The sequence below is a fragment of the Flavobacterium sp. LM4 genome (genome assembly GCF_002017935.1).
Taxonomy (GTDB): domain Bacteria; phylum Bacteroidota; class Bacteroidia; order Flavobacteriales; family Flavobacteriaceae; genus Flavobacterium; species Flavobacterium chungangense.
Map to the genome: position 1 here is coordinate 807,402 of NZ_MUFW01000001.1, position 115,343 is coordinate 922,744.

Annotated in this window: 102 protein-coding genes and 2 tRNA genes (1 of these 104 only partly in view); 36 read left to right on the forward strand and 68 right to left on the reverse strand. The window is 33.7% G+C overall.

All coding sequences use genetic code 11. The features are described from left to right. The first annotated feature begins 83 nt into the window (after window positions 1–83). Window positions 84–2,378 (forward strand): beta-glucosidase BglX, encoded by a 2,295-nt coding sequence (gene bglX, locus BXU10_RS03730; RefSeq protein ID WP_078226154.1) that lies wholly within the window; start codon window positions 84–86, stop codon window positions 2,376–2,378. A gap of 95 nt (window positions 2,379–2,473) precedes the next feature. Here the strand turns inward: bglX and BXU10_RS03735 are convergent, their stop codons facing one another. Further along, on the reverse strand, window positions 2,474–2,809 hold the full coding sequence (locus BXU10_RS03735; protein ID WP_078226155.1) for a DUF5615 family PIN-like protein: 336 nt from the start codon (window positions 2,807–2,809) through the stop codon (window positions 2,474–2,476). After that, entirely contained in the window at window positions 2,809–3,039 is a 231-nt protein-coding gene (locus tag BXU10_RS03740) for a DUF433 domain-containing protein (RefSeq protein ID WP_078226156.1), read from the reverse strand. Before BXU10_RS03740 ends, BXU10_RS03735 begins: the two co-directional genes overlap by 1 nt. A 111-nt stretch (window positions 3,040–3,150) precedes the next feature. On the opposite strand from BXU10_RS03740, the gene mgrA reads away from it, so the two are divergent. Then, entirely contained in the window at window positions 3,151–4,107 is a 957-nt protein-coding gene (gene mgrA / locus BXU10_RS03745) for an L-glyceraldehyde 3-phosphate reductase (RefSeq protein ID WP_078226157.1), read from the forward strand. A gap of 90 nt (window positions 4,108–4,197) precedes the next feature. Here the strand turns inward: mgrA and BXU10_RS03750 are convergent, their stop codons facing one another. From BXU10_RS03750 to BXU10_RS03785, 8 genes are all read right to left on the reverse strand, one after another. Continuing rightward, window positions 4,198–6,183 carry a glycoside hydrolase family 97 protein gene (locus BXU10_RS03750; protein ID WP_078226158.1) on the reverse strand — a complete coding sequence of 662 codons (1,986 nt, stop codon included), beginning with the start codon at window positions 6,181–6,183 and terminating at the stop codon, window positions 4,198–4,200. 114 nt (window positions 6,184–6,297) lie between these two features. Further along, window positions 6,298–7,587: a cellulase family glycosylhydrolase gene (locus BXU10_RS03755; RefSeq protein ID WP_078226159.1), complete on the reverse strand. Its 1,290-nt coding sequence runs from the start codon at window positions 7,585–7,587 to the stop codon at window positions 6,298–6,300. Between the two features lie 108 nt (window positions 7,588–7,695). After that, window positions 7,696–8,955: a glycoside hydrolase family 26 protein gene (locus BXU10_RS03760; RefSeq protein ID WP_078226160.1), complete on the reverse strand. Its 1,260-nt coding sequence runs from the start codon at window positions 8,953–8,955 to the stop codon at window positions 7,696–7,698. A gap of 5 nt (window positions 8,956–8,960) precedes the next feature. Continuing rightward, window positions 8,961–9,983, reverse strand: a complete 1,023-nt coding sequence (locus BXU10_RS03765) for a carbohydrate binding domain-containing protein (RefSeq protein WP_078226161.1) — start codon at window positions 9,981–9,983, stop codon at window positions 8,961–8,963. Between the two features lie 48 nt (window positions 9,984–10,031). Next, the gene (locus BXU10_RS03770; RefSeq protein ID WP_078226162.1) at window positions 10,032–11,222 is read right to left on the reverse strand and encodes an AGE family epimerase/isomerase; all 1,191 of its coding nucleotides are present in this window, start codon (window positions 11,220–11,222) and stop codon (window positions 10,032–10,034) included. Window positions 11,223–11,228: 6 nt separating this feature from the next. Continuing rightward, a complete protein-coding gene (locus BXU10_RS03775) occupies window positions 11,229–12,419 on the reverse strand; it encodes a glycosidase (protein WP_078226163.1) in 1,191 nt (396 codons plus the stop codon). Window positions 12,420–12,444: 25 nt separating this feature from the next. After that, window positions 12,445–13,836: an MFS transporter gene (locus BXU10_RS03780; protein ID WP_078226164.1), complete on the reverse strand. Its 1,392-nt coding sequence runs from the start codon at window positions 13,834–13,836 to the stop codon at window positions 12,445–12,447. 39 nt (window positions 13,837–13,875) lie between these two features. Continuing rightward, window positions 13,876–15,012 carry a glycoside hydrolase family 26 protein gene (locus tag BXU10_RS03785; protein ID WP_078226165.1) on the reverse strand — a complete coding sequence of 379 codons (1,137 nt, stop codon included), beginning with the start codon at window positions 15,010–15,012 and terminating at the stop codon, window positions 13,876–13,878. A gap of 302 nt (window positions 15,013–15,314) precedes the next feature. On the opposite strand from BXU10_RS03785, the gene BXU10_RS03790 reads away from it, so the two are divergent. The 7 genes from BXU10_RS03790 to BXU10_RS03820 all read left to right on the forward strand — a co-directional run bounded on the left by BXU10_RS03790 (window position 15,315) and on the right by BXU10_RS03820 (window position 26,101). After that, window positions 15,315–16,193, forward strand: coding sequence for an AraC family transcriptional regulator (locus tag BXU10_RS03790; RefSeq protein WP_031456060.1), 879 nt, complete (start codon window positions 15,315–15,317; stop codon window positions 16,191–16,193). A 317-nt stretch (window positions 16,194–16,510) separates the two neighbouring features. Continuing rightward, a complete protein-coding gene (locus BXU10_RS03795) occupies window positions 16,511–19,678 on the forward strand; it encodes a TonB-dependent receptor (RefSeq protein WP_078226166.1) in 3,168 nt (1,055 codons plus the stop codon). Window positions 19,679–19,688: 10 nt separating this feature from the next. Beyond that, entirely contained in the window at window positions 19,689–21,254 is a 1,566-nt protein-coding gene (locus BXU10_RS03800) for a RagB/SusD family nutrient uptake outer membrane protein (RefSeq protein WP_078226167.1), read from the forward strand. A 19-nt stretch (window positions 21,255–21,273) separates the two neighbouring features. Further along, window positions 21,274–22,338 (forward strand): IPT/TIG domain-containing protein, encoded by a 1,065-nt coding sequence (locus tag BXU10_RS03805; protein ID WP_078226168.1) that lies wholly within the window; start codon window positions 21,274–21,276, stop codon window positions 22,336–22,338. 86 nt (window positions 22,339–22,424) lie between these two features. After that, window positions 22,425–23,702, forward strand: coding sequence for a fasciclin domain-containing protein (locus BXU10_RS03810; protein WP_078226169.1), 1,278 nt, complete (start codon window positions 22,425–22,427; stop codon window positions 23,700–23,702). 93 nt (window positions 23,703–23,795) lie between these two features. Then, the gene (locus BXU10_RS03815; protein ID WP_078226170.1) at window positions 23,796–25,028 is read left to right on the forward strand and encodes a glycoside hydrolase family 27 protein; all 1,233 of its coding nucleotides are present in this window, start codon (window positions 23,796–23,798) and stop codon (window positions 25,026–25,028) included. Between the two features lie 107 nt (window positions 25,029–25,135). Then, window positions 25,136–26,101, forward strand: a complete 966-nt coding sequence (locus BXU10_RS03820) for a glycoside hydrolase family 5 protein (RefSeq protein ID WP_078226171.1) — start codon at window positions 25,136–25,138, stop codon at window positions 26,099–26,101. Between the two features lie 290 nt (window positions 26,102–26,391). Here BXU10_RS03820 and BXU10_RS24930 read toward each other — a convergent pair whose 3' ends face one another. Then, the gene (locus BXU10_RS24930) at window positions 26,392–26,532 is read right to left on the reverse strand and encodes a hypothetical protein (protein WP_189328052.1); all 141 of its coding nucleotides are present in this window, start codon (window positions 26,530–26,532) and stop codon (window positions 26,392–26,394) included. Window positions 26,533–26,670: 138 nt separating this feature from the next. Here BXU10_RS24930 and BXU10_RS03825 point away from each other — a divergent pair, with 138 nt between their 5' ends. After that, entirely contained in the window at window positions 26,671–27,729 is a 1,059-nt protein-coding gene (locus tag BXU10_RS03825) for an outer membrane beta-barrel protein (RefSeq protein WP_078226172.1), read from the forward strand. 554 nt (window positions 27,730–28,283) lie between these two features. On the opposite strand, the gene BXU10_RS03830 is transcribed toward BXU10_RS03825, so the two are convergent. The 5 genes from BXU10_RS03830 to BXU10_RS03850 all read right to left on the reverse strand — a co-directional run bounded on the left by BXU10_RS03830 (window position 28,284) and on the right by BXU10_RS03850 (window position 33,908). Beyond that, window positions 28,284–29,189 (reverse strand): N-acetylmuramoyl-L-alanine amidase, encoded by a 906-nt coding sequence (locus tag BXU10_RS03830; protein ID WP_078226173.1) that lies wholly within the window; start codon window positions 29,187–29,189, stop codon window positions 28,284–28,286. Between the two features lie 30 nt (window positions 29,190–29,219). Beyond that, window positions 29,220–29,750 (reverse strand): hypothetical protein, encoded by a 531-nt coding sequence (locus BXU10_RS03835; protein WP_078226174.1) that lies wholly within the window; start codon window positions 29,748–29,750, stop codon window positions 29,220–29,222. A gap of 44 nt (window positions 29,751–29,794) precedes the next feature. Then, a complete protein-coding gene (gene rimO / locus BXU10_RS03840) occupies window positions 29,795–31,108 on the reverse strand; it encodes a 30S ribosomal protein S12 methylthiotransferase RimO (RefSeq protein WP_078226175.1) in 1,314 nt (437 codons plus the stop codon). A 218-nt stretch (window positions 31,109–31,326) separates the two neighbouring features. Beyond that, window positions 31,327–32,835, reverse strand: a complete 1,509-nt coding sequence (locus BXU10_RS03845; RefSeq protein ID WP_078226176.1) for an OmpP1/FadL family transporter — start codon at window positions 32,833–32,835, stop codon at window positions 31,327–31,329. 47 nt (window positions 32,836–32,882) lie between these two features. Beyond that, window positions 32,883–33,908, reverse strand: a complete 1,026-nt coding sequence (locus tag BXU10_RS03850; protein ID WP_078226177.1) for a hypothetical protein — start codon at window positions 33,906–33,908, stop codon at window positions 32,883–32,885. Between the two features lie 100 nt (window positions 33,909–34,008). On the opposite strand from BXU10_RS03850, the gene proS reads away from it, so the two are divergent. The 5 genes from proS to BXU10_RS03875 all read left to right on the forward strand — a co-directional run bounded on the left by proS (window position 34,009) and on the right by BXU10_RS03875 (window position 38,689). Next, on the forward strand, window positions 34,009–35,487 hold the full coding sequence (gene proS / locus BXU10_RS03855; protein WP_078226178.1) for a proline--tRNA ligase: 1,479 nt from the start codon (window positions 34,009–34,011) through the stop codon (window positions 35,485–35,487). An 80-nt stretch (window positions 35,488–35,567) separates the two neighbouring features. Further along, window positions 35,568–35,639, forward strand: a tRNA-Glu gene (locus BXU10_RS03860). Between the two features lie 38 nt (window positions 35,640–35,677). Next, window positions 35,678–35,749 (forward strand) — tRNA-Glu (locus BXU10_RS03865). Between the two features lie 156 nt (window positions 35,750–35,905). Next, window positions 35,906–36,157 carry a 30S ribosomal protein S20 gene (rpsT, locus tag BXU10_RS03870; protein WP_007803459.1) on the forward strand — a complete coding sequence of 84 codons (252 nt, stop codon included), beginning with the start codon at window positions 35,906–35,908 and terminating at the stop codon, window positions 36,155–36,157. A 165-nt stretch (window positions 36,158–36,322) separates the two neighbouring features. Next, window positions 36,323–38,689: a GAF domain-containing protein gene (locus BXU10_RS03875; protein WP_078226179.1), complete on the forward strand. Its 2,367-nt coding sequence runs from the start codon at window positions 36,323–36,325 to the stop codon at window positions 38,687–38,689. 152 nt (window positions 38,690–38,841) lie between these two features. Here the strand turns inward: BXU10_RS03875 and BXU10_RS03880 are convergent, their stop codons facing one another. Further along, the gene (locus BXU10_RS03880) at window positions 38,842–40,020 is read right to left on the reverse strand and encodes a Pycsar system effector family protein (RefSeq protein WP_078226180.1); all 1,179 of its coding nucleotides are present in this window, start codon (window positions 40,018–40,020) and stop codon (window positions 38,842–38,844) included. 26 nt (window positions 40,021–40,046) lie between these two features. On the opposite strand from BXU10_RS03880, the gene BXU10_RS03885 reads away from it, so the two are divergent. After that, window positions 40,047–43,781 (forward strand): metallophosphoesterase, encoded by a 3,735-nt coding sequence (locus BXU10_RS03885; protein WP_078226181.1) that lies wholly within the window; start codon window positions 40,047–40,049, stop codon window positions 43,779–43,781. A gap of 21 nt (window positions 43,782–43,802) precedes the next feature. Here BXU10_RS03885 and BXU10_RS03890 read toward each other — a convergent pair whose 3' ends face one another. From BXU10_RS03890 to BXU10_RS03900, 3 genes are read right to left on the reverse strand one after another with little or no spacing between them, the layout of a single operon-like run. Beyond that, window positions 43,803–44,831: an alpha/beta hydrolase fold domain-containing protein gene (locus tag BXU10_RS03890; protein WP_078226182.1), complete on the reverse strand. Its 1,029-nt coding sequence runs from the start codon at window positions 44,829–44,831 to the stop codon at window positions 43,803–43,805. Window positions 44,832–44,881: 50 nt separating this feature from the next. Continuing rightward, window positions 44,882–45,742: a hypothetical protein gene (locus BXU10_RS03895; protein WP_078226183.1), complete on the reverse strand. Its 861-nt coding sequence runs from the start codon at window positions 45,740–45,742 to the stop codon at window positions 44,882–44,884. Window positions 45,743–45,755: 13 nt separating this feature from the next. Beyond that, window positions 45,756–46,808 carry a hypothetical protein gene (locus BXU10_RS03900; protein WP_031456376.1) on the reverse strand — a complete coding sequence of 351 codons (1,053 nt, stop codon included), beginning with the start codon at window positions 46,806–46,808 and terminating at the stop codon, window positions 45,756–45,758. A 96-nt stretch (window positions 46,809–46,904) separates the two neighbouring features. Here BXU10_RS03900 and BXU10_RS03905 point away from each other — a divergent pair, with 96 nt between their 5' ends. Together BXU10_RS03905 and BXU10_RS03910 are read left to right on the forward strand one after the other, a co-directional pair. Then, complete coding sequence (locus BXU10_RS03905) at window positions 46,905–47,816, forward strand: ABC transporter ATP-binding protein (RefSeq protein ID WP_078226184.1); 912 nt, start codon at window positions 46,905–46,907, stop codon at window positions 47,814–47,816. A gap of 2 nt (window positions 47,817–47,818) precedes the next feature. Then, window positions 47,819–48,655 (forward strand): ABC transporter permease, encoded by an 837-nt coding sequence (locus BXU10_RS03910; protein WP_078226185.1) that lies wholly within the window; start codon window positions 47,819–47,821, stop codon window positions 48,653–48,655. A gap of 263 nt (window positions 48,656–48,918) precedes the next feature. On the opposite strand, the gene typA is transcribed toward BXU10_RS03910, so the two are convergent. Continuing rightward, complete coding sequence (gene typA, locus BXU10_RS03915) at window positions 48,919–50,715, reverse strand: translational GTPase TypA (protein ID WP_078226186.1); 1,797 nt, start codon at window positions 50,713–50,715, stop codon at window positions 48,919–48,921. 373 nt (window positions 50,716–51,088) lie between these two features. Between typA and BXU10_RS03920 the strand changes: the two genes are divergently transcribed. Continuing rightward, window positions 51,089–52,582 carry a PAS domain-containing sensor histidine kinase gene (locus tag BXU10_RS03920; RefSeq protein ID WP_223255450.1) on the forward strand — a complete coding sequence of 498 codons (1,494 nt, stop codon included), beginning with the start codon at window positions 51,089–51,091 and terminating at the stop codon, window positions 52,580–52,582. A 3-nt stretch (window positions 52,583–52,585) separates the two neighbouring features. Then, window positions 52,586–52,813 carry a response regulator gene (locus BXU10_RS25150; protein WP_223255384.1) on the forward strand — a complete coding sequence of 76 codons (228 nt, stop codon included), beginning with the start codon at window positions 52,586–52,588 and terminating at the stop codon, window positions 52,811–52,813. Between the two features lie 248 nt (window positions 52,814–53,061). Here the strand turns inward: BXU10_RS25150 and BXU10_RS03930 are convergent, their stop codons facing one another. The 12 genes from BXU10_RS03930 to BXU10_RS03980 form a co-directional block, all read right to left on the reverse strand. Further along, the gene (locus tag BXU10_RS03930; RefSeq protein ID WP_078226187.1) at window positions 53,062–54,120 is read right to left on the reverse strand and encodes a nucleoid-associated protein; all 1,059 of its coding nucleotides are present in this window, start codon (window positions 54,118–54,120) and stop codon (window positions 53,062–53,064) included. A 44-nt stretch (window positions 54,121–54,164) separates the two neighbouring features. Continuing rightward, window positions 54,165–54,524, reverse strand: coding sequence for a four helix bundle protein (locus BXU10_RS03935; RefSeq protein ID WP_078226188.1), 360 nt, complete (start codon window positions 54,522–54,524; stop codon window positions 54,165–54,167). Window positions 54,525–54,621: 97 nt separating this feature from the next. Further along, on the reverse strand, window positions 54,622–55,161 hold the full coding sequence (locus BXU10_RS03940) for a hypothetical protein (protein WP_078226189.1): 540 nt from the start codon (window positions 55,159–55,161) through the stop codon (window positions 54,622–54,624). A 97-nt stretch (window positions 55,162–55,258) separates the two neighbouring features. Then, entirely contained in the window at window positions 55,259–55,630 is a 372-nt protein-coding gene (locus tag BXU10_RS25155; protein WP_369803401.1) for a S41 family peptidase, read from the reverse strand. After that, window positions 55,611–56,930, reverse strand: a complete 1,320-nt coding sequence (locus BXU10_RS03945) for a peptidase S41 (RefSeq protein WP_223255385.1) — start codon at window positions 56,928–56,930, stop codon at window positions 55,611–55,613. Before BXU10_RS03945 ends, BXU10_RS25155 begins: the two co-directional genes overlap by 20 nt. Window positions 56,931–57,033: 103 nt before the next feature. Continuing rightward, window positions 57,034–57,630, reverse strand: coding sequence for an HPP family protein (locus BXU10_RS03950; protein ID WP_078226190.1), 597 nt, complete (start codon window positions 57,628–57,630; stop codon window positions 57,034–57,036). Window positions 57,631–57,635: 5 nt separating this feature from the next. Next, entirely contained in the window at window positions 57,636–58,913 is a 1,278-nt protein-coding gene (locus tag BXU10_RS03955; RefSeq protein WP_078226191.1) for a chloride channel protein, read from the reverse strand. A gap of 186 nt (window positions 58,914–59,099) precedes the next feature. Next, on the reverse strand, window positions 59,100–59,489 hold the full coding sequence (locus BXU10_RS03960; protein WP_078226192.1) for a VOC family protein: 390 nt from the start codon (window positions 59,487–59,489) through the stop codon (window positions 59,100–59,102). After that, on the reverse strand, window positions 59,489–60,064 hold the full coding sequence (locus BXU10_RS03965; protein ID WP_078226193.1) for a sugar O-acetyltransferase: 576 nt from the start codon (window positions 60,062–60,064) through the stop codon (window positions 59,489–59,491). Before BXU10_RS03965 ends, BXU10_RS03960 begins: the two co-directional genes overlap by 1 nt. Window positions 60,065–60,066: 2 nt before the next feature. Then, window positions 60,067–60,525, reverse strand: coding sequence for a YciI family protein (locus BXU10_RS03970; RefSeq protein WP_078226194.1), 459 nt, complete (start codon window positions 60,523–60,525; stop codon window positions 60,067–60,069). Between the two features lie 53 nt (window positions 60,526–60,578). Continuing rightward, window positions 60,579–61,064, reverse strand: a complete 486-nt coding sequence (locus tag BXU10_RS03975; RefSeq protein WP_078226195.1) for a hypothetical protein — start codon at window positions 61,062–61,064, stop codon at window positions 60,579–60,581. Window positions 61,065–61,073: 9 nt separating this feature from the next. Further along, entirely contained in the window at window positions 61,074–61,532 is a 459-nt protein-coding gene (locus tag BXU10_RS03980; protein ID WP_078226196.1) for a DinB family protein, read from the reverse strand. Between the two features lie 138 nt (window positions 61,533–61,670). Between BXU10_RS03980 and BXU10_RS03985 the strand changes: the two genes are divergently transcribed. The 7 genes from BXU10_RS03985 (at window position 61,671) to BXU10_RS04015 (ending at window position 67,846) form a co-directional block, all read left to right on the forward strand. Further along, window positions 61,671–63,836: a TonB-dependent receptor gene (locus BXU10_RS03985; protein WP_078226197.1), complete on the forward strand. Its 2,166-nt coding sequence runs from the start codon at window positions 61,671–61,673 to the stop codon at window positions 63,834–63,836. A gap of 210 nt (window positions 63,837–64,046) precedes the next feature. Further along, complete coding sequence (locus BXU10_RS03990; RefSeq protein ID WP_078226198.1) at window positions 64,047–64,670, forward strand: hypothetical protein; 624 nt, start codon at window positions 64,047–64,049, stop codon at window positions 64,668–64,670. A gap of 22 nt (window positions 64,671–64,692) precedes the next feature. After that, the gene (locus tag BXU10_RS03995) at window positions 64,693–66,051 is read left to right on the forward strand and encodes a histidine kinase (protein ID WP_078226199.1); all 1,359 of its coding nucleotides are present in this window, start codon (window positions 64,693–64,695) and stop codon (window positions 66,049–66,051) included. Between the two features lies 1 nt (window position 66,052). Next, entirely contained in the window at window positions 66,053–66,355 is a 303-nt protein-coding gene (locus tag BXU10_RS04000) for a 2TM domain-containing protein (protein WP_078226200.1), read from the forward strand. Continuing rightward, window positions 66,346–66,663 (forward strand): 2TM domain-containing protein, encoded by a 318-nt coding sequence (locus BXU10_RS04005; RefSeq protein ID WP_078226201.1) that lies wholly within the window; start codon window positions 66,346–66,348, stop codon window positions 66,661–66,663. Before BXU10_RS04000 ends, BXU10_RS04005 begins: the two co-directional genes overlap by 10 nt. An 18-nt stretch (window positions 66,664–66,681) precedes the next feature. Further along, on the forward strand, window positions 66,682–67,050 hold the full coding sequence (locus tag BXU10_RS04010; RefSeq protein ID WP_078226202.1) for a 2TM domain-containing protein: 369 nt from the start codon (window positions 66,682–66,684) through the stop codon (window positions 67,048–67,050). A gap of 28 nt (window positions 67,051–67,078) precedes the next feature. Next, window positions 67,079–67,846 (forward strand): LytTR family DNA-binding domain-containing protein, encoded by a 768-nt coding sequence (locus tag BXU10_RS04015; RefSeq protein ID WP_078226203.1) that lies wholly within the window; start codon window positions 67,079–67,081, stop codon window positions 67,844–67,846. 77 nt (window positions 67,847–67,923) lie between these two features. On the opposite strand, the gene BXU10_RS04020 is transcribed toward BXU10_RS04015, so the two are convergent. After that, window positions 67,924–68,949 carry a COX15/CtaA family protein gene (locus tag BXU10_RS04020; protein WP_078226204.1) on the reverse strand — a complete coding sequence of 342 codons (1,026 nt, stop codon included), beginning with the start codon at window positions 68,947–68,949 and terminating at the stop codon, window positions 67,924–67,926. A gap of 367 nt (window positions 68,950–69,316) precedes the next feature. Beyond that, window positions 69,317–70,750 (reverse strand): CCA tRNA nucleotidyltransferase, encoded by a 1,434-nt coding sequence (locus BXU10_RS04030; protein WP_078226206.1) that lies wholly within the window; start codon window positions 70,748–70,750, stop codon window positions 69,317–69,319. A 254-nt stretch (window positions 70,751–71,004) separates the two neighbouring features. Between BXU10_RS04030 and yaaA the strand changes: the two genes are divergently transcribed. Then, entirely contained in the window at window positions 71,005–71,763 is a 759-nt protein-coding gene (yaaA, locus tag BXU10_RS04035) for a peroxide stress protein YaaA (protein WP_078226207.1), read from the forward strand. 155 nt (window positions 71,764–71,918) lie between these two features. On the opposite strand, the gene BXU10_RS04040 is transcribed toward yaaA, so the two are convergent. The 25 genes from BXU10_RS04040 to BXU10_RS04160 form a co-directional block, all read right to left on the reverse strand. Beyond that, window positions 71,919–73,508: a DHA2 family efflux MFS transporter permease subunit gene (locus tag BXU10_RS04040; protein ID WP_078226208.1), complete on the reverse strand. Its 1,590-nt coding sequence runs from the start codon at window positions 73,506–73,508 to the stop codon at window positions 71,919–71,921. A 5-nt stretch (window positions 73,509–73,513) separates the two neighbouring features. Next, window positions 73,514–74,593: an HlyD family secretion protein gene (locus BXU10_RS04045; protein WP_078226209.1), complete on the reverse strand. Its 1,080-nt coding sequence runs from the start codon at window positions 74,591–74,593 to the stop codon at window positions 73,514–73,516. Between the two features lie 12 nt (window positions 74,594–74,605). Beyond that, window positions 74,606–75,928 (reverse strand): TolC family protein, encoded by a 1,323-nt coding sequence (locus BXU10_RS04050; RefSeq protein ID WP_078226210.1) that lies wholly within the window; start codon window positions 75,926–75,928, stop codon window positions 74,606–74,608. Next, entirely contained in the window at window positions 75,918–76,547 is a 630-nt protein-coding gene (locus tag BXU10_RS04055) for a TetR/AcrR family transcriptional regulator (protein WP_078226211.1), read from the reverse strand. The genes BXU10_RS04050 and BXU10_RS04055 overlap by 11 nt, the downstream gene beginning before the upstream one ends. A gap of 142 nt (window positions 76,548–76,689) precedes the next feature. Beyond that, on the reverse strand, window positions 76,690–77,007 hold the full coding sequence (locus BXU10_RS04060; RefSeq protein ID WP_078226212.1) for a type II toxin-antitoxin system RelE/ParE family toxin: 318 nt from the start codon (window positions 77,005–77,007) through the stop codon (window positions 76,690–76,692). Continuing rightward, the gene (locus BXU10_RS04065; protein WP_078226213.1) at window positions 76,998–77,240 is read right to left on the reverse strand and encodes a hypothetical protein; all 243 of its coding nucleotides are present in this window, start codon (window positions 77,238–77,240) and stop codon (window positions 76,998–77,000) included. Before BXU10_RS04065 ends, BXU10_RS04060 begins: the two co-directional genes overlap by 10 nt. A gap of 48 nt (window positions 77,241–77,288) precedes the next feature. Then, entirely contained in the window at window positions 77,289–78,050 is a 762-nt protein-coding gene (gene trpA / locus BXU10_RS04070; protein ID WP_078226214.1) for a tryptophan synthase subunit alpha, read from the reverse strand. A 64-nt stretch (window positions 78,051–78,114) separates the two neighbouring features. Then, window positions 78,115–78,432 (reverse strand): gamma-glutamylcyclotransferase family protein, encoded by a 318-nt coding sequence (locus tag BXU10_RS04075; RefSeq protein WP_078226215.1) that lies wholly within the window; start codon window positions 78,430–78,432, stop codon window positions 78,115–78,117. Between the two features lie 149 nt (window positions 78,433–78,581). Beyond that, entirely contained in the window at window positions 78,582–79,763 is a 1,182-nt protein-coding gene (gene trpB / locus BXU10_RS04080) for a tryptophan synthase subunit beta (protein ID WP_078226216.1), read from the reverse strand. A gap of 12 nt (window positions 79,764–79,775) precedes the next feature. Further along, entirely contained in the window at window positions 79,776–80,408 is a 633-nt protein-coding gene (locus BXU10_RS04085; RefSeq protein WP_078226217.1) for a phosphoribosylanthranilate isomerase, read from the reverse strand. A 105-nt stretch (window positions 80,409–80,513) separates the two neighbouring features. Then, complete coding sequence (gene trpC / locus BXU10_RS04090) at window positions 80,514–81,293, reverse strand: indole-3-glycerol phosphate synthase TrpC (RefSeq protein ID WP_078226218.1); 780 nt, start codon at window positions 81,291–81,293, stop codon at window positions 80,514–80,516. 56 nt (window positions 81,294–81,349) lie between these two features. After that, a complete protein-coding gene (locus tag BXU10_RS04095; protein WP_078226219.1) occupies window positions 81,350–81,718 on the reverse strand; it encodes a four helix bundle protein in 369 nt (122 codons plus the stop codon). 13 nt (window positions 81,719–81,731) lie between these two features. Beyond that, a complete protein-coding gene (gene trpD, locus BXU10_RS04100) occupies window positions 81,732–82,724 on the reverse strand; it encodes an anthranilate phosphoribosyltransferase (protein ID WP_078226220.1) in 993 nt (330 codons plus the stop codon). Window positions 82,725–82,865: 141 nt separating this feature from the next. Beyond that, on the reverse strand, window positions 82,866–83,273 hold the full coding sequence (locus BXU10_RS04105; RefSeq protein ID WP_078226221.1) for a GNAT family N-acetyltransferase: 408 nt from the start codon (window positions 83,271–83,273) through the stop codon (window positions 82,866–82,868). Between the two features lie 113 nt (window positions 83,274–83,386). Next, window positions 83,387–83,953, reverse strand: a complete 567-nt coding sequence (locus BXU10_RS04110; RefSeq protein ID WP_078227905.1) for an aminodeoxychorismate/anthranilate synthase component II — start codon at window positions 83,951–83,953, stop codon at window positions 83,387–83,389. Between the two features lie 83 nt (window positions 83,954–84,036). Beyond that, a complete protein-coding gene (locus tag BXU10_RS04115) occupies window positions 84,037–85,437 on the reverse strand; it encodes an anthranilate synthase component I family protein (protein ID WP_078226222.1) in 1,401 nt (466 codons plus the stop codon). 300 nt (window positions 85,438–85,737) lie between these two features. After that, a complete protein-coding gene (locus BXU10_RS04120) occupies window positions 85,738–87,024 on the reverse strand; it encodes a hypothetical protein (protein ID WP_078226223.1) in 1,287 nt (428 codons plus the stop codon). Between the two features lie 199 nt (window positions 87,025–87,223). After that, window positions 87,224–87,790, reverse strand: a complete 567-nt coding sequence (locus BXU10_RS04125; protein WP_078226224.1) for a YceI family protein — start codon at window positions 87,788–87,790, stop codon at window positions 87,224–87,226. Window positions 87,791–87,823: 33 nt separating this feature from the next. Continuing rightward, complete coding sequence (locus BXU10_RS04130) at window positions 87,824–88,456, reverse strand: NAD(P)H-dependent oxidoreductase (protein WP_078226225.1); 633 nt, start codon at window positions 88,454–88,456, stop codon at window positions 87,824–87,826. A gap of 4 nt (window positions 88,457–88,460) precedes the next feature. Then, on the reverse strand, window positions 88,461–88,922 hold the full coding sequence (locus BXU10_RS04135) for a MarR family winged helix-turn-helix transcriptional regulator (RefSeq protein WP_078227906.1): 462 nt from the start codon (window positions 88,920–88,922) through the stop codon (window positions 88,461–88,463). Window positions 88,923–89,158: 236 nt separating this feature from the next. Further along, complete coding sequence (locus tag BXU10_RS04140) at window positions 89,159–90,736, reverse strand: glycerol-3-phosphate dehydrogenase/oxidase (RefSeq protein ID WP_078226226.1); 1,578 nt, start codon at window positions 90,734–90,736, stop codon at window positions 89,159–89,161. Window positions 90,737–90,999: 263 nt separating this feature from the next. Further along, window positions 91,000–91,773, reverse strand: coding sequence for an alpha/beta hydrolase (locus tag BXU10_RS04145; RefSeq protein WP_078227907.1), 774 nt, complete (start codon window positions 91,771–91,773; stop codon window positions 91,000–91,002). A gap of 100 nt (window positions 91,774–91,873) precedes the next feature. Continuing rightward, window positions 91,874–92,353 carry a DUF6691 family protein gene (locus tag BXU10_RS04150; RefSeq protein ID WP_078226227.1) on the reverse strand — a complete coding sequence of 160 codons (480 nt, stop codon included), beginning with the start codon at window positions 92,351–92,353 and terminating at the stop codon, window positions 91,874–91,876. 10 nt (window positions 92,354–92,363) lie between these two features. Continuing rightward, complete coding sequence (locus BXU10_RS04155) at window positions 92,364–92,927, reverse strand: YeeE/YedE family protein (RefSeq protein ID WP_078227908.1); 564 nt, start codon at window positions 92,925–92,927, stop codon at window positions 92,364–92,366. Between the two features lie 187 nt (window positions 92,928–93,114). Continuing rightward, window positions 93,115–94,533, reverse strand: a complete 1,419-nt coding sequence (locus BXU10_RS04160; RefSeq protein WP_078226228.1) for a rhodanese-like domain-containing protein — start codon at window positions 94,531–94,533, stop codon at window positions 93,115–93,117. 445 nt (window positions 94,534–94,978) lie between these two features. Here BXU10_RS04160 and BXU10_RS04165 point away from each other — a divergent pair, with 445 nt between their 5' ends. Both BXU10_RS04165 and cydB read left to right on the forward strand, forming a co-directional pair. Next, on the forward strand, window positions 94,979–96,325 hold the full coding sequence (locus BXU10_RS04165) for a cytochrome ubiquinol oxidase subunit I (RefSeq protein WP_078226229.1): 1,347 nt from the start codon (window positions 94,979–94,981) through the stop codon (window positions 96,323–96,325). 2 nt (window positions 96,326–96,327) lie between these two features. Beyond that, window positions 96,328–97,404: a cytochrome d ubiquinol oxidase subunit II gene (cydB, locus tag BXU10_RS04170; RefSeq protein ID WP_078226230.1), complete on the forward strand. Its 1,077-nt coding sequence runs from the start codon at window positions 96,328–96,330 to the stop codon at window positions 97,402–97,404. 258 nt (window positions 97,405–97,662) lie between these two features. Here the strand turns inward: cydB and BXU10_RS04175 are convergent, their stop codons facing one another. The 5 genes from BXU10_RS04175 to BXU10_RS04195 form a co-directional block, all read right to left on the reverse strand. Next, window positions 97,663–100,416 carry a leucine-rich repeat protein gene (locus BXU10_RS04175; protein ID WP_078226231.1) on the reverse strand — a complete coding sequence of 918 codons (2,754 nt, stop codon included), beginning with the start codon at window positions 100,414–100,416 and terminating at the stop codon, window positions 97,663–97,665. 4 nt (window positions 100,417–100,420) lie between these two features. Then, complete coding sequence (locus BXU10_RS04180) at window positions 100,421–103,252, reverse strand: LamG-like jellyroll fold domain-containing protein (RefSeq protein WP_078226233.1); 2,832 nt, start codon at window positions 103,250–103,252, stop codon at window positions 100,421–100,423. Window positions 103,253–103,272: 20 nt separating this feature from the next. Beyond that, window positions 103,273–104,622, reverse strand: coding sequence for a LamG-like jellyroll fold domain-containing protein (locus BXU10_RS04185; protein WP_078226234.1), 1,350 nt, complete (start codon window positions 104,620–104,622; stop codon window positions 103,273–103,275). 87 nt (window positions 104,623–104,709) lie between these two features. Continuing rightward, window positions 104,710–105,360, reverse strand: coding sequence for a LytTR family DNA-binding domain-containing protein (locus BXU10_RS04190; RefSeq protein ID WP_078226235.1), 651 nt, complete (start codon window positions 105,358–105,360; stop codon window positions 104,710–104,712). 5 nt (window positions 105,361–105,365) lie between these two features. Then, on the reverse strand, window positions 105,366–106,244 hold the full coding sequence (locus BXU10_RS04195; protein ID WP_078226236.1) for a sensor histidine kinase: 879 nt from the start codon (window positions 106,242–106,244) through the stop codon (window positions 105,366–105,368). Window positions 106,245–107,494: 1,250 nt separating this feature from the next. Between BXU10_RS04195 and BXU10_RS04205 the strand changes: the two genes are divergently transcribed. Next, window positions 107,495–107,899: a hypothetical protein gene (locus BXU10_RS04205; protein ID WP_078226238.1), complete on the forward strand. Its 405-nt coding sequence runs from the start codon at window positions 107,495–107,497 to the stop codon at window positions 107,897–107,899. 232 nt (window positions 107,900–108,131) lie between these two features. Then, window positions 108,132–108,521 (forward strand): helix-turn-helix transcriptional regulator, encoded by a 390-nt coding sequence (locus tag BXU10_RS04210; protein WP_078226240.1) that lies wholly within the window; start codon window positions 108,132–108,134, stop codon window positions 108,519–108,521. A 149-nt stretch (window positions 108,522–108,670) separates the two neighbouring features. Here BXU10_RS04210 and BXU10_RS04215 read toward each other — a convergent pair whose 3' ends face one another. From BXU10_RS04215 to BXU10_RS04225, 3 genes are all read right to left on the reverse strand, one after another. Then, a complete protein-coding gene (locus BXU10_RS04215) occupies window positions 108,671–109,222 on the reverse strand; it encodes a hypothetical protein (protein ID WP_078226241.1) in 552 nt (183 codons plus the stop codon). A gap of 197 nt (window positions 109,223–109,419) precedes the next feature. Next, entirely contained in the window at window positions 109,420–110,205 is a 786-nt protein-coding gene (locus BXU10_RS04220; RefSeq protein ID WP_078226242.1) for a sulfite exporter TauE/SafE family protein, read from the reverse strand. A 188-nt stretch (window positions 110,206–110,393) separates the two neighbouring features. Then, entirely contained in the window at window positions 110,394–111,035 is a 642-nt protein-coding gene (locus BXU10_RS04225; RefSeq protein WP_031456317.1) for a Crp/Fnr family transcriptional regulator, read from the reverse strand. Between the two features lie 373 nt (window positions 111,036–111,408). Here BXU10_RS04225 and BXU10_RS04230 point away from each other — a divergent pair, with 373 nt between their 5' ends. The 4 genes from BXU10_RS04230 to BXU10_RS04245 all read left to right on the forward strand — a co-directional run. Next, window positions 111,409–111,720, forward strand: a complete 312-nt coding sequence (locus BXU10_RS04230; RefSeq protein ID WP_078226243.1) for a rhodanese-like domain-containing protein — start codon at window positions 111,409–111,411, stop codon at window positions 111,718–111,720. 73 nt (window positions 111,721–111,793) lie between these two features. Next, window positions 111,794–113,374, forward strand: coding sequence for an NADP-dependent glyceraldehyde-3-phosphate dehydrogenase (locus BXU10_RS04235; RefSeq protein ID WP_078226244.1), 1,581 nt, complete (start codon window positions 111,794–111,796; stop codon window positions 113,372–113,374). A gap of 299 nt (window positions 113,375–113,673) precedes the next feature. After that, window positions 113,674–115,140, forward strand: coding sequence for a glycosyltransferase family 2 protein (locus BXU10_RS04240; protein ID WP_078226245.1), 1,467 nt, complete (start codon window positions 113,674–113,676; stop codon window positions 115,138–115,140). A 66-nt stretch (window positions 115,141–115,206) separates the two neighbouring features. Beyond that, window positions 115,207–115,343 carry the 5' end (the start) of a GNAT family N-acetyltransferase gene (locus BXU10_RS04245; protein ID WP_078226246.1) on the forward strand. Its footprint extends 268 nt past the window's final position, so the window shows 137 of its 405 coding nt (coding positions 1–137); its start codon is at window positions 115,207–115,209; its stop codon lies off the right edge, out of view.

Genomic DNA, 115,343 nt, shown 5'->3' on the forward strand with positions numbered 1-115,343 from the left:
AAACGGAACAAAAGATATAGCCGAAAGCCCGACACTTGCCTTTTTTCGGCAAGGGACACGCTAAAAATATAAAACTAACTATCATGATAAATAAAAGAATATTAATTATTGGGGTTTTAACCCTGTTTACTGCCGGAAATATGAATGCACAGAAGAAACCGTATCTGGATAAAAATAAAACGATTGAACAACGAATTGAACTGCTTTTGCCATTGATGACTTTGGAAGAAAAAGTGGGACAAATGAATCAATATAATGGTTTTTGGGATGTGACTGGTCCTGCTCCAAAAGGTGGAAATGCCGAATTGAAATACGAACATCTGAGAAAAGGATGGGTAGGTAGTATGCTCACAGTTCGCGGTGTGAAGGAGGTTCGTGCGGTGCAGAAAATTGCGGTGGAAGAAACCCGATTGGGAATTCCGCTGATTATTGGTTTTGACGTCATTCACGGTTATAAAACGTTAAGTCCGATTCCATTGGCAGAAGCGGCCAGCTGGGATTTGGATGCAATTAAAAAATCGGCAGCAATTGCGGCAGATGAGGCTTCGGCATCCGGAATTAACTGGACTTTTGGTCCTAATGTAGATATTACAAACGATGCGCGCTGGGGACGTGTGATGGAAGGCGCAGGAGAAGATCCGTATCTGGGAAGCAAAATTGCAGTTGCAAGAGTAACCGGTTTTCAGGGAGATTCAAAAGAGGATTTAGGGAAAATAAATACCATTGCAGCGTGTGCAAAACATTTTGCGGCGTATGGATATGTAGAATCCGGTCGTGATTATAATTTGGTTGATATTAGCAATTCGAAATTATTCAATACTGTTTTGCCACCTTTCGAAGCGGCTACCAATGCAGGCGTGAGAACGTTTATGAATTCGTTTAATTTGGTAAACGGAATTCCGGCGACGGGAAATGTTTTTCTTCAAAGAGATATTCTGAAAGGCAAATGGAAATTTGACGGTTTCGTGGTTTCAGACTGGGCTTCTGTTCGTGAAATGATTCCGCATGGTTATGCCAAAGATGGTGCAGATGCGACTTTAAAAGCGGTTACAGCAGGTTCTGATATGGATATGGAATCACATTTGTATGTTAACGAATTAGCGAAATTAGTTAAGGAAGGAAAAGTTAAAGAGGCTTTAGTAGATGATGCAGTTCGTAGAATCTTGCGAGTAAAATTTGAATTGGGATTGTTTGATGATCCCTACAAATACTGTGATGAAAAACGTGAAAAAGCGACTATAGGAAATAAAGCGAATAATGATGGTGTTTTGGACATGGCGAAAAAGTCGATTGTCTTATTGAAGAATGATAAAAACCTGCTTCCGCTAAAAAAATCCGGACAAAAGATTGCTTTGATAGGAGCATTAGCAAATGATAAAAACAGTCCGTTGGGAAGCTGGCGAATCGCCGCAGAAGACAATACGGCAGTTTCGGTTTTAGAAGGGATGCAGCAATACAAAGACAATCAGCTGGTTTTTGAAAAAGGTGCCGATTTGATTGTTGGAAAAGCGACTTTCCTGGATGAGGTGGTTTTTAATACAACAGACAAAAGCGGATTTGAAGCGGCAAAATCGGCAGCCAAAAACGCAGATGTGGTAGTAATGGTTTTAGGCGAACATGGTTTTCAGAGTGGTGAAGGACGAAGCAGAACAAACCTTGATCTACCTGGACTACAGCAGGAATTATTAGAAGAAATTTACAAGTTAAATCCAAATATTGTTTTGGTTTTAAATAATGGGCGTCCGTTGACTATTCCGTGGGCAGCAGAACATATTCCGACTATTGTTGAAGCCTGGCATTTGGGAACACAAACCGGAAATGCAGTGGCGCAGGTTTTATACGGAGATTACAATCCGAGCGGAAAACTGCCAATTTCTTTCCCGAGAAACGTAGGTCAGGTTCCAATTTATTACAACAATTACAGTACAGGAAGACCTGTAAACGCAGATGGGAATGTGTTTTGGTCGCACTTTTCAGATGTAGAAAAAACACCTCAGTTTCCTTTTGGCTTTGGATTGAGTTATACTAAATTCGATTATAAAAATCTGAAAATAAACAAAACCGCTTTCGCAAAAGGCGAACCGGTTCAGGTAAGTGTTGAGATTACCAATTCAGGTAATTATGACGGAAAAGAAGTAGTCCAGCTGTACATTCATGACGATTTTGCAAGTATTGCCAGACCGGTTGAGGAATTGAAAGGTTTTGAATTGGTAAGTTTGAAGAAAGGAGAAACTAAAACAGTAAACTTTACTTTGACAGATGCAGAACTTGGTTTTTATGATAATAACGGAAATTACTTGGTTGAACCTGGGACTTTTAAACTTAAGGTTGGAGGAAGTTCTGATTCAGGTTTAGAGAGTGGATTTGAGTTGAAGTAAAAAGACTCTTATAAATATTTATTCACGCAGATTTTGCAGATTTTTTATCTCGATAATCTGTTAAATCTGCGTGAGTTTTACATGAAAACATAAGATTAGTAGATTTCTAAAATCATTAAATCATTATTTGAAACGAATGATTCAATAATTTCTTTTTTTGAAATCAAAAGTTCTGCAATTTGTTTGGTGTTTTGATTGAAAGTCTTTAAAATTATAACTTTTGGAGGAACTCCTTTTAAGAGTAATAGTTTTTCAAAATCATCGTCGTGAGTAAGTATGGTGTAATTGTTTTTTCTGGCGAATTCCCAAATTTCAATATCTTTTGCAGGTTGATTTACTTTAATGTCTTTAGAATGAAAAGAATTAGGGAAATCATTTTCAATAAGTTTTATAATTCTCCATGAAATATTTGCATCCAAGAGTAATTTCATTACGCGGCAATTATTTTTGTAATGTTTTCTCTGTTAGCTGCAAAAGCTAAAGCTGCAAAAATATGCTCCTTTTTTAATTCGGGGAAATCTTCAATAATGTCGTCAAAAGACATTCCATTTGCCAGCCATGAAAGAATATCCGAGACACAAATTCTTGTTCCGGTAATAATAGGTTTACCAAATCGGATATCAGGATTTATCGAAATTAAATTTTGCCAGTTATTTTCCATGAATTTATTATTTTAACAAATTTACAAAAATTAAGGACTATTTAGGTTTAAAATAATAGGTTTGTTTTTATCTTTAAAACCTATTTAACTTTCAACTATTAAACTAAAACAATGAAATATAACAGGTGTGGAAAAAGCGGGTTATTGTTACCTGAAATTTCTTTAGGATTATGGCATAATTTCGGATCGGTAGATAATTTTGAGAATGCAGAAAGTATAGCTGTGGAAGCTTTTGATAAAGGAATCACTCATTTTGATCTGGCAAACAATTACGGACCAGTTCCAGGGTCTGCGGAGACTAATTTCGGAAAAATATTGTGGCATAATTTTCAGGGAAACCTGCGTGATGAAATCATTATTTCGACCAAAGCAGGTTATACAATGTGGGATGGGCCTTATGGAGATTGGGGCTCGCGTAAATATTTGCTATCGAGTTTAGATCAGAGTTTAAAAAGAATGAAAGTTGATTATGTAGATATTTTTTATTCACATCGTCCGGATCCTGAAACGCCAATTGAAGAAACCATGATGGCACTTGATTATGCCGTTAGAAGCGGAAAAGCATTGTATGTAGGCATCAGTAATTACTCGGCAGAACAAACCAGAGTTGCGGTTGACGTTTTGAAACAATTAGGAACGCCATGTTTGATTCATCAGGCGAAATATTCCATGTTGCAGCGCTGGGTCGAAGACGGGTTATTAGATGTTCTGGAAGAAAAAGGAGTAGGGTGCATTGCCTTTTCTCCTTTGGCACAAGGACTTTTAACCGATAAATATTTAAACGGAATTCCGGAAAACTCGCGTGCTCACAATCCAAATGGACATTTAAAAGAGAATGAGGTTACAGTTGAAAGAATCCAGAAATTAGTGCAACTGAATGAAATTGCCCAAAACAGAAACCAATCTTTAGCACAAATGGCATTGGCCTGGCTGCAAAAAGACAAACGAATTACATCGGTTTTGATTGGTGCCAGTTCGGTAAAGCAGCTGAATAATAATATTGAGTGTCTGCAGAATCTGGATTTTACGCAAGATGAATTAAATGCGATTGAGAAGATTTTAGCGTAAAATGTATTTTGTAAAATGTAAAATGTAGAGACGCACAGTAGTGCGTCTTTTCTTTGTGTAGATAAAAAATGGGACAATTTGTCCCATTTTTTATTTTATAATCATTGCAATTCCACCACCGCTTGCCAATCTGTATTTTAATTTCGCAGTAGAATCAACGGTAATAACTTCTCTCTTGTAATCATTTGCAGCTTTATCAGCATTCAATCCGTCAGAGAAAATTTCAGCTTCGAATTTTTTGCCTTTTTCAAGGAAAGAAAAATCAATTGTAATGTCTCTGGAATCCCAGTTTGTGATTGCACCTAAATACCAGGTATTTTCTTTTTTACGGGCAATTGAAACGAATTTTCCAACTTCGCCATCTAAAGCCACAGTTTCATCAAAAACGGTTGGGATTCTGGCTATAAAATCAGTACTTTCCTGTTCTTTGATATAGGCAGTCGGACTGTCGGCCATCATTTGCAGAGGAGCTTCAAAAATGGTGTAAAGTGCCAGTTGATGACTTCTTGTTCCCTGACTCATTGGAGTGGAATGGCTTGGTCTGAATTCGCTTTTGGTTGCGTTACGCATTGCACCGGGAGTGTAATCCATCGGGCCGGCCATCATTCGGATAAACGGAATCGAACAGTCGTAAGTGGGAACATCATCATTTGGTGTCCATTTATTATTTTCCAATCCTTTTACACCTTCAAAATTTAGAATATTCGGAAAAGTACGCTGAATTCCGGTTGGTTTGTACATACCGTGAAAATCCAAAAGTAATTTGTTATCAGCGGCTTTTTGAGCAATATCATACACCGAATTTACCATTTTAGCATCATCGCGGTCTAAGAAATCTACTTTAAAACCTTTGATTCCTAAATCAGCATAATTTTTGAAAATTCCGGCTGTATTTTTAGTCAAAGCCATCCAGGAACTCCATAAAATAATGCCTACGTTTCTTTCTTTTCCGTAAGCGATTAAAGCTTCCAAATCAACATTCGGGTTGTGTTTCATGATGTCGTCTTCCAGACTCCAGCCTTCATCCAAAACCACATATTCGACTTTGTTTTTAGAAGCAAAATCAATATAATATTTATACGTCTGCGTGTTGATTCCGGCTTTAAAATCGATGTTGTAAATGTTCCAGTCATTCCACCAGTCCCAGGCTACTTTTCCCGGCTTTATCCACGAAATATCTTTTATTTTTGAAGGCTCGGATAATTTCTGAACCATATCGTTATTGGCTAAATTGGCATCGTTTTCAGAGATCACAATTGCTCTCCACGGAAAATTTCGTGTTCCTTTGGTTTTAACCAGATAATCAGCTCTCTCCGTAATTAGTCTGTTGATGTTGTTAAATCCGCCGTTGGTTTCCTGTAACGGATATTTAGAAAAACGGGCTTCAAAACCTAATTTGGGCTTATTATTCGTTACAAACAATCCCGGATAATCTTCTAAATTTGCTTCCAGAAAAACAGCTTTTTTACGGTTTTTAAAATCAATTAAAAACGGTAAAAATGCCAAAGTGTCTTTTGCAAATTCACTGACCTTTTTGTTTTCATATTGTGCTTCAAAAGATGAGATATAAGGATCTTTCGGATTTCTTAAATCACGAACGTATGGCATAAAAGTATTATAATCCTCATCAAAGTTCAAAGTAACTTCTTCCCATTTTACGGTAATGTCTTTTTTCTTTTTGGTGATGAATCTGTAAGCTACGCCATCATCAAAAGCCCTGTATTCGATACTGAAATCATTTTTGAAGTTTAATACCAAAAGATTGTATTGATTTTTAACAGTACTCTTTTTGTAAAATGGAGATTCAAAAGTCTGGTTTACTTTTTCTCTTTTTGAATTCAAAAGCAAAGCATTTTTGCCTAAAATTTCATTTTGATCTAATGTCATAGAAATAGAAGATGGAGCCAGAATTATATCTTTATCATGCGAAACTGACCAGGTTATCTTCTCACTGATTACGATACTGACCTTTATTTTTCTGTTTGGAGATTCCAATACAAAATCCTGTACCTGTTGTTGTGAAAAACTGGCATTAAAAAAAAGCAGTATAAAAATATAGAAGATTCTTTTTTTCATGATTTGATTATTTGTATAATAGCAAACCATATAAGTACATAGTTGAATTTATTTGAGGCTGTCCTCTCAAATGAATTTACATGACTTATATGGTTAAGTAAACGTTGCAATATTTTATTTTTTCTTCAGTTCCAGATTGTATTTTTTTACAATTTCCAAAGTCGATTTATCACTATTAAAAACTGAATTTAATCCCTGAGGCTCCTGCGGAGGATCAGTTGTTAATGGCTCTCCCGGATTCCATTTTCCGGTTTCATTAACTGCTTTTCCTTCTCCCCCAAATCCCCAGAAATTAGCTGCCTGTAACGGGTCTTTATTGGCAACACTTTCAGCAACTCTGCCAAAGATATAACTATAAAACTTATTTCGGTAAATGGAAGGTGCCCCTGCATTTAAATTTTCGTTTTCTCTTGGTAATCCAAACTCCTCAATAATAATAGGTCTTTGTAGATTATGGGCAACTTTAACGTGAGCATCAATATACTTTCCGGCATTTTCAATAGTGGCAGGAATTGTAGCTTCGGCATTATCGGCTTTAAACCAGTTCCAGTTTTTAGGCCAGATGTGCATGGTCAGGTAATCTATATTCGGATTTTTATGTGTTCTTTCAAAAATTCCTATGTCATCGTTCGAACTGTTCAAACCTTCAGATCCTGTAGAAATTAAATGGTTTTTATCTAAACTATCCATTAAATTGACAATATTATTGAGCCAAATGGTGAATTTCCCCTCATTTTCAACCGTAAAAAGCCTTGGCTCATTACCAACCTGCCAGGCCATAATCGTATTGTCTTCTGTGTATTTCTTTTTAGAATAAGAGTTAGTTCTGCCCATAATAAACTTCACATGATCTTCTAACGCTTTCATACAAGGGTCACAATTGTGAAACTGTTCAGTATATGACATAAACTGTGGCCAGGTATTTGGTGCAATAGCCGGAATAGGAATAGCACCTTTACCATTCCATTCAAGATATTGTGACATTCCGCCAGACCATTCCCAATTGTTGGTCAGGTATAAAACCGCGTACATTTTACGTTTTCTCATCTCATTCATCAGGAAGTCCAATCCGTCAAGCAAGTCCTCATCATATTTTCCCTGCTCGTATTGCAACGCCGGACGTACCGTAAAATCATATTTTCCGCCATCTGCTCCCACTAAAATTCGCAAGTTGTCGATTCCGTTTTTTTGCATGAAATCAAGCTCGCGAAGCAGTCTTTCCCGGTCACCTACTTTTTTAGAAGCAAGTAAACTTCCGTACCAGTAATTTGTACCAATATAGGTGTAAGGTTTGTCACCTTTATAAAATTGCGTTCCTTTTACTGTAATTCTTTCCTGAGCCTGACAAGAAAAAGTGGAGAGAAGCAAAGCCAATCCAAGGGTTTTTAAAAGTCTGTTTTTCATAGTATATTTTTAGAAGCTAATCCTGCTATTCGCTGTATCTTTTGTGCCGAACCCCGGCACAAAAGGATGCCGCTGCTATCAGGGCTAGGAATTTACGTTTTTTAGTAACTATTTGGGCATTTCATACATCTTCGGTAATGAATTCAATAATGCCGATTTTGATTTTAGGCTAAACGTTTTAAAGTCAGCATCATTCGAAACCGAACCATTCGGAACATAATAACCATTTTCATCATTATTCCAGAACATCACATAACTTACTTCAATACTGTTTGATGTTAAAGCACTATATAAGTAATTAGAAAACCAATCGTTTATTGGTGTTTTTGAACTTGTAACCCGATATCCTGTTTCTGTTAAAGCTGCGATTTTTACTTTGGTTTTAGCTAAATCTGATATAATTTTTAATTTAGAATTCGCTGTATTGGCACCCGTTGTACCCTGATTGTCAAAATCCCCGTAATTATCCATTCCTAAGACGTCAACATACTTATCGCCCGGATATCTGCTTAAATAATCGGTTGATGTTAGATAGGTTCTGTCTGGAGAAAAAGCATATAAAATATTGTGAACGCCTTTAGTGTTTTTTAAATAATCAACAGTAAATTTATACACTGTTTTATATTCTTCCGGAGTACAGAAATCGGCTCCCCACCAAAACCAGCTCCCGTCAAATTCATGGAAAGGCCTGAAAATTATCGGAATCAATTCGCCTTTTGTGCCTTTTAGTTTTGAAGAGAAAGCAGCTACCTGATCTAATTTTTCTTTAAACCATTCATGTCTTGTGCCTCCCGGTAAAATGCTTCTAAAAAAAATGCTTTTATCGGCTTCAAACATTGAATTAGCATAAAAAGTATATTCTTCTTTATCTGTTTCTGAATAATTCTTATTTTTTGGTCCTCGCAAATGCCAGGATACTGTGTTGATTATTCCTTTTGCATAAGCATTTTTTATTTGGGTAATATTTTTAACCTCTTGCTGATAGAACCAATTGCTGCTTGTGCCATCGTTTCTAATGTCGGTAACAAAGGATAAATCTGATCCTATAATGGCTGGGTCGTTCCCTGTTGTCTTTTTAATGTCAGATTCTCCGCTACTATTTTTGTAAAAAGAAATAAAAGCATCCTGTTGTCCAATAGCGAATTTGCTTTTAGCTAATTTCTTTAGGTTGTAAAACAATGCAACAGTTTCTTTTGTGGCATTGGCGTCAACCATATACGTAGTTGTATTTGAGTTTGTAAGCGGGTCTGTAGCTACTACAACTGGAGGGTCTACTATTACAGGATTATTTGTTGCATCGTCAGACGAACAATCTGCAAAAAATAAAATGGAAGCGCTTAAAAAAGATATTTTGATGTAGTTTTTCATTGATTTTAATTAGAAAGTTTGACCTCAATATTATCGGCTAATAAAGTTCCCGTGCAAACACTAATTGCAACCATAATCCGGTATTGTTTTGCACCTTCGGGAATTTGAAATGTTTTTTTGAAAAGAGTCCAGTCCGTAGTTCCGGTCACCGTTCCTATAACCTGATCTTCTGAAGCTTTGACGTTTTCGTCTTTTTTAAATTCAATAATAAACATGCCGTTATTCCATGGGTCTTTTCCTTGTTGGATATCTCTTGCTTTTAACCATCCTGAAATTTCTATGGTTTTATTTCCTTTATTAATATCAGATACCTGATCAATTGCTTTCCATTCGGCGATTTTTGATGAAATTTCTACTGCTGCATTTCCATCTTTTTTGTCTGTTGTAGAAATTATTCCGTTTCCGTTCCATGAATTTAGATTTTCTTCAAAATTTCCGTTTGAAAATGGTTTTGGAGTAGAAATTGTTTTTTGTCCTTCCGAAACTGTCGTTATGGGATTAAGTTTGAAATACTCTTCTTCAGAAAGGGCAGTTGCATTTACATCGTCAAAAAATACAGAGCCGTTGATTTGTGCCAATGCCAGCATGATTCTGATTTTTTGTGCTTTTTCAGGAACCAAAACTGTTTTTTTATAATTGGTCCAGACTATTGTTCCTTTTACTTGCGCTATGTTTTCAGAAACTATTTTTTTTCCGCCGCTGTTTGTAAATTCAGCAATCATTAAACCGGCGTTATAAGCTTCCTTGCCGCCTTCAATCTGATCGGCTTTTACCCAAACGCTGAATTCTACAGCATACGTATTTTTTGGGACGTTTACAATTTGATCTATTGCTTTCCATTCAGCACCCGTAAACTGATTGATAACAGCACTGTTTTTACCTGTTTTTTTGTCATACGGAGATATGGTTGCAGCATCGCCAGTCCAATTTAATGTTTCAGATTCAAATCCGCCATTTTTAATCAAATTGGTTTGTGCATCACTTATTGCACAAAAAAATAATAAACTAAAGAAAAAGAGTTGTTTCATAATCGTTGTTTTTAATGCAATAAATTAGTTTTATGGAAGTGAAATAATTTAAGTTTTTATTCTTTGGATGAGTTCCAAACAAGCACGACTGTTGTGATAAGGGCATTTCCAAAAACCGGCTTTGTCTTTTTTAATCAAAGTATAATCGCCGTAAATTCCCCAAAACCATTCTCCGTTTTGTTTGTCTAAAATGTGTGTTTTTATAAACTCCCAGTTTTTTAAAACAATTTCTAAATATTTTTCGTTATCAGTTAATTGATACACGTTATAAAAACCAATTAAAGCTTCTGCCTGTACCCACCAGTGTTTTTCGGTAGTTAACTGCTTCTTTTCAGGGTCAAATTCATACCATAAACCACCATCTGTATCTATGCCTTCCTGAGTCACTTCTACTATTTGAATGGCATGTTTAGTGAAATTATCGATTAATGTTTTATCTCCTGAAATTTCGGCACATTGCAATAAAAGCCAGGCTGCTTCAATATCATGACCATATGAAATAACATCCGGTTTTTCAATCCAGTTTTCATCAAAAAACAAATGCAAATGGCCTGTTTCTGGATTGATGAAACGTTTTTCGATAGTTTGTAATAATTCGATAATATCACTTTGTAACTTTGCATCTTTCCAAACCTTGAATAAATTTGCATATGCCTCAACAATATGCAAATGTGTGTTCATGGTTTTCTTTTCGTTAGCATCTTTACTGCTTAGTCGTAGATCTTCAATAGGTTGCCAATCGCGTGTAAAAGCTTCTAAATAACCTTGGTTTACAGAATCGTAACTGTGTTTTTGTATTCTTAAATATAAATTAATGGCAATTGCCAGTGCCTTTTCATCTTTTGAAATAACATAATATTCGGACAAACCATAAATGGCAAAAGCCAAAGCATAAATCTGATTTTTGGTGTCTTTTGGGGTTGTATCTGCATTAATACTCCAAAATAAACCTCCAAACTCAGGGTCATAAAAATATTCAGAAAGATATTGAAAAGCTCTTTTGGCAATTTCTTTATGAGACTCATTTTTTGTAACCTGGTAGCTTGCAGAAAACGACCATAATATTCGGGCATTTAGTACAGAACCTTTTTCAGCATTTAAAATTACTGCATCATTAGAGTCAATCTGACCAATAAAACCATCATTTTGAATATCGATTGTGTTTTTTGACCAATAGTCTAAAATAGCATCAAGTTCAGCTGATAATTCGGTTTTAAGTTGCTTTAGTTTTGATGACACGGTAAATTATATTGCGTTGTTTTTTTCGATTTGGCTGATAATTGTTTCTACAGAACCGGCAGAAATAAAAGTGTCAGCAGGAGTATTGGTCACATAGTCAACTAATTTTGCTACAGATGAAACTGCGACATGCATTCTGGTGTCTGATGAGGCGTAATATACATAGACAGTACCATCTTCGTCTTCAATCCATCCATTTGAGAACAATACATTCGAAACATCCCCAACTCTTTCTATTTCTTCAGGTCCCATAAAATGTCCGGCAGGAACATGAGTTACTTTCGAAATATCATTCAAATCTGTCATAAACATATAAAGTGTATATCGTAAACCAGCAGCTGTGTTACGAACTCCGTGTGCCAAATGCAACCAGCCTTTTTCTGTTTTGATGGGAGCGGGACCAAGACCATTTTTTAACTCATAAATGGTGTGATAATGCTTTCCAAAAATGATTTTTTCTTCTTTTACAACCGGATTTTCCATATTGTCAACATATCCTAAACCAATTCCGCCACCTGCTCCAACATCAATAAAACCATCTTGTGGGCGTGTGTATAAAGCATATTTTCCGTTTACAAATTCGGGATGTAAAACAACATTTCTTTGCTGGCCGGTATTCGAAATTAAATCAGGAAGCCTTTCCCATTTCACTAAATCTTTTGAACGTACGATCCCTGCGTTGGCTACAGCAGAACTTGTGTCACCTTTTGGGGCTTTTGGATCTTTTCTTTCTGTACAAAAAATTCCGTAAACCCAACCGTCTTCATGATTGATTAAACGCATATCATAAACATTTGTGTCCGGCTCCGAGGTTTGTGGAATTACGCACGGTTTTTCCCAAAACCTGAAATTATCAATTCCATTTGGACTTTCCGCAATAGCAAAAAATGATTTTCTGTCAATTCCCTCTACACGAACTGCTAATAAATATTTGCCATTCCATTTCATCGCACCTGCATTAAACGCAGCATTCATTCCGATACGTTCCTGTAAAAATGGATTTGTTTCTTCATTTAAATCGAAACGCCAGTTTAAAGGTACGTGTGCGGCAGTGACTACCGGATTTTTATAGCGCTGATAAATTCCGTTTCCAATCGTATTTTGAGGCTCATTTTTTTGCTGTACAAGCGTAATATGTTCTTTTTCTAATGCTACTTTTCTATCGTGAAATGTAGCTGAAGTTGTTATTGTTGTCATATCAATCAATTTCTAAATCTGTATTTTAATTTTTTAGGTCTCTTTTTTCGTTTAAATCCTGTTCTATGATTTGTAATTTTTCTTCAGATAATGGGTAGAATGCAATAAAAGCTACAGATATTGCTGCAGCCATGGCAGGAAGTATGCTTAACATCAATTGAATTCCGTTTTGAGTAGTGGCCGTTTGTTCAACATTGGCCTGAAAACCGTAGTAACCCAAAAGCCATCCAGCTCCGGCACCACCAATTGTCCATCCAAATTTTTGTGACATCGATGAAGCAGAGAAGACTAAACCTGTGGCTCTGCGTCCTTGTTTCCATTCTGAATAGTCAGCACTGTCGGCATACATTGACCAGATTAAAGGGAAGATACAGCCTGCACAAATGCTTATTAAAACCTGAAAACTCATAATTAGGACAACATCTTCTTTTCCGAAGAAATAGAATATAAGACTCAAAATTGCGGCTAATGCCATGGCACCAAAGAAGGTTTTCTTTTTACCAAACTTATTAGCCAATGGTGTTGCTGCTATAACTCCAATGATATTGGCCGCTTGTCCTAAAACCAAATAGATTGAAGTTGGAGTCATATGAAAAACTGTTCCAAAAAGCGAAAAATCGAAGTTTACACTACTACTTACATAGTATTTAAAGTAATATACAGCTGCTCCGTCACGGATAGAATTGAAAACTAAAGCACCAATCCCGGCTCCAAGCAGAATCCACCAGGGTTTGTTTTTTAATAAGTCTTTTAAATCTTCTTTTAGATTTGTCTGTTCATCATCAATTGGTTTAACTCTTTCTTTTGTCCAAAGGAAACATGCCCAGAAAAAAGCAGTTGTTATAATTCCGAATACAGCAATTGTAGCAAGCCAGCCTGTTTTTGAGTTAAGGCTTCCTCCAAAATAATTTACTAAAGGTTCAATTAACCAAAGTGCTAAAAGACTTCCTCCAAAAGCAAAAACCATTCTGTAAGAAGATAAGGTTGTTCTTTCTTTTCTGTCAGAAGACATTACGCCTAAAAGTGAAGCATAGGGTACATTGATTAAGGAGTAAATCATCATCATTAAGGAATAAGTTACATAAGCATAAATTATTTTTCCTTTTTCATCAAAATCAGGGGTGTAAAAAGTTAAAACCCCTATGACAGCAAATGGCACTGCAACCCAAAGTAAGTAAGGTCTGAACTTACCCCATTTGGTTTTTGTTCTATCAGCAATTATTCCAACGATAGGGTCAAAACAGGAATCCCATATTCTGGTAATTAAAAACATGGTTCCTACTACTGCTGGTGCCAGTCCGAAAACGTCGGTATAGAAAAATAGGAGGTACATACTGAAGATTTTCCAGAACATAGAAGAAGCTGCGTCTCCAAGTCCATATCCTATTTTTTCTTTTAAACTGATTTTGTCGTGCATTTAATTTCTTTTTTTAAGGTTGTAATTTGGTATAGTTAGTTATTTTAATGCTTTTTTGATGTCTTTTTCGAATAAGGTTTTGTCAAGATTATAAAAATCTACAAAATTTTTCTCGCTTATCTGACCGGAATAAGGAACATAATAATGCATTTTTTGTTCTTTTTCCTGCCAGCCATGATTTCTCCAAAGTAAGATATAAGATATTTTATAATCTTCAATTGCTTTTGTAAAAGTCCCTGTCCACCATTTACTATCGGGAACAGCTTCGTATCCGGCCTCAGCAACAGCAATTAATTTATGCTTTTCCTGACCAATTCCATTTATGATTTTAAGTTGATTCTGAACTTCGGCTATAAATTTTTCACCGCTTTTATCTTCGTTATTCTGATAGGAATCAAAGCTTAAAATATCGACATAATTGTCGCCTGGATAGTTTTCTAAAAAAGCTTCTTTAGAACTGAAACTGCTGGTGTTGTAAACGTAAATTAAATTATGTACCCCTTTTTTTTGCAGGTATTCGAAGGTAAATTTCCATGCAGCTTTAAATTCTTCTGGCGTACAATTTCCTTTTCCCCACCAGAACCAGCCTCCGGTTAACTCATGGTAAGGTCTGAAAAGGATTGGTATGTTTTTTCCGTTCTTATCTTTTAAGGATAGAAAGAAATTGGCAGCTTTATCAAGCCATGATATGAATTTTTCATGATTTTTTTCACCCACTAAAATGGTTTTTAAAGAATTTGAAGTATTGTCCCAGGCATTTTTTCCAGTTTCAGGATTGTCAAAATGCCAGCTTATTGTTGAAATTCCGCCTCGTTCATTTGCCTCTTTAATATATTGTTTCATTTTGTCAAAAGGAACTCCGTCAATATTATGGGCATCATCTTTTTCCAGACCTGCTATATCCCATCCATATACTGCCGGGTAATCCCCAACGATATCTTTTATATCGCTGCGGAATGGTTCGTATTTCCAGTTTACACCATAAGCCAGGTCATCCTGATGTCCGAAAAGATATCCTTTTTGAGACAATTGCTGTAGTTTTTTATAAAGAGCAACTGTTTCATTTGTTGCTTTTTTATCCGAAATTGACAAATTTGTATCAGTAGCTTTTGCTTTTATAGAGCATGAAGCTCCAATAAAAGCAGTTATAACAAGGAGTAAGGATATTTTTTGCATAATTTATTAAAATATGTTTCATCATAAAGCTAAAAAAAATAAAAAGGATTGTAAAAAATTGAAATAATTTCTCATTAAATTCAATGCTGTCTTTTTTAACTCTTATATTATCAAAACTATAAAAAGAGGACGGATTAAAAACGATTACTGTTTATTATCTATAGTCTTTTTGAAAAGATGATAATTATTTTTTCAAAGATAAATGGATGTTTCTCGTATAATTAATATTATTTTATCAATTATATATCATATTATTGCAAATGGATTTGTTGTTTTATGATCTTTAATAACTTTATAATAATATGAGTACAGCTAAAAATTTTTACAGAGAGATTGCTCCTTTGTCCAGTGGTGATAGTTTTTTAGTCTTCGACAGAGTTAAGGATAGTTTTGATTTTCCGGTACATTATCATCCGGAATTTGAAATTAATTTTATTTTGAACGGAAAAGGAGTTAAGCGTGTGGTTGGGGATAATATTGAAGAAATTGATAATGTTGAGTTGGTTTTGATTGGGCCTAATTTGTATCACGGTTGGGAATTGAATAAATGTACCAGTAAAAAAATACATGAAATCACTATACAGTTTCATAATGATTTATTTCATGAATCTTTGCTTTCAAGGCGTATTATGAATCCTATACGGGATATGTTTAATCGTTCTATTCATGGTATTTTGTTTTCTAAAAAAGTAGCAGAAGAATTAACTCCAAGATTGATAAAGCTCTCTAAATTAGATGGTATGGATTATTTTTTGGAAATCACTTCGTTATTGTATGATTTGGCTAATTCCAGAAATCAAAGATTGCTCTCGACTTATACGGTAGATTATGATACTTTTGAGGATTATGATAAAATGAAGTTAGTCTACGAATATGTACAAAAACATTTTGCGGATAAAATTACTTTAGAAGATGCGGCCAATATTGCAAGTATGTCTATAATTTCTTTTAACCGATTTATAAAAAAACGTACAGGTAAAACCTTTGTAAATTATATTAATGATATCCGAATTGGATATGCTGCTCGTTGGCTGGTTGAAAAAGATATGAGTGTTTCAGAAATAGCTTTTAAGTCCGGGTTTAATAATATAGCAAATTTTAATCGTAGTTTTAAAGCTACCAAAAATTGTACGCCTAGTCAGTATAGGGAGGATTTTTCTGGATTAAAGCGTATTTTATAGTAATACTTTTTTTTCATAAACAAATATTATTTTTAACGAAATCGTTTTAATTTTTGACAAATCGTTAATTAATGTTTATTTGTTGTAGGGTTTTCAAGCAGATAAATTACGAATAATTAAAAAAAATGATGTTTTTATTTCACTATGTGTTTTTTTAAATTATTAAAGTAAAAATATTATCATCAAATGATATAATACTATTAACTTCATGTAAACTTCTGTTATAGATTTGTTAAAATAAATTAGTTAAAAAAACGAACTCCTTTTTTAGCTTTTTATCAAGTAAGTATTAAACTTAAACTAACCAAACATTTATTATGAAAAAACTAATGACTAATTTTATTCATTGGAATGCTAACCACAGAGCGATTCCATTGATTTTATTTTTGTTACTGACAAGTAATTTTATTACTGCTCAGGTTAAGGTAACAGGAATAATTACTGATGATAAGGGGCTTTCTATTCCTGGGGCAAATATTGCTGTTGTAGGGTCAAAAAAAGCGGTCTCAACAGATTTTGATGGTAAGTATTCTATTGAAGTACCGGCAAATGCTTCTATTTCAGTATCTTTTATTGGATATGTTGCTCAAACTATTAATGTGAAAAATGGCGGGACAATAAATGTTGTCTTGAAACTTAGTGCCGAAGATTTACGTGAAGTTATGGTAAATGTTGGGTATAGAAGCCAGAAAAGAAAAGATGTTACCGGGGCAATTTCTTCAGTTACAGCAAAGGATTTTGCAGATTCGCCTCAAGTCTCTATGGATCAAATGCTTCAGGGACGTGCAGCCGGGGTTCAGGTAACGAATAATTCGGGACAACCTGGTGCAAGTGCTTCAGTGAAAATTCGTGGAATAAGCTCTTTGTCAGGAACAAATGAGCCACTTTATATTATTGATGGAATTCCTGTTTCTGGAGATGCTACTAATCAGGCTACAGGAGGGAATATAGTAAGTGGTTATTTAGGGGCTAATACAGGAAACGTCTCAACCAGTCCGTTATCCTTAATAAATCCTAATGATATAGAGACTTATGATATTTTGAAAGATGCTTCAGCAACAGCTATTTATGGTTCAAGAGCATCTAATGGAGTTATAATCGTTACAACAAAAAGAGGTAAAAAAGGTACAGGAAAATTAGCCTATGATTCCTTTTATTCTACTCAAAAAGTTACGCGTTTATTAGATACAATGTCATTAAGCCAATATGCTGTACAACAAAATGCATTGGCAGAATATTACGGAGTTGCGCCAAGGGATGAATTTGCAGTTCCTTCAGTTTTGGGTTCAGGAACGAATTGGCAGGATGAAATTTATAAGACTGCAATTATGGTGAATCATCAATTGTCGTTTTCAGGTTCAAAAGATGGCACTAGTTATTATATATCAGGAGGGTATGCTAATCAGGAAGGAATAGTTGTTGGATCTGCTTTTAAAAGATATACCTTTAAAACTAATGTAGATTCAAAAGTCAAAAATTGGCTTAGTGTTGGAGTTTCAATCGGGGCTGGGGTTACTAATGAAGATATTACTATTAATGGTTCTAGTAATGGTATTATCAGTACTTCAATTTTATCGACTCCGGATGTTGCAGTTAAAAATTTAGATGGCAGTTATGCTGGGCCGCCAGAAGATGCTTCCTTAGGAGTATGGATTAATCCTGTAGCGGCTGCTTTAATGAATACTAATAAATTGATTAAAAAGAATTTTTCCGGAAATTTTTACAGCATTTTTAAGTTAGCAAAAGGATTAGAATATCGTTTTGATTTAGGAGGTTCAACTGATATTTCGAATTTTGAAGGTTTTCAGCCTACATACGTTTGGGGATCTGCAGTTAGAGATATTAATCAGCTTCAGGAAAGAAGCAATACGTGGTATGGTATTAATATAAAAAATGTTTTGACGTATAGATTTTCATTAGGAAAGCATGGGTTTAATTTCCTTGCAGGTCAGGAAGCTAATGACAGTCATTGGTTTGGGAATTCTCAGTCGGTTTCCGGACTATTAAGTAATGATGTGCATTCTATTAATTTAGGAGACCAGGATACTTTGGTTGCCAGTGAATATAAAGGAAGTTCTGGTTTGTATTCATTCTTTGGTACTTTTAATTATGATTTTAATGATAGGTATAGCTTACAGGCTACTATGAGGGCTGACGGAAGTTCTAATTTTGGACCGGGAAAAAGATGGGGGTATTTTCCATCAATTTCCGGGGCATGGAAATTATCTAACGAGCCGTTCATGGAAGGAACAAAAGATTATATCGATAATATTAAATTTAGAATTGGTTATGGAGAAACCGGTAATCAAAATATTGGAGGAGGAGCTTATTTGAGTAATATTCGTTCAATTAAATCAGCGATGGGGAATTTTTTTACTGCTGATAATATTGCTAATCCGGATTTAACATGGGAGACAGGTGAACAGACAAATCTTGGATTAGATTTTACAATGTTTAATTCTAAATTGTCAGCCACTTTTGATGTTTACAGAAAACAATCAGCGGGATTCTTATTTACGCTCCCACTACCTTATTATGTTACAGGCTTAGAGTCTTATCAAGGAGGATTAGGAGCGCCAAGAGTAAATTTGGGAAGCTTGAGAAACGAAGGTTTGGAGATGTCTTTGGGGTATGATAATAAATTTGGGAAAGATTTTACATGGACTTCTAAAGTTATTTTTTCATTAAACAGAAATGAATTATTGAGTTTACAAGACAATTTTGATTTAACAAAAGATGTAATGCTTAATGATTACACTAATAAAGCAGTTACCAAAACTGTAGTGGGTCAGCCAATTGGTCAGTTTTATGGTTATGAAACAGTTGGAATTATTAGGACGAATGAGCAACTAGCAAATGCACCTATACCATTTACAGGAACTAAAGCTGTGAAAAGTCAATTAGGAGATGTGGAGTATGTTGATCAAAATAAAGATGGTTTGATTGATGAAAAGGATTTGACTTTTATAGGGAATCCACAACCTAAATTCACTTATGGATTTAATAATACGTTTAAATATAAAAATATAGATCTTGGCTTAATGCTGCAGGGGTCATATGGAAATAAAGTAATGAACCTGACTCGACGTGCTGGTACAAAAAATCAAAGTTTATATCAGAATCAATTAGCAGAAGCGGTAGATTTCTGGACACCGGAAAATACAGATGCAAAATATCCAAGACCTGACGGTGCTGACGGACATCCAAACATTGCAATTTCTGACAGATATGTAGAGGATGGGTCTTATTTAAGAATTCAGCAAGTTACATTAGGTTACGGTCTGCCTTCTGATATTCTTTCTAAAGCAGGTTTAAGTAAATTAAGATTTTACCTGGGGATACAAAATTTATACACTTTTACAAAATATACAGGATATGATCCGGAGGTTGGATCGTATAATCAAGATGCATTATTGTCTGGTATAGACTCAGGTCGTTACCCAACCAATCGCAGTTTTACTTTTGGAATGAACATAGAATTTTAATACTACAATTATGAAAAAATATATAATCAATATAAAGACTCTAGTATTGTTTTTGACACTAGGTTTAGGTTTTACTTCATGTAGCGATGAATTTTTAGATCGTCCTTCTGAAGATGGCTATGTAAGTGATCAGTTCTATAGTACTGATGAGCAAGTTGAAAGAACTACTTATGGAATGTATGGGAAAATGTGGGCGCCATTTTATACAAAATGTTTCTATGCATTGTCTGAATTGTCATCAGGTAATTGTTTGGCATATGCAGATGGTCCGGAGTTAATTCAATTTAAATTAACTTCTGACAGTTTTATATTGTCAGATCCATGGAGATCTTGTTTTGGGGTTGTTGCGCAATCAAATAATTTAATTAATACTCTTGAAACTAATGCAGGACCAAATGTAAGTCAGGCAGTGATTAAAAACACAGTTGCTGAGGCACATTTCTTCAGAGCCATTTCTTATTTTTATTTAGTGCGTTTATTTGGACCTGTGCCAATTATTGAAGATAATTTGGCATTGGCAAAAAATCCTATGGTTAATACAAATAGAATTGAGGATGTTTATAAATTTATTGAGAACGATTTGAAATATGCAGCAGCAAATTTAAAATCAAAAGTTAGATCAAGAACTGCGGGTGATGAAAATATTTTTGTTACTCAGGGTTCTGCAGAATCGTTTCTGGCTAAAGTATATTTATATCAAAAAAAATACTCTGATGCTAAACAAATGGCTGAGAAGGTAATTGCTTCAGGAGAATTTGATTTATTGCCAAACTTTGCTGATTTGTTTTTAACTAGTAAAAATAACAATCATGAGTCTATTTATTCCTGGCAATGGTCTGGTGCCATAGGCGAATATCAGGGAGGAAATTTTTCAAACGTACAGTATGGATTGGATATACTTAACGATGGAGCTTCCTATGGAGCAACTTATGTTCCGTCAAATGATATTCAGGATGCTTTTGAAGTTGGAGATTTAAGAAGAAAAGAATCTTATTTAATTTATGGAGATGAATATCCTAATATTAAAGCTGATGGTGTAGTTGGTTTTAAAGTAGATAAAGTTAAATATCCAAGTCTTTTGGATAATACAGGAGCCGCAGTTAAAAAGTATGTGGTAGGACAGGTAACCGGAGAAACCGGACCAGTAGATAATTGGGGAGGTATGAATAACTGTAATTATATTATGCGTTATGCAGATCTTTTATTAATTCATGCTGAAGCTGTTATGGCAGGAGCCAATGAGACTACAGATGCTGCTGCAAAAGAGTCTTACAATAAGGTTAGAAGAAGAGCAGGTCTTGCAGAATTAGGACTTAATGTACCACTGACAAAGAGCGCTTTGTTTCAGGAAAGACGTGTTGAATTTGCTTTCGAGGGTGAGTTTTGGTATGATTTAGGAAGATTACCACGTGCTGAAGCTATTGAAATTGTATCTAAGCAAGATAGAGGTTTTGATTCGCAAGGGGTAAAGCACTATACTCCTGTTGAAACAGATTTTATTTTTCCTAAGCCGGAAATTGATGTTAGAAAAAATCCAAAATTAAAAGAGGCTCCGGTTCCTTATGTTTTTAAATAAACTTTAAAGAAAAACAATTATGAAAAATATAAAAAAAATAATGTTGTTGAAGTTTTCTTTTCTTGCTTCAATTTTCCTGCTCGCTTCTTGTTCTAATGACGATGGTGGCAGTGGCAGTGTTCCTGTAATTACAGGGATTAGTAAATCAGTAGTTGATGATCCTTTAATAGACGGAGACAGGGAAGTAGATGTTCCAACGGATGTTATTAATGCAGGGAATACCTATATAATTAGAGGTTCGGGCTTTTCAACTCTAAAATCGATATCGTTTAATGGCTTGGAGACTGTATTTAATTCAACTTTGGTAACGGATAATGCTATTGTGATAAGTGTTGATAAGGATACTCCTTATTATAATGAGATGGACGAATTAAAAATGGTTACCAAAGGAGGAACTTTAATATATTCGGTAAAGGTAAGACCACCTTCTCCTAGTATTACTGGTTTCCCGATTAACCCTAATCCAGGAGATATAATAACTATTAAAGGAGACTTTTTTTTACGTCCTGTTGTAAATTTTGGAACAACTCAGGTAGAGCCAATTGAATCTACATTAACTGAAATAAAAGTGCAGGTTCCGAATGAAAATATTCAATACAAGAACCTTTCTATAACCAATGTGTCGGGCACTACGGTAGCTGGACAGTCTTTTGGAAGTGCTATTTATGATGATGCTTATACCTCTCTTATGAGTTATAATGGGTTATGGGATGGTACAAACGCTTATGATATAGCTTATGATAAAGACTTTAGTCAAGGTTCAAAATCCATTAAGTGGGTTGCTGGTCAATGGGATGGTTTATATGTTGGAATAAATAATTCTCCATTTGATTTCTCTAAATATAAAGCAATCAGAGTAAGTCTAAAGGGACAGAATTCTGGAAAAATAGCAGTAATTGTTAATGGGAATTATAGTAAAATACCAAATTATGAGTTTTCGTCATCTTCTTGGACTTACATAGAGATCCCTTTTAGTGCAGTTGGTGATCCTACTCAATTAACTGAAATAGTTTTTCAGGAATTTGGAGGAAAAGCAGGAGGTAATACAATTTATATTGATGACTTAGGTCTCGTATTAAAATAATATATAGGATTTGTTTAAAAAGAATCTTTTAATAATGAATGATTCTTTTTATTTCTTTCACTAATAAAATATAAAAAGAAAACTTTATGAAAATAATATATAAATTAAAACAGATAGCTATTTGTGTTTTTTTGACAGCAATAGCCACTTCTTGTGATGATTCTATCGAAGATGTTGGAGGAGCAAAACAAAATCAAAATACCGCTTTTGGACTGATAGAGGCTAATACCAATTTAACTCTTTTTGCAAAAGCTATTGAATTGACCGATTTGAAATCGACCTTAAATACTACAGATGATTATACCTATTTTGTACCAAATGATGTAGCTATTAATGCGTATTTGGTTGCTAATGGATTTGTAAACAGTTTAGGGTATCCAGACATTAATTTAGTGCCAATTCCAGACTTGAAGCAGCTTGTTTTGAGTCATGTAGTAAAAGGTGCAAAACAAAGGGTAGGTAAATTAGCAGGTATAGAAGCAGATTATTTAGAGTCTGGAGAATTAACTACTATGGCCAATGTTGCTGATTCGGATTTGTATTTGTTAAAGGTTAATGTAAGTATAGCTGATAATGTATATGTATTGAAAGTAAATGGTTCTGATAAATCAGCGCCAGGGCTAGATTATTATGGAACCAACGGATTTGTTAATGTATTAGATAATGTAATATCGTTAACCCCTCCGGCTCCAGTTATTTCAGCACTTTCTCAGGCTTTTGCTTCTCCGGGTGATGTGATTACAATTACAGGTTCAAATTTTGTAAAAGTAAAAACAGTTAAATTTGGAGATAAGTCTGTTGTATTTACTGTAGATTCAAATACAGGAATGAAAGTAACGGTTCCTGCAGATTTTGGATCTTATGCACTGGTTACGATAGAAACAGAATATGGTACTTCTAATATTGGAACTCTTGGAGTTAAATATTTACTGTATGGAGATGAATTGTCAGGTTATGCATGGGGATGGGGAGGAGATATTGATTTACTTAATACACAGAATGTAAGTAGAGGAACTTCTTCAATCAAAAAAATTGCAGGTCCGTGGTCTGGGCTCTTTATAGGCTTTAATGATGTTTTAAATGTTGCAGATTATAATTTCCTTAAAATGTCTGTTTATGCAACTGAAAGTACTAAGATATTTATTACTCTAAATAGCGATAGAGCAGACAGTACAAAGGGGACAACAGTTACTTTAATACCAGGTCAATGGAATAATCTTTCAATCCCTTTTTCAGATTTAAAGCCTGCTTTAATTGGTACCAGTTTTAATAGCTTGTTTATCCAGGAATTTTCCGGGGTTCCTAAAGATGGCGTTGATCCACAAACAAGTATTATCTATTTAGATGATATAGGATTTTTATAAAATATGTTTTGTTTAATTTGAGTTAGTCTAAAATGTTCCCTGGTTGAAAAATTAGGGAACATTTTTTATAAAGTATTTTAAATTTTAAAAAAAATGAAAAAAATAATTTTAACATTGGCTCTGCATATTTCCATATTAGGCTTCAGTCAGGGAAACACTCACACACAATTCGGAGGAAAATTTGAAGGTCTTGCAATGACACCTCCAATGGGGTGGAACTCATGGAATACTTTTGCAACCAATATCGATGAAAAATTAGTAAAAGAAACCGCAGATATTATGGTGTCTTCAGGTCTTGCCGCAGCAGGTTACAATTATATAGTATTAGACGATGGCTGGATGGACAAAGAACGAGATGCGAATGGGGATTTGGTTCCAGATCCAGATAAATTTCCAAATGGAATGAAAGCTGTGATAGATTATGTACACAGCAAAGGTTTGAAATTTGGTTTGTACAATTGTGCCGGAACAAAAACCTGTGCAGGATATCCGGGAACTCGTGGTTATGAATACCAAGATGCCCGATTTTATGCCCAACTTGGAATCGATTTTTTGAAATACGATTGGTGTAACACAAAAGGAATTACCGCTCCGGAAGCGTATACAACAATGAGTAATGCCTTAAAAACTGCCGGAAGACCTATTGTGTTTAGTCTTTGTGAGTGGGGTGATAACCAGCCTTGGGAGTGGGGAAAACCCGTTGGGAACCTTTGGAGGATCTCAGGAGATATTTATCCATGTTTTGACTGCGAATTTAAACACCCTGAAAATTGGTCGTCCTGGGGGTTCATGAAAATTGCAGACATGCGTAAAGACATTCGCAAATATTCAGGGCCTGATCACTGGAATGATTTTGATATGATGGAAGTAGGGAATGAAATGAATGATACCGAAGACAAGGCGCATTTTAGTTTATGGTGTATGCTGGCATCGCCATTGTTTAGCGGAAATGATTATAGAAAAATGTCAAAAGAAACATTGGCAATTTTAACCAATAAAGAATTAATTGCTGTAAATCAGGACAAATTAGGTGTTCAGGGCTTTAAATATCTTGCAGAGGATGGATTGGAAGTTTGGGCAAAACCTTTATCTGACGGGAATTGGGCAGTAACGTTCTTAAATAGGAGTGAGGTTTCAAAGAAAATCAATTTCGATTGGAAAAAACATATAATTAAAGATGTTGATTTTGGTTATGAAGCCAATTTTAATGAGATGGTTTTCAAACTAAAAGATCTTTGGAAAAATAAAGATTCAGGAAATACAAAAAAGAGTTTTACAGCCGATATTGCTTCTCACGATGTTATCACGCTCAGATTAATTCCATAAAACTCTTTATAATATAAAATCGCCATAAATAAGCCGTTTGTGTAAGCAAACACCAATAAATAAAATGCGATACCATATTTGATCAATAACAAAAAAAACTCACATATATGAAATCAGAAATTAAACTTTTTGTCATTACCTTATTATTAATGTTTTGCTTTGCTAATGCACAATTTGTAAAAAAACATGGTCAGTTAAGTGTTCAGGGTACTCAATTGGTAGATAAAAACAATAACCCGATAGTCTTGCGTGGAATGAGTTTTGGCTGGCATAGCATGTGGCCAAGATTTTACAATGAAAAAGCAGTTAAGTGGCTGAAAAAAGATTTTAATTGTAATGTAGTTCGTGCCGCTATGGGAATCGAATTAGGGGAGATGGCTTATAAAAAGAACTCTCAATTTTCAAAAGATAAAATAGAGTCTGTTATTAATGGTGCAATAAAATCTGATATTTATGTGATTATAGACTGGCACAGTCATAATATAAATTTAGAAGAAGCAAAGGCTTTTTTTGCAGAGATATCTAAAAAATATGCGGAATACCCAAATGTCATTTATGAGATTTTTAATGAGCCGGATGATGAAACATGGCCACAAATTAAGTCGTATGCCGAAGAAGTAATTAAGGTGATAAGAAATAATGATTCTAAAAATATTATTTTGGTGGGATCCCCTCATTGGGATCAGGATGTCAATCTTCCGGCAGCTGATCCTATTATAGGGTACAATAATATAATGTACACGATGCATTTTTATGCCGCAACGCATGGTAAAGAACTCAGGGATAGAACTGATGAAGCGATTAAAAACGGTTTGCCAATTTTTATATCAGAATCTGCAGGAATGGAAGCGAGTGGTGACGGATCTTTGAATATGAAAGCATGGCAGGAATATATTGACTGGATGGAAGAACGAAAATTAAGCTGGATTACCTGGTCAGTTTCGGATAAAGATGAAACTTGTTCGATTCTGCAAAAATCCGCTAAATCAGAAGGTAATTGGAAAGAAAAGGACTTGAAAGAATCTGGAATTAAAGTCCGTGAATTTTTAAGGAAATATAATTATAAGGAATAAGTTTGTTATTTATCATGAGGAAAGCCTGTTCGTATGAGCAGGCTTTTTTTTGTTTTTTTAAGTTAATAGAATATTTTTTATGATATTTTTTTGTAAGAATTTGGCTTGATTGTTTTTGATTTGTTTTAAACTTTTTAAACTTATTTTCGATAGCTTGAATCTTTTGCTTTTTTTTAAATTTTTATCAACCCCTATTTTTTAAGGGGTGATATGTGTTTTAGTGCTTAAAAAAGTGAGAAAATTGTCTTTTTTTATATTTTTAATTTTACAAAACCCTTCTTTTTTGCTAATTACGGCTTAAAATATGTTGTTGTATTTTTAAAAACCAATCCGTATAAATGTGAAATAACGATTATTTTTAATTTAATTTTTGTAATCCATAATTCTGCTTCAAAAACATTAAAAAAATAGATTTCGATTCTTCTACTCATACAAAAGTTAATAAATTCGCTGAAGAAAATGATGATGATTAGATGGATTTAAAGTTCAAAGTGGAATCGTATAATATAATAATAGATAAAAATTTAACTAACCAAAATCAAATTAATTAACTAAAACCAATTTAACACATGAAAAAAGTATTATTTATTTTATCATTAGCCTTAACAACAAGTTTTGCATTTGCACAAGATGACACTCCAGAAACTACTCCTTTAGAAATTTCAGGTTCCGGGGATGTATATTACAAATATGATTTTGCTAAAGTTCCTAATATTCCAACAAGCTTCGCAACAGATCAGAATTCTGTTTCTTTAGGAATGTTAGATATTGCATTGAAGAAAAAAATTAAAAATATTTCTTTTGTAGGTGAGGTGTCTTTTGGGCCAAGAGGACAAAGACAATCAATTCCAAATGAGCCAGGTGTGGTATTTGATCAAAATGGTGATATTATTCCTAATGTAGGTACTTCTGGAGAATCATTCCACATTCAAAATTTATATGCTACGTATGCAGTTTCTGATAAGCTTAGTCTGACTGCGGGTTACATGGGAACATTTATCGGGTATGAGGTAATCTCTCCTGTAGGTAACTTTCACTACTCAACTTCTTATTTGTTTACCAACGGACCATTCCAAAATGCAGGTGTTAAAGCAAATTATGCAATAACTGAGAAATTTGGAGCAATGGTAGGTTTGTTTAATGACTCTTGGAATAGCTATAAAGCTGATTCGCAAAAAGGATTAAATGCTGTAGGAGGACAATTGTCTTATGTAACTGATAAAGCAAGTGCTTATTTGAATTTTATGGATGGTTCAGTAAGTGGTACTATTGTTGACTTGACTGCAACATTTCAATTAACTGATAAATTTAAATTAGGTTTAAACGCTGCTGATTTTTCAAATGAAGGAGATGTTGGTTATACAGGAGCGGCTTTATATCCATCTTATGCAATCAGTGATGCTTTTGCTTTGGGATTGCGTGGAGAATACTTCAAATATAAAGAAGGTTCTGGAGATACAAGTGTTACGGCTTTTACTTTATCAGGAAATTATAAAATAAACGGCTTAACGATTATTCCAGAGTTTAGACTTGATTCTAATTCAGATGAAGTTCTGTTCGTAGATTCTGATTTAGCTCCTGCTAAATCTGCTTCTCAGGTGCTTTTAGCTTTAGTTTACGGATTCTAAGATTAATAAAACATACTCTTTAGAAAAGAGATAAAGATTGATATTTTTTTTTTTTTTTGGAAGCTGTCAAAATTGTGAAATTTTGGCAGCTTTTTTATTGGTATCAAATCGGTGGCTTAAAATCTGCAGTATTGTAATATTTAGTAGTACGAAAAAACACATTCTTAAACTTCTCTAGTCTGGTTTCAAAATAGTGAAACTGAAGGTCTCGTCAAAACAAACCTCTAATTTCAGTACAGAGTTTTTAGTTCACACGTCTCTCAAATATGTTTAACTGCAAACAGAGTAGTTAAGATGTGATAATTTGGGTCTGATAAAAAGTTGTTGATTTGCTTGATAGTTTTCAGTTTAAGTATAGCGGTTTTAACTTAATACGAATTTTAATCTTATCGTTTTGCGTAATATTTGTTAGTAGCTATTGATGTAAACAAAGAACTGTTTTTTTTGGGTTGATTATTTGAGGATGGCGAGAGGAGAGATGTTTGTTGGTTTCTTATAAAAAAATGCGTTTCTAATTCAATTTAGAAACGCATTTTTAAATATGAAATTTAAAGTTATTGAACCTGTTTTTTATAAATCGAATAAATAGTATCTATTGTTTTACGGTCTAAAACAGAGCTGGTGTCAGTTTGAATATAATGTAATTTAAAAGCCATTATTGCTGCTGATAGATTTTTGGTATTATAACCAATAATTCGCAATGCAGGTTCAATTTTAAAATCAAAAGGAGCTTCTTCTAAAATTTCATCAGGCCATATTCCAAATCCTTTTTCAGCTAATGTCTTCCATGGAAATAAAGCGCTTGGATCTTGTTTTCTGCCTGGAGCAATATCAGCATGCCCTAGTATGTTTTGTGTTGGAATGTTGTAATCTTTTTTCAATTTTGTCAAAAGAGCAATTAAACTTCCAATTTGAGCTTCAGTAAAGGGTTTGAAGCCATTATTGTCAAGCTCGATACCGATAGAGCTTGAATTTAAATCTGTATTTTTGCCCCATGTTGAAGCACCTGCATGCCATGCTCTTAAATAATCATTTAACATCTGAACAACTTTTCCGTTTTCAGAAATTATATAGTGGGAGCTGACCTGTGTTTTGGTTTTTGTAAAAGTACTAATGGTTTGCTGTAGAGAATCTTGAGCTGTATGATGAATAATAATGAAACTGGGTTTTCTCAGATTGAAATTGACAGTTCCTATCCATTCTGTGTTGATACCATTTAATAAGGGTGTAGATCCTGTTTTTGATAACGTATCTTTTATAATACCTAATTGCGTTGCGTAAGTAGTATCAATGATAACCGTGGTAACTGGTATTGGTGCAACTTCTTTGCTTGTAATTTGATTTTCTAAAGCTTTAAGCTGCTGATCATAAACTTTTTCTGTTTTTCTGTATGGGTTTTTTGTTCCGCAAGAAGTAATTATAATTGCTGAAATGAGATAATAAAAATGTTTTTTTAACATGTTTTACAATTTAAGATTAAGTAGAAATAGTTATTCTGCAGGTTTTATTTCTTCAGTATCTTCCTTAACTTCTTTTTTTTCTTTCTTCTTTTTTGACTTAGTCTTTTTTATTTCTTTAAAATTAGCCATAAAAGTGGTGTATTTTTCTATCTGTGCAGGATTTAAAAAAGCAGTTATTTTTTTAGTCGTAACTTCTCTTAATGCATTTATTTGCTCAATTTTCTGATCCTGACTACTGCTTTCGTTTTTTAAGAGAACACCTTGTTCTCTCATGCTGTCTGCTAAAACATTGGTAATGGCAATAACTTGCAATTCATCAAGATTTACCTCGGGTTTCATTTGTTCAACAATTTTAGCAGCTGTTTCTTCAACCGGTACTTCTTTAGGTTTGCTTGGGCTGCTTTGTGGACCTTGCATCATGCTTCTGTCCATCCCCATTCCGCTGCCTCTGCCGTATCCGTTTCCATAACCGTTATTGTATCCATTTCCATACTGTGCCAATACAGATGTAAAACTTAATAAAGCAAAAGCTAAAATAAAAAAAGAGTGTATAGATTTCATAAAAGTATCTCTAAGTTGATAATGAATAATCAATTACCGTAAATTTAAGCAGGTTCCCCGTATAAATCAAATTCTGTTGCTTCTATTATCTTGATATTAACAAATTCCCCTGTTTTTACATAATGTTTAGAGGCATCTATTAAAACTTCATTGTCAACATCCGGACTGTCAAATTCGGTTCTTCCAACAAAATGAGCACCTTCTTTTCTGTCAATAATACATTTGTAAATCTGTCCTACTTTTTCCTGATTCAAATCCCATGAAATTTGCGATTGTAATTCCATGATTTCATTGGCTCTGGCTTGTTTTATATCAGCAGGAACATCGTCTTCCAATAAATAAGCATGAGTGTTTTCTTCATGAGAATAAGCAAAACAGCCCATTCTGTCAAATTTCATTTCCTGAACAAAATCCTTCAAAATTTCAAAATCTTCCTGGGTTTCGCCTGGGTAACCAACAATCAAAGTAGTTCGGATGGCCATTCCGGGAACCGCAGCACGAAAATCTTTCAATAACTGAGTCGTTTTGGCCTGAGTTGTACCACGACGCATCGATTTTAAAATATTATCCGAAATATGCTGTAACGGAATATCAATATAATTACAGATTTTAGGTTCGCGTTTCATTAATTCCAAAACATCCATAGGGAAGCCGGTAGGATAGGCATAATGTAAACGAATCCATTCAATTCCTTCGACCGCTGCCAATGCTTCTAAAAGTTCAGCAAGATTTCTTTTTTTATAAAGATCAAGGCCGTAATAAGTTAAATCCTGAGCGATCAAAATTAGTTCTTTTACGCCGTTTTTGGCTAAACCTTGAGCTTCCTTAACTAATTTTTCAATTGGCTGAGAAACATGTGAGCCCCGCATTAACGGAATCGCACAGAAACTGCACGGTCTGTCACAGCCTTCGGCAATTTTTAAGTAAGCGTAATTTTTGGGAGTAGTCGTTAAACGCTCTCCTAATAATTCATGTTTATAATCTGCTCCCAATGCTTTTAAAAGCTGAGGCAGTTCTGTAGTTCCAAAATATTGGTCTACGTTCGGAATTTCTTTTTCTAAATCCGGTCTGTAGCGTTCGGATAAACATCCTGTTACAAAAACCTTGTCGACCAACCCTTTGTCTTTTTTATCAGCATATTCCAAAATCATGTTTACCGATTCTGCTTTCGCATTGTCAATAAAACCGCAAGTGTTGATTACGATAATGTTTCCTTCCTCAGCGGCTGGTGCCTCATGTTGTACTTCTTTACCATTGGCACGAAGCTGTCCCATTAACACTTCACTATCATATACATTTTTCGAACACCCAAGAGTGATTACGTTAATTTTGTTCTTTTTTAAAGACTTGGTTCTCATACTTTTATAAATTGGAGTGCAAAATTACACTTTTTTATTCAAACACAGACTGTTTAGGTTTGTTTTAAGGTGTTTTTTCAGGAGCCATTTCCCGCTATCCGTTACAATCTTTTATGCCGAACACCGGCAAAAAAGGATTTTCACTTCTATCGGGGCTAAAAAAAATCCGTCCGGTAAAGACCAGACGGAAATCTTCAATCCTCTATTTTGATTTTTAATTACAATTCAAATAATAGGGTAAGTGAAACATTGTTAAGTTTAGAATTAATTTTTGCAGGGTCATTTAATCCGGTTGCAAAAAATCCCTGATTTGATTCTCTTTCAGTAAAAGAATAAGCAAGGTCCAATTTAGTAGAGCCAAAGTTATAGCCCAAACCACCAGAATAGCTGTTTAAATCTCCAATTGTTTTGCTGTCTTTATAAGGACTTCCTTCAAAACGGTATCCTCCGCGTAAGCTTAATCTCTTGATTTTAAATTCACCTCCAATACGCAATTCACCATTTGTGGTAAATTGGTTGTCTATCTCTCTGTTTAATTCTCTGAATCCCGAATCGTTAGTGGGTTTGAATTTAGTGTTTCCATAATCCTTAATAGAATAATCAATACTAATTAATCCTGATTTTCCAAAGATATATGCACCACTGAAAGTAAATTTTCCGGGAGTTTGCAAAGTATATGAATCGTAAACATTTATAATGTTAGGATTTACTTCGTAGTCAATGGCTTCATTTGCATTATTTTCTGTTGTCGAATATAAACTTTGTGAAAGTTCGTCGTATAGTTCATACCAGGTGTTTGATTCGTAAGCTAAACCAAGTCTTAATGATTTTGTGACTTTAGCAATTGCTCCTAATTGAAAAGAAAACCCGTTTCCATAAGTATATAAATCATTATTAAAGCGCACGTTAGATATGGTTTGAGTAGCTTCAAGGGCGCTAGTGTTTCTTTCGAAAAAGCTGCTGGATCTTCTGTAGTCAGTAACATGAACATTTAAATTGGCTCCCAGATAAATTCTGTCCTGATATGATGTTGCGATGTTAAAGCTTAGTTTGCTATTGTATCCTCGTGCGTAAATTTCGTTTTCTTGTATATAATTTCCTCCGTCAGGAACGTTGGTGTTGTATTGTGTATTGTTAGCATCGTTTGGATTATCTGGGAGTATCACTTTTCCATAAAATCCAAAATATGCTTGTTGCTTATCGTAAAACAAATCGCTGTAGTCAAGACCAGTAATATCTCCTAAAGATATTCCATTAGCATAATTTAAAAAATAGCTGTCAATAGAGTTTTTGTTTTTATTGGTTCCGGCTGAGAAAATATTATTGTTGAAATTATTGGTGTTTTCATACGTGGCTCCAATTGCAATTTTTTTCCACTTACTATTTGGATTACGGTCATTAAAAACAAAAATAGCTCCGGCTTGGTTTAAAATAAAAGAATTTTCCTTGTCGCTGGTCTGTTCACCAAAATAATCAGAGTTGTTTTTGATGTTTTGATTACTAAAAGTAACCCCAACCTGATTGTTGTTAAATATAGCAGATCCCGCTGGGTTTACAGACAAAGAAGAAAAATCTCCGCCCACTGCTCCAAAGGCTCCTCCCATTGCTCTAAATCTGGCAGTTCCGGTTAAGTTGTCCTGGGCATAACGTATGGCATCCGAAACTTCCTGAGAGTATGACATGCTAAAAGTTAGTCCTGATATAAGTAGCAAGAATGTTTTTTTCATTGATTTAGTTTTAATATATAATTCTGGATAAGTTTAGAAGGAAAGTGTTATCTTCTTCCGCCGCCACCGTATGACCTTCCACCTCCGCCACCGCTACCGCCAGACGATCTCATGCTTCCGCCGCCGCTACTGTTATTATTGTATGAACGGGAAGATGAACTTGGTGTTGAGTAACTTCGGGATGAATTATTGTTGTTACTGTTGTTGTAAGTTCTGTTTGTGGTAGTAGTACCGCTTGATCTTCTGTTTGAGTAATCGTTACTGTAACTTTGTGTTGCTGTGTTTCTTCGATTCGTAAAAGTTGGACTTGAATTTGAATTATATGTTCTTCCGTTTACTGAAGAATTTCTTCTGTAATCAGAATAGGTGTTTTGTCTATTTGTAGAATAGCTTCTGTTTGTGTTGTAATTTCTGCTTGAAGTATAGTTTCTATTGGATGAATAACTTCTGTTTGTGTTGTAATTTCTGTTGGAAGCATAATTTCTTCCGCCATAGTAAGCAGCAGATCCTCTTCTTCCATAATTGTAGGAATAGTTATTGTATCCATAACCGCCTCCCCAATATCCATAACCAGGTCCCCAATATCCGGAATATCCCCATCCAGGTCCCCAATATCCAGGGTATCCCCATCCGTATCCAGAGTATCCCCAGTAACCTCCGCCGTATCCCCATCCATAGTAAGGATATCCAAATCCATAACCAAAACCCATAGACCACATTGGGTCAGAATAAAAGTTAACGGATACTTCAGAATTGCTGCTTCCCCATGAAGGATAAGCTGTCGCTGAAGTGGTTTGTGTGCTGTCGCTTTCTGCATAATTTCCGTAACTATCTACATCCGTAAAAATTTCAGTAGACTGGTTGTCATCTTGCAGTGATTTGAAATAATCTTTGTATTGGTTATTGGCAGCTGTAGTGTTTGGTTGAGAATAGGTGCGTGTGTTGCCATATACTCCATCGTTATCATTATACGAAGTGTTTTGGTAAGATCCACACGATGTTAATAGAAAACTCAATAATCCAATTAGATAGAAATGAGTTGCGTTTTGTCGGAGAGAAATATAAGTTTTCATATCTGTGGTGTTTTTTATTGTTGCACATTACAAAAATAGTTAGTTTTGCGGAACTATTTAGTTAAAAAAATAAAACAAAATTTGTGCCAAACTATTCAATATGAGTAAGAACCTCACTACAAGATCAGAAGATTATTCGAAATGGTATAACGAACTGGTTGTTAAAGCAGATTTAGCCGAAAATTCAGGAGTTAGAGGATGTATGGTAATTAAACCATACGGATATGCTATTTGGGAAAAAATGCAGGCAGAGTTAGACAGAATGTTTAAAGAAACCGGACATCAGAATGCATACTTTCCTTTATTCGTGCCAAAAAGCATGTTTGAAGCCGAAGAAAAAAATGCAGAAGGATTTGCAAAAGAATGTGCTATTGTAACGCATTACAGATTAAAAAATGATCCGGATAAACCTGGAAAACTTATGGTTGATCCGAATGCTAAATTAGAAGAAGAACTTATTGTTCGTCCAACAAGTGAGGCAATCATCTGGTCTACATATAAAGGATGGGTGCAATCGTATAGAGATTTACCTTTATTAATTAACCAATGGGCAAATGTGGTACGTTGGGAAATGCGTACGCGTTTATTTTTAAGAACTGCTGAATTTTTATGGCAGGAAGGACATACTGCACATGCTACAAAGGCAGAAGCAGTAGAAGAATCTGAAAAGATGATGAATGTTTATGCAGATTTTGTAGAAAACTTTATGGCTATTCCTGTTGTAAAAGGTATAAAAACCGAAACAGAACGTTTTGCAGGAGCGGATGAAACGTATTGTATTGAAGCTTTAATGCAGGATGGAAAAGCCTTGCAGGCAGGAACATCTCACTTTTTAGGGCAAAATTTTGCAAAAGCATTTGATGTAAAGTTCGCTAATGCAGAAGGGAAGCAAGAACACGTTTGGGGTACCTCATGGGGAGTTTCGACTCGTTTAATGGGAGCTTTGGTTATGACACATTCTGATGACCAGGGATTGGTTTTACCTCCAAACTTAGCACCGATACAAGTTGTAATAGTGCCAATTTATAAAACAGATGAACAATTAGCCGAAATTACAGCTGCTGTTAATGATTTGACGGCTAAACTAAGAAAATTAAGGATTTCAGTTAAATATGATGACAGAACAACACAAAAACCAGGGTTCAAGTTTGCTGAGTCGGAATTAAAGGGGGTTCCGGTGCGAATTGCTGTTGGTCCGAAAGATTTAGAAAACGGAACTTTTGAAGTTGCAAGACGAGATACATTGACAAAAGAAACAGTTTCCGGAGAAGGAATTGTAAATTATGTAAATAATCTGCTGGAACAGATTCAGAAAGATTTGTTTAATAAAGCATTAGACTATCGTAATACACATATTACGGAAGTAAATAGTTTTGAGGAATTTAAAGAAATATTAGATGGTAAAGGTGGTTTTGTTTCGGCTCATTGGGACGGTACAGCAGCTACCGAAGAAAAAATAAAAGACCTGACAAAAGCAACAATTCGTTGTATACCTTTAAGTCATGTAGAAGAGCCGGGAAGCTGTGTGTTTACTGGTAATCCATCTACAAAAAGAGTGTTGTTTGCGAAGGCTTATTAATTTTTTTTAATTTTTTTTGCATCAGGTATTGTACATCTTAAAAATAGTTGTATTTTTGCATCCGCATTAGAGAAACACACGGTCCGTTCGTCTATCGGTTAGGACGCCAGGTTTTCATCCTGGTAAGGGGGGTTCGATTCCCCCACGGACTACTTTTTTTCTGCAAATTAAGTTTACGCTTGATGTTATTGGTCCGTTCGTCTATCGGTTAGGACGCCAGGTTTTCATCCTGGTAAGGGGGGTTCGATTCCCCCACGGACTACTAAAATTAGTTGTGAATAAGTTTTATAAAATAAAAGCTGGTGTCTCTGTTTTTATTTTATTAGTTAAAACCAAAGTGATTGTTTTTGCAATTGTGGGAGGTTTTTCTTTTTTAACTAGTATCTATAATAAATTATTACATCTAAAATTAAAAAAAATGGCAAATCATAAGTCAGCATTAAAAAGAATCAGAAGTAACGAAAAAAGAAGAGTTCTTAACAGATACCAACATAAAACTACTCGTAATGCTATTAAAGCATTAAGATTAGCTACTGAAAAATCTGATGCTGCTTCTAAATTATCAACTGTAATTTCTATGATTGATAAATTAGCTAAAAAGAATATCATTCATGATAACAAAGCTTCTAATTTGAAATCTAAATTAACAAAACATGTTGCTAAGTTGTAATTAATTACAATTTCCTACAATATAAAAAGTCCTCTTCTTGAGGACTTTTTTTGTTTTATAAAAACTCAAAGCAGTTTCTTGAAACTTATAAACAAGAAATAAATAGGCTAAATAGATAATTAGATTAACTTAATTATTAATTTTGTATTCTAAACTACATTTCAGATGAATACTCATTTGTTTAAAGAAAGTCCTTTCAGAACTATAATATCTTTTCATAAATTAATTGAATCTTTCGAAGAAATAGCCTTGTCAGATGTTGATTACAGGTCGAATTATGCAAAAGCAATCCTGAAAGAAACAGAACCTTTGCCTGAATTTAGAACCGGTATAGAAGACTATAAGTTTATTCAAAAAAATGAAAGTCTCATAAAAAATCTATTGGCTGATTTGTTTCCGACAGCTTTAACGCATAACGAAATAAAAGCAGTTACAATTCCATTTCAAAATTTAACATTCAATTATACAGAACGATTCAGGAAAATTTTGAGTAATGCGGGTTCTGAATTTGATATGGAAATCCGTGATTTTGATGAGCACCAATTTTATATTAATAACTGCTGTCTGATTTTAAGTAGTTACTATCACCAAAATATAGATTTTAACAAGCCTTTTTTCTACGATATACCTGATGATAAAGGTGTAGAAAGACATTATCGTATTTTATACAATGCAGATTTTTTAGAAATCATTCCAACCGAGAATTCAATACAATTATTGCAGGATGATATCGATTTGCTAATTGATAATTATAATGATATTGCGTTATGGAAATCTAAATTTCCTTTAGGTAGTTGGATCTTAAAAGGTTTTGGAATTGTTTCCTTATTTGATGCTACTACTGAAAATGCTGTTTCGAATTTAAAGAGTAATCTCTTAAAGCCAGAGGATACCGTTACTCCAACCGAAATTATTGAATCAATTTTCATATCATTATTTAAAATTCCAGGTTTAAGATTCGGTTTTATAGTCTACAGTCCTGAAGAGGAAAAATTCAACAGGCCTCCTAAATTTGATACCAAAATGCATAGTTTTTTGCTTTCGGATGATCATGAAGTACATTGTAAAAATGCTTTATTTGGATGCTCTTTTGAAAATCTTTTAGACAAAAAGGAGTTATTTGTAATTTCAAATGTTGAGAAATTTTCTCATGAAGCAGTAAATGAAAAACTAGGAAAACATTTACTTAATCAAAATATAAACAGTTGTATTTTTGCGCCAATTATTAAAGATGATCATTTATTGGGAGTACTTGAAATTGTTTCTCAAAATCCAAGGGAACTCAATAGTATAAATGCAACCAAGCTAGAGTTGATTTTACCGTATTTAACTGATACTATTGATCGCTACAATACTGATATGCAACATCAGGTTGAAGCTATTATCCAGCGAGAATATACTACTATACATCCGAGCGTTTATTGGAAATTTAAAAAAGAATCTCAGAATTATTTCCAAAATATCAATCATTCAAAAGATTATATTTTCAAAGAAATTGTTTTTAAAGATGTGTTTCCGTTATATGGTCAAATTGATATAAAAGGTTCGTCTGAACATAGAAATGATACGGTAAAGAAAGATTTAAAAAATCAGCTTACCACTCTTTTGGAAATTTTCGAAAATCAGAAACCAAACGCTAATTTAGTTCTTTTGGAGCAGCGTAAATTTGAACTTGAATCATTGCGTCAAGAATTAGATTTCCCATTAAAAGCAGATACTGAACAGCATATACAGCGTTATATTGAAGAAGAAATTCATCCTATTCTTAAAAACACAAAGGGTACAGCCAGGAACGAAAAGTTAGAGCAACTGTATTTTGAGAGTCTGGACGAAAAATCTGGCTTGTTTTATCATGAAAGAAAGAAATTTGATAATGCAATGTCTATTATTAATAAAAAATTAGCCTCAGTTTTAGATAAAAAGCAAATTGAAGCCCAACAAATTTATCCGCATTATTACGAACGTTTTAAAACAGATGGTGTTGAGCATAATTTATATATAGGAGCTTCTATAACGCCTTCTAAATCTTTTGATATGATGTATTTGCATAACCTTCGTTTGTGGCAATTGCAGACTTTGTGCGAAATGGAATTAGAACATCATGAACTCAAAGCTTCATTGCCGTACGAATTGGATGTGACCTCGCTGATTTTGGTGTTTAGTGCTCCTCTTTCAATTCGTTTTAGAATGGATGAAAAACGTTTTGATGTTGACGGAACTTATAATGCACGTTATGAAGTTGTGAAAAAAAGAATCGATAAATCGAACATAAAAGGTTCAACCGACAGAATTACAGAAAAAGAAAAAATTACAATTGTCTATTCGCAAAATAGTGAAGAAGCAGAATACTTAAAATATATTAAATATTTACAGCACAAAAAAATATTGGAACCCGCTATCGAACAATTTGAAGTTGAAGATTTGCAGGGGGTTTCAGGATTAAGGGCGATACGTGTAAAAGTCATAAATAATACCGGAAATTCAATTTCTCAAAAAATCACTTATCAGGACTTATTAGATGAACTTAAATAAATTTATCGTAAAAGTAATATGATTTTTGAGGATTGAAGCAAATAGTTTTTGTTAAGACCGAGCAGGCGTTCATATGATTTATATAATAAAAGAGATCTATCTGAAAATAGAGCTTTAATTGCTTTTATACAGATAGATCTATAGCGCTATTTTTAAATTGATTTGAATGCGATAACAAAAGCAATTACTGTAACAATAATTCCAATCATGAAAATGTTGTAAGCAATTCGGAGCAAATTATATTTTCGTTGTAAAACCAAACCTAGATAATATAAATCTTTTATCATTGTAGAGTATAAATAATCACGGTCTTTCATCATTTCGTTCATTGCCCAATCATATTCGTGTAAAGGCATTTTATAAAAATTTCCAAAAAACATTAAATTTACCTTTTTTGCCTGGACATCCTCTCGTGTAAAAAAGCCTGAGGTTACTTTAGGTCTTGTTGATAAAATGGCAAAAATAATAGTAATTACACTAGAGATCAGCATTATGAATGTAGGGATTACCAAATGAGCATTTTTTGGACTATCTAATTTTGGAATAATAGAAGAAAGTGCAATTGAAATGATAATAGCATTTACAGATAATAAAATATTTGCTTTGCTGTCTGCAATACCACTTAAACGAGTGTGATTCCCTAAAGTAACCCGAAATAAAGTGTCTATGCCGCGATCCGGTTTTTCCGCTTTATCTTTCTTTTTGTTTTCATCTTCGATTACAACAGTTTCTTTTGCTTGCTGCTTGTTGATTTTTTTCTGAATACGAACGAGATTCTTTTCTTTTAAAGGCTGCCATTTTTTTTGGGCATAATCCGTGTAAAAATGGTGTTTAGTCATTAAAAACTTGAAATTTTCTGTAGCCCATTCCAAAGTAGAAAAATCGACAATACCTGTATTTTTTAATTCCAGGCGTAATAATTCACACGTATTTGTATATTCCGGACTAATAATGTGTATGAAGTCCGCATCTTTAATTATTTTTTCTAAATGATTTTTTGGGACATATTCTTTGGCTGTTGCCGAAATCAGTTCGCCTACTTTTTTTATAAAATCCTCTGATTGATTTCTTTCTTTTAGAAATTCGGAAGCGATCTTTACACTTTCGTTTTCGTGATTTTCATAACCCTTTGTATAGCCGGTGTCATGAAACCATGCAGCAATCAAAAGTAGTTCCCTTTCATCGGTATTTACTTTTTCTTTTTCACACAGTTCCTTTGTTGCATTTACCACACTTTGTGTATGGCTAAAATTGTGGTAAGTATATAAATTAGAAAGTTTATCTTTGAGTAAATTACTGATGAAATCTTCGGATTGTTCTATTAGATTCATAGAGAATATTTTTATACCACTAAATTATGAAATTGTTTTTGGATAATCATTTTATTGCTAAGATTAAAAACTGTCTTTTGGCAATAGTCGCTATACCTTTTTTTTATTGTTGTGCAACGCAAAATGCCCAATACGGAAAAAATGTAAGTGCTAACGAAACACAAAACGTAACGGATACTATAAAAATTGTCCATACTTTTTATTTAGTTGGAGATGCTGGCAATGCTGATGAAGAGCAGGCACAGCAAACACTGGAACTGTTGCATCAAAAACTTAAAAAGTCTAACAAAAAAGCAACTTTATTGTTTCTAGGAGACAACATCTATCCAAAAGGCTTTCCTAAAGACAACAATACTGCTGATATTACTGTGGCAGAAAAAAAACTAACGAATCAATTAAAATTAAGTAAAGGATTTAAGGGGAAAACAATTGTGATTCCGGGAAATCACGATTGGTACAACGGAATCAAAGGACTGGAACGCCAAGCTGATTTTGTAACCAAATATTTAAATGATAAAAAAGCGTTTCTGCCTAGGAAATCCTGTCCGATTGAAGATGTGAAAATTGACAGCACTATAACATTAGTAACTGTTGATAGTGAATGGTTTTTAGAAGACTGGGATAATCACCCCACAATTAACGATAATTGCGACATTAAAACCAGAGAAGATTTTTTTGATGAACTGGAAAATGTTTTAAATAAAAATCAGGAAAAAACAGTGGTGCTTGCCATTCATCATCCTTTGATGAGCAACGGAACGCATGGGGGTCAGTTTTCATTAGAAAAGCAGTTGTTCCCTTTAGAGAAAAAGATTCCACTGCCGGTAATTGGGTCGATTATAAATTTACTCAGAAAAACATCTGGTGCCAGCCCGCAGGATCTTCAAAATAAACAATATACTATTTATTCAAAACGAATAAAAACACTGCTGCAAAAGCAAAAAAATGTCATAGTTGTTTCCGGTCATGATCATAATCTGCAGTATATCAGTAAAGAAAATATTAAGCAGATTATTAGCGGCGCCGGTTCAAAATCTGAAGCTGCAAGGGCTATCAATTCAACTGATTTTTCATATGGTGGAAATGGTTATGCAACCTTGACCTTATATAAAAGTGGTGATGCTAAAGTGGCATTTTTTGGAAATGAAAATAATAAGGAAAAAATGCTTTTTGAACAAGAAATCATAAAAGCCAAGGAGTTTAACTGGGCGTCTAATGTTTCAAATAACTTTCCGCCAACTATCAAAACTTCAATATATTCTTCTGAAATGACCGATAAAAGTTTATTTCATAAATTCTTGTTTGGTAAGCATTACAGAAAATATTACAGTATGCCAGTAGAAGCAAAAATAGCTACAATTGATACTTTAATGGGAGGTCTGAAACCTATTCGTGAAGGGGGAGGTCATCAGTCTGTTTCTTTAAGAATGTCAGACTCAAAAGGGAGGGAATATGTGATGCGCGGCATGAAAAAAAGTGCAATAGCTTTTTTACAATCTGTAGCCTTTAAAGATCAGTATGTTGTGAATGATTTCCAAAATACATATGCAGAGAATTTTTTACTTGATTTTTATACCACCTCTCATCCGTATTCTCCTTTTGTAACTGCCACTATGTCTGATCAGATAGGGCTTTTACATACCAATCCATTTTTATATTATATTCCAAAGCAGGAAGGCTTAAAAGAGTTTAATTCTAACTTTGGAGATCAGTTGTACATGGTAGAAGAACGTCCTGCAGATAATCATCTGGATGCTAAAAATTTTGGAAATCCATCAAATATTATCAGTACAGAAGATATGATGAAAAATCTTCACAAAGATGAAAAATACACTGTCGATGAAAAAGAATACATCAAAGCGCGGTTGTTTGATATACTGATTGGTGATTGGGACAGACACAGCGATCAATGGCGCTGGGGCGAATATAAAAAGGGAGATAAAGTTGTTTACAAACCAATTCCGCGTGATCGTGATCAGGCTTTTGCAAAATACGATGGGGCTTTGCTTTCTCTTTTAATGAATATTCCGGCGCTTAGGCATATGCGTACTTTCAAGGGAGATAAAATCAATGTAAAATGGCTTGGAAGAGAACCTTATCCAATGGATTTGGCTTTTCTGAGAACGACTGAAGAAAAAGACTGGATTGAACAGGCTAAATTTATTCAGGAAAATTTATCAGATGCTGATATTGATAATGCTTTTAAAAACATGCCTAAAGAAGTTCAGGATGGAACAGTTGAAGATATCAAGAATAAATTAAAAAGGAGAAAAAAGGATCTTCAGAAATATGCTTCTGAATATTCTGATGTATTAAGCCGTACGGTTATGATAGCAGGAACCGACAAAAAAGATAAATTTGTAATCAATCATAATATTAAAAAGTCTATAGAGATACAGGTTTACAGAGTGAAAAAAGAAGGGGATGAGTTGGTTTATACTAAAACGGCAACTGATGCCAAAACTAAAAATCTGTGGATTTACGGTCTTGATGATAATGATGTTTTTCAGGTAATTGGAAACCAAAAGTCAAAAATTAAGATTCGTTTGATTGGTGGTCAAAACAACGATACTTATAATGTCGAAAATGGTAAAAAAGTTATTGTGTATGATTTCAAATCAAAAGAGAACACTTATAACTTAGATTCTAAAACCAGAACCCAGCTTACAGATGATTATAATGTCAATTTGTATAATTATGAAAAGCCAAAGTATAATGTAATTGCCGGACTTCCAAATATTGGGTTTAATCCTGATGATGGAGTGAAAGTAGGTGTCAATTTAAATTATACTGTTAATAATTTCAAGCAAAATCCATATACTCAAAAACATATTTTTAATGGTTTTTATTATTTCGCAACCGGAGGCTTGGAATTTGATTATACGGCACATTTTCCCGGTTTGTTAGGGAAATGGGTAATTGATGTAGATGCTCAATATACAACGCCAAATTTTGCGATGAATTTTTTTGGATACGGAAATGAAACTGAAAACGATGATGATGACTTTGGAATGGATTATAATCGGGTTCGCATTAGAAAATTTAATGTTTCCAGCGCAATAAGGCATGTGGGACGCTTTGGAAGCGAATTTAGCCTGCAGCCGATTTTTCAAAGAATGACGGTTGAAGAAACTGATGGCAGATTTATTGATGTTGCAGGAATAATAAATCCGAAAGTATTTGACAATCAGAATTACGGAGGTTTAAAAGTAAAATATGTTTTTAAAAATGCTGATTTTGCGGCTAAGCCAACCTTAGGAATGTATTTTATGATTTCGGGTATGTGGACGACAAACTTAAACGATACTGAGCAAAATTTTCCAACACTTGAAAGTATTTTAGGTTTCACACATAAAATTGATCATAACGGAAAATTTGTTTTGGCAACATCTTTAAAGGGTAAAGCCATTTTAAATAATAATTTTAACTTTTACCACGGAGCTTCTTTAGGAGGGGATTCTGATTTAAGAGGTTATAGAAATGAACGTTTTCTAGGACATTCATACTTTTCTCAAAGTACAGATTTGAGGCTGAATATTGGTAAAATTCATCATACAGTTGCACCTTTAACCTATGGGATTTTAGGTGGTTTTGATTACGGAAGAGTTTGGTTTGATGGAGAAAACTCTAAAAAATGGCATCAGGATTATGGGGGAGGACTATGGTTAAATGCTATTAATGTTTTAACTGCCAGAATCTCCTATTTTCAATCACCAGATGAGCCTGGAAGAATAGTTTTTGGAGCTGCTTATAGTTTTTAAAGAAAGAAAAAATTTGGAGTTTTAGTGTTTTTGTAAAGTCCATTTTACAAAAACACTCATAACTTCAGTCCAGTGTTCTTTTTCATAATTTGCACTTCCGTCTTCATTTACTTCAAAAAAATTATGCTCTAAGTTTAAATATCTTTTGTAAGTCAAATTATTTTTAGAATTCTGAATATAAAACAAAGGAACTAAATCACATAAGTCGGAAGCGATATCGTTTGTAGCATAAGCCAGATAAGTTGGAATGGTAATTTTTAGCCAATCATTAATCTGAGGTTTTGAAAAAGATTTCCAAGCTAATAAAGTAGGATCTTTTTTTATGGAATCATTATTGTAAGCATCTCGAAACATTTGGTATTTATCGTTAATTTTTTCATCGGCTTCTTTCCAGGTAATTTTTTTTGCCTCTGCCTCTTTTCTATAATTTCTTATCAATTGGTCAATTCTTCCAAAAGGATTGGCTCCAAATAAGCCTAAATGAGTTACATTTTTATTTGAAATCGAAATTGCTGTCGCTACTTTTGACCCTTGAGAATGACCAGCTACAATTAGTTTTGAATTATCAACCCATTTTTGTTTTCGTAAGTACTTTAATACTGTATTAGCACGAGTTTGATACATTTCCAAATAGTCAGATTTCATATACTCTTTATCGAATTCTTCAGGTGTTTTAGGATTTGGGATATAGCAATACGATTCGCTTAGATTTTTTTCTTCAACAATTACAGGAGTCTTAGGCATTGAAATTACCACTAAATGATAATTTCTTTTTATTTCTTCGATATCAAAATTAGTGATTCCCCCTCCAATCATCCACATTGGCTCTTTCTCAGGTTTTACAAATAGAGGGATAGGTAAAGAACCCTGGCAAAATAAGAAAATCGGTTTTTTAAAATTTAAAACAGTATCAACTACAATAAAATCAATACTGTCACTATTGTTTTTGATGTTAAAATGAGTTGCCTGATTATTTATTATAATTTTATTTTGAGAAAAGGAAGATAAGGACAAAAAAAGTGAGAGAATGACTAACGTGATTTTTTTCATAAGCAGATTTTCCAAAATATTAATTGGCGCTATTAAAAATAAATAATAAGTTACTTCAGTCTTAATTCGTAAACATTACCTCCAATTTTATTTGTCTTTTCATCAGCAATTAATAAAGTATTATTGTCTTTAAAAACAACAGCTTCTTTTTGTGAAAAGTGGTTTAAGGCAATTTCTGTTTGAGAGCCTTTGTTAAAAGAATCACCGTTAAAATCTTTAAATAAAACAATTTTATCGTGACTTAATAACGCTATTTTTGTTCCGTCAGGACTAATAGTTGCGCTGGTTAAAACACAATGATTGTAATTGTTACAAGTGTTAAATTCGCCTATTTTAACAGCTTTTTGAGTTCCGGGAGCATTTTTTATTTTATAAATAAAAGCAGTTCCATCAAAACCTTTGCTTCGGTTTTTGGTAAAGAGATAAAAGTAATTTTGGTATTCAAAAAAACCTTCAACATCGTAGAATAGTTCTTTTTTCTTAGGCGGAAATTCTGTCTGTTCAGGATATGAAAAAGAAACTTTATACTCAGAAACTGCATTTTCTTTACTTAACTCTGCTTTTGCTACTTTGTAAATACACAAATCCTGACGTTCATTATCATTATTACCAAAATCACCGATGTAAATATTTTCCTCTTTGTCTTTTGTAATATCTTCCCAATCTACATTTTGGGCGTTTGTAATAGAGATAGTTTTCTCTAATTTTCCTTGTGAATTGATAGCGTAAACTTCATTTTTATTCCCACTGTCTTCCAAGGTGTAAATCATATTGGTTTCGGGAAAATAAGTAATGCCGGATACTTCCTTTAACTTTTTTGGAAGTGAATAAAGCGTTTTTAAATCAGTATTGGATTGTTGTTGACAAGCTAATAAAACTATAGAAATTCCAAACAAAAAAAACTTTTTCATAGATTATTTATTTTTAAACCAAATTGGTGTTTTTAAAATTACGGGTTATGAATTCAAAAGCTGCATGCATAATATGCCCCATTGATTTAGCATTTTTAAAATTCATATCATTAGTATAACGGTACAATTCCATTTTTAGCTGATTTAAATGCTCTTCTGTAGATATGGTGTCGTGGCACATTATGTTAAGTAGTTTTTTAATTCTGTTTTCGGCAGAGTGAATACGTTTTGCCAAAATAGCCCGTTCTTCGTCTTTGTATTGAAAAATTGAACGTTCTTCAAGTTTTTCCTTAATCAGTTTTATCATTGGATAATTTTCCTTAAAAAACTGAGGGCGATATACCTTGAAATTTCCTTCATAACATTGCTGGTCAAAATCTATGGGACGAATTTTGTAGACTACCTGATCAAAATCATGAATAGGCACAATTACATAGTTGTAAGCACGCATGTCGCCTAAAAGCCTGATCATACACCGCTCGTTGAATTTTACAAACTCTTTTGCGATTTGTGATTTTTCGGTTTCGCTACAAGTGTCTAATAAGGTATCCATAAAAACATCACCCGGAATGCCTATAATATGTTCTTCAATTAAGGTATCCCTATAAACCAGAAAGTTGATTTTATCAGGTGATAAAATGTCTTCTAATTCTAACCCGTAAATTCGGGATGCATCTGCTTTTTTAATGTAAAAATGAACATAATTGTCATTAAGAATATTTCGGACTTTTATTCGGAAAGGTTTCGAATTTCCAAAAGTACAATAATCAATTGCATCAACGTTTAAAAATTGAATAATCTCGCTGTTTCCGTCTGAATGTAAAAGAGAATAAATCTTCTTCAAATTGAGGTCGATTTCATTTCTTTCAAATTCATTATAATAAACCCTTATCCACAAGGTATCAATATCATTTTTGTCATAAACATTAACAGAGCCTGAAAAGCGTAATAAGTCATCATAAAACACAGATACTTTCGAGATACGTTCGTATCGTTCTAAATAGCTTAAAAGTGATTGTGTTAAAGGGTAAGAAGGTTTTTTTAACAGCATTAAAGGCTCGCTCATTTTCAATATCTTTAATGCAAATTTACATTAATTTATATTTAGGAGTAACAAAAATCCAGTTGAAACGTCTTACTAAAAACTAAAACCGAAATAAATTTGGAAACCATACTTAGAATTGAGAATCTTCACAAAAGATATGGGCGAATTCAAGCCTTGAAAAATATATCTTTTGAAATACAAAAAGGACGCGTTTATGGTATTTTAGGGCCAAACGGAAGCGGAAAATCGACAACTTTGGGAATTGTTCTGAATGTTGTAAACCGAACATCAGGTAATTACAGTTGGTTTGGAGGTAAAATGCAAACTCATGAAGCGTTGAAAAAAGTAGGTGCAATAATTGAACGCCCTAATTTTTATCCTTATATGACAGCAGAAGAAAACCTAAAGCTTGTTTGTAAAATAAAAAGTATTGATTATTCTAAAATCTATGAAAAGCTTGACTTAGTTGGTTTGACTGAAAGAAAGAATAGTAAGTTTAGTACTTTTTCATTAGGGATGAAGCAGCGTCTGGCTATTGCTTCGGCACTTTTAAATGATCCGGAAATTTTAATTTTAGATGAGCCCACAAATGGTTTAGATCCACAGGGAATTCATCAGATTCGGGATATTATTAAAAAAATTGCTTCACAGGGAACCACTATTTTACTGGCTTCGCATTTATTGGATGAAGTTGAAAAAGTTTGTTCGCATGTGGTTGTTTTGCGAAAAGGGGAGATGCTATATTCAGGATCTGTTGACGGAATGTCTGCAAATGAAGGTTTCTTTGAAATTCAGTCTGAGAATAATGAAGCGTTGAAGATTATTTTGAATGAGCATCCTGCAATTGACAGAATAACTGAAGAAGAAGGCAAATTTTTGGTTTACTTAAAATCAGAACTATCTGCTTCCGAGTTAAATAGATTTCTATTTTCAAGAAATATTGCATTGAGCCATTTGGTGAAACGCAAAAATAGTTTAGAAGCCCAATTTTTAGAATTAACAAAAAACGCCAGCGTTCAAAACAACTAACCATGAACAGACTTATCTCTATAGAATTACAAAAAATCTGGAAAAATAAAGCCAGTAAAGTGCTGACATTAATTTATTTTATTCTGCTTTCATTTATAGCATTAATTGCTTCAATAAAATTCGATATAGGCTTTTTAAAATTTCACTTTGCCGAAATGGGAATTTTTAACTTTCCATTTATTTGGCATTTTAACACCTATATAGCTGCCTGGCTGAAATTTTTTCTCGCAATTGTAATTGTTTCTATGATGGCAAATGAATATAGTTACGGTACTTTAAAACAAAATCTAATTGACGGTTTAAGTAAAAAAGAATTTGTTTTGTCAAAATTCTTAACCGTTGTAGTTTTTGCTTTCTGTTCAACAATTTTTGTTTTTATAATGACCTTGATTTTAGGATTATGTTTTTCATCCTATACTGAGTTTGGAATTGTCTTCACAGATTTAGATTATCTGTTGGCGTTTTTTGTAAAACTTACCGGTTTCTTTTCTTTCTGTTTGTTTCTTGGGATTTTAGTAAAGCGTTCTGCCTTTGCATTAGGATTTCTTTTGGTTTGGAGTATTTTAGAAGGAATTATAAAAGGTATTTTAGTGTTTCAAATATTTCCCGAAAGCACTAAAGGTTATACTATTACGCAGTTTCTGCCTTTAGAGGCCATGTCAAATTTGATTTTGCTTCCGTTCACTAGATTATCAATGATAAAAAATATTCAGAATCAAATAGGTTATGAGAATAATATTGATTACAGTGTTAATTATTTTTCAATTTTAATTGTTTTAATCTGGACATTCTTATTTGTTTATTTTTCATATAAAATATTAAAAAACAGAGATTTGTAATTGTTTTGTCACGAGGTTTCAATTTCAGTTTCGCATAGAAAAATAATTATATTTCAAAAAAAAATTGTAGAAAAATTTAGTTATTATGTATTTCTTACAGTGACACAACCTGCTAAACTTCAGGGTTGTGAAGCTAAAGTAATTTTTATTGAAAAGATAACTTATTGAAATTTATTAATTCCAATAAGGAATGCCCTTAAAAAAAGAATCCCAAATTCCATTAAGTTAGGAATTTGGGATTTTTAATATTGAAATTTAAAAGATTAGAATTTAAATCTTTTTCTATCAGTTTCTGTCAAATAGATTTTTCTTAAACGAATAGATTTTGGAGTAACCTCTACATATTCATCTTTTTGAATGTACTCTAAGGCTTCTTCTAATGAGAAAATGATTGGAGGGATAATTCTGGCTTTTTCATCATTTCCGGAAGAACGAACGTTAGATTGTTTTTTCTCTTTCGTTACGTTTACACACATATCATCACCACGAGAGTTTTCACCAATTACCTGACCTTCATAGATTTCAGCATTTGGTTCAACAAAAAACTTACCACGATCCTGTAATTTATCAATAGAATAAGGAATAGCTTTTCCTTTTTCCATAGAAATCAAAGAGCCTTTGTTACGTCCTGCGATTTCACCTTTGTAAGGCTCATATCCAATGAAACGGTGTGCCATAATAGCTTCACCAGCAGTAGCAGTAAGCAATTGATTACGCAATCCAATAATTCCACGAGATGGAATATTAAATTTTACAATCATACGGTCACCTTTAGTTTCCATACTTAGCATTTCACCTTTACGCATAGTAACGAACTCAACTGCTCTTCCAGAAAGTGATTCTGGTAAATCGATTGTCAATTCCTCAATTGGCTCACATTTTTTACCATCAATTTCTTTGATGATAACTTGTGGCTGACCAATTTGAAGCTCATAACCTTCTCTTCTCATTGTTTCAATAAGAACAGATAAGTGAAGTACACCACGACCAAAAACCATGAATTTATCTGCAGAATCGGTTTCACCTAACTTCATCGCTAAGTTTTTCTCTAATTCTTTTGTTAAACGCTCTCTAATATGACGAGAAGTTACAAACTTACCCTCTTTACCAAAAAAAGGAGAGTCATTAATTGTGAATAACATACTCATCGTAGGCTCATCGATAGCAATAGATGCTAATCCTTCAGGATTTTCATGATCAGAGATAGTATCTCCAATTTCAAAACCTTCAACACCTACAACAGCACAAATATCTCCAGCAATTACTTCTGTAACTTTTTTACGGCCAAGACCTTCAAAAGTATGTAATTCTTTAATTCTTGATTTTGTTACAGTACCGTCTCTTTTTACCAAAGATATTGGCATACCTTCTTTTAAAATGCCTCTTTCAAGACGTCCGATAGCGATACGACCTGTAAATGCAGAGAAATCTAAAGAAGTAATCAACATTTGTGGATTTCCTTCTGAAACTTTAGGAGCTGGTACATTGTCAACAACCATATCCAATAATGCTTCAACATTATCAGTTACGTTTTCCCAATGATCAGACATCCAGTTGTTCTTAGCAGAGCCATAAACTGTCGGGAAATCCAACTGCCATTCTTCAGCACCTAATTCAAACATTAAGTCAAAAACTTTTTCGTGAACTTCTTCAGGCGTACAGTTTTCTTTATCAACTTTATTGATAACTACACAAGGCTTAAGACCTAAATCAATCGCTTTTTGTAAAACGAAACGAGTTTGTGGCATCGGACCTTCAAAAGCATCCACTAGCAAACATACACCATCGGCCATGTTCAATACACGTTCTACTTCACCTCCAAAATCGGCGTGACCAGGAGTGTCAATAATATTGATTTTCGTTCCTTTATATTGAACAGATACGTTTTTTGAAGTAATTGTAATACCTCTTTCACGCTCCAAATCGTTATTATCAAGAATTAAATCACCTGTGTTTTCGTTTTCACGAAATAATTGACAGTGATACATAATTTTATCAACCAAAGTGGTTTTACCGTGATCGACGTGGGCAATAATTGCAATGTTTCTAATAGATTCCATCTGTGATTTTTAATGGGTGCAAAGGTACACTTTATTTTGATATAAAAAACGTTTTGCAGATAGTTTACGTAATGCCAACGAATTAGTTTAATGAATACTTAAAAATTCTATAGCTTTAAAAGCATTTCAATTTGGTTAATTTTCCTATATTTGAGTGATGAAAAGTAAATCCAAACAAATTATACTGATCTACATTATCTTTTCGTTATTTATGGCAATCCTATGTCATAAATTTCTAGTTTGCTATGCTTTAAAAACAGAATTCTTTTATTTTAGTTTTGTAAAGGATGTAGCTTTTATATTTTTTACAGGTCTGATTTTTAATTATATTTTATCGAAAAATGAAAGTAGAAATATTGCTATTTTGAAAAAAATGCAGTCTGCTAATGAAGAAATCAAGAAATCTAATGAGAAATATGACATCGTTGCAAAAGCCACCAGTGATACCATATGGGACTGGAGGATTCCGGAAGATTATATTACCTGGAATAAAGGAATCGAAAATGTTTTTGGATATAAACAGGAAGAAGTAGGAATGACTTCGAAATGGTGGTTTGATAAAATTCATCCTGAAGATACTATAAAAATGTCTGTCAGATTATATTCGTTTATTGAACTTAAAACTGAAAAATGGCAAGATCAATACCGTTTTAGATGTGCCGATGGTACTTACAAATACGTTTTGGACAGAGGTTTTCTTTTAAAAGACGATAATGGTAAAGGTATCAGGATGATTGGAGCTATTCAGGATATTACAAAACAAAAAGAAGAAGAACAAAGGCTTAAACTGTTAGAAACAGTAATTACGCAATCTAAAGATTCTATTTTGATTACCGAAGCAAATTCTACAGATGGTAAAATTCCTAGAATTGTGTATGTAAACCCTGCTTTCACTAAAATGTCAGGATATGAATCTGATGAAATTTTAGGGCAGTCTCCAAATGTTTTTAAAGGTCCTAATTCTGATTCTGAGGCCTTAAAAAAAGTACTAAAAGCGATCAAAGAAGAACGGGAATGTTTAATAGAAACGATAAGTTACAGTAAAAACAAAAGAGAATATTGGGTTCGTTTTTCGATGATTCCAATTTTTACTGTTGAAGGAGTCTTGTCTCATTGGATATCTATTCAACAGGATATTACTGAAGAAAGAAAATTAGAAACTGAAAAAGAGCAATTAATCCGCGAATTGACTCAAAATAATAAGGATTTAAAACAGTTTTCTTATATCACGTCACATAATCTAAGAGCTCCGTTATCTAATTTGATGGGGTTGTTAAACTTAATAGAGGATATTCCTGTTGAGAATCCTGAGTTAGAGGAAATATTGGGCGGTTTTTATAAGTCGACACACCTCCTTAACGAAACGATTAATGATTTAGTAAAAGTGATCATTATAAAAGATAATCCTTCGATGCAAAAAGAGATGGTTTCTTTGAGTGAAGTTTTTGAAAATGTGTTTGGTCAGTTATCCTTTCAAATAGAAGCACATAAGCCAATAATAAAACTTAAATTAGATAAAGTTCCTTTACTTAACACCAATAAGGCATATATTGAAAGTATATTGCTAAATTTGCTTACTAATTCCATAAAATATAAATCTGAGAATAGAAAATTAAAAATTTCTATAACAGCTGAAGAGATTGATCAAAGAGTTTTTTTGACTTTTACAGATAATGGAATCGGAATTGATTTAGAAAGAAATGGTGATAAAGTTTTTGGACTGTATCAAAGGTTTCATAATTATCCCGATAGTAAAGGCCTTGGTTTGTATCTTGTAAAATCTCAAGTTGAAACTATGGGAGGAACAATTAGTGTTGAAAGCGAGGTAAACAAAGGAACCTCATTTATCATATCATTTAAAAAATAAGTTATGTTGGAACAAATTTTATGTATTGATGACGATCCTATTACATTGATGCTGTCTAAAAAGGTGATTTCAAAGGCAGGTTTTTCTGACTTGATCAGTACGGCTCAAAATGGCGAAGAAGCGTTGTCATTTTTTAATACATTAAAGTACAGTAAAGATCAACCAGTAAAAATACCGCAATTAATTTTTCTCGATTTAAATATGCCGATCATGGGGGATGGGAGTTCTTAGATCATTTTACCACTTCTGATTACGATGAATTTAATTCGGTAAATGTTATAGTTTTGTCCTCTACAATTAATCCAGAAGATTTAGCAAAAGCAAAAAAATATCCTATCATTATTGATTTTCTCTCCAAGCCTATAACATTACAAATGCTTGAATATCTGAAAAATAAAATTGAACTATAAAAAAAACGGCAATTGCATTATAATTGCCGTTTTTTATTTTAAGTAAGTAAATAGAAAATGAATAGCTTCTTAGCTTTTTTCTTCTTTATTGAAATATACTAAGTAGTAATACATTTGTTTTTCTTCATCCCAGCCTTTTTCAACAAATTTTTCAGCGCTTTCAGGGTTGATAAAATCCATTTTAATCTGAATGTGAGTATCCAGATTAATTACATTTTTAATCGATTTTCTGGCGTCAGAAACAGCTGAATTGGCAATAGGGAACGAGGTTACATCTTCGATGCTGTATTTTTCTCCTTTATCAACTTTATAGTTTTTAAATTCAGGAATTAGATCAGGATTGTCCAGTACTTCATTCAGGAAATTCTGCTCTTCAAATTGATCATTTTTAGCAAAATAATTCACAGAGCGGTTCATGAACATCACTTCTTCTTTTTTATCTTCTGCTGGTAAAACCACGTCTTTTGCAAAGTTTTGACAGAATTTTAAATATTTTTTGGTAATGAAATTTTCATCTTCAAAAGCATCAACAGATAAAAAATGCTCTAACCAGTAACGTGCATCATAACGGTTACTGTCGACAGTGAGGATTTTGTATCCTTCTTCTTTTTTATAGTTAAAGATCAAACATCCTTTATCTAATTTACTTAGGTTGATTCCCTGTTGTAAAATCATTTCAAGATTACTGTCTTTTTCTTCAAACTGTAAAAAGTCGGCTTGCAGCTCGCTTTTAAAAATCCCAATAGCATCAACCACATTATTATCAATACTTAAATTGGTTAAATACGTCACATAAACCTCTCCATTTTTAATGTGCGGATGATTGGACTGTTCGAATAAATGTGTGGTAATTTTTTTTGAAATCTCCTGTAAATTGCCTGGATTATTAAAAATTTCCGTAGCATATTTAAACATGTCGTTGTAATCCAGATCGACTTCGTGTGCAAACTGATAATAGTTTTCTTCTTTTTCCCTAAAAGGCTTAAAAAAGTACTCTTTTATCAAAGGCACAATTTCATCATTTAAATTAAAAGGCTGTTCCGATAAAAAAATCGCTTCGTTACGGCTTTTGTTTCCTACGCGGTGTATCGCAAGGGTCTCGATGTGGGTGTTGAATAAGTTGATCATGTTTAAAGGTGCTGAGGTTCTAAGTTGCTAAGATTCTGAGTTTTTTAGTTTCTGTCTTTCAATTTTTTGATAAATGAAACTAACATTCTTTCGACTTCTCGGCTGTCCTCGTATAAGTTATTAAATTCGTGTTCATTCAGATAAGTTATATTTTTTGCAATTTCTAATTGAGTTTGCATTTCAAATAAAGAACCTACTGAAATATTTAAAAAGCGTAAAAAATCTTTATCACTTTCTCTTCCAGATCCTTCAGCAATATTACTTGGAATAGAAATGGAACATCGTCTGATTTGTGAAGTTAACCCGAAGATTTCTTCTTTTGGAAAATTATTTGTTGAAGAATAAATTTTGGTAGTTAAGGACATTGATTTTTGCCAGATAAGCAGACTTCTAAAATTACTCATTTTTATATTTTTAATTCATTAAATATAAAACAAGAAAAAACTTTCAAAAAAAAACACCTTATTAACTCAGCATCTCAGAACCTTAGTAACTTTTTCTCTAATTCCAATTCTCCTCAAATCCAAAATCTTCAAAGCTGTCGTCGCCTTCAAACATGTCAAGATCGTCTTCGTCTAAATCATCTTCAAATTCTCCGTAAATATCGTCATGCATATCGGCTTCGAAGTTTTTTTCTCCGGCTTCATCCGGCATTTCTCCGTGTGAAAATAATGTTTCAGGATAAATAGCCCCAACAGATTCTTCTTCTATCGCAGCCAATTCAACTAAGAAAGTCCACATACTGATGAAATCGTAAACATAGATAATTTTAGTGTTTTCTTTGTCTAAGATACTAGATAATGGATAATCATTCATAGTTCTTATTTCGCCTGGAATATCTCCCGTATCAAAAAGTGGAATTTCATCTTCCTGATTCCATGTGTCATCACAAGTATAAAATGAAGCCACTTCTGATCCGTCAAAGCCAAAAGCGTTGAAGATTGCATTGTGTAAATCCTCAAGGGTATCATCTTCAAGAATTGCGATGTCTCTAAAAATATCTTCTTCGGCGTCCAGAATTACTCTAAATTTATAAACCATAATCTTTGTATTTTTTGAAAAGCCAAAGGTAAAATATAAAAAATGAAATACGAATTATGAATTACGATTTGTTGAAAAGATTTTTGATTTTTATAATTTACTTTCCAGTCTCAATAAATTGCAAAGCACAATCTAAAATTTCGTCTTTTCCTTCCTGAATTCCTTTGATTGTAGGTTTTACTTCAATATCTGGAACAATTCCAATACGTTGGGTTTCCTTTATATTTGGATAAAAAACACCATAACAGGTAAATGATGTTTGAAATCCTTTCATAACATGAAAACGAGCATTTGCACCATCAGCTCCTGCAGTTTGACTACCAATTATGGTTGCATTAGGAGCTACTTTTAAACACATTGCTGTATATTCAGAATGACTAATCGATTTTTCATTTACTAAAAGAATTACTTTTCCTTTGTAATAATCCAGGTTAATTCTTCCACAGGTTTCAATGCCATTTCTCCAAATACCTGCCTGGAAAGCTTAAATCGGGATCAATAAACTTAACAAATTCCTTAGGTTCTGGATTTAAGTATTCAGCTATTGCATAATTAGTATCTTTTGGATGATTTCTGATATCAAAAATAATGGCTTTTGTTGATTGTAAGGTTTCTATCATGTCAGGAACATTTTTAACCTGTAAAATTTCCATATCAACATAACCTATATTATTGTCTAAAACTTTAAACTTTTCTTTTTTTATTTTGGCACCTTTTTTATATTCATTTCTGTGGGAATCGTGTTCATTATACCAATTTATAGTTTTTGTTATATACTTTCCGTCCTGAAGAAATTCTAACTTAACAGTATCTGAATATCCAGATAATACTGATTCCGTTAGTCTGTCTAGATAAAAAGATACATTTGATGCCGCAATTAAATCTCTATTTTCTGCAATAATTTCTTTTATCGTTTTGTCATTAATCTTAGTAATGACAGTACCAATTTTTATATTCTGAGCTTCTGCCAGACTATCTGCCCGAATTTCTGTAACAACTATTTTTTCATCAATGATTTTACATTTGGCTGGAAAATAATTTAGGATTTTGTTTGAATCTGGATCTGAGTGTCTATAAAACACGACATGAGAGTCGTTAAGTTTAACAGTTAGTCTTTGCATTGCGTTGTAAAAATCGTCTTCATTTTTGGCTGCCATAAAAAGAGGAATCATTTTTTCTAAAGTGATGTCCCATTTTTGATCCATTTGATATTTATATGGAAAAAAGTATTCTACGTAATTCCAATATCTGAAAAGCGTTAAAATGTGTAAATTTTTATCGGTCAATTTAAAATCTGCATATTTAACTTCATTATTAAATTGTAAAATGTTACCACTATAAAGATCATATTGCACATAATACTGTTTTCCTTTGTATCTGTTTTTTTCAATAAACTTGAGTTTCTTTGAAAGACTTTTCGAAAGTATTTTTGAATTAGTAACCCATGACAAGTCAAAGTTTTTATCAAAATACTCAACATCTTTTGGCTGAGCGATTGGTGTGGTTTCTTTTACTTCTCCAAGAGAATTTATCCAGTTTTCGAGAATTAATAAAAAATCTTCTTTGGTTTGTGCTTTCTCTACCTGAGGCAAAATTGTAAAAAGCTGTTCATCCCAATTTTCACTTCCGTCTGCCACATTTGGATGGTAATATTTCAAAAAACCCCATATTTTGCAAGTGGTGGCAAGTTTTTGGTTTTCAGTAAGAATGTTGTTAGCAAACGCCGTTTGTACGACAGTAAATAATAGTATGAAAATTATGTTTTTCATTTAATGCTTTTTTAGGTCAAGGTGAGATTAGTTTTACCAAAAATAGCTTTTAAATGTGAAAAAATAATGATTGCAGAATTTTTTGAGAATAAAGATTTATCAATCAGCTTCTAATAGTTTTTGAAATTCTCTTTCTAAGTTTTTGGTATTTTTTATGAGTTGGATAATGTCTGTTGGCTGTCATATTATTAAAAATCAAGGCCACAATAAGCAAAATCAAAACACCAATAAGCACAGGAGATATTACATACATATAACCCAAACTTTTTATTTTATCTGAACCAATGATCGCAATTAATGCAGTCGCTCCTCCGGGAGGATGCAGCGTTTTGGTAATCTGCATTAAAATAATAGCAAAAGAAACGGCCAGAGGAGCAGCTATCCAAATAATATCTGGTGCTAATTTGTGTACAGTAACACCAACAAAAGCCGAAATTAAATGTCCGCCAACTAAATTTCGTGGCTGAGAAAACGGGCTCTGAATTATTCCGTAGACCAGTACACTCGATGCTCCAAAAGAACCTATTAAATAAACCGCATCATTTCCTGAGAAATGTATAGATTGAATATAAGCCAGGATTCCAATACCTGCAAATGATCCTATAAAAGACCAAAAGTGTTCTTTATAATCTACTAAAGTTTCCTTGTAAAGAATGTAACGTGTTTTGCGGTATCCTCTTTTTATTTTTTGAACAGGCATGATTTCTATTTTACTAAAATTGGCGAATAACTATACACTGTATAAGGATAAATCATTTTTGCAGTGTATTTAGAAATTAAACAAACTACCAGAATTGGAAAAAATAAGGTGTAATCGTTTGTAAGTCCGCATACTAAAAATATAGCTGTAAAAGGTGCGTGGATACTGGCGCTTAATACTGCCGCCATTCCGATAATCATAAAGTTGACCGGAATTACATGGATCTGAAAAAAAGTATTTAAAACTGAAGCCAGTAATAATCCTAAAAAAGCTCCGATAAAAAGACTTGGTGCAAAAACGCCTCCATCACCTCCTGAAGCTAATGTTATGGAAGTGACAATGGGTTTTAGAAGCAGTATGCCAATAAAAGTTAAAGCTAATGTGAATGTCATTATTTGATTTGGAGCAATGAAACTGGTTTTAATAGCATGATACCCTTCTCCATATAATTGCGGAAAAATAAAAAGCGAAATACTTAAAACTACTGATCCGATTATGATTTTGTAATAATGAGTATCGATTTTTTCAAATTGAGATTTAAAAAACAAAACACAGCGAGTCAGGTAAACAGAATTCATTCCGGCCAAAATTCCTAAAAGAATAAAAAACGGAACGGCTTTTAAATGCCAGGTTGTGATTGAAATGGCAAACAAAGGTTCTTCTTTTAGAATAGAAAGCAATCCAAAAGCAATTGAAACGGCAATGACATTTGATATGATAAATGCTCTGGTTACTTTTCTTGAAATAACTTCAAGAGCAAATAAAATTCCGGCAATCGGACTACTAAAAAGTGCCGTAACTCCCGCAGCAACACCAGCACAAATTAATTCGGTTTTATATTGACGGAAAACATTTTCTTTTTCGTGCGCAACTGAACCAATAGTCGCGGTAGCCACAACAGTAGATACTTCGATTCCGGTTGAGCCTCCAAAAATAACAGTTAATAATCCGTTTATGAAGTGAGAAGGAATTTTATAAGAAGGCAAATTTTTTGATTTTGAGCCTGTACTCTCAAAAACTTCCTTGATTCCTTTGTTTTCTTTTTTCTTAAAAAGATATTGTCTTAGAAAATAAATTACAGATAATCCAAAAACGGGAAAAACGATATAAAAGACTGGATTTACCGATACTTCATGAAAAAAGATTTCTTCGTAATATTCGGTTATTTTTTTTAGTGAAATTCCGAGAAAGGCAGAAAGAAAGCCAATTAAGATAGAAACAATAACTAATTTTCGGAATTTAATAAATTGATGATTTTTCTTGATTTGCGCCGTTTTGTTCATCAGTAAGTAAATTTGTAAACCACAATATTTTTATGTGGATTACAAAATTAGATAATCATCTTCGGTTTTTAATAAAAAATAGTCAGTATGTTATGTTAAAATTGCGAATACAAGAAAAATATTTCATTATGCTTTTGTTAGCATCGCGATGAAATATCTCACAGAAAATAATTACCATAAAGGTTATTATCTTTCATAGAATTCTATAGGTAATTCATCAGGATCGGCGATAAAAGTAAATCGCTTTTCAGTCGTTTCATCAATTCTTACGGGTTCTGATATTATATTTTTTGTATTTAAAAAAGCAATAGTTTCATCTAAATTAATCACTTCAAAAGCGAGATGGCGTAAACCCACAGCTTCTGGTTTTGAAGGCCTTTTGGGTGGATTTGGGAACGAAAATAATTCGACTATGTAGTTGCCGTTTAAGGCTAAATCTAATTTGTAAGACTGACGTTCTTTGCGGTATATTTCTCTGATAATGGTTAATCCCAAAACCTCAGTATAAAAAGTTTTAGATTTTTGATAATCAGAGGATAAAATAGCAATGTGGTGAACTTTATTTAAGGTAAGCATTATATATTTGATTCAGATTCCTGATTTAATTGACGAATTACTTTCGCGGGGTTTCCAACAGCCAACGAGTTGTCAGGAATATCTTTTGTAACGACAGATCCTGCACCAATAACAGATCCTTTGCCAATTGTTACACCTGGACAAATTACAGAGTTTCCGCCAATCCAGCAATCGTCTCCAATTGTAACCGGATAAGCATTTTCCAATGTTTTTCGTAATTCAGCGTCAAGCGGATGAGATGCCGTATAAATCTGAACATTTGGGGCAATAAAAACGTTTGAACCAATAGTTACAGGTGCGCAATCTAAAACAACGCAATTGACATTAAAATAAACATTTTCTCCGCAAAAAATATTATAGCCGTAATCGCAATGAAAAGGTGGCTCAATGTAAAAGCCTGGTCCGGCATTTGGAATTAATGTTGCCAAAATTTCTTTTGCTTTTTTTGTAACGCGGTATTCTTTTACATTCAGATTATGAAGTAAGATTTTTGCAGCACGTCGGCCTTTTACTAATTCGGGATCAAAAGCGTTGTAATATTCACCGCTTATCATTTTTTCTTTTTCTGTTTCCATATTTACATTTTCGTCTTGGCAATTTTCTCATGTATTTTCACAGTTTCCTGCAAAGCTGCGCTAGCATACCAAGGCGTTAATTCAGCTTCCAATAAATTAGCTTTTATGGCAAGATCTGTTGCTACAAGTGTTTTGGCTTCTTCAATAGTTGCTACATTAAAAATATAAATGCCTCTGTAGTTTCGATCGTTTTTAATGAATGGTCCGGCTACAACTAATTTTCCTTCTTTGGCTAATTTGTTGATATTTTCCATATGCCCTTCAAATAATTTCTTGCTTTCCTCTTTGGAAGCCGTAGTATTGGTTCCCGATTTTAAAAGGCAGAAAACATATTTTTTCATACCGTATTCATCGGCATGAAGCGATTTTGCTAATGCTTCGTCATATTTTGCGTCGGTTTCCTGGGAAAATCCGATAGCACTTACCGTTAAAAAAAAGAATAAGGACAGAGATTTTTTCATGACAAAATAAATTTTACGTTAACAGTTATGTCGAGCGAAAACTTGGTTTTTATTTATTTAAAATAATGGTTTTCATAATTCAAATCTATAAAATTTGGAATCTTTTCATGGTTTTTGTCTTCCCAGCTTCTAAAGGTAAAATCTTCAATTTTTTGAATTAAATCAGAGTCTAATTCTATATTGGTTTGTTTGCAAAAAGCTAAAATTGTCGCATATCCCACAATAGTCGGATTCGTATCTGTTGCAATTAGTCCTTCTACTTTTTTTATTTTAATAGTCCATTTGGTTTCAGTTTTACAAAAGACAAATTCCAATCCTTTTATTACAGAATTTCTCCAGTTTGAGAAACTTACTTTACCAGGTTCGTCTTTAGCTGGAATACTTGCTAAATCGCCCATTCTGATCCAGCCATCACCGGTATATTCTTCTATAATTTTGTTTTGATTGTCATTGGGACTAATCTTAAGATTTATAATGGCAAAAAAAGGTTTTCCGTTTTTTACCTTTTGCCATCGATAATCTAATGTTTCATTAATCATATAAATTTTTTAAAGCATTTTTTTAAGAATAACAATCTGTCCCAGATGATAAACATCATGCTGAATAATTCCGTGAATATGTTCGTAATACGTATGATTATTGTTAGCGTATATTTTTGCCAGATCAGCATCATCAAAACCTTCAAAAAAAGCATTCCAGGCTTCTTGTGATTTTGCCAGATTTTGAAGCGATTGCTCCCAGGCAGCTTCGGATGGATCTAAAACAGGTACAAAATAATTATGATCAGGAGTTATAGTTACCTCTCCCTGAACACGTTTTAAAATGTTTCTTCTCCATTGTATTAGATGATTGACGATTTCCCAAATCGTATTGAGATTGGGATTTGCCTTTTTGTAAGCCTGTCCTGCAGTAATATCCTTTAAAGTATCTGCCAAAGTGACTTCAAGCCACGGATTTCCATTATAGATGGATTGATATAAATTTGAAATTCTCTTGCTTTCTGACATAATAAATGGTTTTTTGCAATTCATAGCTAAGATACAAATTAGTATTTTACAACTCATCCCTAAAATTCTACAATTGGGTTATTATATATTTTTTAACAAGAATGATTGAAATACATTTGCTTCATCAAAATCAATCTTATGAAAACCAAATTACTTTTTACAATCAGTTTTTTATGTTTTACGATTTTCACTTTTGCCCAAACAACTATTTCCGGAAAAGTAGTTGACCAAAAAGGAAAACCAGTGACAGGTGCCAACATTTATATCGATGGAACTTATGATGGAGCCACCAGTTCTGAAACAGGAGATTTTTCTTTTGAAACTACTGAAACCGGAAATAAATTTCTAGTAGTTAGCTTTTTGCTTTTCGAAACATTCAAAAAAGAAATTGATGTTACTAATTTTAAAGATCAAACGATTAAACTGAGAGAAAATGTCAATGCGCTTGATGCTGTGGTAATTACTGCGGGAACTTTAGAATCCGGAGATAAAGCCAGAGTTTCAGTTTTAAAACCTTTAGATATTGTAACTACTGCCGGTTCTGCCGGTAATATTATTGCTGCTTTGCAAACTTTGCCTGGTACCCAAACTGTTGGAGAAGACGGGCGTTTATTTGTTCGGGGAGGAGAAGCCAGCGAAACTCAGACTTTTGTTGACGGAATTCGTGTAGCACAACCGTACGGGGCAACAACCAATAATTTGCCAACCCGAGGAAGGTTTTCTCCTTTTTTATTCAGCGGAATTGCATTTTCAACAGGAGGTTATTCGGCCGAGTATGGCGAAGCTTTATCAAGTGTTTTATTGCTGAATACTCAGGATGAACCTGATATGAACAAAACCGAAATTGCTTTAATGACTGTTGGTTTAGGGTTAGGAAACACACAGAAATGGAAAAAAAGCTCGTTGAGTGTGAATACGGCTTACATTAATCTGGCACCTTATCAGGCAGTGATTCCGCAGAATGTAGATTGGAATAGTCCTTATCAGTCCTTATCCGGAGAAACCGTTTACCGATATCATTTTACAAACGGAATTTTCAAATTATATGCTGCTTTCGATGCTTCTAAATTTGATCTGAATCAGAAAAACATCAATTTCGAAGACAAAATCAGAACCGATTTAAACAATAATAATTTCTATCTTAATGCGTCTTACAAAGGAACTTTTGGCACTGGCTGGCAATTAACATCAGGAATTAGTTATGGATACAGTGTAAACAAAATTAAATATGAAGTAAATGATGTTGATAATGATGAGAATGCAGCTCAATTGAAACTAAAATTAAGAAAAAATGTTTCAGATTATTTTAAATTATCCTTTGGAGCTGATTATTTCATTACCAAATTCAATGAAAATTTTGATAATAATGCCAATATCCGGACTTCAAATGGTTACGATTCAAACATTGCCGCTTTTTATACAGAAGGAGACATTTTATTTTCCAAAAATTTAGCTGCAAAAGTAGGTTTCCGACTTTCGAATAACAGTTTGCTTAATGAAACCAATATTGCACCGAGAGCATCTATTGCTTATAAAATTTCAAAGAGCAGTCAGTTTTCTTTTGCTTACGGAGATTTTACACAAACACCGGTTGTCGATTACATCAAATATTCAAAATACCACCAATTTGAAAGTGAAAAGGCAAGACATTATATCTTAAACTATCAATTTACAAAACCTGGACAGACTTTTAGAGCCGAAGCGTATTACAAAGATTACAGTAATTTAGTTCAATATGATACGAGAGATATCGCTTATAATTCGGTTTTCAATAATAACGGATCAGGTTATGCTAAAGGATTGGATTTATTTTGGAGGGACAGCAATTTATACAAAAACTTAGAATATTGGATTTCTTATTCGTACATCGATTCAGAAAGGCAGTATAAAAATTTCCCAAAAATGGCCACTCCAAGTTTTATAGGGAATCATAGTTTGTCAATTGTAACGAAATATTTTATTACCGACTGGAAATCGCAAATTGGTTTCACAAACAGTTATAGTTCCGGACGTCCCTATAATGACCCAAACCAAACGCAGTTCATGAACGGAAAAACAAAATCATATAACAGTTTGAGTTTTAACTGGGCGTATTTATTAACAACACAAAAAATCCTGTATTTCTCTGTTTCAAATATATTAGGAAGCCAAAATGTTTTTGGTTACGATTACGCAAGGCTACCGGATGCAAATGGAGTTTACCAAAGACAAGCTGTTGTGCCAACTGCCGACCGCTTTTTCTTCTTAGGCTTCTTCTGGACCATTAGTAAGAATAAGAATGATAATCAGTTGAAGAATTTATAGGTATTAGGTTCTAATATTTATTTTTAGATACTAAAAAAACAATTCAGTAGTCAAATTCGACAACTCAGTATCATTTAATTTTATAAGACTAAAAACCAGCATACTTTTGACGTATAAATTAATAATCAGAGTTTTAATCATCAATAAAAAAACGTAGAGATTTAGATCTCAGAACATAAAAACTAAAAATAACTTTAAAACAAAGAAATCATGACTAAAATTATTACAGCCTTTACATTATTTATCTGTAGTTTATTATCTGCACAAACACAATTTGAACAAGGAATGGGTAAAGCTTTCGGGCTTTGGAAAGAAGGAAAAAATGCTGAAGCTTCGGCAATGTTTGAAAGAATTGCAGCAGCAGACAAAACCAGCTATTTACCCAATTATTATGTTGCCTTAATTAATACAACAGCAGTTTTTACGGAAAAAGACAAAACGAAAATTGATTTGTTATTGACAAAGGCACAAGATGCTTTGGATAAGGAAATAATAAAAGATCAAAACAATGCCGAGTTATATGTTTTGCAGGCTTTGATTTATACAGGATATGTTGTAGCTGATCCAATGACAAACGCAATGAAATACTCTGGTAAAGTAATGGAAGCTTACGCAAAAGCAAAAGCAATAGATCCAAACAATCCGAGAGCCGTTTTTGGAGAAGCAGATTATCAATTAGGCGGTGCAAAATGGACAGGTGTTGATACAAAACCACTGTGTGTACAAGTTGATAAAGCTATCGAACTTTTTGGTAATTTTAAACCTGAAACTCAATTTTCACCAAAATGGGGATTGGAAAGAGCTTTGGAGGCACAAAAAAACTGCAAAAAATAGAAACTAATTTAAGCTGATTATAATGAAACATAATGGAAATACATATGCAGATCTAAAAAGCGGAACCATTGTTTCGTTTAAGATTTCTATGATTTTTACAGTAATATTTTCAGCTTGTTTAGGAGATCATTTAAATATTCAAAACGTTCTTTTAACTTTTTTCATAAGCTGTCTTTATTCTTTTGGAGTAGGTTTCGGAAATGGATTTCTTAACGTTCTTCTTGATAAAAAATGGGATTGGCTAGAGCAGACCAATCTAAGGGTTTACTACGGAATTATGGTTACAATTTTGTATACTGTTCCAGTCGTTTTAGGAATAAATTATTACATTTTTGTTTACCTTCAAAATCTGCCTGTAGACAAATTCTTTAGTGAGAGAATGATCTGGATACATCTTTTTTACATCATTTTATCTTTAGCGGTTTCGACTTTCATGCAGGCCAGAAGTTTTATGGTAAAATGGAAACAGGCATCAAAATTTGAAATAACGCAGCAAAAGATTATTGCTGGAACAGCAAATGCTAAATTCGAAAGCTTAAAAAATCAAATCGACCCACATTTTCTTTTCAATAGCCTAAATGTATTAAGCTCTTTGATTGAAGAAAATCCGGACAATGCACAACGATTTACAACTTCGTTATCAAAAATTTACCGTTACGTTTTAGAACAAAAAGATAAGGAACTTGTTTCGGTTGAAGATGAATTATCGTTTGCCAAGACGTATATGAATTTGCTAAAAATGCGCTTCGAAAATAGTTTGTTTTATGAGTTGCCGGCAACAGCGATTAATCCGGATGCAAAAGTGGTCCCGTTATCTTTGCAGCTTTTATTAGAAAATACTGTAAAGCATAATGTAGTAAGTGAACAAAAGCCATTGCATATTCGAATTTTCATTGATGGAGATTGTTTAGCTGTACAAAATGATTTTCAGAAGAAAGAAGTTTTGCAGCACAGGCAAGGCGTCGGATTGCAAAATATCGTAAATCGATATGCAATTATAACCAACAGAAAGGTATTAATTGAACAAAATGAACAAACATTCACCGTTAAGATTCCGATTTTAACGAAACAAATAGCAGTTATGGAAACAAATACAGATTATAGCGATGAAAATAAAGCCTATTTCAGAGCTAAAAAAAGAGTAGAAGAACTGAAAGGATTTTACGCAAATGTAATTTCGTATTGTTGCGTAGTACCATTTTTAGTTTTTATAAATTTGAGGATTTCTCCCGGATTTCAATGGTTTTGGTTTTCAGCGATAGGATGGGGATTTGGAGTTGTGATGCATGCTTTTAAAGTTTTTGGTTACAGCTCAGATTGGGAAGAAAGAAAAATCAGGGAAATTCTGGAAAAAGAAAATAAGAAACAAACCTGGAAATAGTATGGAACCAAATAATCCTGAAGCAGAACGTTATTATCAGGCTCAAAAAAAAGTAAAAGAAATTAGAGAGTTTTATCAACATTTAACAGTGTTCTTGCTTTGTAATCCAATTGTGATTGCTGTAAACCTTATGACTTCGTCGGGTTATTTATATTTTTGGTATTCTTTGTTAGGCTGGGGAGTTGCGATTATTTTACACGGACTGAAAGCCTTTGATCGTTTCCCTTTTTTTAGTAAAGAATGGGAAAAAAGAAAAATAGATGAAATTCTGGAAAAAGAAAATAATAAACAAAAATGGGAGTAATCATGGAAATCAATTATAACGAAGAGGATAAATATTATAAGGCTAAAAAGAAAGTCGAAAATGTAAAAGGTTTTTACAGTAATTTAACTTCTTATATAGGTGTTAATATAGTTTTGATTTTTATCAATCTATACACTTCGCCAAATCATTTATGGTTTTATTGGCCGCTAATTTGGTGGGGATTAGGAGTTGTATTTCATGGTTTAAAGGTTTTCGAAGTATTTCCTGTTTTAGGAAAAGGCTGGGAAGAAAGAAAGATTCAGGAAATCATGGATAAAGAAAAAGAGAAACAAAATAAATGGCAATAACTTTTAAATCAGAATAAAATGGGACGTTGTAGAAAACGCTTTTACGAAGAGTACGGGCAAGAGTTTGAAAATGATGAAAGTTTTGAAATCGCATACAAACAAGTAAAAAGGATAAAAGGTTTTTATTCGCACTTAAAAGTTTATTTAATTGTTAACGCAGTCATTATTATTTCCAATTTGAGCAGGGATTTTTCCGGGATAAAATTAAATGAAGGAGCTTTTTTTGAATGGCATACGTATTCAACAGCTGTTTTTTGGGGTATCGGTTTAGCCGCTCATGCTTTGTCTGTCTTTGGCCGTAATATTTTCTTTGGTGATGATTGGGAAAAAAGAAAAATTCAGGAATATATGAGTAAACAACCAGTCAATAAGAATAAATGGGAATAACTTTATTATTTTAATTTAAGCCTGATAAATGACCACATTAATTATAGAAGATGAAAAACCTGCTGCAAGATTATTACAGCGAAAGTTAGAAAAATTAAATATTGCTGTAGAAACCATGCTGCATTCTGTAGAAGAATCTATTGATTGGTTTGCCAACAACGAACATCCGGATTTGATATTTTTGGATATTCAGCTATCTGATGGGTTATCGTTCGAAATTTTTGAAAAAATAGATATCAAAAGCGCTATCATTTTTACAACCGCTTATGATGAATATGCTTTAAAAGCCTTTAAATTAAATAGTATCGACTATCTTTTAAAACCAATTGATGAAGATGATTTAGAAGTTGCGGTTGAAAAATATAAAACCAGAATTCCTAAACAAGATTCAGGCAATAAGAACCTGCAGCTTGATTTTGAGCAAATTAGAAAAATGCTGACTAATCCTTTTGAGAAGACCTATAAGGAAAGGTTTACCGTTAAAATTGGTCAGCATTTAAAAGTCATTACTAAAGATGAAATTGAGTGTTTTTTCAGTGAAAATAAAGGCACTTACATTCATACTTATGACAATCGTGATTATCTGATTGATTCAACTTTAGAAATTTTGGAACAGGAATTGGACAAGAAGGATTTCTTTCGCGTAAGCAGAAAATTTATTGTACCGTTAAAAGCAATTAAAGAAATTCAGGTGTATACCAATTCACGACTGAAAGTTATTTTACCAAGTTATAAAGATGATGAGGTAATCGTAAGCCGTGAAAAAGTTCAGGATTTTAAGAGTTGGCTTGGATAGAAAAATTCTGGAATTAATATAAAAGAAAAGAGCTTCAAATTTTTTGAAGCTCTTTCGTATTTACTGAAAAATATAATTTATTTACTCACTCGATGCAAAGTATAAGTCATAGCACTCAAAAGAAAAAAGGCCATAACCTGGTGAATCAATCCTAAAGCCAGAGGAACACTGTACAATAAAGTAAAAACCCCAAGCAGAAACTGAATGAATACAAAAACTACCAGAATATTAATTCCATTTGACTGAGTTCTGGTAAGTGCATATTTTTTGCTTTTGAAGAAAAGAAAAAGAATAATAGCAACTACTACATAAGCAAAAGTCCTGTGTACAAACTGAACACCGCTTTTTCCTTCAATTAAATTCTTCACCAAAGAAGACTGCTCAATAAAAACCGATTCATGAATAAATTCTCCATCGCTCATTAACGGCCAGTGATTGTGAATTAACCCGGCATTCAATCCAGCTACAAATCCGCCGTAAATAATCTGGATCAATAAAGCTACCAAAGCATATCTGGCGATAGTACGAAGCGGAATTATTCTGTTGATATTTCTTTCCGGATAAATCAAATCCAGTGCAACCCAAAGTGTGTAGGCAAAAGTGATAAAAGCAAAAGTCAGGTGAAGTGAAAGTCTAAAATGACTTACATCCGGATTGTCGATTAATCCGCTTCTAACCATAAACCATCCTAAGAATCCTTGGAAACCTCCCATTGCCAAAAGAACAATACATTTTTTAATAGTTTCAGTGTCTAATTTCTTTTTGATTAAAAAATAAACGAAAGGCACAAAGAAAACCAATCCGATAATGCGACCGATAAAACGGTGAAACCATTCCCAGAAATAAATGAATTTATAATCGGCTAATTGAAAATCATTGTGAATATTGATTTTTTGGTACTCCGGAAATTTCTTGTATTGTTCAAAAGCTTCATTCCATTTGGCTTCTGTTAAAGGCGGAAATGTATCTGTTACCAAATGCCAGTCGGTCATGGATAAACCTGAGTTGGTTAAACGCGTGATACCGCCCACGACAACCATTAAAAATAATAAAACACAGCCTGATAGTAACCAAATGATTACTGATTTATTTTCTTTTTTCATTCTGTTCCGATTAATTCGATTTCGATTTTATTTGTATTTTCTTTTAAATAAATCTTGCTTAAATAAAATTTTGATATTAAAAAGTTTCCTATACTATTTATAATACCTATTGATAAAACTGCCATGAATCTAGCTTTGTAAGTACTATTGATCATTTGTATTTTAAATAGCCTAATTAAAACATACTTGTTAAAAAGATAATAAATGAGTATTGCTGCAAAAAAAGAGACAATAGACATAAGGAAAAACATTAATTTATATTTAAAGATTTTAATATTGTTTTTTTTCAGACTTTTTATAAAAAGAATGTTTGATACTGTAAGGATCAATATAAAAAGGAATAGAAAAAAAGCTCCTACAATATCCATTACTTTTTAAGAGTTAAATTTAACTTAGCAGCCCTTTTAATCACAAAATCATAAGCCGCCTGATATTCATTTGGAATATCACCTTCCAAAATTGCTTCTTTAACCGCTTCTTTTAAAACCCCAATTTCACGAGAAGGTTTCAAATCAAACATTTCCATAATTTCTTCCCCGGAAATAGGCGGCTGAAAATTACGTACGTGATCGCGTTCTTCTACTTCAATAATTTTCTGGCGAACTACTTCGAAGTTTTTATGATATTTCTTGAATTTCGCCGGATTCTTGGTTGTGATGTCTGCTGCACATAAAGTCATCAAACTTTCTACATCTTCACCTGCATCAAAAACCAAACGGCGAACCGCACTGTCCGTTACAATGTCTTCTGCCAGAACAATAGGGCGTGAACTCATAACTACCATTTTTTGCACAAATTTCATTTTATGATTCAATGGCATGTGCAAACGTTCAAATATCTTTTTAGCCATTTTTCCGCCTAAAAATTCATGGCCATGAAACGTCCAGCCTTGTTTTTTATTGAAACGTTTTGTTGGTGCTTTTCCAATATCGTGTAATAAAGCAGACCAGCGTAACCAGACATCATCTGTATTTGGACAGATATTATCGACAACTTCTAAAGTGTGATAAAAGTTGTTTTTATGTGTGTGCCCTTCAATTTCTTCAACCTGATTCAATGCTGTTAATTCAGGTAAAATCAAATCTAAAAGCCCTGTTTCGTATAAAAGTAAAAATCCGATTGAAGGTTTTGGAGTTGAAAGAATTTTGTTTAATTCGTCTACAATTCTTTCGCCTGAGATAATTTTGATTCGATCTGCATTTTTGGTAATGGCTTCTAATGAATTTCTTTCTATATCAAAATTCAATTGTGTTGCAAAACGAATGGCACGAAGCATACGCAAAGGATCATCAGAATAAGTAATATCCGGATCATCTAAAGGTGTTTTGATTATTCCAAGTTTTAAATCCAATAAACCGTTAAAAGGGTCTAAAAGATCTCCAAAATTATTTTCGTTTAATGATAAAGCCAAAGCATTTATAGTAAAATCACGACGGTTTTGATCATCCTGCAAAGTTCCGTTCTCTACAATCGGATTTCGGCTATCACGATTATAGGATTCTTTTCGGGCGCCAACAAACTCAATGTCCGTATCTTCAAAACGAAGCATTGCTGTTCCGTAGGTCTTAAAAACCTGAACTTTTGGTTTATTTGGAAGTAATTCAGAAACTTTTAAAGCTAATTCGATACCGCTTCCAACAGCCACAACATCAATGTCTTTTTTTGATCCTCTGTTTAAAAGCAAATCACGAACAAATCCTCCAATTACGTATGAATCGACATTTAATTCTCGGGATGCTTTCGAAATGATTTCGAAGATTTTGTTTTGTAAAGCTGTTTTGTAGTTTGTTTGTATAGTCACGAATTCACTGATTTTGATAATACGATATTCCTGAAGAGAATGAACGCATGCAAATTTACAACATAGAAAATGCCTATTATAATCTATGGCTCACTTTTTTGAATAAATTAATAGTTTTGAATGCTGAATTTTGCTAAAATAAGAAAACAGTATAATTTGACACAAGCGTCTTATAGTTCTATTGGACAAATCAATTATAAAAGATTAATTTTAAAATTTCAATTTGTATTTTTGAATCATACAAAAACATACAAATGAAAATTGTTATATCTCCGGCGAAATCATTGAATTTTGAAAAAGAATTACCAACATCTCAATGTACTGAACCTTCATTTTTAAAAGAAGCAAAAATAGTTCACAAAGTTGTAAAGCAAAAAAAACCTGCTGAATTGTCAGAATTAATGTCAATCTCAGACAAGCTAGCCTACTTGAACTGGAAAAGAAATCAGGATTGGAAAACGCCTTTTACGGCTGAAAATGCACGTCCTGCAATTTATACTTTTGATGGTGATGTGTATACAGGTTTAGACGCGTATACAATTCCGTTAGAGAAACTAGATGTGTTGCAGGATAAATTACGAATCTTATCGGGGCTTTATGGACTTTTAAAACCGCTTGATTTAATGCAGGCGTATCGTCTGGAAATGGGAACAAAATTACCTGTTGGAGATTACAAAAATCTGCACGAATTCTGGAAACCGGTAGTAACAAAAGCGTTAAACAAAGAATTAAAAAAGGACGAATTATTCGTGAATTTGGCGAGTAACGAATATTTCTCAGCTGTTGATGTAAAAGGATTGAAAGTTCCGGTAATTACTCCGGATTTTAAAGATTATAAAGACGGAAAACTAAAAATGATTAGTTTCTTTGCAAAGAAGGCTAGAGGTATGATGGTGCGCTATATTATTGATACAAATGCTGAAACTATTGAGGATCTTAAAGGCTTTAATTATGAAGGATATCAGTTTGATGCGAATCTTTCAAAAGGAAATCATTTAGTTTTTACAAGATGATTTTAAATTAGCTAAGATTTTGAGACGTTAAGTTTTATGCTTTAAGTCTTTTTCAAAACATGTTACTTCTTACAAAGCACATTTTACAAAAACTAAAAAATCTGTGTCACAGGAAACTGACACAGATTTTTCGTATTATAAATAATTACTAAATATTAATGCATCGCATCTGCGGGATTAATCTTGTTCTTTCCTCTTTTGATAAAAAAGATAATTGGAATGCAGCATAAAAACATAATTCCTAAATACATGAAAATATCCATATATGATAAAACGGTACTTTGTTTAAGTACGGAAAGATCGATAGCCTGATATGCTTTTTTCATCGCTTCATCTGCTGTAAAACCTTTAGCTATGAAGGATCTTTGCATTCCGGCAAGACGCTGCTGAACATCATATTTTGCGGGATCTAAGTTTGTCAGCAAATTAACTCTGTGTTCCTGGCTTAATCTTGTAATAAATGTTGTAATGATGGCAATACCAAATGAACCTCCTAACTGACGCATCATTCCTGTAAAAGCGGCTCCTTCGCCAATTTGTTTTCCCTTTAATGTTGAAAGCGAAAGTGTGGTAATAGGAACGAAAAGCAGTCCTAAACCAATTCCCCTTAAAATTAACGGCCAGAATAAATGTTCTGCTCCGGTATCAGGGGTCATTCGATTGTGCATTAAAAGCGTGAAGAAAAAGAAGACTAAAAATCCAACTCCAACCATATATCCCTGAGGTACGCCCTTCTGAATCATATTTCCAACAAACGGCATCATAATCGCCGTTGTGATCGAACCGGGAATTAAAAGTAATCCGGCATCCATAGCAGTCCACCCTAAAATCGACTGTGTGTAAATTGGTATAATTAAAGTCGATCCGTACAAACCAAAGCCAAGAATAAAACACATTACAGTTCCAATCCTTAAATTTCCATCTTTTAAAACACTTAAGTTTACAATTGGATGTTTATACGTTAGTTCTCTCCAAATAAACAATATTAAACCAAGAACTGTTACAATACTTAAAGTTATAATAAGAGAATCGTTAAACCAATCATCCTGTTGACCGTGCTCTAATACAAACTGTAATGACCCGATAAAAGACGTTAATAATATAATTCCCCACCAGTCAACCTGATTGGCTTTTAATTTTTCTCCATATTTTGGACTTCTCACAAAGCTTATTGCCAGAATAGTAGCAATAATTCCCAGTGGAATATTAATGTAAAAAATGTAAGGCCAGGAATAAGTATCTACTAAATATCCTCCTAAAGGTGGACCTAAAGTGGGCCCAACAATTACACCCATTCCGTAAATGGCCTGTGCCATACCTCGTTTTGCAACCGGATAACTTTCGGTAATAATGGTTTGTGCTGTTACCAGTAATGCTCCTCCGCCCATACCCTGTACGAATCTAAAAGCTACAAGTTCCCATATATTGGTAGCGTTACCGCATAAAAAAGAACAGACGGTAAATATTATGATAGAGGCCACAAAATAATTACGACGTCCAAATTGCTGCGATAGCCAGCTCGTCATCGGAATTACAATAACATTCGCAATTGCGTATGCTGTAATTACCCACGCCACATCGGTCAGGGTAGCACCAAGGCTCCCTCGCATGTGCGTTAGTGCTACGTTTACAATTGTGGTATCTACAATTTCCAGCAGTGCACAAAGTACTGCGGTTATCGTAATAATAACACGTCTATAACCGTATTCTACTAAATCATCATCTGATTGTACTGCTGCTGCCATTTATATTATTTCAAATGTACGTCTACATCAACATTCATTCCTGGTCTCAAAAGTTTTACTTTCTCAGGATCGTTTGAAGGATCTAAACTAATTTTTACCGGTAATCTTTGGATTGTCTTTACGAAATTTCCTGTAGCATTGTCAGGGGGCAATAAAGAAAAACGGGATCCTGTTGCCGGAGAGAAAGAAGTTAAAGTACCTTTAAACTCATAATTAGGATAAGCATCTACTTTTAAGCTTACTTTTTGTCCCACGACCATTTTATTTAATTGTGTTTCTTTAAAGTTAGCTACAACCCAGGCTTCATTATTATTGATAATATAAAATAAAGATTGTCCCGGTTGGACCAATTGTCCAGGCTGAATATCAACTTTAGACACCTGTCCGTCAATCGCAGCTGTAACAACAGTGTATGATAGATTCAAATGTGCCACATCAAGCATTGTTTTTGCTTTCTTGATGTTGGCAGCGGCAACTTCTGTCTGTTTGTCGGAAACTTTAGATTTTGACTGGATTACTGATTTTTGAAAAGAGCTTGCTCTTTGTTGCTGCTCTAAAACGCGTACTTGATTTTCAGCCTCATCCTTTGCAGTTTGTGCCTGTTCAAATTGCTGTTTTGTAATGGTATGTGTTTTGTACAGATTGTTGTAACGGTTAAAATCGTTTGTAGCTTGTCTTAATTTGATTTTGGCACTTTCTATAGAACTGCCAGCCGATCTCATTTGAGCATCAGAAACATTAATACTTGCATATGCGCTTCCAATATCAGCTTTTGCAGCTTCGTATTGACCTTCAGCACCCAATAAAGCAGCTTGTGCTTCATCGATTTTTAGCTTATAATCTCTTTTGTCAATGGTGAACAAAGTATCTCCTTTTTTTACAAAATCATTATCCTTTACATAAACCTTGCTGATATATCCGGATACTCGAGGAATAATCGGATTCATTTTTTTCTCAATCTGCGCATCGTCTGTTTCTTCATGAGACTGAGAGTGTATGTATTTTGAAATTCCGTAAGTTCCCCCTACTAAAATCAAAACGGTTAGTATGATGATGAATTTTTTATTTGTCTTTTTCTTTTCCATGAGAGCTAGCGATTATATTTTAGAAAGATTGAATGATTGTGATAATTGTCCTGATACTGAAAGCAGTTCGTAATATTTTTGAATAATACTTGCTTTTGATAAAGCAGTATTTATTTTAGCGCTTAAATATTCAACGTCAGCTTCCACAAGGTCGTTAGTGTCTGATAAACCGTTGTCGAATTTATCTTTTACCAGTCTGTAATTTTCAGATGCCTGTTGCAATGCTTCATCATAAACCACACTTTGATTAATGGCTAAGTCATAATCTTCAATAGATTTTTGAACTTCAACTTTGATACGATCCGTTAAAAGTGCTTCAGAATTTTTTACTTCAAGCGCTTTACTTTCAGCCTCTCTTACGTGAGCATTGTTTTTTATAATTCCGGATAAATCATACGTCAAACCAACGCCAAAATTCATCGCATATTTTACAGTAATGAAATCTTTCAGATCAAAAGCTGTATAACCTCCTAATAAAGCTAAAGATGGGTAATAACCAGCTTTTGCTACTCTAATGTTTGACTCACTTGCTTTAGATTGTAAACGAACAGCTTCTAAGTCTTTTCTGCTTTCCAATGCCAATGCATCAGATGTTGGGGCATTACTTGTTTTTAAATTAAAGAAATCCTGCTCATTAACCTCAATTTTAATAGAAGGCTCTAATTTAAGTAATGTCGTTAAATAGAAATTGATATTATTTATATTGTTATTCGTTTCTTCAATAGATAATTGCGTTTTAGAAACCATTAATTGTGCTTTCAATAAATCATTTCTCGGAATAATTCCGTTTTTCTCTAATTCCGTAAAATCAGTAACACGCTGTTTCGCCTGTTTCTGATTTTCGTTTAAAAGGTCTAATGTTTTTTGCGCTTTATATAATGCAGTATAATAGGTAATCACGCGAAGTACAACATCTTCTTTTGTTTTGGCCGCATTTGCAGTTTCAGCTTCGTATAAACTTTCGTAAGTATCTATACTACTTTGAATTTTAAATCCGGAGAAGATTGGCAGACTAAGATTAGCCATTCCTAACATAGCGCGATCCGGTGAAGCCATTGACTCAGAACTTGCTTCGTCATTATGCATATCGATTGAAGCTTTTCCTAAGCGTTGGTATTGACCCGAAACTTTCAGGTCCGGGTATTGGTTATTCTTAACCGACTGTAATTCGTATTTTTTTGTGTTTACCTTAGTGTTGGCAAGTGTAACCTCGTTACTCTTTTCCCACGCCAGCTTAACGGCTTCGTCTAAGGTTAAACTTGTTTTTTCTTGTGCTTCTGTTGAAGATATTCCGATAAAGAAAACTCCAAAGAGCATTAATTGACTAATTTTCATAAACAAGTAGTGCTTTTATAGTTTGTTGAATGTGCTTTTTAAGAGTCGTTTTTATATAATTGTCATACAATTCTTCGGTGTTTAAGTTCAGTAATTCTACGAAGAAAGGTTTATTCATATGAAAATGAAAAAAAGTTCCGATTATTGTAGGTGTGATAAGCGGAATGATAACATCTTTTCTAAAAACGCCTTTTGCCTGACCCTGTGAAATAATACTTTCAACAGATTTTAAATTTCCTTTTTTTAGTTCGGTAAAGGCGGTCATGCTTTTTTCTCTCTCTTTTGAATTGAGCTCAAAATGTAAAACTCTGAAAATACCTTTATTGCAATTAATTCTGGTAATGTAAATTTCAATTAACTTATTGACTTTCTCGAGTGGCTCGATATTTTCCTGCAATAAATTTTCAAGTTTTAATTTTAAATCAGACGTTTTGTAGATAATGAGTGATTCCAGTAGTCGGTCTTTTGAACCAAAATAATACGAAATCATGGCTACATTAATCTTTGCAATCTTTGAGATATCCCGTATTGAGGTGCCTTCAAATCCCTTCTCCGAAAACAGTTTTTCAGCTACTTCCAGAATCTGAATTTTTTTATCGTTTAATTCGATGTTTGACATGGTATTGTTTCTAATCGAATACAAAATTAAACAGTTGTTTAATTTAAACACTTGTTTAGTTTTTATTTAACACAATATTAACACAGAGAAATGTAGTTATTAAATGTTGATTTTAACTTGATTTTTTATTAGAAGTAAAGAATTATTTTTCTAATATAAGTTTTTGAGGATTTTGTCTGGTATCAAAAACAGTAGAGACAAACACTATTTGTTTGTCTCTATCAATCCAATAAATAATTTTATAATTTTGGAAAGCCATATATCTGAAATCTTGTATTCTCTCAGATAAAAGTTTTTCTTTTTGACCACCGTAAGCATTGAATTCTAAAGTAAGTGAAATATCAATAATTCCATTTACTAAAGTTTGAGCAACTTTAATTCCAGCTTTAAATTTGTAATATTCAAAAATATCATTGAGTTTGTCTTCAGCGAATTGCGTCCAATAAACTACTAATCCCATTTCTGAATTTTAAATTTTAAATCTTTAGCAGATATGATTCTACTGTTTTTAACATCATCTATGGATTGATCAATTTCTTTATTAAATTGATCAATACTCATTGATTTCATTTCCTGATCAACTAATTCAACTTTTTCCTTATGAAGTAAATTTTCAAGATGAATTACAATTTCCTCACTTTGAAGTCTTAGAAATTCCTGAACGAATGATATTTTGCGAGTTTCTAAATCCATAATAATTGATTTTATTCAAATGTACAAAATATTTGTAAAAACTGAGAATTACCTAATTTCACCAACAAATTCCTCAATTTTTCCGCTTCCGTTTTCACTCAAATGCTTAATAAAAGCACTACCGATAATTGCCCCTTTTGCATATTTCGTAGCCTGACTGAAGGTTTCTTTATTTGAAATTCCGAAACCTACGATTTGAGGATTTTTCAGGTTGAGGTTTGAAATTCTCTCAAAGTACGTTTCCTGAGTGTTTCCAAAACCTGCCTGAGAACCCGTAACACTTGCCGAACTTACCATATAAATAAATCCGTTTGAAACGCTGTCGATAAAACGGATACGTTCGTCTGAAGTTTGTGGTGTAATTAAAAATACATTGATTAAACCGTATTTTTCAAAAATAGCTTTGTATTGATCTGCGTAAACATCAACCGGAAGATCCGGAATAATTAAGCCGTCGATACCAATTTCGGCACATTTCTGACAAAAAGCTTCCACTCCATATTGTAACATCGGGTTGAAATAGCCCATAATAATCAACGGGATTTTTACGCTTTCGCGGATGTTTTTCAGCTGATCGAAAAGAATCTGAGTAGTCATTCCGTTATGGAGTGCCGTTGTTGAGCTCGCCTGAATTGTTGGTCCGTCTGCCAAAGGATCGCTAAAGGGAAGACCGATTTCAATTAAATCCACTCCGTTTTTTTCTAAATCCTGAATAATCTGAACGGTATCATTTAAACTTGGATATCCCGCAGAAAAATAAATAGAAAGGATCTTTTTATCTTCTTGTAATTTTTGAGTTATTCTGTTCATTGTTTTATTTTTTGTTCCTGCAAGGTTTTCAAAAACTTACAGGATTAAGATTAATCTGCTTTAATTAATTTTCAATATAAATCCATGCAACAGTTCCTGACTTCAGTGTTATTTCAACCCTTTTGTATGCATTGGATTCGAATTGATCCGCTTTTGCTAAATCAGCACTGGAAATATTGTAAACGATTCCGTCTACAGCATCCGATGGATTTTCGCTTGGCGTTGCTACAAAATAGTCTTCTATTCCAAATTCTTCTTCTATTTGAAGGTCTTTTAGTTTGTAACCCGTTAACTGGTCCGGTGTTCCGGTTAATAGTTTATTGAAAACCTGCATCTGAATTTCTTTCGACTGTAATGTTCCGTAAGAGAATATCTGTTCCATAAATCTTTATTTTTCTCGTTATTTGTTTGCGTTAGGGATGGGAGCGGTATCGCCCGATTAGAAAAACAAGGCTTTTAGCCGTATTTTTTGTTATTGGGAATTTAGCGGACAGCCCGACCCTTGGGTAACGCCCAAAAATACAACTTTTATTACAATTTAAAATAGTCAATATAATTATCCAAATCTTTGTCTCCGCGACCAGAAAGGCTGATTACCACAACATCTGTAGGTTTGAATTTCTTTTGATCTAAAACGGCAAAAGCGTGCGCGCTCTCAATTGCCGGAATGATACCTTCTAGTTTTGTAAGCTGTAAACCTGCATTCATTGCATCATCATCAGTTACTGAGAAAAATTCGCCACGTCCGGTTTGAGCTAAATGTGCATGTAAAGGTCCAACTCCCGGATAATCCAAACCTGCAGAAATTGAATACGGTTCTGTAATTTGTCCGTCTGCAGTCTGCATTAAAAGGGTTTTGCAACCGTGAATAACGCCTACTTTTCCCAGTTTGCTTGTTGCGGCACTGTGACCACTGTCAACACCTTGTCCGGCAGCTTCAACAGCAATGATGCCCACTTCCGGTTCGTGCAAAAAGTGATAATACGTTCCGGCAGCATTACTTCCGCCACCAATACAAGCCACTACGTAATCCGGATTTTCACGTCCTTCTTTTTCTTTTAACTGCCATTTGATTTCCTCAGAAATAATACTTTGAAAACGGGTTACCATATCCGGATAAGGATGAGGTCCAATTGCCGAACCGATAATATAATGGGTGTCAACAGGATTATTAATCCAGTCACGAATAGCTTCGTTTGTAGCGTCTTTTAGAGTTCTTGAACCCGAAAGAGCCGGACGAACTTCAGCCCCCAGCATTTTCATACGAGCCACGTTTGGAGCCTGACGTGCAATGTCGATTTCGCCCATGTACACGATACATTCCATTCCCATTAAAGCACAAACCGTTGCTGTTGCCACACCATGCTGGCCGGCTCCGGTTTCAGCAATAATTCTTTTTTTGCGTAAACGTTTTGCCATTAAAATCTGTCCAATGGTATTGTTTACTTTATGTGCTCCGGTATGGTTTAAATCTTCTCTTTTCAGGTAGATTTTGGTATTGTATTTTTCAGACAAACGTTTTGCAAAATACAGCGGACTAGGACGTCCTACATAATCTTTTAGTAATTGGTTGAATTCGGCTTTAAAATCCGGTTCATCCATTATGCTTAGATATTTTTGGCGTAATTCTTCTACATTCGGATAGAGCATTTCAGGAATGTAAGCTCCTCCAAATTCTCCGTAATATCCTTTTTCGTCTACGTTAAAATTCATTTTGTTTAAAGTTTAAATGTTGATGATTTCAAATTTTCGTTTGAAATTGCTTAATAGATTTTTATTTTTAAGCCCTGGTTCGATTTCAAATTTACTGTTTATATCAACAGCATAAATAGGTAATTTACTATTTGAAATTTCTTCAATGGCTTTCAATTCGTTCATTCCGATTCCGCCGCTTAAAAAGAAAGGCTTTTTCGAATTGTATTTTTTCAAAATGCTCCAGTCGAAAGTTGTTCCGTTTCCACCCGGCAATTTTCCTTTCGTATCAAACAGAAAGTAATCGCATACATTTTCAAAAGGTGTGATGATTTCAAAATCAAAATTTTCATCAGCCGAAAATACTTTAATAATTTCGATTTTCTTTGGAAGCTGCTTTTTTAATTCTGAACAAAATTCAACCGATTCATTTCCATGTAACTGAACGGCTTGTAAATTGTGTTTCTCAACCTTTTCCAGAATTTCTTCCTGACTTTGATTGACAAAAACACCCACTTTTTTGATGGTTCTGATAAGTTCCGGAATATCACCGTCACAATATCTTGCGGATTTTTCCCAGAAAATAAATCCCATATAATCGGGTAGGAGTGAACCTACTTCGAGAATGTTTTGAGGATATTTCATACCGCATATTTTGAGTTTCATTTTTTTTTAATGCTTTAAGCTTTAAGCAATAAGCTGTATGCTCTTTGCTTTGTGCTGATTTTTTATTTACTTTTTGCTAAAAGCTTATAGCTTATAGCGTACGGCTTACAGCTGATTAATAAATTCTGTTGCTGCCTGTCCTGCATTATCAGTTTTCATGAAGTTTTCTCCGATTAAGAAACCTTTGTAGCCATAAGGTTTAAGTTCCTGAATGGCTTCGACTGATGAGATTCCGCTTTCTGATACTTTAACAAAATCATTTGGGATCTGAGAAGCTAATTCTTTGCTGAAATCAAGACTTACTTCGAACGTTTTCAGGTTTCGGTTATTTACACCAATCATATCTAAAGAGGGCATAATTGATTTTACCAGTTCTTCCTGATTGTGAACTTCTAATAAAACGTCTAAGCCTAAGTTTTTAGCAAATTCAGATAATGATTTAATTTCTTCACGAGTTAGAACTGCTGCGATTAGTAAAATCAAATCGGCTCCGTGTGCTTTGGCTTCCAAAATCTGGTATTCGTCAACAATAAATTCTTTTCGCAAAAGCGGAATATTTACTGAAGCTCTTGCCAAAAGTAAATCGTCTAAAGAACCTCCAAAATATTTTCCGTCTGTTAAAACTGAAATTCCACAAGCGCCTGCATCTTCGTATCCTTTAACTACTTCTTCAACTGTGAAATTGTTGTTGATAATTGATTTTGAAGGCGAACGGCGTTTGTGTTCTGCGATAATTCCGGAGTTGCTTTCTCTTAATTTCTGACTTAGCGAAATAGTTTGTTTTCCAAAGAATACCGATGCTTCCAATTGAGAAACAGGAATAATCGATTTCTTAAGAATTACTTCTCTTTTTTTGTCTATTATGATTTTGTCTAAGATGTTCATTTATTATTATTTAAAGATTGAAAAATTTAAAGATTGAACAATGTTCTGTCTTTAAGTTATGATTCTATTTTGGTATTTAAATATTTTATAAAATTTGATAAGTTTTGTGATATTTCAATTGTTAAATCATAACCTTTTTGAATTTCTTGCTGATTACAAAAGCCTAATTCTCTGCTTAATATTAGTATACTCCTAACCTCTGCACAACTTCCTTTTGAAATTTTTAGATATCGTATTAATTGCTTGTTATTATTGTATTCTGATCCTTCAGCAATATTATTTGTAATTGACAAGACAGCTCTTTTTATTTGATCTTTAAATCCAAATTCTCTTTCAAAAGGTTTATTATTCATCAATTCAAAAGTTAATTTGGCTAACTGAACTCCTTTTTTATAAACTTCAAATTCTTCAAAAGATTTAGTCATAATTTTTCAATTTTTAAATCATTAAATCTTTCAATTTATTTAATGCTTTCAATCCCTTTCCAGATAATAAACTTTCTTTTGCTAATTCAAATCCTTCAATTGGAGAACATTTTGTAACCGTTGCAATAGCCATGGCTGCGTTGGCACAAACGACATTATTTTGTGCTTCGGTTCCTTTTCCTGAAATGATGTTGGTAAATATTTCTGCCGATTCCGCAATAGTTTCACCTCCTTTGATGTCACTTTGTTTAATTAATTTAACTCCAAAATCTTCTGGATTTAACATACCTTCGGTACTATGTGTAATTATTTTGGTTGGTCCTGTCAAAGAGATTTCGTCATAACCATCTAAAGCGTGTACAATCGTAAAATTACTATCAGTATTTTGATAGAGATAAGCATACATTCTGGCTAACTCCAGATTGAAAACCCCTAATAATTGATTTTTTGGAAAAGAAGGATTAATTAGTGGTCCGAGAATGTTGAAAATGGTTCTGACTGCCAGTTCTTTACGAAGTGGTCCTACATATTTCATAGCAGGATGGAATAGAGGAGCATGCAAAATACAAATACCGGCCTTGTCTACACATTTTTCAAGGAAACTAGGATCGTTACTAAATTTAACTCCTAAAGCTTCCATAACATTACTGGAACCTGTGATAGAAGAAACGCCGTAATTACCATGTTTTGTGACTTTTATTCCGGCTCCGGCTGTTACAAATGATGCCAAAGTCGAAATGTTAAAAGTGTCTTTTCCGTCACCTCCGGTACCTACCAAATCGATAGTGTTATAATCGGATAAATCAATACGGATACACAATTCAGAAAGTGCTTCCCTGAAACCGATTAATTCTTCAATCGTTATACTTCGCATCATAAATACGGTCAAAAAAGCCGAAATCTGACTTGAGTTGTATTGACCGCTTGAAATATTAATCAAGACGTTTTTTGCTTCTTCTTTTGTAAGCACTTCATGATTGATTAATTTGTTTAATATAGTTTTCATTTTTTTAAGTCTTAAAGTCGAATGTCAAAAGTCTTAATGTCTTTTGCTTCTCATACTTATTTTAGTGTTGTGTTATTTATATTTTTTTAGTTCGTATTTGACTTTATGATTTTCGGCATTCAGACTTTACGGTTATACTTTTTAATGTTCATTTCCCTGATAAATCCACATGGGTTCTGTTTGTCCCGCTCTTTCAAAACCATTTTTCTTGTAGAAATCAACTGATCTTCCGTCTGCGGTTAACATCTGCATGTGAAAGTGACTGTATTTCTCCTGCATTTTGTCCATAATCAACTTTCCTATTCCCTTTCCCTGATATTCCGGAAGCACTAATAAATGCGGATAATAAACAGTTAAGAATCCATCTGAAATTGCGTTACCTAATCCTACCAGCTTTTTTCCTTCCCAGGCAGTCACTAAAGTTTCAGAATTTAAAAGACCATTATACAATTCATTTGGTTTACTGGCTGAACTCCATTCATTGGCTTTGTATAAGACTAAAATGTCATCAATGCTAATTTCTCTTGTCTCTAAAATTGTTATTTCCATTTTTTGAGTTTTAAAGTCCGTGACTTTTGTAATGTAATTTCAGAATTGATTTTCAAGTTTTAAAACACAGAAAGACTTTTATGATTTTCGATTTTAAAACTTTTGACTGATTTCTAATCCTTAACCCAGTTCTCTAAAATTCTTTTTCCGTTTGGTGTTAATACACTTTCAGGATGAAATTGTACTCCGCGTACATCGTATGTTTTATGGCGTAGTGACATTACCTGACCGTGCTCTTCAAATGAAGTGGCTTCCAGAACATCAGGTAAATCAGCATCAACAACCCATGAATGGTAGCGTCCTACTTCAAATTCATCTTCAAGGCCATCAAATAAAGATTCGTCTGTAACTGCTTTTTTTACATTTGTGGCAACACCATGGTATACTTTATCAAGATTTGAAAGTGTTCCTCCAAAAACTTCTCCAATTGCCTGTTGTCCTAAACAAACACCTAAAATGCTTTTTGTTGGCGCATATTTGCGAATTACATCTTTTAATAAACCCGCTTCATCCGGTATTCCGGGTCCTGGTGAAAGCAGTATTTTATCGAAAGAAGCAATTTCGTCAATATCAAATTCATCGTTTCTGTAAACGGTTACTTCACAGTTTAAATCTTCCAGATAGTGTACTAAGTTGTAAGTGAAACTATCGTAATTGTCTATAACTAATATTTTTTTCATGTCTTTATTTTTTGTTTTTATTGTTTCAGGTTTCAAATTTCAGGTTCTCACAACTTGAAACCTGAAACTAAGAGAACTTGAAACTAAATTTTTTCAGCCATTTCCAAAGCTGTGTTCAGAGCTCTTAATTTATTGTAAACTTCCTGCATTTCGCTTTCTTCATCAGAACTTGCTACGATTCCGGCTCCGGCCTGACAGTGTAATTGATGATTTTTTGAAAGGAAAGTACGAATCATAATAGCATGGTTGAAATTGCCTTCAAAATCCATGAAGCCAATTGCACCTCCGTAGAAATTACGGTTTGTTTTTTCGTAATCTTCAATCAGCTGCATCGCTCTGTGTTTTGGAGCGCCGCTTAAAGTTCCAGCCGGGAAAGTATCGGCTACAACCTGCATTGTTGTCGCTTTGTCATGTAAATGTCCTGTAACTTTTGAAACCAGGTGAATCACGTGTGAGAAAAACTGAACTTCTCTATATCTTTCTACATTTACATCATGACCGTTTCGGCTTAAATCGTTTCTGGCCAAATCCACCAACATTACATGCTCGCTATTTTCTTTTTTATCTTCGGATAATTTTTTTGCCAGTTCAGCATCTTTTTCATCATTACCCGTTCTTCTGAAAGTTCCTGCAATTGGATGAATTTCGGCTTTTCTGTTTTTTACGATAATTTGTGCTTCGGGCGAAGAACCGAATATTTTGAAATCTCCATAATCAAAAAAGAATAAATAAGGAGAAGGGTTGATGCTTCGTAAAGCACGATAAACATTAAACTCATCACCTTTGAAACCTTGTGTAAAACGACGGGATAAAACCAATTGAAATACATCTCCGCGGAAACAATGTTTTTTAGCTAAAGCAACATTGTGTTTGAACTCTTCATCAGTTAAATTAGAAAAACCTTCGCCTTCTTTAGTGAATTTATAAGAAGCGATATTTCTGGATTGTAATAATTGTTCGATTTCAGAAATATTATTTCTTCCATCTAAACTATGGCAAAAAATATAAGCTTCGTTTTTGAAGTGATTGATGGCAATGATGTTTTGGTAAACGGCATAAAAAACATCCGGAATCAAGGTCGCCGAATCTTTTTTAGCAATTTCTACTTTTTCGAAATAACGAACGGCATCATAAGAAATGTAACCAAATAAACCATTATTGATGAATTTAAAATCGTTCTTCTCTGATTTAAACTGACCTGAAAATTGCTGAATCACTTCCGGAATATTGGTTGAAGCATCAATTGTATTTTGCTCTGATGATCCGTCAGGAAAAGTTTTGGTAATAGTTTCGTTTTCAATTTTAATCGTGGCAATCGGGTTGCAGCATATGTACGAGAAACTATTGTCATTTCCGTGATAGTCACTACTTTCTAATAATAAACTATTTGGGAATTTATCTCTGATTTTAAAATAAATACTTACCGGCGTAATAGTGTCTGCCAGGATTTGTTTGTAATGGGTGTTGAGTATAAAAGGCTTCAATGTATGTTGTTTTTTAGTTTAATATTTTTTTGTGTTAAAGTTTCGGCCATAAAAAAAGGCTTGTCGTGATGACAAGCCTTTTTTTATTTATAGTTTAAAATACCATAGGAAGCTTTGTTCACGACGTCTGACGTAAATTCTTCCACCACCAAGTATTGTTCATTGTAATTTTCATAATCTTATTTTGATAACGCAAATATATAAATGTAATTTGAATTAGAATGTACTAAAAGCAAAAAAAAACTTTTCTTAATTTATAAAATTGTTAAATATGTAAAAAAAATAAATAATTTTAATTGCTTATTTTCCACTTGCAACTGCATTGTTCAATCTGACTCTAAAATCCGGATTTCCTTTAATATTAGGGGCTAAGAACAATTCGCTGCTTTTCATTTTGGTAAATTCTATTGCAAATTCAGGGTTTCCGTACCAGTTCTTAATTCCGGCATCATTGCTTGACGATTCGCTTGTAATTGCACCATTACAATTGTTGGCCATTACATTTTTTATTGTAATTTTTGATAAATTATCATTATCATTATCATTTCCAATATTTCCATTTAGAAGGATGAAAGGAGTGAAGCCGGAAACGACACTATTGGTTAAGTTGAAAAAGGTATTTTCTCCAATATGAGCAGATTCACGAACTAATCCCTGATCGTTTTCTTCCAGATTTACCAATGTGATGTTGTTTGCATTTATTTTCGTCATTTTTTTAGTCATATCCGTGTTTTCAATTTTATCGTATGAGTCTACTTCAAAACATCTTGACCCTGAAATATCAGATGAAAAAGGATGACGAATAGCGATACTGTTGCTGATATTGATTTGGGCTCCTTGTGTAAAATCAAAATCATCATCTGTTGTTCGGTACGAAATTAAGTTATTCATATTCAGGTCTCCGCCGTAGCATTCAAACGAATCATCATTTGAATAGCTGATCTGAATGTTGCTTAAAACTGTTTTTCTGCCAACACCGGCTAATGAAAGTCCGTTAAGTTCTTTCAAAGCGCTTAATTTTCTTCCGGAATATTCAATACGTACATATTTTAGAATACCTGAGTTGTCTTCTGCATCCTGACCTCCGTAATGATTAAGCATTTCGTCTAAGTTAAAAGGCAAGGTTGCAATACCGCCTAGTTTATTAATAGGTGCTTTCCCTAAAATAATGATACCACCCCAGTCTCCTGGTTTTCTTTCGGTTGTTTCTTTGTTAGAGGTAAAAATAATGGGATCTGTTTCTGACCCTTCTGCAATAATTTTAGAACCATTAGCAATAACTAATGTTCCGCAGGTTTTGTCATCTCCTCTAATAACAGTACCAGGCTCAATAGTAAGAATAGCGTTATTAGTTACATAAACAATTCCGACTAATTGATAGGTATTGCGTTTGCTTAGTTTCGTGTCTTTATCTATGGTACCAGCAATAATATTTGTAGCTTCGCCATACTCAACTGCTGCAGGCTTAAAATTGGTCCAGTTGTTCATCCAGTTTGATGCTCCTGTGATCCCTTTTTGTGGTTGTTGTGCCTGAAGAAAAAAAGTACTGAAAAGTGTTATTAGGGCAATACGTATTTTAATTTTCATAACTATGATTTTTGATTTCTAGCTTTTATTTTACTGTTTTTTTAACGAAGTCAAAATTAAAAGCCCAATGTTAATCAAAACGCCAGACCTTGTTATGAAAGGGTTATTTGAATATTAAGAACGTTATTTTTATGTTTTTATAAAAAAGAAACCCCAACAATTTGAGTTGTTGGGGTTTCCTGAAATAGTAAGCGAAAATTTAGAATTTTAAAGCTACTGTCAATTCGAAATCGTCGTTGATTGTTTTGTCTCCTAAACCTTCAAAGAAATTTCCTGAACCATATTTGATGTCATATTTAGTTCTGTCAACTTTAAATGCAGTTGTAGCAGTATTTCCTTTTACAGCGATGTCAAAAGTTACAGGTTTAGTTATTCCTTTGATAGTTAAATCAGCAGTAACGGTATAAACATCAGTTGATTTAGCTCCAATAGTTTTGAAAACTAATTTTGCAGTTGGGAATTTATCAGTTCCGAAGAAATCGTCAGCTTTTAAGTGTCCGTTTAATTTTCCTTGGTATTCTCCAGTTAAATCAGTTGCAGTTAATGAAGTCATATCAACTGTAAAGCTTCCTCCAGTTAATTTTTTTCCTTTGAAAACTACAGCCCCTTCTTTGAAGTTTACAGTTCCAGAGTGCTCCCCGGTTACTTTTTTACCTACCCATTTGATAGTAGATGCCTTAACGTCGATTTTCTTAGTTTGTGCGTTTACAGAGATACCAGCTGCTGCTACGAATAATGCTATTGCAATTGTTTTTAAATTTTTCATGTTGTGAAATTGATTTTGATTGTTATTAAATAATTATAGTGTGATAAATAATTCGTCCTGAGATTTTCTAACTTTTTTGTAATGCTGAGCGTCGTCCTCATCATGTCTGTAACCTATAGTAGCTACAACTGCTGCATTTAGGCCTAATTTATCAAAGCCTAAAATTTCATTGAATGCTGCAGGACTAAAACCTTCCATTGGCGTAGTGTCAATTTTTAATTCTGCCGCTGCACTTAATAATGTGCCTAAAGCAATGTAAGTTTGTTTTGATGTCCAGACATTTTTAGCTTCTTGAGATAAGTTTGAAATTACTCCATTCATCATATCTGCAAATCCTCCTAAAGCATCTGTAGGAACTCCTCTGGTTTCGCTTATATTTTTGATGTATGCTTCAACTGATTTTGAATCAAGATTAAGATCATTTGCAAAAATGAACAGGTGAGAAGCATCTGTAATTTGAGTTTGTCCCCATGCCTCAGCTTTTAATTTCTCTCTTAATTCCGGATTTTCTACAATAATCACTTTAAATGGCTGTAATCCGTATGAAGAAGCGCTTAATCGAACAGCTTCTTTTAATGTATTTAAATCTGCTTCGGAAATTTTTTTAGTTGCATCAAATTTTTTGGTTGCGTATCTCCAATTTAAATTGTCTAATAGTGTACTCATAATGTTAATTTTGTTGGGTTCGGTATTTTTCTAATAACTGATTTAATAATTCTAATTCTTCAGGGCTTATATTCGCGGCAAATTCACGCTCGTGTGCATCTACCTTGGGGTCTAATTCTTTTAAAACGTCTAATCCTTTCTGAGTAATCGAAACCTCTATTTTTCGTCGATTGTTCGGACAGACATTTCGGGTAACATATTCTTTCAATAATAATTTGTCTACTAATCGTGTTGTATTGCTGGTTTTCGCCAGCATGCGTTCCTGTATCACACACATATTGGTAGGGTTTCCTTTTTGTCCTCTTAATATGCGTAGTACATTGTATTGTTCTCCGGACAAATCATACGGTTTTATCAACTCGTTGAAATGATCCTGAATTACATTTTGCGTATACATGATATTCAGAATAACTTTTTTCGCATTATCCATCTTAACAGTACTTTTTATAACTTCTTCAATTGTCATAGTTGTAAGTGTATAATTTGTATATACAAATGTATAACTTTTCATTATTGTATATACAAATGTCATGTTAATTTTTCGTTAATAAATTACGTTGATAAATAATTGTATATAAACTCTATGTAATTAGTATAAATGTAATGCAATTTTTTTAATTTAAAATATTGATTAAAGATAATTAATAAATATTTTAAATTAAGGAGGTAATAGGTGTTTTTAAGGTTTTGTATTTCAGGTTTTTATTGAAATTCAGATAAGAGGTAGCCTTTAGAGATTTTTTTAAAATCTGAAATTTCTTTGCTAATCCATGCTTCATCATGTCCGAGTTCTTTTGCCATTAATCTTGCTGTTTTTTCAGAAGATTCAACTGCAGCTCTGGCATCTAAGAATAATAAGCGTACACGTCTTGCGAGAATATCATCTACTGTTCTTGCCATTTCGTATCGAATTGCCCAAATTACTTCGGCAATTGTGAATTCGTGGTCAGGATGCAGTTTTTCACTTAGTTCAGGTTGGTTTTGTTGTAATTCAATTATTTTAGGAATATCTGAGCCATAAATGTAAAGGTGATTTTCGCGATCAACAGTAGTGGTGTGTTTGTTTCCGTGAATGGCAAGATGTTCAGTAGCACATTCTTTTTTATGTAATTTTCCTGTTTTGATGGCTTTATCAATAATTTCTTCAGCCATTTTTCTGTAAGTTGTCCACTTTCCTCCAGTAATAGTGATTAAGCCGGTTTTAGAAACGAGGATTTTATGACTTCTGGAAACTTCTTTAGTGCTTTTACCTTCTTCTTTTGGAGCAGCCAGAGGACGCAAACCTGCAAAAACAGATAGTACATCGGCTCTGGTTGGTTTTTTTGCTAAAAAGCGTTGTGCTGTTTCCAAAACAAATTGAATTTCGCTTTCCAGTGCAACAGGTTCTAAGCTATGGCTTTTAATTAAGGTATCTGTTGTTCCTACGACGACACGGTTATGCCACGGAACTGCAAATAAAACTCTTCCATCTTTTGTTTTCGGAATCATCAATGCATGATCGCCGGGTAAAAAAGATTTGTCAAATACTAAATGGATTCCCTGACTCGGAACGATATATTTTTTATACACTTTATCGTTGAGCTTCATTATAGCATTTGTAAAAATGCCTGTAGCATTTATGATGGCTGATCCTTTTATGTCGTATTTACTTCCGGTTTCCTGATCGATTGCCTGTACGCCAACAACAGTTTCTTTGTTGTCTTTTATTAGATTAACAACCTTTATATAGTTAATGACACAAGCTCCTTTTTCTAAGGCAGTCTGGGCAATATTTATAGCCAAACGGGAATCATCAAATTGGCCGTCGTGATAAATAACACCGTTTGCCAACCCCTTTTCCTGTACATTCGGAAGCATTTCGATTGTTTTTTCTTTCGAGATATATTTTGAAGCGCCTAAACTTAAGCTGCCCGCCAATAAATCATAAATTTTTAATCCGATAGTATAGAAATATCCGTTCCAGCGATTGTAATTCGGAATAACAAATGATTGATTTTTGACTAAATGACCTGCGTTTTGAGCCAGTAAACCTCTTTCTTTTAATGCTTCGCGTACCAGATGCACATCGCCTTGTGCCAGATAACGTACACCGCCATGAACCAGTTTTGTGCTTCTGCTTGAAGTTCCTTTTGCGAAATCAACTGCTTCCAGTAAGATTGTTTTGTAACCACGACTTGCTGCATCAAGAGCGGTTCCAAGACCACTTGCGCCTCCGCCAATGATTATTACGTCCCAATTTTGTGTGTTTTGTAGTTTTGATAATTGTGCTGTGCGATTCATATTTGCGTACTATTTCAGGGACTTGTTGTTGAGTAACAAACATAAGAAAAGGAAAGTGAATAACCTGATGCTACTTGTATTAAAGACACAAATTCTTATTTTTAAATGGCAATGGTAATTAAAACCGGTTTGCCCGCGTGAGGGATAGGAGCAAACTGCCGAAGCAGTGCGGATAGCCCGACAGCATCCCGATAAAATGGATGTAAGCGCAAAGAATATTAGCCTTTTTATTGGGATGGTGGCACGTCCAGATGAATTTAAATTTATTGGTTTAAATAATTTTCGATGTAAGTATTCAGTGTTTTTCGCTCTTCGATTGTAGCATCATTATCCATATCACTGTGATTAATGGCTGTGAGTTGAACCGTCATTCCATATTTTTTTTGTTCTTGTTCTGTAGGCAAAACACCTTTGTCCGCATCATAGTTTTTGGAGCGTAGTGTATATATTTTTGGACTATGAGCTCTTGGGAGGGGCATTCTTCGATTGTCCATTGTTATAATCTTGTAAACTAATTTAGGATGTTTTGTGGCAAATAAAGCTGTCATGTCTCCACCATTAGAATGCCCAATCAAAGCAAGATGTTTGAAGTCTAAATCAGGTTTTGTTTTCTTGAATTCATTTAGTACAAAGAGAATGTTTTCAGAGCCTCTTTCCCAGTTTGGTCTTCGGGTAATTTTTAAGTCTCCATCCATTGGGAGAAGATCATCCGTTGGTAATTCATGCTGAATGCTGATAACAAAATATCCTTTAGAAGCTAAATTCTCTGTTAAATAGGAATATATTTTATTGTCTCCACCTTTATTCTCGCCATATCCGTGACTGAAAAATATAATCTGCTGATTAATTATTTTTTTTTCCGTTTTTTGGTGGTAAACAGCGACAGGAATTTTTCGGTTTCTTGACGGGTCAAACAATTCTAAACTATCCATTTGAACGGGATAAATCGTATTTGAAATTTGAGCGTTAGATTTCTTGTTTCCGGAACAGCTTGCAAATAACAAGACGATAAATAGTTTAAAATAGAATTTGTTCATTTTGGGGTGCTTTTTTATAATTATCAAACCCGACAGATTTTCAAAACCTGTCGGGTGTATTTTGTCTTTTAATCTGAAACTTGAAACCTCAAACAAATTTTTAATGAGGAAGCTTGTCTTTTATCAATCCGTAAACCCATGTTCCGGCAATGGCACTTACTAAAGTTACAACAATTACAGTGGCACCAGTACCAATTTGGGCGAATAATGGTCCAGGGCAAGCTCCGGTAATTGCCCATCCGAAACCAAATAATAATCCGCCGTAGATTTGTCCTTTATTGAATGTTTTGGGCTGTATTTCGATTTTTTCTCCTTGTAAAGTCTTTATATTGAGTTTTTTAATCAATTGAACTGATATTAATCCAACAGCAACGGCACTTCCGATTACGCCATACATGAAGAAAGATTCTAAGTTGAACATTTCCTGAATACGGAACCAGCTGATGATTTCGGCTTTTACAAATACAATTCCGAAAAAGATGCCGACGATTAAATATTTTAGGTTTCCGAATACGGATTCATTTTGCTGACTTGCGTTGATTCCTTCGCCGTCTGTATTTTTATTTTCTAAAGGATTCATTTTTGAAATTTTAAAGTGAAAGAATATGTGGCAAAATCAAAAGTGCCATGACAAAACCGCCAATCATAAAACAGATGGTTGCTACTAACGAAGGCCATTGCAGGTTTGATAATCCCATAATAGCATGTCCGCTCGTGCATCCTCCGGCATAACGGGTTCCGAAACCTACTAAAAATCCGCCTACGACAATCATGATGAATCCGCGAAGCGTTAGTAAACTTTCCCACGAAAATAATTGCGACGGAACTAAACCAGTGTAATCTGTGATTCCATAAGTAGCTAATTTTGCTGACAATTCGGGAGAGATAACAACTGCGTTTGGATTTGACAGGAAATATGCGGCAATAAAACCGCCCAGAAAGATTCCGAGAACGAAGAATAAATTCCAGCTTTCTTTTTTCCAGTCGTATTTAAAAAACGGAATATTAGCAGGAATGCACATTGCACAAATATGGCGCAATGATGAACTGATTCCGAAAGATTTATTTCCGATAATTAATAAAATTGGAACAGTTAATCCAATCAGCGGGCCTGCAACATACCAGGGCCATGGTTCTTTTATAATTTCTAGTATACTCATGTTTATTTAAAAATTAAAATGTTTTTTTTTCACCATATAAGTGATGTAAGTAATTATAAGCTGGAGTTTAGATTGCGCTGAACTTATATGAACTTACAAGTTTAATTAGTTGATAGTTAAAACGCACCGAAATTAAATGAACTTATATAACTTATATGGTAAAAGAATTTATGTTCAATGTTTATGCTTTCAAAACCTTACTTTGGCAAACGAAATCAGATTTTGGAATAGTTGTTTTTGCTATTGCTCCAAAACCGCCTTCAATTTCGGTGAAATTTCTGAAACCTCTTGCTTGTAAAATCGAAGCTGCAATCATGCTTCGATAACCACCCGCACAATGCAGATAAAAATGTTCCTTAGCGTCAATATCTTTTACCCAGTCATTAATATAAGCAAGAGGTTTGCTGTATGCATCCTCGATATGTTCAGCTTCGTATTCAGTTTCTTTTCGAACATCTATTATTTTATCTTTTTGAATGTCGGCTTCGTTTGCAAATTGTTCTGCTGTGATTCGGTTTACAGAATCTGTTTCAAAACCTGCTTTTTGCCAGGCTTCAAAACCACCTTTCAAATGTCCGATGATTGTATCAAAACCTACACGGCTTAAACGAGTTACGGTTTCTTCTTCCATACCAGCTTCGGTAACCAATATAATAGGTTGTTTTACATTAGCAATTAAAGTGCCAACCCAAGGAGCAAAATCACCATTGATTCCGATATTAATAGATTGTGGAATATAGGCTTTGCTAAACTCTGCAGCACTTCTTGTATCCAGAATCAATGCTCCGGTTTCTTCAACAACAGCTTCAAAATCTTTTACATCAATCTCTTTCATTCCATTGTGTAAAACCGATTCAAAGGTTTCGTAACCTTGTTTGTTCATAGCTACGTTCATGCTGAAATAGGCTGGAGGAGGCAATAATCCGTCAGTAACTTCTTTGATGAATTCGTCTTCAGTCATGTTTTCGCGCAACGCATAATTGGTTGCTTTTTGATTTCCGATAGTCGAAACCGTTTCTTTACTCATATTTTTTCCGCAGGCACTTCCGGCTCCGTGCGCAGGGTAAACAATCACATCATCGGCCAAAGTCATAATTTTATTTCTTAACGAATGAAATAAAATTCCGGCTAACTCGTCTTGTGTCATTCCAGCTGCTTTCTGAGCTAAATCAGGACGACCTACATCGCCAATAAATAAAGTGTCTCCGGAGAAAATGGCATGGTCTTTTCCGTTTTCGTCAATTAGTAAAAAAGTAGTACTTTCCATAGTGTGTCCAGGTGTGTGCAGGACTTTTATGGTAATCTTTCCTATTTTAAATTCCTGTCCGTCTTTTGCAGAAACGCAGTCAAATTCACAAGTAGCATTTGGTCCGTAAATAATTGGGGCTTCGGATTCTTTGCTCAAATCAACATGTCCAGAAACAAAATCGGCGTGGAAATGTGTTTCAAAAATATATTTCAATTTAACCTGATCGCGTTCCAAACGGTCTAAATAAGGCTGAATTTCCCTAAGCGGATCAATAATCGCAGCTTCTCCGTTTGATGTAATATAGTATGCACCTTGTGCGAGGCATCCGGTGTAAATTTGTTCGATTTTCATGATATATTCAATAAATATGGGATAACAAAGGTAATCTTGTTTTTCCTTAAAATAGGTGACTAATGTTACAGAAATTTGATTTTTGGGTAAAAAAAAAGAAATAAATAGTAGGGAAATTATTTTAAACAGGCTCTAACACATAGAACCATAGATTTATTCTTTGAAAAGGGAATAATAGAGAAACACATTTCTCAATACATAACTATGTGTTATTAAAGCAAGTGAAATGCTTTTTTGCGTTTACAAAATCTATGACTCTATGTGTTTAATATTTTGCAGTTGAAAAAAAAATTTCATCATATAAGTGATATAAGTTCATTTTAGATTTTGCGTAAAACTTATATTTACTTATATGGTTTAAAACTTTACAAATAAACTGGTTTTACAGGACAGGAATTCGGGTTTTAATGGGTAAATTTGTGGAACTTCATAAACAAATTACCTTATGGAAGAAATGCTCTTTTATGACCGAATGCAATTTGCCTTCACGATTACTTTTCATTATCTTTTTCCACAGCTTACAATGGGTTTGTCGCTCATTATTGTTTACTTTAAGTGGAAATATTTAAAAACTAATAACGAACAATACAATCACGCCAACCATTTCTGGATGAAAATTTTCGCCCTGAATTTTGCAATGGGGGTTGTAACCGGAATCCCGATGGAGTTTCAGTTTGGAACCAACTGGGCAAAATTCTCCGAATTAACAGGAGGAATCGTCGGTCAGACGCTGGCAATGGAAGGTATGTTTTCGTTCTTTCTCGAATCTTCTTTTTTGGGAATCTTTTTATTTGGAGAAAAACTACTCGGACATAAATGGCATTTTGTAACCGGATTGTTAATCATGATTGGTTCCTGGGCCAGCGGTTACTTAATTATAGCGACACATTCATGGATGCAGAATCCGGTGGGTTACGAAATTCTGGAAAACGGAAAATTTGTACTGACAAATTTTAAAGCATTGTTCTTAAATCCGTGGCTATGGCCTTCTTATCTTCACAATCAGGCGGCTTCTTTAGTAACGAGTTCGTTTGTGGTTGCCGGAATTGGCGCTTTTTATATTTTAAGCAGAAAGAATGTTTCTTTTGGTAAATTATTTTTAAAAACCGGAGTCATTTTCGGATTGATTTCGAGTCTTTTTGTAGCAGTTCCAACAGGAGATTTACTGGCTAAAAACGTAGTGAAGTATCAGCCTGTGACTTTTGCGGCTATGGAAGGAATTTTTCACACAGAAGAAAAAGGTTCTGAAATTGTTTTAATTGGTCAGCCCGATGTAAAAGACAAAAAACTCGATAATAAAATAGCCGTTCCGAATATATTGAGCTTCCTGACGTATGGAAACTGGGATAAGGAAATTCAAGGGCTAGACCAATTTGAAGAAGACCTCCATCCAACCAATATTTCAGGATTGTATTATGCCTATCATATTATGGTAGGGCTCGGAACTGTTTTTATTGGATTAATGATTATTTCACTTTTTCAGTTAATCAGAGGGAAATTGTTTGAAACCAAATGGCTTTTATGGTCGCTGATGTTTATGATGCCATTCCCTTATATCGCTAACACTACAGGATGGTACACCGCAGAATTAGGAAGACAGCCGTGGCTGGTTTATAATTTAATGCGAACGGCTTCCGGTGCTTCGCCAACGGTTTCATCCGGCAATACCTTGTTTACTTTGCTGGGTTTTATCGGATTGTATCTATTGCTTGGTATGCTGTTTTTGCTTTTAATTGGAAAAATTATCAATAAAGGGCCGCATTATGTGGAACTTTCAACAGAAAAAATATAGGTATGGAATTTTTTTGGTATGTAGTTTTAATGGGAATCCTTGCCGTTTATATTGTGTTGGACGGCTACGATTTTGGGGCAGGAATTATTCACTTGTTTTTTGCGGAAACTGAAAGGGATAAAAAAGTCATTACAAACTCGATTGGTCCGTTTTGGGATGCCAATGAAGTCTGGCTGATTGCAGCCGGAGGGGTTTTGTTTTTTGCTTTTCCAACTTTGTACGCTTCGTCTTTCAGCGGTTTTTATCTGCCTTTGATTATGATTTTGTGGCTGTTGATTTTTCGTGCGATTGGTCTGGAAATGCGTGGTCAGGTGCATCATCACATGTGGGAAGCCATTTGGGATAAGGCTTTCGGGATTGCAAGTCTGCTTCTGGCTTTGTTCTTCGGAATTGCTTTGGGAAATATCGTTCGCGGAGTAAATCTCGGAATGGTAGAAAACGGTGTTTCTACGCAGGAGCCACATTATTTTTTTCTTCCTTTATGGAATCCGACTTTTAGCCCGCAGGCAGATCAATTGGGAATTATCGATTGGTTTACTTTGTTTTTGGGAATCGTAAGTGTTGTCGCATTGATGATTCACGGTGCGAACTGGATTATTTATAAAACGAATTCTTCCTTAAACGAAAAACTTAAAAACTTAGTTTTTAAACTGAATATTGCTTTGTTGGTTTTAGTGATTATTTCACTTCAGATCTGGCATTTTATTGAGCCGAAACCATTTCATAATTTTGTAGAAAATCCAATTTTATGGTTTTTTCCTGTAATGACTTTTGTTGGGATTTTAGGATTGTTCAAAGTGCGGACTTTTAAAAAAGACGGACAGGCTTTTATATTTTCTACCTTATTTCTTGTTGGCGGATTTGCTTCAACAGCCGTTTCGATTTTCCCAAATGTTCTGCCGTCTACCAATAAGGTAAATCCTTCGCTTACGATTTACAATACTGCTGCTGGCGAATACGGACTCAATGCCGGTCTGAGCTGGTTTTTTGTGGCTTTGTTTCTGGTGATTGTGTATTTTATTATTCAGTATCGTGTTTTTAGCGGAAAGATGGATGATGTTGGGTATGGGGAGCATTAAAGTATTTTAATATTCTACTCAAAAAATAGAGCATAATTATATACAATACAAGGGAAGAGCTCAAAATAGGGCTAGACCCAATAGAAGAAACTGTAATTACAGAGTTTGTGGATTTAGTTTTTTTTCAATAAAATTAGACTGTTATTTATTCAAAAATGGTATTATTCATTAAAAAGAAAGCCAACCAAAAAAAGCGCAAGAAGAAATACATCTCCCTGCGCTTTTTAGTCTTTTAGTAATTGGCTTTTGTAAGAAAAACTATAAGCCTTTTTTAATCAACTTTGTTGTTCCTTGATTAGTTTTCAGGAAATAAACCCCATTATTGTACCCGGATAAATCCACTTGTGAAGTTTCTGAAGTAGCTTTTTGAGATTTTACTTTTCTACCTGTAACATCATATACTTCCAATAAGGTGTTTTCTTTGGTTTCTATATTAAAAATTCCTGAGGATGGATTTGGGTAAACTTTATAGTAATTGCTGTAAGTGAAATCTTTATTACTTAGAGTGTTACAAGTGTTTCCAGTGCTAATAGGCGAACCTGCTGCCCAGTTTGAAGTACCACCAGTCAATGCAAAATTAATTAATGTACCATCGTTTCCATTTTCTGACGAATCAGTTGCGGTGGTAACAGAACTGTTGTTTATACTATCAAAACCTTGATTCAATTTATAATAACCTAAAATATTATTTTGATTATTTTGTAATTCACAGTTCATAGTGTTTTGAATATCAGCTTGTGATAAATCCACATTCCAAATACGAACTTCGTCAATTGATCCATGGAATCGTTCGTTTGTTGAACTATTACCAATCATATAATTATTAGTAGTTGTCGACAATGATCCTGATTTAGGATAGCTGGCTACTTGATTACCATTAATGTATAGTTTCATTGTAGTACCATCCCAGGTTCCCGCTACATGATACCAAGTATTTGCAGACAGAACATTCGATACAGTTGCATCTGTAAAACCAGTATTTGTACCAATCCAAAATTCTAAAGAGCTTCCGTTTTGTCTCAGTAAAGACTGCATTTGGAAAGCACCATTATTATAATTTCCAACAATTGTTCTATTCGTTCCAATTGACTCAGGCTTTATCCATGCTTCAAGAGTAATTTTTGTATTGTTATTGAGCGAAGCAGATAAATTACTACCCAGATTTACTAAATCATTATTCCCGTCAAAATGTAAGTGTGTTGCTGGGGTTACTGAGTTTACTGTGACAACGATTTCAATTCTGTCACTTTCACATCCATAGGCATTAGTACAAGATACCCAATAGGATGTTGAACCTACACTAGCTGTTGAAGGAATTGGAGCTGTTGTAGAACCTGTTCCACCTGTCGCAGTAGTATACCAAACTAATCCAGTTCCGTTACTTCCAATAGTAGCAGTAAGTGCACTAGCGGTATCACCTGAGTTATATGTTACAGGAGTCGTAACAGAAGGATTTCCTGGTAAAACAGAACCAGTAGTCACTGGAGATCCGGCTAACCAGTTTGATGTAGTACCGTTTAATGCAAAGTTAATTAATGTGGCATTATTGGTGTTTGAAGTAGCATCGGTTAGCGTAGTTGTAGCAGAATTATCCTCCTGATCATAACCCTGATTAAATTTATAATAGGCTAACAAATTAGCTTGTGTATTGTCTAATTCGCAGTTTTTTCTGGTACTAATTTCTGAGGCTGTTAGTGCTTTATTCCAAATACGAACATCGTCTATATTGCCCTGAAAATTAAAACTCCCATTAAAGTTGCCAATAGTTACAGGATTTGAAGTCAGGTTAAAAGCAACCGCATTGTTAATTAGACCTTCTAAAGCTCCATCTACGTAGATATAGTTAATTCCATTTTTTCGAACCCCCACAATATGATGCCAGGCGCCATCAGAAATAGTTGTTGTTCCTGTAGCGTTTCCGCCTCCAGAAATTGAAAAATTGGCTTTACCATTGTTAATACCTAACCAAAAATCACCTGATTGAATTGCTCCTACTGCTACCTTAACAGCACTATTAGATGTTTTTACCCAGCACTCAACTGAGAAATTACCTGTACCAAAGTTAAAATTTGATGAATAAGGAATACTTACATAATCATTTATTCCATCAAAGTTAAGGTGAGTGCCTTGAGGTATATTGGTAATAGAGTTAAAATCCTGCCAAACTGCTGCTGCCTGATATGCAGATACACTTGATCCAGGCACAGAAAGCGAAATGTTAGCAATTGCTACACCGTTAAAAACATTGGCATCGATGTTTACTGGCGATGGGTTGAGAACTTTTATTGAAGTGAGAGCTGTACAACTTGAAAAAGCATAAAATCCAATGCTTGTTACCGAATTAGGAATGGTTATAGAAGTGAGAGCTGTGCAATTTCCAAAAGCATTATTTCCAATACTCGTTACTGAATTAGGAATCGTTACAGAAGTGAGACCTGAACAATTATAAAAAGCAGTAATTCCAATACTCATTACCGAACTAGGAATCGTTACAGAAGTGAGAGCTGTGCAACTATTAAAAGTATCAATTCCAATACTCGTTACTGAATTAGGAATGGATACAGAAGTTAGACCTGAACAATAATAAAAAACAGAATTGCCAAGACTCGTTACCGATTGAGGAATTGTTATAGTAGTTAATTTTTTACAATTTAAAAAAGCAAAATTTCCAATACTGGTTACCGAATTAGGAATCGTTACCGAAGTGAGATCTGTACAATTAAAGAAAGCGCTATTTTCGATGCTGGTTACCGAGTTAGGAATTGTTACCGAGGTAAGTCCGGTGCAACTATCAAAAGCATTAGTTCCTATACTTGTTACTGCATACGTAATACTTTCGTTTGTTACACTTGTAGGAATGTTTGCTGTAGTTAGTGTTTTATTAACCGCCTTCACAGACACGTTTGTTCCTGTAGTTACTATGTAATTTAAATCGCCCTGAGTAAAATTTTGCGCCAAAATTGCCAATGGAGCAAACAAAAATACTAGCTGTAAAAGTAATTTCTTTAGCATTGTTTTAATTTTTAATTAGTTTTAAAGTTGCTCTATTGGTTTTCAGGAAATAAACCCCATTATTGTACCCAGACAAATCGACTTGTGAAGTTGCTGAAGTTGCTTTTTGAGATGTTATTTTTCTACCTGTAACATCATACACTTCCAATAAACCATCTTCTTTAGTTTGTATGTTGAAAATTCCTGATGACGGATTTGGGTAGACTTGAAAATCATTCGAACTTAGAAAATCATCAGTTCCAAGGCTGGCACAGGTTACTCCAGATGTAATAGGAGAACCGTTTAACCAATTTGATTTGGTTCCATAAAGATTAAAGTTATTCAAAACACCATTTGAACCTCCAGTAACCGAGTTGGTCAAAGTACTAATAGCAGTATTATTCGCTTGGTCATATCCTTGATTGAATTTATAGTAGGCTAGTAAGCCATTTTCGTTACCAAGTAATTCGCAGTCTTTAGACGCATTAATTTGAGTAGCTGTTCTGGCAACATTCCAAATTCGTATTTCATCTAGTTCACCTTCATAAAATTCAAAAGGACCTGAATTATTATAGGTTCTGCCCCCAATCAATAAATTATCTGAGGTAATATTAATGTTTACGGTACCAGTTGCTCCTAAAACACCATCCACATAAATTTCAAGGTTATTTGTAGGATTTGCATTTTTTACTACGGCTATATGATGCCAGTTACTATTGATATGGATTGAAGATGAAATAGTACTACTTATATCATTGACATTATCATAAGTGTAGAAATCTACATCTCCATCATCTACACGTAATTTAGTATGACTGGTATCATTTGTGTTTTTACCCCAGCAGATAATAGTACCAGAGTCATAATCATTTTTTACCCAAGCCTCGATGGTAAATTCGTTTGGTTTTTCAAAATGAGTTAATGGAATGTAATCATTAGTACTATCAAAATGTAAATGAGTAGCAGGGGTTGTTGTAGTGGCTACTTGTACCGCTACACGGTTACTGGTTGAGGCTTCAGTGATGCGTTTTATGACATTATTACTATAATCTGCCACTATAATTTTACCATCGGCTTGTAAGGCAACTCCGGTTGGTTGGTAAAACCCTGAACCCAATGTTATTATATTGGTTCCATCGGTATTCATACGTTTAACGGCATTATTTCCATAATCAGCTATTACAATTTTACCATCGGCTTGCACGACAACTCCATATGGTTCATTAAATCCCGAACCTAGTGTAACGATATTCATACCATCTGGATCCATACGTTTGATAGCATTATTATAAGAATCAGTTACGATAATTTTACCATCCGCTTGTAAGGCAACACCAGAAGGATAATTAAACCCTGAACCTAATATTAGTATATTGGTTCCATCGGCATTCATACGTTTGATAGCATTATTATTATAATCTGCTACTACAATTTTACCATCGGCTTGTAGGGCAACTCCTGTTGGTTGGTTAAAACCTGAACCTACTATTTCTATATTGGTTCCATCGGCATTCATTCGTTTAACGGCATTATTACCAGTATCTGCTACTATGATTTTACCGTCTGCTTGTATGGCAACTCCTACCGGAAGAGAAAATCCTGAGCCTAAAGTAATCACATCAGTACCGTCAACATTCATGCGCTTTATGGAATTATTAGCATAATCTGCTACTATAATTTTACCATCAGTTTCAATCGCAATTCCTGCAGGTAAATTAAACCCATTTCCAAGAGTTTCTATACCTGTTGTTATTACTTGTTCTACATAATAAGTCCCAGAAGTAATGGCATCCGAACTAGCTAAAGGAGTACCGCCAGACGGAGTTGTAAACCATTGTGCTGTTGCGCCTGTAAGCGTATTAGCAACTAAATTGGCAACAGTACTGGCTGGAGGCACAATTTGTGTAGCATTAGAAATTCTGTTTACGGGTATGGCTAATCGATTTGTACTTTCTAGACCTGTTACAGTTTGTGTCGCATAGTACATTAATTTATCATATAACGGATAATTGTTGGATAGTAAGTAATTTCCTGGAGGTTCATAATACCATTTGATGTTGTTTCCAGTAATTTGAAGATCGGCTAGTGTTTTGTCGTCGCCTGCAAAAATTTGTGTAGCATAATTTGTTGTGGGAGCAGCTGGAACCATTGGTGTACAACCTGTACCAGCCGTATTTGAAAAACTACCTGTAATAGTACCATTTTGGCTGCCGTTATTTCCAGCAATATCAGGAACGGTATTTCCGGAAATGTTTTCAAAGGTGTAATAAATATCTAAGCCTGCTTCATTTCCAGTTAAACAGGTACTTCTGTTATTTTGTATTTCTGAAAAGGCTCTGGCTACAGACCAAATGCGAACATTGTCAAATTTTGCATTGGCGTTTGTTACGCCATCCATAAGGTCTCCAATTCTAATATTACCTGTGCTTGATAATGAACTACCTATAAAAGAAAGAGTTGTTAGGTTACCATTTATCTGTACTCTCAAAGTTCCATCACCTACCACTATAGCAATATGGTACCATTGCCCTGCATTTAAGGTAGTTAAATTAATAGTGTCAGATTGTGAGCCATTACCTAAAGCCAGTTTAGCTTCACCCAGATTATTTACATAGAAATCAAAGGGTTGAGGGATCCCAGCATTATTTGTTGAGGAAATCCCTCCATTATAATCCTGTAAGGAATTCATATAAAAATCAAATTCGACAGTAAAGGCACTACTGTTTATAGAATAGGTATTAGGAATGCTTACATAATTAGCCGTTCCATCAAGATTGAGTGCATTGTTTTGTGCTTGTAGCGCAGTGGTTATTCCACATAACAGTACTACGATTAGAAAAGCGTAATTTTTTTTCATTTAAAAGGGGTATTATGTAGTTATTCTTTAATTATCTTATAACTTTTATTGTTTCCAGTAGCATCGGTTGCTTTTACTAAATATACCCCATTAGGAAAGTTAGTGAGGTTTATTTTTTCTGAATCCAGTACATTATTTCTAACCAAAATCATTTTACCCATAACATCAAAAACCTGAATAGTAACCTTTTCTTTAACTTCAACATTCAAGATGTTAGGGGTTGGATTAGGGTAAATGGAAATATTTTCTTCTAATTTTTGATTTGTAGTGGCTAAAGTAGTACAGTGTGTAGTGTAAACAGTAACATTACTAGTCCATCCTGCACAGGGAGGCAGTGTTGTATCATTTGAATTAATACCAACAGCTAATCCCGAATAAGACACTGGAACACAAGCTTCCCCAAGCTCCCAAACACAACCTCCAGTGCGTATTATCCATTGGTTGTTTTCCCAAATTATTTCTGAATATGAAGGTGAACCAGCACATCGGGCTTGACTGGTATTGATACCGCAATCCACACGATCTGTTTTATAGTTTGGTTTTCCGTTGATTTGATCTGCATAATAAAAAATTGCATTAAAATCACCCGTTACGGTGATAGGGTCGTATAAAGGAGGCGTAGCACAACCACTACCTGAAACGAAAGAATAGTTATTAAAAATATAAAATATACTATATTCAGGACTATAGGTAAACAAGTTTTCAATACGTCTGCCATTATATCCATCAAAATTAAAATAACTCACTAGTCCAGGTTCATTCCCAACCAAACAGGAAGCATAATTATTCGCTATTTCTGATGCCGTTCTTGCCGAAGACCATATACGGAAATTATCATATTTAGCATTCCCCGTATTAGTGGTAGAACTGTAACTGGTGGCGCCAAGATTAATATCGGTTAGTCCGTCAAAACCATCTAAAGTAGCAGTAAAATTATAGTCAATGGTAGGTACTCCATTTACATATACCTTTACATTTTTAGTACCTGAATTTGTCACGACAAAGGCAATATGATACCACTGTTGTGCGTTAAAAGTTGGCATTCCAGGAACCGCTTCTTCTGTTGTGCCGTTTCCTAATAATAAGGCAGAAGCCCCTGTATTATTCACATAAAAATGGATAGGTTTTGCAACAACCCCATTGCTGGCAAAGGAACTAAATCGAGCATTGTAATTATTTGATGCGTTTAAATAAAAATCATACTCGATAGTAAAACTAGTACTGTTTAAGTAATAATCACTGTAAAAAGAGGAGTTTCTATTGTAGCTACTAAAATAACTGTCATTACTCATTTGTAATGCATTGTTTTGTGCATTTGTGATTCCAAATAGTAAAGACAGTAAAACTGTAATGAAGTATTTTTGTTTCATATAATGTGGTATTTAATACCCAAAATTATCACAAAAAAGCACCTCAAGTCTTAATTTGGGACGAACAGCAGAACTTTGTGGACGAATCTAAATTCGGAAGTCGATCTCTCTGGAAATAGGAATTTCATACTGTTCAATTTTTACAAACGAACTGGATTTTATGGAAATTTTATCTTTATTTACAATATATGAGCGATGAACTTTGTAAAAAGTGGAAGCATCTAATTCTTTATGAAAATTATCTAAAGTAGTTCGAATGGTATGGGTTTTAGAAGTAGTTATAATATCGATATAATTTTTATCACTTTTAATAAATAAAATAGAATCTAATAAAATTTTTACATCCTTATAACCATCTTTAACAGTGATTGATTTTGGTTTGGATTGTTCTCTTGCTACTTCGATAGCAGCAATTAAATCGATTTTTTTTATAGGTTTTGTTAAATAGGCAACAGGCTGAATTTTTAATGCCTTTTTTAAGGTTTCCATTTCCGTTTGACCCGTAATGAAAATGACTTTTTCATTAGTTAGGCTCATTTTTGCCCATTCAATTCCGGTATCGTGGCCTTCTACATTGATGTCTAATAAAATAATTTCGGGTAAAAATTGATGTAATGTAATTGTAGCATCATTTAAATTGAAAGCCAATTCAATAGAGGCATAACCGCAATCTGTTAAAATATTTTTTATATGATTTGCAATTAAAACCTGGTCTTCTACAATTACTATTTTAGGCATAAAGGCTATAAATTAAAATATAAATGGAAACCTTTGGCAGTTTCTATCGTTGGGTTGACTTTTAATTGCTGACAAAGTTGTAGTACTAATTTAGGACTAACTTTTTTATCTGTCGAATTTAATCCATTGTCTTTATAATCAAATGAAATGAAATTATTCTCTTTGTTAATTTCTAAATTCATTCGTTTTTCATGATTTTTTTCAAAGGCATGTTTTACCGAATTTATGATTAATTCGGTAACTAGTAAACCAATATACATAGCATTATCAGAATGAATTTGAATAGAATCGATCTCAAAAGTAATCTCAAATTCTTTATCTTCTTCTAAACTTGTAAAATTATTTTTTACTTCCAGAAGATATTCCTTTAAGTCAATTTCATTGTTGTTTTTTGTTTGATACAGATGTCTATGTAAAGAAGCAATAGTTTCTACTTTTGATAAAAGCTTGACAAAATCATTTCTATTCTCGTCCCCTTGCTTTTTACGAAGTGTATCAGCTATAAGTAATGAAATTAGTTGTAAATTATTATTGACCCGATGATTGGTTTCGCTAATTAAAAATTCGTTTTGTTTGGAATAACTTTCTAACTGCTGGTTTATAATTCGTACTTTTTTTAAGTGATAAATTAAGAACAGAAACCCACTCACAAAAAAAGTAACAACAACCAGTAATAAAATTTGGCTTTTCTTTACTTCATTTATCGTCTGGTCAGAAATAGGCTGCTTTTTATTTAGAAATGTTTTTTCAATTGTGGTAACATCACCATTTGGGTTTTGAAGTGAAAAATTCTTTGTTTGAAAAGAAAAAGTAAGCGGCGTATTTAAAAAAACGACTGCATAAAAAATAAACAAAATGGATTTTAGAAACACTTTAATGTTCATTCCATTTGTTTTTTTGATTTCAGGAAAAGATACTCCTTAAAGATAAAGATTTGAAAAATAATATAGAAGACAATATTAAAAATCCATATATCTATAAAAGGATCCTCACATAAAACTAATTCTAAATTGCCTACAGAAAAAATCGTGACACTACACGCAAAATATAGAATTAAACCAATAGAAAAGTTGAAATAACGATGCTCGGTTGCTAAATTGGAGACAATATAATAAAGCGCATAAAGTATTAAAATTATAGAGATGGAAATAATTTCATAATTATTAAAGTTCCAAAATGAATTTGGATCTTTTATATACATTGATGCTAAAATTACTGTTTGTGTGATTAAAATTATCAATATAACTTTTTTCAAAATCGTATTTGAAATTAATTTTTTGAAAAGTATAGATAAAAATAATAGTTGGAAATAAAAATAAAAGTGCGATACAAAAAAGTTTTGTCCAAAGTATAAAAATCCTATCAGATGGCATATTATTTCTACAATACAAAGAGAAAATAGATACCACAAAAAAGTTTTTTCAGTTTTTTCACGTACTTGTTTATTTTTTAAAAATAAAATGGTATTGAATATTAGAAAAAACAAACCTAATAAACTTGAAGAGAATGCAATTATATCTGTCATGTGGTATTTGTATATATTATGGACACCTTAAAAAGCAAAAATAGTAATTTATTTTATACTTGAATTTAGTCAATTTGTAAGCACTATAAAATAGCCTGATTTTTCAAAACCTAATGTGTTGAAATTGGCAAAATATACAGGTTATTCAAATTATTTTTCCTCATGTAAAACCTACTCCATACTAAACCTCTCTAGTTTGTAATTGAATTTTAGATGTTTCTCAATTCTCAAAAAAATGGATTATTCCAGACTTTTCCAGATATGTAATAAAAAACATTACGATTAGTTGACCGCATTAGAGATAGCACCGGTATCTCCCGATATAGAAAAAGCACTTTTCAGCCGTAGGTTTTGTTAGCAGGTGATTTAGCGGATAGCCCGGCCGTAGGTAACGCCCAAAAGAATATTCTCTTTAGTAAATAAAATAAAAAAGTAAAGGCATTTTGCGTAGTATTTTTCTAAGGATTTAATTACAACTATTAGTTATATTCTATAATTTGTGTTGTAAGAAAAAAAAGAAGTTAATGCTTAATATTGCGTATCTAAGAATTTTTATAAAGATTCCAAAAGATTTTACACAAACCTTTATTTTTTTATTTACTTATTATTATGTTCATAACTATTTTTACCGACACGATTAAATTTCACTACAAATCTAAAAACTGGCAGTATGATTTTGATGAAATTAAAGAACTGGGATTGCTAAAAAAAAAGAAAAAGTATTTTCTTGAAAATGCTGCTTTTATAGCCGTAACCGCCGTAGCGTATTATTGTATGATTTTCTCAGACCTGATGGATCTATACTATATTATTCCGACACTTTTATGTTACGTTTTTATTATAATCGCAAGATTTGATAACACTTCAGAATTTGTGTATTTCGTATTTGTAAAAGATATTTACAGAAAAGAAATAAAGATTAAAATTGCAGCAAAGGACCGACCTGTGATAGGCGAACAGATAGATCATTTTCTGGATCTTCAGTTTGAAAGAAGTATAAAAAAGACTGCTTAAATAAAAAAATCAAAAATGTATTTATTTGGAATTTCCCATTATGATTTAGTTTTCATAATGGCAGCTTTGATGTATGGTTATTTTATTACCAGCAGAAAAAAATAATGAACTACTGCGTTACTATTCCTGACAATATGCAGTTTTAGAGTACCCTAAATAAGGTATAGTTATGCTGTTAAAAAGTTTAATGGCGGGCTGTTTTAGCTATACCTGACCCCAAATTAAAAAATATATGGCCACAACAACAATTAAAAACAAAATCAAAAACATTAGAGAGTTAAAAAATTACACTCAGGAATATATGGCAGAAAAATTAGGTGTAACTCAGGCCGGTTATAGTAAAATTGAAAAAGGAAAAACTTCTTTGAGTTACGAAAAACTGGTCGAAATAGGAAGAATTCTTGATGTAAGTGTTGAAGATATCATCAGTTTTGATTACGATCGGTACTTTAATTCTTTTAATAAAATCACCGGAAATAATAATGGGAGTATTTTGATTAACACAGAAAATACTTCTACGATCAAAGAACTATATGAAGACAAAATTCAGCTATTAGAAAAGCTTTTAAACAGAACAGAAATTGAGCTTGGACGTTATAAACAAAAATTTGGGGAAATTTGAAGTAACTCCAATTGAAATGCGTTCTGTTTTGGCCCAAAATTCATTTTTTGGGCTAAATTTTTTTTAGGAACAAGAGGATATGATTTAACCGGGCGCTATGGATTGGTATGGATAGCCCGATATAAAGAACGTCAAAAAAATACAAATTCTTAATCGAAAAAAACTTTCAAATCGCCATAGATTCCCCAATTTTCAATAATAATTGATCTTTCGTATGGTCTCTCTATTAGTATGGGGCCAAAAAGAGCATTTTTGTTTGTAGATAAAATTTGGTCATTGTTATCTACAATGACAGTGTTTCCATGAAAATCTTTTTTTTGTTTTGCCAGTATCCGATCATGTTTGTCTACAATTTTGATATCACCAAATATATCTTTTACTTCTTTGGCTATGATTTCGTCTTTCCCATTTTTAATCATAACATTGTTGAAAATATCTTTAACCTGTTTGGCTATAATTTTTTCGAATGTGTCTGTAATGATAATATTACCAAAGATATCTTTCTTTAAAATTACGAGTGTTCTTCCATATGCATCTTCAATAATGGTGTTGCCAAATAAGTCGGTTTTGTAATTTACTTCCAATTTGTCATCAGTTTGGATTACAGTATTATTTAAAGAATTTGTTCTGTAAATGATATTCTGGCTGTAAGTAAAGTTACAAAAGTAAAAAAAGAGAGAAACGAGAGTAATTTTATTCATTAGGCGGATTGTTTTCGCCAAGAAACACAAACTTAGTGCCAAAAAGAATTGATTAATTTAAAGGTTCTAAAGCTGTTTTGGTAAGAATTACAACTAATTTTAGGTTTAGTTTCGTCTTTGTCAAAATTCAGAATCCTGACAAAGACTACTCTACAAGTGAAACTAAATTCAAAATATTTAAAAATTGCGTGAAAGCCTTAAAACAAAACTTCTTTTGTAATAATATAAACACCCATTACGAGAACAAACCAGCCAAAAAGAGGTTTTAGTTTTGCTCCGTCAATCTTTTTAGAAAACTGGCTTCCAATTAGCATTCCCAGGAGTGCCATGGCAGAAACGCTTAATAAAAAGGGATAATCTATGGGTGTTCCGATATATAAATCGCCTCCAAAACCTATTGTTGAATTGATTGTAATGATTAATAATGATGTTCCAACGGCTTGTTTCATGGGTAAATTGGCAAAAAATAATAAGGCCGGGATAATTAAAAAACCGCCACCGGCACCCAGAAATCCGGTTACGATTCCGACCACAAAACCGATTAAGCTTAATTGCGGGTAATTGGTTTCGGCATTTTTTATTTCGGGCTGGTCTTTTTTAATCATCGAAATTGCTGCAGTAATCATCAATACTGAAAAGACAATCATAATCAGAAAGTCTTTTGAAACCGAATAAGAGGCTATGCAAAATAACGTGGCTGCGATTTTCGGAAAAATAACTTCACGGATGATTAAAATTGAAACCACAGACGGAATGGCAAAGTAAAACGCCGATTTGAGTTTGAGGTTTCCCATTTTGTAATGGCTGTAACTTCCTGACATAGCTGTAAGCCCAACAATAAATAAAGAGTACGAAGTGGCCTGGTCCGGACTTACCTTAAACAAATAAACAAGAATCGGAATAGTCAATATCGATCCGCCGCCGCCAATTAAGCCCAGCGAAATTCCGATAATGATAGAGGCAAAATAACCCAGATATTCCATTGCATTTGTTTTGATGCAAAGGTGGTTTGTAAATTAGAAATCTACAGTAACATTTATCACAGAAGGTGATTTTGTAATAGATTAAAATATCAAATGGATTTTTATGTTACTTATAATGTCAGTTCGAGCGGAGTTGAGAACCCGAAAAGCATGTAGACTTCGCTCAATGTGACAGAATAGATTTAGTGCTAATTCGTGAAATTAGTTTTTAATAACTCAATTTGGTTTCTGTTGAGCTTCACCAATCCTCTTTGTTCCATTTTTTTGAGCAATCTTGAAACGACTTCTCTTGAGGTATTCAGTTCGGTTGCAATTTCCTGATGAGAAAGTTTGACTTCAGAGCAACCACAGGAGTCAGAATGTCTTTTCAGGTAAAATTCCAAACGTTCATCCATGGATCGGAAAGCGATATTATCAATAACTTCAAGGACTTCTTCAAAACGGCTTCGATAGGTTTCAATGACAAATTCGTACCAGGAACGGTGTTCCATCATCCATTTGTCCATCATTTGCAGGGGAATCATCATGACAGAAACATCTTCGACTACTTTGGCCATAATTTGGCTTTTTTCGCTTTTTGCGGTACAAATCATAGAAATGGCGCAGGCCTGTCCCGGCTGTAAATAATACATTAAAAACTCACCGCCATCTTCGCCTTCGCGATAGATTTTGATTTTTCCTTTGGTAATCAAAACCGTATTTTTAATATACTGTCCGGTTCGCATTAAGATTGTTCCGGATTTAAAATCTTGTGGACTCCCGGTTTCTTCAATAACAGCAATCAGTTCATTGGAGAAATTTGGAAAGAGGGTTTTTAATGAAGGCTGCATGGGTGAAATTTAAAAATAAACGATACTGTTCTAAATCTTTAATTTTTTGTCTTCCCGTTAAAAATAAAATCTTAATGTTTTGTTATTACAGATTTTATCAAAAACAAACTAAAACTTATAATTGTTTGCAAAGATAATAGATTGAGTTGTTATAAATTGTCAGAAAACTATTTTTAAGAAAGGAATTCCTGAAATGAAAATATCCTATTTTCTATCGACATTCCAGTATGTTTTTTTGAAAATAGTGAGTAAATTTGTAAAACACTAAGTATAATACTTCTTCTAAAACGTTTTCTGTGAATAATAATCGAAATCGTATTTTGTACGTATTTTATTTAGTAAAAACATTTAATTTTACAAAAAACACAATGCTATGAATTTATCACAAGAAGATTGGGTTGAACAATTAAAATCTGATGAAAATGCAGTTATACTTGATGTAAGAACTGAAGACGAGTTTAACGACGGCTATATTGAAAATGCTGTTAATATTGACATCAATAAAGGTCAGGCTTTTATTTATGAAATAGAAGAACTGGATAAAAATAAAAACTATTATGTGTATTGCCGTTCGGGAGCGAGAAGCGCAAAAGCATGTCAGATTATGAATGAATTAGGTTTTGAGAATGCCTATAATCTGCTTGGCGGAATCCTGGATTGGGAAGGTGATACCGTAAATCCATAAAAGTGAAAGAGGCGGTAAAGCCTCTTTTTTCATTTAAAAACGAATAAATAACCAAAACTAAAATTACCAGATTATGAGTTTTATACCCGAGGAATATCAAATTAAAGACCTTCTGAATCAGGATACTTATCTTGTAAACGGAGAATTAAAAAAATGGACAGGCCAGACTACACCTGTGTTTTCTACTATTTCTTCTACTGAAAAATATGCGCCGACATTATTGGGTTCTATTCCGTTCATGGCAGAAAAAGAAGCAGCTGAGGTAGTTGAAGCTGCTACTGCTGCTTATGATAAAGGACAAGGTTTATGGCCAACGATGAAAGTGATTGACCGTATCAAATGCATGGAGAATTTCGTAAGGCAAATGAAAGAAACCCGCGAAGAAGTAGTGAAACTTTTGATGTGGGAAATCGGAAAAAACCTTGGCGATTCCCAAAAAGAATTTGACAGAACAGTAGAATATATTCAGGACACTATTGACAGTTATAAAGAATTAAACGGACGCAGTTCTAAATTCTCAAAAGTTCAGGGCGTAAACGCAATGATTCGCCGTGGGCCTCTTGGGGTTGTATTGTGCCTTGGACCATATAACTACCCTCTTAACGAAACGTTCTCGTTATTGATTCCTGCTCTGATTATGGGTAATGCCGTGATTTTTAAACCGGCAAAATACGGAGTTTTATGTATTTCTCCATTATTAGAAGCCTTCAGAAGCAGCTTTCCAAAGGGAGTTATCAATATCGTATACGGAAGAGGTCGTGAAGTGGCTTCTCCAATCATGAAATCAGGAAAAATTGATGTTTTGGCATTGATTGGAAACAGTAAATCAGCTATTGCTTTACAGGATCAGCATCCAAACAAAAACAGACTGCGTTTGATTTTAGGTCTGGAAGCTAAAAACCCTGCCATTATCTTACCGGATGCCGACTTAGATTTGGCAATTCAGGAGTGTATTACAGGTTCGTTATCTTTTAACGGTCAGCGTTGTACAGCTTTAAAAGTGTTATATGTTCATGAGTCTATTGCTGAAGAATTTAACAGACGTTTTTCTGAAAAAGTAGATGCTTTAGTATTTGGAAATCCATGGGAAAAAGGAGCTTCTTTGACTCCGCTTCCAGAGGAAGATAAACCAGCTTACATTCAGGGCTTAATCGACGATGCAAAAAGTAAAGGCGCAAAAATATTAAATGAAAAAGGAGGAAAGCACTCAGAAAATTATATTTTCCCTGCTGTTCTTTATCCTGTAAACAAAGAAATGAGAGTGTATCATGAAGAGCAATTTGGACCAGTTGTGCCAATTATCTCCTTCAAAGATATTAACGAACCGCTTGACGATATGGCCGAATCAAACTACGGTCAACAGGTAAGTTTGTTTGGAAAAGATATCAAAACTCTTGCTCCGCTTATTGATGCTTTGGTTAACTTAGTATGCAGGGTAAACCTGAACAGTTCTTGCCAGAGAGGTCCTGATGCGTTCCCGTTCACAGGCCGTAAAGACTCTGCGGTAGGAACTTTGAGTATTCCGGATGCATTGCGTTCATTTTCAATCCGTACTTTCGTAGCTTCAAAAGATATAGCTTATAACAATGAAATCCTTCAGGAATTATTAAACAGTAAAGAATCTAATTTCATCAATACTGATTATATTTTATAATTTTTAAGGTTATATATTAATTTTCAAAACCGTCTTTTTCTTTTAGAATCAGGCGGTTTTTCTATTTGATATGTTTTGAAATTGACTTGTCTTTTTTTATTCGTTAAAACTTAAAAATGTGTGTATTGTTTCGGAAAAGTGTGTAATAAATACACATAAAAAAATGGCTCATTTTTTTAAATGACTCAATATCAGATATGAATTCAAATGGCACAAGCCTTGCCTATTCAGGATTGTAGCAATTCTCTCAGATAAAGAATTAAAAATAAATGCCATTTACATAAAAAATACAATCCAGAATGAAAAGCGAATCAATTACTTCAGAACAGCTTTATGACTCAGGTCTTCACGAAGCACAAAAAGAGCAATACTCAATAAATAATAATCAAACTACAAGTGCAACGGGTATTGCAGTACTTATAGGCACTTTTTTACTAATGATAACCGGAGCTTTTTTGGTTTATAAATTCCAATCCGACTTTGATCAGTTTCATATTGACAGGATAAATTCTGCCTGGGGTTATCCATTTTTAATTCTGGCTACTGTTTTGTTTCTTTTTAAAGCAGTTGTTTTTCTGTATAAGTCATTTCTCTATTTTAAATACAGACCTATAGAATCTGTTTCAGATGAATTACTGCCTTCGTGTACCATAATTGTTCCGGCTTATAATGAAGGGAAACTGGTTTGGGATACCTTATTAAGTTTGGCAAACAGTGATTATCCAGAGCAGAAAATGCAAATACTCGCAATTGATGATGGTAGTAAAGATGATACCTGGTATTGGATTCAACAGGCTAAAATAAAACTTGGCGACCGTTTATCCATTTATCAGCAGCCACAAAATAAAGGAAAACGTCACGCACTTTACAGAGGATTTAAATTAGGGACAGGAGATTTTTTTGTGACTGTTGACAGTGATTCGATTGTAAAAAAAGATACATTGCGAAATTTAGTCAGCCCTTTTTTTAACAATGAAAAATGTGGAGCTGTTGCCGGAAATGTTCACGTTTTGAATAATAAAACAGCAATGCTTCCTAAAATGCTTAATGTGAGTTTTGTAATGAGCTTTGAGTTTGTAAGATCTGTAGAAAGCGTATTAGGTTCTGTATTTTGTACTCCGGGAGCTTTGGCAGCATATCGAAAAACTGCTGTATTTGACTGTCTTGACGAATGGATCAACCAGACATTTATGGGAGAACCTTCAGATATTGGTGAGGACCGCGCGATGACCAATATGATTTTGAAACAGGGATATCAGGTTTTATTTCAAAGAAATTCAATTGTACTTACGAATGTTCCGGAAGGATATACTGGATTGTATAAAATGTTTATCCGTTGGGGCAGAAGCAATGTTAGGGAAAATATAATGATGGCAAAGTATGTTTTCAAAAATTTCAGAACCGGATCTAAATTAGGAACAAGACTTTTATACTTAGACCAAACGGCAAAAATTATAATGTCTTTACCATTTTTATTTTTCATGTTCTTTTTTATAGCAATCCATCCACTTTTGTTTTTTAGTTCAACACTTTTAAGTATATCCATTATATCAAGTTTTTCAGCTTTTTTTTATGCTAAAAAATATAGTTTTTCTGAATCCATGTGGGCTTATTCATATAGTGTTTTTTACAGCTTTAGCCTGTTTTGGATCACTCCGTATGCCATTATCACTGCGCATAAAAAAGGATGGCTGACACGTGGTTTGTCTGAAAAGAAACTAGAAGAATATGTTACTTTAGAACAATATAGTCCGGTAGCTAAATAAGAAAAAAATAGCTTATTTTAGAACCGTCTTTTCCATATGGATTAGACGGTTTCTTTTTATTTTTATATGATTATAAAATCAATCAAACCTTCTGATACCTGGCAAATCAGGCATGAAGTAATGTGGCCTGATGAGCATTTAGCATTTGTTCAGCTGGAAGAAGATAAATTCGGCTTGCATTTTGGCGTTTTTATAGATGAAAA

Excerpts from the sequence above, each read along its gene's own strand:
- BXU10_RS03740 (WP_078226156.1), bottom strand. The coding sequence starts at position 3,039 with ATGGAAAATAACTGGCAAAATTTAATTTCGATAAATCCTGATATCCGA.
- BXU10_RS03965 (WP_078226193.1), bottom strand. The coding sequence starts at position 60,064 with ATGGAAACAGAAAAAGAAAAAATGATAAGCGGTGAATATTACAACGCT.
- typA (WP_078226186.1), bottom strand. The coding sequence starts at position 50,715 with ATGGAATCTATTAGAAACATTGCAATTATTGCCCACGTCGATCACGGT.
- BXU10_RS04145 (WP_078227907.1), bottom strand. The coding sequence starts at position 91,773 with ATGAACAAATTCTATTTTAAACTATTTATCGTCTTGTTATTTGCAAGC.
- BXU10_RS03950 (WP_078226190.1), bottom strand. The coding sequence starts at position 57,630 with ATGCCTGTTCAAAAAATAAAAAGAGGATACCGCAAAACACGTTACATT.
- BXU10_RS03760 (WP_078226160.1), bottom strand. The coding sequence starts at position 8,955 with ATGAAAAACTACATCAAAATATCTTTTTTAAGCGCTTCCATTTTATTT.
- BXU10_RS03775 (WP_078226163.1), bottom strand. The coding sequence starts at position 12,419 with ATGACAACAATAACAACTTCAGCTACATTTCACGATAGAAAAGTAGCA.
- BXU10_RS03805 (WP_078226168.1), top strand. The coding sequence starts at position 21,274 with ATGAAAAATATAAAAAAAATAATGTTGTTGAAGTTTTCTTTTCTTGCT.
- BXU10_RS03970 (WP_078226194.1), bottom strand. The coding sequence starts at position 60,525 with ATGAAAAAATCTCTGTCCTTATTCTTTTTTTTAACGGTAAGTGCTATC.
- mgrA (WP_078226157.1), top strand. The coding sequence starts at position 3,151 with ATGAAATATAACAGGTGTGGAAAAAGCGGGTTATTGTTACCTGAAATT.
- BXU10_RS04105 (WP_078226221.1), bottom strand. The coding sequence starts at position 83,273 with ATGGAAATAACAATTTTAGAGACAAGAGAAATTAGCATTGATGACATT.
- BXU10_RS04110 (WP_078227905.1), bottom strand. The coding sequence starts at position 83,953 with ATGAAAAAAATATTAGTTATAGACAATTACGATAGTTTCACTTACAAC.
- BXU10_RS04020 (WP_078226204.1), bottom strand. The coding sequence starts at position 68,949 with ATGAAAAAAGAAAATAAATCAGTAATCATTTGGTTACTATCAGGCTGT.
- BXU10_RS03940 (WP_078226189.1), bottom strand. The coding sequence starts at position 55,161 with ATGGTTTATAAATTTAGAGTAATTCTGGACGCCGAAGAAGATATTTTT.
- BXU10_RS04180 (WP_078226233.1), bottom strand. The coding sequence starts at position 103,252 with ATGAAAAAAAATTACGCTTTTCTAATCGTAGTACTGTTATGTGGAATA.
- BXU10_RS04160 (WP_078226228.1), bottom strand. The coding sequence starts at position 94,533 with ATGAAAATCGAACAAATTTACACCGGATGCCTCGCACAAGGTGCATAC.
- BXU10_RS03755 (WP_078226159.1), bottom strand. The coding sequence starts at position 7,587 with ATGAAAAACAGACTTTTAAAAACCCTTGGATTGGCTTTGCTTCTCTCC.
- BXU10_RS03900 (WP_031456376.1), bottom strand. The coding sequence starts at position 46,808 with ATGAGCGAGCCTTTAATGCTGTTAAAAAAACCTTCTTACCCTTTAACA.
- BXU10_RS04045 (WP_078226209.1), bottom strand. The coding sequence starts at position 74,593 with ATGGAAAAGAAAAAGACAAATAAAAAATTCATCATCATACTAACCGTT.
- BXU10_RS04185 (WP_078226234.1), bottom strand. The coding sequence starts at position 104,622 with ATGAAACAAAAATACTTCATTACAGTTTTACTGTCTTTACTATTTGGA.
- BXU10_RS04075 (WP_078226215.1), bottom strand. The coding sequence starts at position 78,432 with ATGGAACAGATATTCTCTTACGGAACATTACAGTCGAAAGAAATTCAG.
- trpD (WP_078226220.1), bottom strand. The coding sequence starts at position 82,724 with ATGAAAACTATATTAAACAAATTAATCAATCATGAAGTGCTTACAAAA.
- BXU10_RS03795 (WP_078226166.1), top strand. The coding sequence starts at position 16,511 with ATGAAAAAACTAATGACTAATTTTATTCATTGGAATGCTAACCACAGA.
- BXU10_RS04130 (WP_078226225.1), bottom strand. The coding sequence starts at position 88,456 with ATGAGTACACTATTAGACAATTTAAATTGGAGATACGCAACCAAAAAA.
- BXU10_RS04060 (WP_078226212.1), bottom strand. The coding sequence starts at position 77,007 with ATGGGATTAGTAGTTTATTGGACGCAATTCGCTGAAGACAAACTCAAT.
- BXU10_RS04215 (WP_078226241.1), bottom strand. The coding sequence starts at position 109,222 with ATGAATAAAATTACTCTCGTTTCTCTCTTTTTTTACTTTTGTAACTTT.
- BXU10_RS04140 (WP_078226226.1), bottom strand. The coding sequence starts at position 90,736 with ATGAATCGCACAGCACAATTATCAAAACTACAAAACACACAAAATTGG.
- BXU10_RS03990 (WP_078226198.1), top strand. The coding sequence starts at position 64,047 with ATGACTAAAATTATTACAGCCTTTACATTATTTATCTGTAGTTTATTA.
- BXU10_RS04135 (WP_078227906.1), bottom strand. The coding sequence starts at position 88,922 with ATGACAATTGAAGAAGTTATAAAAAGTACTGTTAAGATGGATAATGCG.
- BXU10_RS04195 (WP_078226236.1), bottom strand. The coding sequence starts at position 106,244 with ATGAACATTAAAGTGTTTCTAAAATCCATTTTGTTTATTTTTTATGCA.
- BXU10_RS03810 (WP_078226169.1), top strand. The coding sequence starts at position 22,425 with ATGAAAATAATATATAAATTAAAACAGATAGCTATTTGTGTTTTTTTG.
- BXU10_RS03780 (WP_078226164.1), bottom strand. The coding sequence starts at position 13,836 with ATGCACGACAAAATCAGTTTAAAAGAAAAAATAGGATATGGACTTGGA.
- BXU10_RS03845 (WP_078226176.1), bottom strand. The coding sequence starts at position 32,835 with ATGAAAAAAACATTCTTGCTACTTATATCAGGACTAACTTTTAGCATG.
- BXU10_RS04040 (WP_078226208.1), bottom strand. The coding sequence starts at position 73,508 with ATGGCAGCAGCAGTACAATCAGATGATGATTTAGTAGAATACGGTTAT.
- BXU10_RS03930 (WP_078226187.1), bottom strand. The coding sequence starts at position 54,120 with ATGATCAACTTATTCAACACCCACATCGAGACCCTTGCGATACACCGC.
- BXU10_RS03800 (WP_078226167.1), top strand. The coding sequence starts at position 19,689 with ATGAAAAAATATATAATCAATATAAAGACTCTAGTATTGTTTTTGACA.
- BXU10_RS04240 (WP_078226245.1), top strand. The coding sequence starts at position 113,674 with ATGAAAAGCGAATCAATTACTTCAGAACAGCTTTATGACTCAGGTCTT.
- BXU10_RS03880 (WP_078226180.1), bottom strand. The coding sequence starts at position 40,020 with ATGAATCTAATAGAACAATCCGAAGATTTCATCAGTAATTTACTCAAA.
- BXU10_RS03835 (WP_078226174.1), bottom strand. The coding sequence starts at position 29,750 with ATGAAATCTATACACTCTTTTTTTATTTTAGCTTTTGCTTTATTAAGT.
- BXU10_RS03785 (WP_078226165.1), bottom strand. The coding sequence starts at position 15,012 with ATGCAAAAAATATCCTTACTCCTTGTTATAACTGCTTTTATTGGAGCT.
- BXU10_RS03825 (WP_078226172.1), top strand. The coding sequence starts at position 26,671 with ATGAAAAAAGTATTATTTATTTTATCATTAGCCTTAACAACAAGTTTT.
- BXU10_RS03820 (WP_078226171.1), top strand. The coding sequence starts at position 25,136 with ATGAAATCAGAAATTAAACTTTTTGTCATTACCTTATTATTAATGTTT.
- BXU10_RS04190 (WP_078226235.1), bottom strand. The coding sequence starts at position 105,360 with ATGCCTAAAATAGTAATTGTAGAAGACCAGGTTTTAATTGCAAATCAT.
- proS (WP_078226178.1), top strand. The coding sequence starts at position 34,009 with ATGAGTAAGAACCTCACTACAAGATCAGAAGATTATTCGAAATGGTAT.
- trpA (WP_078226214.1), bottom strand. The coding sequence starts at position 78,050 with ATGAACAGAATAACTCAAAAATTACAAGAAGATAAAAAGATCCTTTCT.
- trpC (WP_078226218.1), bottom strand. The coding sequence starts at position 81,293 with ATGAACATCTTAGACAAAATCATAATAGACAAAAAAAGAGAAGTAATT.
- BXU10_RS04165 (WP_078226229.1), top strand. The coding sequence starts at position 94,979 with ATGGAAGAAATGCTCTTTTATGACCGAATGCAATTTGCCTTCACGATT.
- BXU10_RS24930 (WP_189328052.1), bottom strand. The coding sequence starts at position 26,532 with ATGAGTAGAAGAATCGAAATCTATTTTTTTAATGTTTTTGAAGCAGAA.
- BXU10_RS04065 (WP_078226213.1), bottom strand. The coding sequence starts at position 77,240 with ATGGATTTAGAAACTCGCAAAATATCATTCGTTCAGGAATTTCTAAGA.
- BXU10_RS03750 (WP_078226158.1), bottom strand. The coding sequence starts at position 6,183 with ATGAAAAAAAGAATCTTCTATATTTTTATACTGCTTTTTTTTAATGCC.
- BXU10_RS03985 (WP_078226197.1), top strand. The coding sequence starts at position 61,671 with ATGAAAACCAAATTACTTTTTACAATCAGTTTTTTATGTTTTACGATT.
- BXU10_RS04210 (WP_078226240.1), top strand. The coding sequence starts at position 108,132 with ATGGCCACAACAACAATTAAAAACAAAATCAAAAACATTAGAGAGTTA.
- BXU10_RS04085 (WP_078226217.1), bottom strand. The coding sequence starts at position 80,408 with ATGAAACTCAAAATATGCGGTATGAAATATCCTCAAAACATTCTCGAA.
- BXU10_RS03910 (WP_078226185.1), top strand. The coding sequence starts at position 47,819 with ATGAACAGACTTATCTCTATAGAATTACAAAAAATCTGGAAAAATAAA.
- BXU10_RS04095 (WP_078226219.1), bottom strand. The coding sequence starts at position 81,718 with ATGACTAAATCTTTTGAAGAATTTGAAGTTTATAAAAAAGGAGTTCAG.
- BXU10_RS03960 (WP_078226192.1), bottom strand. The coding sequence starts at position 59,489 with ATGCTTACCTTAAATAAAGTTCACCACATTGCTATTTTATCCTCTGAT.
- rpsT (WP_007803459.1), top strand. The coding sequence starts at position 35,906 with ATGGCAAATCATAAGTCAGCATTAAAAAGAATCAGAAGTAACGAAAAA.
- BXU10_RS25150 (WP_223255384.1), top strand. The coding sequence starts at position 52,586 with ATGTTGGAACAAATTTTATGTATTGATGACGATCCTATTACATTGATG.
- BXU10_RS04235 (WP_078226244.1), top strand. The coding sequence starts at position 111,794 with ATGAGTTTTATACCCGAGGAATATCAAATTAAAGACCTTCTGAATCAG.
- BXU10_RS03920 (WP_223255450.1), top strand. The coding sequence starts at position 51,089 with ATGCAGTCTGCTAATGAAGAAATCAAGAAATCTAATGAGAAATATGAC.
- BXU10_RS04120 (WP_078226223.1), bottom strand. The coding sequence starts at position 87,024 with ATGAAAATTAAAATACGTATTGCCCTAATAACACTTTTCAGTACTTTT.
- BXU10_RS04225 (WP_031456317.1), bottom strand. The coding sequence starts at position 111,035 with ATGCAGCCTTCATTAAAAACCCTCTTTCCAAATTTCTCCAATGAACTG.
- BXU10_RS03765 (WP_078226161.1), bottom strand. The coding sequence starts at position 9,983 with ATGAAACAACTCTTTTTCTTTAGTTTATTATTTTTTTGTGCAATAAGT.
- BXU10_RS04125 (WP_078226224.1), bottom strand. The coding sequence starts at position 87,790 with ATGAAAAATTTAAAAACAATTGCAATAGCATTATTCGTAGCAGCAGCT.
- BXU10_RS04150 (WP_078226227.1), bottom strand. The coding sequence starts at position 92,353 with ATGAATCCTTTAGAAAATAAAAATACAGACGGCGAAGGAATCAACGCA.
- BXU10_RS03935 (WP_078226188.1), bottom strand. The coding sequence starts at position 54,524 with ATGAGTAATTTTAGAAGTCTGCTTATCTGGCAAAAATCAATGTCCTTA.
- BXU10_RS03790 (WP_031456060.1), top strand. The coding sequence starts at position 15,315 with ATGAGTACAGCTAAAAATTTTTACAGAGAGATTGCTCCTTTGTCCAGT.
- BXU10_RS03995 (WP_078226199.1), top strand. The coding sequence starts at position 64,693 with ATGAAACATAATGGAAATACATATGCAGATCTAAAAAGCGGAACCATT.
- BXU10_RS03875 (WP_078226179.1), top strand. The coding sequence starts at position 36,323 with ATGAATACTCATTTGTTTAAAGAAAGTCCTTTCAGAACTATAATATCT.
- BXU10_RS04055 (WP_078226211.1), bottom strand. The coding sequence starts at position 76,547 with ATGTCAAACATCGAATTAAACGATAAAAAAATTCAGATTCTGGAAGTA.
- BXU10_RS03895 (WP_078226183.1), bottom strand. The coding sequence starts at position 45,742 with ATGAAAAAGTTTTTTTTGTTTGGAATTTCTATAGTTTTATTAGCTTGT.
- BXU10_RS03850 (WP_078226177.1), bottom strand. The coding sequence starts at position 33,908 with ATGAAAACTTATATTTCTCTCCGACAAAACGCAACTCATTTCTATCTA.
- BXU10_RS03945 (WP_223255385.1), bottom strand. The coding sequence starts at position 56,930 with ATGAAAAACATAATTTTCATACTATTATTTACTGTCGTACAAACGGCG.
- bglX (WP_078226154.1), top strand. The coding sequence starts at position 84 with ATGATAAATAAAAGAATATTAATTATTGGGGTTTTAACCCTGTTTACT.
- BXU10_RS03830 (WP_078226173.1), bottom strand. The coding sequence starts at position 29,189 with ATGTTAAAAAAACATTTTTATTATCTCATTTCAGCAATTATAATTACT.
- BXU10_RS04000 (WP_078226200.1), top strand. The coding sequence starts at position 66,053 with ATGGAACCAAATAATCCTGAAGCAGAACGTTATTATCAGGCTCAAAAA.
- BXU10_RS03955 (WP_078226191.1), bottom strand. The coding sequence starts at position 58,913 with ATGAACAAAACGGCGCAAATCAAGAAAAATCATCAATTTATTAAATTC.
- yaaA (WP_078226207.1), top strand. The coding sequence starts at position 71,005 with ATGAAAATTGTTATATCTCCGGCGAAATCATTGAATTTTGAAAAAGAA.
- trpB (WP_078226216.1), bottom strand. The coding sequence starts at position 79,763 with ATGAATTTTAACGTAGACGAAAAAGGATATTACGGAGAATTTGGAGGA.
- BXU10_RS04010 (WP_078226202.1), top strand. The coding sequence starts at position 66,682 with ATGGGACGTTGTAGAAAACGCTTTTACGAAGAGTACGGGCAAGAGTTT.
- BXU10_RS04205 (WP_078226238.1), top strand. The coding sequence starts at position 107,495 with ATGTTCATAACTATTTTTACCGACACGATTAAATTTCACTACAAATCT.
- BXU10_RS04050 (WP_078226210.1), bottom strand. The coding sequence starts at position 75,928 with ATGAAAATTAGTCAATTAATGCTCTTTGGAGTTTTCTTTATCGGAATA.
- BXU10_RS04015 (WP_078226203.1), top strand. The coding sequence starts at position 67,079 with ATGACCACATTAATTATAGAAGATGAAAAACCTGCTGCAAGATTATTA.
- BXU10_RS03885 (WP_078226181.1), top strand. The coding sequence starts at position 40,047 with ATGAAATTGTTTTTGGATAATCATTTTATTGCTAAGATTAAAAACTGT.
- cydB (WP_078226230.1), top strand. The coding sequence starts at position 96,328 with ATGGAATTTTTTTGGTATGTAGTTTTAATGGGAATCCTTGCCGTTTAT.
- BXU10_RS03890 (WP_078226182.1), bottom strand. The coding sequence starts at position 44,831 with ATGAAAAAAATCACGTTAGTCATTCTCTCACTTTTTTTGTCCTTATCT.
- BXU10_RS04005 (WP_078226201.1), top strand. The coding sequence starts at position 66,346 with ATGGGAGTAATCATGGAAATCAATTATAACGAAGAGGATAAATATTAT.
- BXU10_RS03975 (WP_078226195.1), bottom strand. The coding sequence starts at position 61,064 with ATGATTAATGAAACATTAGATTATCGATGGCAAAAGGTAAAAAACGGA.
- BXU10_RS04220 (WP_078226242.1), bottom strand. The coding sequence starts at position 110,205 with ATGGAATATCTGGGTTATTTTGCCTCTATCATTATCGGAATTTCGCTG.
- BXU10_RS04230 (WP_078226243.1), top strand. The coding sequence starts at position 111,409 with ATGAATTTATCACAAGAAGATTGGGTTGAACAATTAAAATCTGATGAA.
- BXU10_RS03980 (WP_078226196.1), bottom strand. The coding sequence starts at position 61,532 with ATGTCAGAAAGCAAGAGAATTTCAAATTTATATCAATCCATCTATAAT.
- rimO (WP_078226175.1), bottom strand. The coding sequence starts at position 31,108 with ATGAGAACCAAGTCTTTAAAAAAGAACAAAATTAACGTAATCACTCTT.
- BXU10_RS04175 (WP_078226231.1), bottom strand. The coding sequence starts at position 100,416 with ATGCTAAAGAAATTACTTTTACAGCTAGTATTTTTGTTTGCTCCATTG.
- BXU10_RS03735 (WP_078226155.1), bottom strand. The coding sequence starts at position 2,809 with ATGAAATTACTCTTGGATGCAAATATTTCATGGAGAATTATAAAACTT.
- BXU10_RS03815 (WP_078226170.1), top strand. The coding sequence starts at position 23,796 with ATGAAAAAAATAATTTTAACATTGGCTCTGCATATTTCCATATTAGGC.